The sequence below is a fragment of the Pseudomonas sp. SJZ079 genome, assembly GCF_007993865.1.
Classification (GTDB): domain Bacteria; phylum Pseudomonadota; class Gammaproteobacteria; order Pseudomonadales; family Pseudomonadaceae; genus Aquipseudomonas.
The window spans coordinates 1-115343 of record NZ_VIUH01000016.1 but is presented as its reverse complement, the minus strand read 5'-3'; the positions used below and the strand labels follow the sequence as shown (position 1 = coordinate 115343).

Genomic DNA, 115343 nt, shown 5'->3' with positions numbered 1-115343 from the left:
CGCGATCGGGTTCAGCCCCAGGTAATGCAGGGCGGCGGCGTAAATTTCCTCAGGCGCATCGAGCATGGAGACGCCACAGGACTTGAGCTTCGCCATGTTCTCCGGCTTGAACACCGCATCCCAGGAGTCGATCTTGTCGACGCCCAGCGCCGCCTTGACCTTTGCCGGGTTGTAGCCGATGCCGGTGGTACCCCACAGATAGGGGAAGGCGTACTGGTTGCCCGGATCGGCAGCTTCCAGCGCCTTCATCAGGTCCGGGTTGAGGTTTTTCCAGTTCGGCAGCTTGGACTTGTCCAGTTTCTGGAACACCCCAGCCTTGATCTGCTTGGCGAGGAACTGGTTGGACGGCACCACCACGTCGTAGCCCGAGCCGCCGGAGAGCATCTTGGCTTCCAGGGTTTCGTTGCTGTCGAAGACGTCGTAGACCACCTTGATGCCGGTTTCCTTCTCGAAGTTGGCGATGGTGTCTTCGGCGATGTAATCCGACCAGTTGTAGACGTGCAGTACTTTGTCCTCGGCCTGCGCGGTACTTGCTAAAGCGCCCACTAGGGACAGCGCGAGCAGGGTTTTGCCGAATGTTTTCATGCGTGCAGCTCCTGTTGTTGTAAAAGTTTTCCGCAAGATGGCGCAGCCCAGCCGCACCACCCTTCGGTGAGCCTGGCCAACGCACTGATGCAGTCTGGCAAGGTCATGCGACTCTTTACAACTTTCAGACATAACAAACCGAAAGCCATAAAGCGCTCTGCTTTAACCGCGCAGCGCCTCAGCGGTCAGGTCCAGGCATTTACGTGCCTTGTCCACCAGTTCATCGATCTCCGCCTTGCTGATCACCAGCGGCGGCGAAATGATCATGGTGTCGCCCACCGCGCGCATGATCAGACCGTTGTCGAAACAGTGACCGCGACAGATCATGCCCACCGCCGTCTCGCTCGGATAACGCTCGCGGGTCGCTTTGTTCTTCACCAATTCAATGGCGCCGAGCAGCCCTACGCCGCGTACTTCACCGACCAAGGGGTGGTCCGCCAGTTCACCTAGACGCTTCTGCAAGTACGGTGCCGTTTCCGTCTTGACCCGCTCGACAATTTTCTCGTCGCGCAGGATGCGAATATTTTCCAGTGCCACCGCCGCCGCTACCGGGTGCCCGGAATAGGTGAAGCCGTGGTTGAAATCGCCACCCTGGTTGAGCACTTCGACGATTGCGTCGCGCACGATCAGCCCGCCCATGGGGACGTAACCGGAGGTCAGGCCCTTGGCGATGGTCATCATGTCCGGCGTGAGGCCGTAGAAGTCGCTGCCGAACCATTCGCCGGTGCGGCCGAAGCCACAGATCACTTCGTCGGCGACAAACAGAATGTCGTACTTGGCGAGAATCTCGCGGATGCGCGGCCAGTAGCTGTCCGGCGGTACTATTACCCCGCCGGCGCCCTGAATCGGTTCGGCGATAAAGGCGCCGACGTTGTCTTCGCCCACTTCGAGAATTTTCTGCTCCAACTGATCGGCAGCCCAGATGCCGAACTCGTCCGGCGTCATATCGCCACCTTCACCGAACCAGTAAGGCTGCGGAATATGCACGATGCCCGGGATCGGCAGATCGCCCTGTTCGTGCATGGATTTCATGCCGCCCAGGCTGGCACCGGCCACGGTGGAGCCGTGATAGCCATTGATCCGGCTGATGATCACCTTTTTGTTTGGCTGGCCCTTCACCGCCCAGTAGTGGCGCACCATACGCAGCATGGTGTCGTTGCCTTCAGAGCCGGAGCCGGTGAAGAACACGTGGCTCATGCCGGCCGGGGCGATCTCGGCAATCACCTTGGCCAGTTCCAGGACCGGCGGGTGCGCGGTCATGAAGAAGGTGTTGTAGAACGGCAATTCCTGCATCTGCTTATAGGCCGCATCCGCCAGCTCCTTGCGCCCATAACCCACCGCCATGCACCACAGCCCGGCCATGCCGTCGAGAATCTTGTTGCCCTCGCTGTCCCACAGGTACACACCTTCGGCGTTGGTGATGATCCGCGGGCCCACTTCCGCCAGCTGCTTGTAATCGCTGAAGGGCGCCAAGTGATGCTCGCGGCTCATGGTCTGCCACTCGCGGGTTTTCGGGTTAGTTGTTTGGTTAGTCATATCAACACCTTTGATGGACGTTGTTTAAAACGTCGCGAGCGCAGGAGAGACAAGGCGGAAACAGACGAGGACGCGGAGTTTACGACTGTAAATGAGCATGATGCGCTCCGCTTACCCTTCGGGCCGTCCTGTGGACGTTCATCGGTAAAGCCGATGTCCGAGTCTGTTTTCAACGCAGTATCTCCGAGCGCAGTAGTTTTAAACCGACAACAGCAGGAACTCGCGCTCCCAGGAACTAATCACACGCTTGTAGTTTTCGTGTTCGGCGCGCTTCACCGCGACGTAGCCGCTGACGAACTTGCGGCCCAGGTATTCTTCCAGGGTCGCGCAAGTTTCCATGCGCTCCAGTGCGGCTTCCAGGGTCAGCGGCAGGCGCAGGTTGCGCCGCTCGTAACCGCGGCCGACCACCGGGGCACTCGGCTCGATCCCTTCGACCATGCCGATGTAGCCGCACAGCAGGCTGGCGGCCAGGGCCAGGTAGGGGTTGGCGTCGGCACCGGCCAGGCGGTTCTCGACCCGGCGACTCTGTGGCGTTGCATCGGGCACACGCAGACCGACGGTGCGATTTTCCTCGCCCCACTCGACGTTCACCGGCGCCGAGGTATCGGGCAGGAAGCGACGGAACGAGTTCACGTTAGGGGCGAACAGCGGCAAAATCTCGGGAATGAACTTCTGCAAGCCGCCGATGTGGTGGAGGAACAGCTCGCTCATCGAGCCATCATCGTTGGAGAAGATGTTCTTGCCGGTCTTCTTGTCGATGATGCTCTGGTGCAGGTGCATGGCACTGCCCGGCTGATCGGTGATCGGCTTGGCCATGAAGGTCGCCGCCACGTCGTGCTTCAGCGCGGCTTCGCGCATGGTGCGCTTGAACACCAGCACCTGGTCGGCCAGCGACAGCGGGTCACCGTGACGGAAGTTGATTTCCATCTGCGCCGGGCCTTCTTCGTGAATCAGCGTATCGAGATCCAGGCCCTGAATTTCGCACCAGTCGTACATGTCCTCGAACAGCGGGTCGAATTCGTTGGCCGCGTCGATGGAGAAGGACTGCCGACCGGTTTCCGGGCGGCCCGAGCGGCCGAGCGGCGCCTGCAGCGGAAAGTCCGGGTCTTCGCAACGCTTGGTCAGGTAGAACTCCATCTCGGGCGCGACTATCGGCTGCCAGCCTTTGTCGGCGTAGAGTCCCAATACCTTCTTGAGGATGTTGCGCGGCGACAACTCGATCGGGTTGCCCTGCTTGTCGTAGGTGTCGTGGATCACCTGGGCGGTCGGCTCCAGGGCCCAGGGCACCAGGAACACCGCGTTCTCGTCCGGGCGGCAGATCATGTCGATATCGGCCGGATCGAGCAGGGCGTAATAGATGTCGTCTTCGACGTAATCGCCGGTGACGGTTTGCAGCAACACACTCTCGGGAAGGCGCATGCCCTTCTCGTCGAGAAATTTATTGGTCGGCGAGATCTTGCCACGGGCGATGCCGGTAAGATCGCTGACCATGCATTCAACTTCGGTGATTTTGCGTTCTTTCAGCCAGCTGGAGAGCTGGTCTAATTTGGTGCTCATAGAGACCTCAGGGTTTAGAGAAGCCGACTTATGTATAGTCGGTTCAGCGTTGCCCCGCCCTCTTCCTGCAAGCCTCACCAAAGGCCTGGAAGATGGCGAGATAATTCGGATTGGATCGTACCTGCCACTCGGGATGCCATTGCACCCCCAGGGCGAAGCTTGGCGCACCTTCGACAGAGAAGGACTCGATCAACCCGTCAGGCGCCAGTGCTTCGACTCGAAGGCCCGGCGCCAGACGCTCAACGCCCTGACCATGAATGGAGTTGACGGTAATCTCGCTCGGCAAGCCGATACCGGCGAGTATGCCGCCCGGTTGCACCTGCAACGGGTGACGGGGTGCATACTGCACCTCGAGCGGCTGATTCTCGGGCTCGCGATGGTCCATAAAACCATCGAGTTCGTGCACCCTCTGGTGCAGGCTGCCGCCAAAGGCCACGTTCATTTCCTGAAAGCCGCGACAAATACCCAGCACCGGGATGCCCGCGGCTACAGCGGCCTTGATCAACGGCAGGCTGGTGCGATCACGCTCAGGATCATGCTGGGTGCCGGGCGCGCTGGCTGGCCCGCTATAATGATGGGGCTCGACGTTGGAGGGCGAGCCGGTGAACAGCAGGCCGTGCAGATTATCGAGCAGGGTGGCTTGGTCGATCAGCTCGCCCAGCGCCGGAATGATCAGCGGCAAGCCGCCGGCTCCGAGCACCACGGCCCGCAGGTACTTATCGCCGGCGATATGGTGGGAGTGCAGACCGATCTGCTTGGTGCAGGCGGTGACGCCGATTAACGGCAGATGCGACATGAGACACCCGTTTTATTGCTGTTATGGGTTTTAAGCGAGCTTAGCCTTGTTCATTTTTTTTCACAATAGTCATGTAAAAAATTGAACACACCCTGCTGAGCACCGCGCAGGCCAAGGCCGCGACGGACTAAGCGATGCCCTGAAACGCCCTAAAACTGGCCGCATCGCCCTTTTAAAGAGCAGATCAGGCGTCACTTGACAGCCACTGATGTTTAGGATTGACTCAACCTCGTGCATTTGCATGATTGATATTTTTAACAAAAAAGGTGTTGCATCATGTCGGTACCCCCGCGTGCCGTTCAGCTTAATGAAGCGAACGCGTTCCTTAAGGAACATCCTGAGGTCCAGTTCGTCGACCTTCTTATTGCAGATATGAATGGTGTGGTGCGCGGCAAGCGCATCGAACGCGCCAGCCTTCACAAGGTGTATGAAAAAGGCATCAATCTTCCCGCCTCTTTGTTTGCCCTGGATATCAACGGCTCCACGGTGGAAAGCACCGGCCTGGGCCTGGATATCGGCGACGCCGACCGTATCTGTTACCCCATCCCCAACACCCTGTGCAATGAACCCTGGCAGAAGCGCCCGACCGCGCAGCTGCTGATGACCATGCACGAGCTGGACGGCCAGCCTTTCTTCGCCGACCCGCGTGAGGTGTTGCGTCAGGTGGTACAGAAGTTCGACGAACTAGGCCTGATTATATGTGCCGCTTTCGAACTTGAGTTTTACCTGATCGACCAGGAGAACGTGAACGGCCGTCCGCAGCCGCCACGCTCGCCGCTTTCCGGCAAACGCCCGCACTCGACCCAGGTTTACCTGATCGACGACCTCGACGAATACGTCGACTGTCTGCAGGACATGCTGGAAGCCGCCAAGGAACAAGGCCTGCCGGCTGACGCCATCGTCAAGGAAAGCGCCCCGGCGCAATTCGAAGTCAACCTGCATCACACCAAGGATGCGCTGCTGGCCTGCGACCATGCGCTGCTGCTCAAGCGCCTGATCAAAAACATCGCCTACGACCACGAGATGGACTCGACCTTCATGGCCAAGCCCTACCCGGGTCAGGCGGGCAACGGTCTGCACGTGCATGTCTCGTTGCTCGACAAAGAAACCGGCAAGAATATTTTTACCTCCGAAGACCCGCTGCAGAGCGATGTACTGCGCCATGCTATCGGCGGCATCCTGGAGACCATGCCGGCGTCGATGGCCTTCCTCTGCCCGAACGTCAACTCGTACCGTCGCTTCGGCGCGCAGTTCTATGTGCCGAACGCTCCGAGCTGGGGCCTGGACAACCGCACCGTGGCCGTTCGCGTCCCCACCGGTAGCCCCGACTCGGTGCGTATCGAACAGCGCGTCGCCGGTGCCGATGCCAACCCCTACCTGATGATGTCGGCAATTCTCGCCGGTATTCATCATGGTCTGACCAACAAGATCGAGCCGGGTGAGCCGATCGAAGGCAACTCCTACGAGCAGCTGGAACAGAGCCTGCCGAACAACCTGCGCGATGCCCTGCGCGAGTTGGATGACAGCGAGGTGATGAACAAGTACATCGATCCTAAATACATCGACATCTTCGTCGCCTGTAAGGAAGCCGAGCTGGAAGAGTTCGAGACCACCATCTCCGACCTCGAGTACAACTGGTACCTGCACACCGTGTAAGTACGACCCGACGCCGGCCTTGAGCCGGCGTCGTTTTATCCGGTTCGACCTAGGGTCTGTTGCCGTTTCTCGCGGCAACGCGGCTCGCAATGAAACGGCAACAGACCCTAGCCCATTACCGCACACCTCGGCCGCGCGCCCATGCTCGTGGCGGATCGGCGCTGCCCGGCACACCGCCATCCCGCGCCCGCAACAGCCGAATCCAACGGCCACGCCGGATGGCGCGGCCCTACTGCATTCACTGCACTCAGGGAGATGCCCATGCCCCGCCTGTTCGCCGCGCTACTGCTCGCACTGACGCCCTTGCTGATAAACGCCAATGAAGCCGCTCAGCCGAAAGAGCGCGAGGAGATGATTCGCGTCTACAACTGGAACGACTACATCGCCCCGCAGGTACTCAAAGCCTTCGAAGCCGACACCGGCATCCGCGTCGAATACCACACCTTCAGCACCGATGCCGAGCTGAACCAGGCCCTGGCCAGTGGCGAAGCCATCGATATAGCCGTGCCCTCCAACGATGAGCTGCCGGCACTGATCAAGGCCGGCGCCCTGCAACCCCTGGACTTCAGCCTCCTGCCCAACCGCCGGCATCTAGACAAAGAGCTGCTGAGCAAACTGGCCGCGGTCGATCCGAACAACCGCTACGCGGCGCCCTACCTCTGGGGCATGGTTGGTCTGGCGATCAATACGCCGCAGGCCGAGGCCGCGTTCGGCGGACCGTTGCCGGAGAGCTGGAGTCTGCTGTTCGATGCCGAACACAGCAGTCGCCTGGCCAGCTGTGGCATCAGCGTACTGGATGCCCCGGATGAGACCCTCTCGCTGCTGCTCAACTACCAGGGCCGCAGGCTGACGCGCAGCGCGCCGAGCCGGATCGAACGCGCCAGCAAGCTGCTCGACGACCTGCGCCCGTACCTGAAATACGTCGACAGCGAGCGCTATATCGACGACCTCAACAACGGCCGACTGTGCGTGGCCATGGCCTGGGTCGGCGACGCCCTGGCCGCCGCCGATGCCGGGCAGCCGGTACGTTTTGTGGTACCGACGGAAGGCTCGGTGCTGTTTGTCGACAACCTGGTGATCCCCAGCAGCGCCCACCGCGCCGATCTCGCCCACCGCTTTATCGACTACCTGATGCAGCCGCAAGTCGCAGCGCTGATCACCGAGGAAACCCTCTACCCCAATGGCAACGCCGACTCCCAGGCTTTTCTCGTCGAGGCCTTGCGCGAGCAACCCGGTCTCTACCCGGATCGCGACACTAAACGCCGTCTATTTGCCCTGGAAGCCATGCCCGAGAAACATCGGATTGTCCGCGATAAGGTATGGGCACGCTTTCGCGATGGCCAGTAAAACGGCCCATAACCTGTAGGCTGGGTAGAGCGCAGCGAAACCCAGCACCGGACTTTGCTGGGTTTCGCCAAAAAAGCGGCTCTACCCAGCCTACGGGACATCCGCCGTTCATCCGCGGCGCATCCTGACTTGCCTGCTCGGCCCCGCTGACGTCCAATAGCGCGTCCCTTGTCGAGATGATCGCCATGCCGCGCCCCACCATTGCCCGCAAACCCCGCGCCAGCAGCCAGGCGCGCATCGCCGTGATCCTCGGCGCCGCCCGCGAGCTGCTCGCCGAACAGGGCGTCGCCAGCCTGTCGATTTACAGCGTGGCCGAGCGCGCGGCGATTCCGCCCTCCTCGGTCTATCACTTCTTCGCCAGCGTACCGGCCCTGCTCGAAGCGCTGACCGCGGACATTCACGCCGCGTTCCGCGCCTGCTTGCAGGCGCCCTTGGCACACGCCGAGCTGCGCGACTGGCGCGACCTGTCGCGCAGCGTCGAGCAACGCATGCTGGCGATCTATGCCGGCGATGCGGCGGCGCGCCAGTTGATTCTCGCCCAGCACGGCCTGAGCGAAGTCACCCAGGCCGACCGCCAGCACGACATCGAACTGGGCCGCCTGATGCAGTCGCTGTTCGAACGGCACTTTGTCCTGCCGCCATTGCCCAACGATGTGGATGTGTTCGCCCTGGCCATGGAGCTGGGTGATCGGGTCTACGCCCGCTCGGTCCAGCTGCATGGCCGCATCACCCCGCGCCTGGCCGAAGAAGGCATGCGCGTATTCGATGCCTACCTGGGCCTGTACCTGCCGCCCTTCCTGCCCAAGCGCAACGCACCACTCTAGCTCGAGGGCAATCCGGGCGAAGCGTTCCCGGATTACATCCGAGCTACAGCTCTAGTCGCCACGACAAATACAGATATTTATCTGCTTTTTAATCGACTATTAGCTTTCAATAGAAAAAATACGCTTTTAAAGCAGATTTATATCGACTATAAAGTCATACACCCACTCGGCAGACCCAGGTCCGCCGACCCGGCACCATCATCGGTCGTCTGCTAGGTTGTTACGGCCACCGCTCATTGCTCTTACGAGGTGTTCCATGTCCCGCATCGTCACCGTCGCCGCCACCCAGATGGCTTGTTCCTGGGATCGCGCCGCCAACATCGCCAACGCCGAGAAGCTGGTACGCCAAGCCGCCGCCAAAGGCGCGCAGATCATCCTGATTCAGGAACTGTTCGAGACCCCGTATTTCTGCCAGAAGCCGAACCCGGACTACCTGCAGCTGGCCACCACCGTGGACGCCAACGAAGCCATCGCGCACTTCCAGAAAGTCGCCAAGGAGCTCGAGGTGGTGCTGCCGATCAGCTTCTTCGAGCTGGCCGGTCGCGCGCGCTACAACAGCATCGCGATCATCGATGCCGACGGCAAAAACCTCGGTATCTACCGCAAGAGCCACATCCCGGACGGCCCCGGCTACCACGAGAAGTACTACTTCAACCCGGGCGATACCGGCTTCAAGGTATGGAACACCCGCTACGCCAAGATCGGCGTGGGTATCTGCTGGGACCAGTGGTTCCCCGAGTGCGCGCGCAGCATGGCCCTGCTCGGTGCAGAAATCCTGTTCTACCCGACCGCCATCGGCAGCGAGCCGCATGACCCGAACATCACCTCGCGCGAGCATTGGCAGCGCGTGCAGCAGGGCCACGCCGGCGCCAACCTGATGCCGCTGGTGGCCTCCAACCGCATCGGCAAGGAAGAGCAAGGCGACTACGACATCACCTTCTACGGTTCATCCTTTATCGCCGATCAGTTCGGCGCCAAGGTCGAGGAACTCAACCAGACCGAGGAAGGCGTGCTGGTGCACAGCTTCGACCTCGACCAGCTGGAGCATACCCGCAGCGCCTGGGGCAGCTTCCGCGACCGTCGACCGAACCTCTATGGGCCGATCAAGACCCTGGACGGCGCGCTGGAGTCCTGACCCTCTCCACCTGTGGGAGTGGCCTTGGCCGCGATTGTGCGCTGATCGCGGCCAAGGCCGCTCCCACATAGCTTTAGCCCTATCAGGCTCAGTTTCAGCAGGTGAATCCATGACGACCCTCAACAGCACCCCGCGCGCCGACGGCTTTCGCATGCCGGCCGAGTGGGAACCCCACAGCCAGACCTGGATGGTCTGGCCCGAGCGCCCGGACAACTGGCGCCTCGGTGGTAAACCGGCACAAGCGGCCTTCACCGCAGTGGCCAAGGCCATCGCCGACTTCGAGGCGGTCACCGTCTGCGTCTCGGCCGGCCAGTACGAGAACGCCCGCGCACGGCTCGACCACGGCAATATCCGCGTGGTCGAGATCAGCAGCAATGACGCCTGGGTGCGCGACACCGGGCCGACTTTCGTCACCGGTCAGGACGGCGAAGTCCGCGGCGTAGACTGGGTCTTCAACGCCTGGGGCGGCTTCGACGGCGGCCTCTACTCGCCGTGGAACCACGACGACCAGGTGGCCAGCAAGATCCTCGAGATCGAGCGTTGCGCCCGCTATCGCAGCGAAGGCTTCGTGCTGGAGGGTGGCTCGATCCACGTCGACGGCGAGGGCACCCTGATCACCACCGAGGAATGCCTGCTCAACCGCAATCGCAACCCGCACCTGGATCGCGAAGAAATCGAACAGGTGTTGCGCGAACACCTGGCCATCGACCGCGTGATCTGGCTGCCGGACGGCCTGTTCAACGACGAGACCGATGGCCACGTCGACAATTTCTGCTGCTACGTGCGCCCGGGCGAAGTGCTGCTGGCCTGGACCGACGACGAGCACAACCCCAACTACCCACGCTGCCAGGCAGCCATGCGGGTGCTGGAAGCGGCGCGCGATGCTCGCGGCCGTCAGCTGCTCGTGCACAAAATGCCGATCCCCGGGCCGCTGCACGCCACGGCCGAGGAGTGCGCCGGCGTCGACCTGGCCGCCGGCACCCAGGAGCGTGATCCCTCGGTGCGTCTGGCCGGCTCCTACGTCAATTTCCTGATCGTCAACGGCGGCATCATCGCGCCGAGCTTCAACGACCCGCTGGACGAAGAAGCGCGCGCCATCCTGCAACGCCTGTTCCCCGAACACCGCGTGGTGATGGTGCCTGGCCGGGAGATCCTCCTCGGCGGCGGCAATATCCACTGCATCACCCAGCAACAACCGGCGCCGCAATACGCTTAACCGGCCTCGCGAGACTGCGCGCGCTGGGTACTCTCAGGGTCCAGCGCGCGCAACGCCTCATACTGACTGACGAACACCCGCCCGCCGAAGCGCTCGAGGAAATTCGAACGCTTGAGCTGATCCATCACCGGCCCCTTCACCTCCGACAGATGCAACTGCACCCCGGCACTGTGCAGACGCTCGACTATGGCCTCCAGGCTGTCCAGCGCACTGGCGTCGATCAGGTTGACGCCCGGGCACATCAGCACCAGATGACGCACCAACGGCCGCGTCGCGATCAGCTCGCCGATGCGCTCCTCGAGGTAGCGCGCGTTAGGGAAATACAGGCTCTCGTCGACCCGCAGCGACAGTACGCTGGGACTCTCCACCACGGCAAAACGCAGGATATTACGAAAGTGCTCGCTGCCCGGCAGCTGGCCGACCACCGCCATATGCGGGCGACTGGTGCGCCAGAGAAACAACAACAAGGACAACCCCACACCCAGAAGAATGCCGGCCTCGACGCCGAGCAGCAGCACACCGCCCAGGGTAGCGAGCTGCGCCGCGCCGTCCGCTCGGGAAAAGTGCCAGGTATGCCGTAGCGCGCCGAGGTCGACCAGGCCGAGCACCGCCACGATAATCGCCGCCGCCAGCACCGCCTGCGGCAGGTCATGCAGCCAAGGAGTGAGCAGCAACGCGCTGATGGCGACACCGAAGGCGCTCAACGCGCCGGCCATGGGCGTCTGCGCGCCGGCCTCGAAATTCACCATCGAACGGGAGAAGCTTCCGGTCACCGGCATGCTGGCGCTGAACGCTGCCGCCAGGTTGGCTGCGCCGAGACCGAGCAATTCGCGATCCGGGGCGATGCGCTGACGGCGCTTGGCCGCCAGGGTCTGCGCCACCGACACCGATTCGACGAAACCTATCAGGCTGATCAGCGCCGCAGCCGGTAACAGCTGCCGCATCAGCGCCAGATCCAGGGTTGGCAGCACTAGCGTCGGTAATCCACGGGGAACCGCCCCGACCACCTGAACCCCGGCCTGCTCCAGCTGCAGAGCGCCGACCACCAGCACCGCCAGGACGATCGCCAGCACCGGCCCAGCCTTGGCCAGGTTACCCGCCAGGGCCGGAGCGACGCCAAGACGGGTGAGCGCCGCCTTCGAGTGCGCGCGCACCCACCAGAGCAACAGCAGGCTGCTGGCGCCGATCGCCAGGGTCGGCAGATGAGTCTGCGGCACGCCCTCAAGCAGCGCGGGCAGCAGCTGCGGCAGGGCCTGGCCGGCGGCCGGGATACCGAGGATGTGCTTGAGCTGTCCCAGCGCAATCAACAAGCCGGCGGCGCTGATAAAACCGGAGATCACTGGATGGCTAAGGAAATTAGCGAGAAAGCCCAGGCGCAACAGCGCCATGCCGAACAGCAGCAGCGCCGACAATAGCGCCAGCAGCGTGGCCGCCCCCAGGTACTCGACGCTGCCCGGAGGAAACAGCGGACCCAGGGCGGCGGCAGTCATCAGCGACACAACCGCCACCGGGCCGACCGCCAGGGTGCGGCTGGAGCCGAACAGGGCGTAGGCCAGCAGCGGCAGGATGCTGGCATACAGCCCGGTCACCGGCGGCAGGCCGGCCAACATGGCGTAGGCCAGGCTCTGCGGAATCAGCATCAGGGTGACGATCAGTGCGGCTATCGCATCGTGGCCCGCAATTCTGCGGTTGTAGCCGCGCAACCAGTCCGGGCGCCAGCGCATCAAAGCACATCCACTGGAATTTTCAGGTAACGCGTGCCGTTGTCCTCGGCCGGCGGCAACTCGCCGGCACGCATGTTGACCTGCACCGCGGGCAGGATCAGGGCAGGCACATGGAGTTCGGCATCGCGGGCGCGGCGCATGGTCACGAAGGTCTGTTCATCGATGCCGTCGCGCACGTGCACGTTGTCGGCGCGCTGCTCGGCCACCGTCGTCTGGTAGCGATGATGATCGCGGCCCGGCGCCTTGTAATCGTGACACATGAACAAGCGGGTCTCGCCCGGCAGTTCGAACAGCCTGCGGATCGAACGGTACAGACTGCGTGCATCACCACCGGGAAAGTCGCAACGGGCGGTACCGTAATCGGGCATGAACAGGGTGTCACCGACGAAAGCAGCATCGCCGATCAGGTAGGTCATGCACCCCGGAGTATGCCCCGGGGTGTGCAGGGCACGCGCGGGGATAGCACCGATGCTGAAACTGTCGCCATCACGGAACAACCGATCGAACTGGCGCCCATCGGTGGCGAACTCACTGCCGGTATTGAACAGCTTGGCGAAGGTTTCCTGAACCACGGTGACCCGCTCGCCAATGGCCAGCCGCCCGCCCAGTTGATGTTTGAGGTGAGCTGCGGCGGACAGATGATCGGCATGCACATGGGTTTCCAGCAGCCAGTCCAGCGTCAACCCCAGTTCACGCACATGCTCGAGCACGCGTGCGGCACTGCCCAGCGAGGTGCGCCCGGCGGCCGGGTCGTAATCCAGCACCGGATCGATGATGGCGCAGCGTTTGCTGGCCGGATCGCTGACCACATAGCTGTAAGTGGAGGTGGCGGCATCGAAGAACGCGACAATTTCAGGCGACATGACAACTCCTCAGCGCAGCGGCCCGCAAGCCGTCCGCAAAACAGACACTAGCCGCTTACAGCCGTTGATGCCCAGCGGTGAGCGGCGACACGCAGGCTGTGCTCTAACCTTGCAACAGTGCGGCTACGCCCCGCGCCGGCGCTCCAGCGCAGTGAACAGCAGCATTCCTACCAGCATGGCCAGAACGAACAGCACGCCCTGCCAGTAACCGCTGAACAGGATAACCAGCGCAGGTCCCGGGCACAGACCGGCGATGCCCCAGCCGATGCCGAACAGCAGGCTGCCAGCGATCAACCGCGGATCCAGCTCCCGCTTGATCGGCAACTGCATGGGCGCACCCAACAGCGAGCTTGAGCGCCGCCCGGCCCAGGCCAGAGGCGCCGCCGCGACGCCGATGGCCGCGACCATCACCAGCAACAGCGAGGGGTCCCATGCCCCCGCCAGGTCGAGAAAGCCGAGCACCTTGCTCGGATTGGTCATGCCGGAGAGCAGCAGGCCGATGCCGAACACCAGCCCGGCCAACAATGCAGTCAATTTGCGCATGCTCAACCTCCGGATAGGTGACGCAGGACGAAGACCGTGGCGAACCCACTGGCCATGAAACCGGCTGTCGCCACCAGCGAGCGTGGCGACAGCCGCGAGACGCCGCACACGCCATGCCCGCTGGTGCAGCCGGAGCCGTAGCGGGTGCCGAGCCCGACCAGCAGCCCCGCGATCAGCGGACTCAACCAGCCGACCTGGAACTCGATCACCGGCATCGCCGCGAACAGGCCCCAGAGCAGCGGTGCCAGTAGCAGACCCAGCAGGAACAGGGCCTTCTCCGCGCGCCCTTCACCGCCCTGCAGCACCGCGCCCAACAGGCCGCTGATACCGGCAATGCGCCCGTTCAACAGCACGAACAGGCTGGCGGCCAGGCCGATCAGAGCGCCGCCGGCCAAGGCACTCCACGGCGTGAAGTGGACCCAGTCGATACTCATGACGTTTCGCCGACACAGAACAACTGATACAGGGTGCCGATCACCGCCAACGCAGCCGGGCTACTGATCCGATAATAGACCTGCTTACCCTCGCGCCGGGTTGCCACCAGCGCCTCACGGCGCAAGACCGCCAGTTGCTGCGACAACGTCGGCTGGAGGATGCCCAGCTGACTTTCCAGCTCGCTGACGTTGCGCTCGCCTTGCGCGAGCTGGCACAGCAGCAACAGCCGGTCGGGGTTGGCCAACGCCTTGAGCAACTGACCGGCGGCATCGGCGTTGGTGCGCAACTGCTGAAGATCGAGAGTGGTTTCGTCGGGAGTCATGGCGGCACGATCAATTAATGTAAATACAATATATTTTTTTATATATTGAATGACAAGAGCCCAGCAAGCCATGCACGCCGCGCTATGTGCAACCTTGGTCACGGCAATTTTTGTCGCCTGCTCGCGGCCAAACCGTCCAGCTCAGAACGGCGCATAACGGCGTAGCCCGGATGCAATCCGGGGACATCCAGCGCCTGGCAAACCGCTCCCGGACTGCATTGGGGCTACGCGCCGCGCGTTATAAGCTGTGACAGGGCGAAGCCTGCTCACGGACCTCGGAGACAAAAAAGCCCGGAACAAAGTCCGGGCTCGAGGATCGCGATCACGACTGAAAAGGATGCAACCGTTCAGCCGAGCGGCGACGCCGTCATCAGAACAGCGGCAGGCTGTAGCTGATGATCAGGCGGTTCTCGTCGAGGTCGTTGCCGACGTTCGAGCGCACGGTAGCGTTACGCAGGCGAATGCCGAGGTTCTTCAGCGCGCCGTCCTGGAACACGTACATCAGCTCGCTGTTGCGCTCCCACTCCTTGCCTTCGCCAGCTGCGTTCAGCCGGTCGATGTTGTCGCCGTTGAGGTAGCGGGTCATGAAGGTCAGGCCGGGAATGCCCAGGCCGGCGAAGTTGTAGTCGTAGCGCAGCTGGTAGGACTTTTCGTCCTTGTTGGCGAAATCGCCGATCTGCACGTAGTTGACCAGGAACGGGTCGGTGCCGTTGATGTAGGCGTAGCCGGTGTCGCCGCTCATCTTCTGGTAACCCAGGCCGAAGCTGTGGAAGCCCAGGCCATAGGTGAACATGGCGCCGAAGGCCTTGTTGTCGACGTTGCTTGCGCCGTCATCGGTGGAGCGGGCGTAACGCAGGTCGGTCTTCAGGCTCTGCTTGTCGGCGATCGGCAGCACGTGCACCAGGTTGACGATGTGCTGCTTGTACAGCTGCTCCAGCTCGCCGTAGTGGTAGGCGCCGGTCAGGCTGTCGGTCAGCTTGTAGCTGAGGCCGGCGAAGTTGAAATCGTCGCCCTGATTACCCTTGCCGGTGAACTTGAAGTTGCGCTTGGCGCCAGAGTTCAGGCTGAGGTCCTGGAAGTCGGTGGAGTCGCGCTGGTTGAGCTCGCGCAGCTGGCCGGCATCGAGGGTCAGGCCGTCGATCTCCTGGCTGTTCAGGTGAGCGCCGAGGAAGGTCTGCGGCAGCAGGCGCGAATCGTTGGCAGCCACTGTGGGCAGCTTGGGCATCAAGCCGCCGATCTTGGCCACGGTCTTGGAGGCCTTGACCTTGAGCGTGGCGGTGGCTTCCGAGTACTCGCCCGGGCCTTCGTCGCCGAAGCTGTTGGGCAGCAGGTTGGTGCCGGCGCGCTCGTCGGAGGAGTCGAGCTTCAGGCCCAGACCGGCATAGGCGTCCAGGCCGAAACCGACGGTGCCCTCGGTGAAGCCGGATTCGGCCTTGAAGATAAAGCCCTGGGCCCATTCTTCACGCTTGGACTGCTGCGCCGCAGTGGTGTCGCGCAGGTCGCGGTTGAAGTAGAAGTTGCGCAGATCCAGGCTGGCCTTGCTGTCCTTGATGAACTCGGCATTGGCGAACTGGCTCAGGGACAGGGTGGCAACGGCTACAGCCAGCGCCAGGGAGGTCTTTCTCATTATGCTTTACTCCAGTGTTTTAAGGGCGTCACTTCGGTTGCTGCACCGGGATTACGCGAAGCAGCGGGCGCAGACCGAATTCGTTCGATCACCCACCGGGACTCCCCTCACGAGCAGCCGCGCAGGCGCCGGAGCAGGTGAGTCATGCGGTGGGTGAAGGGTGTCAGGGTCGTGTGTCGGGGCACGCAACCGAAAAATTATGCGACTGTTTTGTGACAGTTTGAGGTGACCAGGTGAGTTTCATCGGCGCAGATCTCGGTATTTTTATTGTGTGCCGGCCAGGGAGCCAGCTTTAGGTCTGCAAAGCCTTAGGCAGATACTGTGCCAGCTGTCGATAGGCGCCAGAGAGCCGCTCTATTTCGCTATACCGCGAACGGCTGCAGGCTCTGCGGCGCAATCATGCAAAGAAAAAACAAGCGGATTTTTGCCGAAAAATACATAGGTATCGGCGGATTATCGCCAAGACCAGCAGGCCTGGCGGCATGGCCTGAGTCGTGCTTGCCGGAGCCGGCAGACTCAACTAGCGTCGACAGTAAGGACTGCCTGCGCAACGGGGCAGCACGTGAACACAGGAGATGGCTGGAGTTACTGGGCAAGATGGGCCCGTCCATGGATGCGAGTGAAGCGATTCCCTTTGGGCCACCGGCCAAAGTAGGAGGGATTGACTATGCGTCTGTTCATCCGACACCCCACGGACGTGCCGATTGAGATTCAGGATGCTCCCGAGCATGGCTATGTCCAACAAGCCACTCAGGATATCGGCTTTGGCGGACTGGCCTTCGTTTCCACTAAAGCCTTCGAACCAGAGCATCTGATCGCGTTGCGGATTCCCTGCTTGCGACCGGCCTTCGAGGTGGCCATGGCCCGTGTCACCTGGTGCCATCGCAACAACGGCCACTTTGCCATCGGCGTGGAGTTTCTCGACTCGGCCGAGGCGTTCCGGGTGCGCATGGTCGAGCAGATCTGTCACATCGAGAGCTACCAGCGCGAGGTCGAGCAACGCGAGGGCCGCCACCTCACGGCCGAACAGGCCGCCGAGGAATGGATCAGCCGCCACGCCTCGTCGTTCCCCGACCCCTGAGCCCGGACCTTACTTGAGCGGTGCCGGCGCGGACTCGTTGCGGACGCTCAACGTCCTGCTCGGCCGCCAAACCGGAAACAGGCACGCCTGGCGCAGCAATAAGAAACCCGCCAAAAAGGCGGGTTATGAACAGCTGCTCCAACGAGAGCCCTTCACACCGCGGCACCACCAACGGGCACCGCAGCTAGGGTACTCAGGCCAGCGCGGCGGGACGCAGCGAGTAGGTCTTCAGCTGCTCGGCGAATTCGCGCAGCGACTGGATGCCGCTGGCTTCCGCCTCATGCACCCACAGCTTGATCGCCTCGAGCATGTCGTGACCATTGCTGCTGGTTTTGACCCAGATCTGCTGCAGGGCCAGGCGCTTCTCATAGATCACCTTGAGCGCTTGGCTCTGCGCCAGCATGGCGTCGATGCGCACCTGTTGCTGGTCTTGCAGCAGGCTCGGCTCACGCGCCAGCAGGCGCTTGGCGCGATGGAACTGGTGGCGCACCGAGGCATCGGCCTTGGCCAGCTCCTGCTTGACCAACGGCGCAATCACCAACTTGCGGTACTGCGCCATGATCTGGAAGCGGTTGTTGAGGATGGCCATGGCGGTGTCCATGTCCAGCTGGCGCTTGCCCTCGACGCGGTGGGCGATCGGCGCGACGCGCTGCACCTTGGCCAGACCGAACAGGCTGAGCAGCTGAATCCAGGCCCAGCCCATGTCGAACTCCCATTTGCGCACCGACAACTTGGCCGAGTTCGGGTAGGTGTGGTGATTGTTGTGCAGCTCTTCGCCGCCGATCAGGATGCCCCAGGGCAGCAGGTTGGTCGCCGCATCGCGGCATTCGAAGTTGCGATAGCCCACCGCATGCCCGAGGCCATTGATCACCCCCGCTGCCCACACCGGGATCCACATCATCTGGATCGCCCACACGGTGATGCCAATGACGCCGAACAACGCCAGGTCAATGATCGCCATCAGCGTCACACCGCCGGTGGTGAAGCGCGAATAGACATTGCGCTCGATCCAGTCGTCCGGGCAGTTCTTGCCGTAGATGCGCAGGGTTTCCGGGTTCTTTGCCTCTTCCTGATAGAGCTCGGCGCCCGTGCGCAACACCGTGCCCAGGCCCTTGATCACCGGGCTGTGCGGGTCATCGGCGGTTTCGCATTTGGCATGGTGCTTGCGGTGAATGGCGGTCCACTCGCGGGTGTTCTGACCGGTGCTGAGCCACAGCCAGAAGCGGAAGAAGTGTTTAACTGCCGGATGCAGTTCGAGCGCGCGATGCGCGGAATAACGGTGCAAGTACACCGTGACGCTGACGATGGTCACGTGCGTCATCAACAAGATGACAGCGACCAGCTGCCACACCGACAGGTCGAGAAAACCGTTGTACCACATGGAGTCGAGTGCCTCTAAAAGTAAGACGCGGCTTGTCCAACAATCCCAAGCCGTGTTGCATTATCACCGACACGGATCAGAAAACCAGTTGGTCTTTTGGATAAGAATGTTGCCGCCGTGCCGATCTATATACTGGCCAGCGGATAAAAAGAGCCTATCGACCCCCTATGCCCCTACTCCACGGCGCTTTGCGCCTGACCTTGATCTACGCGCTGAGCGCCGCTCTATGGGTCTTTTACAGCGACGGACTGCTGGCCGCGCTCGGCCTGTCCAGCGCGCAACTGCAGCGCTGGCAATTGTTCAAGGGCCTGGGCTTCGTCCTGCTCACCAGCATTCTGCTGTACCTGACCCTGCGCACCCATCTGCGCCTGCAGATACGCATGCGCAATGCCCTGAGCGCCAGCGAGGAGCGTCTGAGTCTGGCCCTCGACGCGGCCAAGGACGGCCTGTGGGACTGGAACCTGCAGACCCGCACGGTATTTTTCTCACCGGGTTACGCCAGCCTGCTCGGCCTCGAACCTGGCGCCCTGGGCGATAGCCGTGACAGCTGGTTGCACTACCTGCACCCGGACGATCACGCTCACTGCCAACAGAGCATCGCCCAACTGCTGCACGACGCCTGTCAGACATCTTACGAAAACACTTATCGCCTGCGTCATCGCGACGGCAGTTACCGCTGGATTCAGGCACGCGGACGCTTGCTGCTCGACGCCCAGGGCCGCCCAGAGCGCTTGATCGGCACCGCCAGCGACATCAGCCAACGACGCGCCGACGAAGACAACCGACGCCAGGCCGCGGCGGTGTTCGAGGCGACCCAGGAAGGCGTGCTGGTGACCGATGCCACGCAACGCATCGTGCATATCAATCCGGCCTTCAGCCGCATCACCGGCTACAGCGAGGCGGAAATCCTCGGCCAGCAACCCAGCCTGCTGAAATCCGGGCGCCACGACCCGGCCTTCTATGCTGCGCTGTGGCAGACCCTGCAGAGCCAGGGCGCCTGGAGCGGCGAGGTGTGGAATCGCCGTAAGAATGGCGAAATCTACCCGCAGTGGCAGTGCATCCGGGTGATCCACGACGACCAGGGGGGCGTCAGTCATTACGTGGCGGTGTTCTCCGACATCAGCGTGCTCAAACGCTCGCAGCATGAGCTCGACTACCTGGCGCACCATGATCCGCTGAGCGACCTGCCCAACCGCCTGCTGTTCACCGAGCGCGTCGCACACGCCCTGCAACGAGCCCAGCGCGAACGACGCGGCGGCGCGGTGCTGCTGATCGATCTGGATCACTTCAAGCACATCAACGAAAGCCTCGGGCACAACGTCGGCGACCTGTTGCTCAAGGCGGTCGGCGAACGCCTCAGCGCGCAACTGGGCAGCGGCATGACCCTGGCCCGCCTGGGTGGCGACGAGTTTGGTGTGCTCTGCGAGGACTGCCCGCAGGCGCAACAAGCCGCCGAGTTCGCCCAGCAGCTGCTCGATGCCTTGAACGCACCCTTTCAACTGCAGGACCACGAGCTGTTCATGGCCGCCAGCATCGGTATCAGCCTGTTTCCGGCTGACGCAGAAAGCGTCGAGCAGGTGCTGCGCAATGTCGACTCCGCCCTGTTCAAGGCCAAGAGCAACGGCCGCGAGGGTTTTGCCTTCTATGCGCAGGAGCTTACCGCGTACGCGTGCCAGCGGGTTGAACTGGCCGCCGCTCTGCGCCACGCCTTGCAGGGCGACGAACTGCGTGTGCACTACCAGCCGCTGCTGTGCCTGCAGAGCCAGCGGCTGATCGGTGTCGAGGCGCTGGTACGCTGGCAACATCCGCAGCGCGGCCTGGTTCCGCCAGGAGAGTTCATCCCGATCGCCGAAGAAAGTGGCTTGATCGGCGCCATCGATGCCTGGGTGATGGCGCACGCCTGCCGGCAGATGGTCGCCTGGCGGACCGCCGGCAGCGAGATACAGTTCGTCGCGGTGAACGTCTCCAGCCGCCTGTTCAGCCACGGCAAACTGGATGGCCAGGTCGCCCAGGTATTGGCCGAGAGCGGCCTCGACCCCGCTTGCCTGGAGCTGGAAGTCACCGAAAGTGCGGTCATGCAGGACCCCGATGCGGCGCAGGCGCAACTCGAACGCCTGCGTGACCTGGGCATTCGTCTGTCCATCGACGACTTCGGCACCGGCTATAGTTCTCTCGCACGCCTGAAACGCCTGCCCGTCCACAAGCTCAAGCTCGACCAGAGTTTCGTGCGCGGTTTGCCTCACGATCACGACGATGCAACCATTACCCGCGCGGTGATCGCACTCGGCCATAACCTGGGCCTGAAGGTACTGGCCGAAGGCATCGAACAACCGCAGCAGGTGGAGTTCCTGCGTCAGCTAGGCTGTGACCAGGGCCAGGGTTATCACTTGGGTCGCCCGCAGCCGGCCGAGCATCTGTCGATTTTGGTCGAACGAGCGCAGCAATGGGAACTCGACGCACCCACCAGACCAGTCACAGGATTAAGGACCGATCATGCGCGTGATGATTCTCGAAGATGACCATTGGATCGCCGACCTGCTCAAGCAAATCGTCCTCAGCCTCAGACCTGGCGTGCAGGTCGCCTGCCTGGGTAACGTCGCCGATGCCCTGCTCGATTGGCAGCAGCACGCCGCCGACCTGGTGATCGCCGACTGGAACCTGCCCGACGACCCCGGCACCCTGCTGCTCGAACGGATTCGTCGGGACAATCGCCAAGTGCCCCTGGTGATGATCACCGGCCGCGCCGATCGTAACAGCGTGATGGAGGTCAGGCCGCTGGGCATCAGTGCCTTCATCAGCAAACCCTTCCAGGTGCCCAAGGTGCTCGAATGCCTGGAACGCCTGCTGCCACCAGTTGACGCCAGCCCAGTGACCGAGACCAGCACCAGCGCGAGCCTGACTGCCTACCTGGCCGAGCTGCCCGCCAAGGATCTGGACCTGCCGCTACAGCCCGGCATGCTCGCTGACCTGCAACCCGACCCCGCCGTGCCACCGAGCCTGCAGATGCTCGGCGAGCGCTGGCAATTCGACCCGGCGCTGACCGCACGCCTGGTCGCAGCCGCCAACAGCAGCCAATACAACCAGACCGGCACGCCCTGCCTGAGCCTGCCGGCAGCGCTGCGCACCCTGGGCCCGGTCACCAGCCTGAACATCGGTCTCGGCCTCGGCCTGCGCAAGAGTGCGGAACTCCAGGACGCCGAGTTGCAGCTGCAGGCCCTGGCCCACATGCAGCAGGTCGAGCGCCTCAGCCAACGGGTCGGCGAGCTGGCCGCACAGTGCCAGATCGACCCGGCACCGCTGCAGACGGCCGCGGCGTTGCATCGCATTGGCGAGCTGTGTGTGCTGCACCATGCCCAGCTCTGGCAGAATGCCGGCAACGCGCTGGACGCTGAGCAGCTGAGCCAAGCCCTGGGCGAGCTCAGCAACGAGTTGGCCAATCGCCTGAAAGCCCATTGGCGCTTACCGGTGCCGCTGCGCGAACTGATCGGCGCCTGCTATGTATTGCCCAGCAACAATGTCAAACGCGAAACCCTGCTCATGCGTCTGGCCGCCAGCGAGCTAGATGCCAATCCTGACAACAACAATCAGGCCCGGTTGCGGCGCCTGGCCGGATTATCCTGAGCAAACCCCAGACGCCGTGGTGAAGGATTAGGATGTCGTCAATGCGTTCACCCGAGAAATCTGCCGCGATTCGCTGGATAGTCGGCCTCGGCAGCCTGAGCCTGGCGTTGTTCTTCGCCGCGCTGGGCTGGCGAGCCCTGAGCGAACGCGAAACCCTCTGGCAAATGCAGATCGCCAAGCAGGCTGAGCTGCAGCAGTTGGCACTGCAAAGTACCCAGTACGCCTTGCAGGAACAGGCACAGGTGCTGGTCGAGAGCATCGCCGCCGATGCCTGGGTCGTCGAGCTGGTGCGTCAGGCCTATGAACTGCAGCGTCACTCAAGCGGGCAAAACAGCGCCGAGCTGAGTGCCATTCGCAACCAGCTGTATACCCGCCTGGCACCCCGCTGGCGCAACCTGCAGCGCGAGCATCCGTTTCGCCTGTACGTGCACCTGGCGCCCAGGGTCAACGTGTTGCTGAGGGTGCACGAGCCGACGGCGTTCGGCGACGACCAGACCGAGCAGCGGCCGATGGTCCGCGACGCCCTGCGCGATGGCCTCAGCAAAGCCGGCCTCGGCCTGGTCCGCGACAGCCTCGGCATGCGCGCCGTCACCCCGCTGCAGGTGGCAGGCACAACTGGCGCACTCACCGTTGGCGCCATCGAGGTCGCGTTCGAGGTGCTCAACAACCTGCAACAGCTCGATCAGGAGCTCAACGCAGGGATTGCCCTGTTGCTCCCACAGCACGCCCTCGAACCACCGCGCAGTGGCGAAAGCCTGCGCGGGCTCTTCAGCGAGTCTGCCAACTGGCACCTGATGGACGCCTCGCGGCCCCAGCTGGAACGCTGGCAGGCGCGCCACATGTTGCCGGACCCGGACGGCAGAGCGGCGCTTAAACTGCTCGAAGACCAAGGCCATACCTACCTGCTCAACCAGATCGGTTTGACCGGTTATCAGCCGACAGGCTCCACCGGCGCCAGCGAGCCCGCCATCGCCCTGACGTGGCGCGATGTCAGCGAGCAGTTCACCTTGCACCAGCAGGAAAAACGCTGGCTGCTCGGTAAATGGCTGGTGGCCTGGCTGGGCGCTGAAGCCCTGCTCCTGGTGTTGCTGCTGACCACCCGTCACAGCACTCAGCGCCTGATGCGCCGGCACCAGGACGAACTGCAGCACAAACACCAGCAGAGTGAGCATTCGCGCCAGTTACTGGCGATCATCGCCCAGGCGCAGGCCGTCTATATCGACGCGCAGAACCACCAGCAAGCCTTCGACGCGCTGCTGCAGCGCATCCTCGAACTGACCGCCAGCCCGTTCGGCTTTATCGGCGAAGTGCTGCAGGACGCCGACGGCGCGCCCTACCTGCGCACCTACGTGATCAGCGACCTCGGCAAAGGCACCAGCGCCGAGCCGTCCGCTGTCGACAACAGCCGTGACCTGGAACTGCGTAATCTCGACAGCCTGCTCGGTGCAGTCATCCGCAGCGGCCAGCCAGTGATCACCAACGATCCGCCGCCCGACAGCGCTGACACCGGCCTACCTGCCAGCTTGCCGCCGCTGCAGGCCTTCGCCGGCCTGCCGATCCACGCCCACGGCCAGCTGGTCGGCATCCTCGGCCTGGGCAACCACGCCGAGGGTTATTCGCCTGAATTGGTCGGGCAGCTGCACTCGCTACTCGCCACCCTCGGCCAGCTGATCGAGGCATTGCACCGCGATACCCTGCGCGAACAGGCCCAGCATCGCCTGCAACGCCAGCAAAGTGCGCTACGCGCGCTCAACGAGATTGCCGCCCTGCCTAAACTGCTCAGCCAGGAGCAGCTGCGCCAAGCCCTGCAGCTCGGCGCCAGCTTCTACCAGACGCCACTGGCGATCATCAGCCAGATCGAAGGCGACGATTACCGGGTGTTGGTGCAGGTTTCGCCAGCGGGCAGTTTGAGCGACGATCAGCATTTCCCGCTCGGCCACACTTACTGCAGCATTACCCAGCAAAGCGACAACGTGCTGGCCATTGAACGGATGGCGCAGTCGGCGCATGCCGGTCATCCCTGCTACGCGGAATTCGCCCTGGAAACCTATATCGGTATCGGCATCTGGGTTGCCGGCCGGCGCTTCGGCACCCTGAATTTCTCCTCGGCCGAGGCGCGCGAGCAACCCTTCGACGAAGCCGACCACGAGTTCCTGCGCCTGTTCGCCCGCTGGGTCGGCTCGACCCTTGAGCGCCAGCAGCAGGAGCAGGCACGTCAGAGCCTGCTCGAACGCCTGGACGAGGCCCAACGCATCGCCCGACTCGGTCACTGGGAAGTCAACCTGGAGAGTGGCGAGCTGTACTGGTCGAGCATGGTCTTCGAGATCTTCGGTCGCGACCCACAGGGCTTCAAGCCCAGTGCGGAATCATTCAAGCAAGCGGTGCATGCCGATGACCGCGCGCAGGTCACGGCCAGCGAGCAACAAGTCCTGGCAGGGGGCGCTTACGATCTGGTGCACCGGATCGTCCGGCCCAACGGTGAAGTCCGCTGGGTGCATGAGCTGGCGCGCCTGCAGCCAGACGAACGGGGCCGGATGACGCGCCTGACAGGTACCGTGCAGGACATCAGCGAACGGGCTAAAGCCGAGTCGGCGCTGAAAGAACAGAGTCAACGCCTGGCCAGCATCATCGAAGGCACCCACGCCGGCACCTGGGAATTGAACCTGCGCAGCGGCGCCATGCTGTTCAATGAACTGTGGGCAGAGATCATCGGCTATCGTCTGGATGAGCTGGCGCCGCTGGACATCCACAAGGCGCTGAGCTTCGTCCATCCCGATGACCTGCCGCAAGCTCATGACCTGATGCAACGGCACTGCCGCCGCGAACTGCCCTACTACGACTATCAGTGCCGCATGCGCCACAAGCAGGGTCACTGGGTCTGGGTGCACGTCAGGGGCCGGGTGGAGCGCTGGAGCTCCGACGGTCAACCGCTGATGATGTACGGCACCCACAGCGACATCAGCGCCAGCAAGCAGCGCGAGGAAGAAGTCCGTGAGGCGCGCACCTTCCTCCAGGCCGTGCTCGACTCGGCGACCGGCGTGTCGATCATCGCCACCGACCGCAACGGTCTGATCACCCTGTTCAACTCCGGCGCCGAGCGACTGCTGGGTTACCGCGCGGAAGAGATGGTCGAGCGCTGCACCCCGGCGACCTTTCACCTGGACAGCGAAGTGCAGCGCCGCGGCGCCGAGCTCAGCCAAGCCCAGGGCCAGCCGATCGAGGGGTTCGAGGTATTCGTGCACCACTCACGCACCGGCGAGCCGGAAACCCGCCAGTGGACCTATGTGCGCAAGGATGGCCGCCAGCGCACGGTCAACCTGACCGTCAGCGCCATCCACGACGGCTCAGGCACTATCAGCGGTTTCCTCGGTATTGCCAGCGACATCAGCGCCCTGCAACAGGCCACCCGCGCCCTGCAGAAGAGTGAGAGTCAGTTCCGCGGCATGGTCACCAACCTGCCCGGCGTGGTCTATCGCTGCCGCAACGACGCCGACTGGACCATGAGCTACATGAGCGAGGAGATCCTCGCCCTGAGTGGCTATCCGTCCGCTGACCTGATCGACAACCGGGTGCGCAGTTATGCCAGCGTGATTCACCCGGACGATCTGCCACTGACCTACGGTGCCGCGGATGCCATCGCGCGCCGAGAAGTCTTCGAACTCACCTACCGGCTGCTGCATGCCGACGGTCATAGCGTGTGGGTCAGGGAAAAAGGCCGTGGCGAATACGACAGCCGGGGCAATCTGCTGTGGATCAGCGGGTTCATCTGGGACATCAGCGAGCGCAAGGCGGTCGAGGACGAACTCAAGCTGATCCAGCAGCGCTTCAGCATCGCCTTCAGCTCCGCGCCCCTGGGCATGGCCCTGGTGTCATTGCAGAACCACTGGTTGGAGGTCAACGACGAACTCTGCCGCATGTTCGGCTATAGCCGTGCCGAGCTGCTGCTCACCACGCCGCAGCAGCTGACCCACCGCGACGACGTGCAAGCCAGCCGGCACAACGTCGAGGACCTGCTGGCCGGTCGTATCAATACCTACCAGATGGAGAAACCCTACCTGGACAAGCAGGGCAGGATTATCTGGGTGCTGCTCAGCGTCTCGCTGGTGCGCGACCGGGAGGGCCAGCCCTTGCACTTCATCGCCCAGTTCCAGGACTTCAGCGACCGGGTCGCCGCCGAGCGCGCCCTGCGCGAACGCGAGGACTACCTGCGCACCCTGCTGGATAACGTGCTCGACGCGATTATCAGCTTCGACCAACTCGGCGCGATCGAGACCTTCAACCAGGCCGCCGAGCATATCTTCGGCTACTGCCTGGACGAGGTCGCCGGGCGCAACGTCAGCCTGCTGATGCCCGCGCCCGTGGAGTCGGAGTCGAGCGACCCCTTTGCTCTGCGGCTGGGCCGCGAACAGACTCACACCCTCGACAGCGTGCGTGAGATTCAGGGCCTCAAACGCAACGGTGAAACCTTCACCATGGAGCTGGCGGTCTCGCAAATCAGCCACCAGGGCGAGCGGCGCTTTATCGCGGTGATCCGCGACATCAGCGAGCGCAAGCGCATCGAGCGGATGAAGAACGAGTTCGTTTCCACCGTCAGTCATGAACTGCGCACGCCACTGACCTCCATCGCCGGCTCGCTGGGCCTGATCAATGGCGGTGCCCTGGGCGAGGTGCCGACCAGCATGCAGCAGATGCTGAGCATCGCCCAGGACAACAGCCTGCGCCTGAGTGAGCTGATCAACGACCTGCTGGACATGGACAAGCTGGTCGCCGGACAGATGACCTTCGAGCTGTGCGAACAACCGCTGATGCCCCTGGTCGAGCTGGCGCTGCAACACAACCAACCCTACGCCAACCAATACCAGGTGCAACTGCAGCTGAGCCAGCGCGCCGATGCGGCTCAGGTGCGGGTCGACAGCCAGCGTCTGGCCCAGGTCCTGGCCAACCTGCTGTCCAATGCGGCGAAGTTCTCCCCCGCCGGCCAGACGGTGGAGATCCGCGTGCAGCAGCAATCCGAGCACGTGCGGGTCAGCGTGCAAGACCTGGGCCCAGGCATCCCCGCCGCCTTTCACAAGCGCATCTTTCAGAAATTCGCCCAGGCCGACGCCTCCAGCACCCGCGCGAAGGGCGGCACCGGCCTGGGTTTGGCGATCAGCAAGGAAATCATCGAGCACATGGGCGGCCAGATCGGTTTCGACTCACGGCACGGCGAGGGCACCACCTTCTGGTTCGAGCTGCCGCACGAGGGCGCGGCATGAGCCCCTTCAGCAGCCAGCAGCCCGCCCCGCACAGTCGTCGTACCCTGAGTCGGGTACTCAGCTGGGGACTCAGTCTGGGCCTGTTGCTGTTACTCGGTTTAAGTGTCGAACTGCTGTTGCAGCAGTATCGCCTGCGTCAACACGAGGCCATCCAGCAGCGGCTCACCGCCCGTGCCGGCGAGGTGCGCGCAGTACTGCTCAGCGAGTTGAGTTCCACCTTGCACCTGGCCACTGGCCTGGCCTCCTACATCACCGCCAAGCAAGGGCAGCTGGATGAAGCGGAGCTGCAACCCTGGTTGCAGGGCTTGCTGCGCCAGGGCCGCTATATTCGCAACATTGGCCTGGCCCCGGACAACCGCATCAGCTACATCTACCCGTTGGCGGGCAACGAAGCCGCCCTCGGCCTCTACTACCCCGACATGGTCGAACAGTGGCCGGCGGTCCAGCGCATCATCGCCAACCGCAGCCCCATGCTCGACGGCCCGCTGCAACTGGTTCAGGGCGGTAACGGGCTGATCTACAGAGTCCCGGTGTTCCTCGATGACCAACGCTACTGGGGCATGATCAGTACGGTGATCGATTACGACCAGCTGTATGCCCAGGTAGAGCAAGTGGCCCGCCGACGCGACCTGTCCATCCAGCTCAACCGCCGCGACGACGAGACCGCGGCCGACTTGCTCACTTCCGCCCCGGATAGCGCAACACCCAGCGTCAGTTTGCGGGTCCGTTTCGCCGGGGCCCATTGGCGACTCGAAGCCAGTGAACGGCTGGCGCATGAACTGCCGCTCGGCTGGCTGCGACTGCTCGGCTGGAGCCTGGCCCTGGCCGTGGCCACGCTGATTGGCCTGACCCTGCACGCGCAGAATCGCCAAGCGGCCCTGTTGCTGGCGCTCAACCGCAGCCAGCGGCAATTCCATCAGGCGTTTGAAATGGCCCCGCAAGGCCTGGCCCTGCTCGACCTCAAGGGCCGCCTGCTGGCGGTCAACCAGACCCTCTGCCAACTGCTCCAGCGCAGCTCGCACGCCCTGCTCGGTCAACCCCTCAGCCGGTTCAGCGATGACCCGCTGAGTGTCCGACTGGACGGCGACCTGGCCGAGCTCGGCGCAGAACAGGGGCGCACCTGGCAGCTGAGCCTGCTCGATGCGCAAGGCCAGCACATCGATGTGGAGCTGAGCGCCGCCGCCCTCAGCGCCGACCCGAGTGCGCCAGGCAACTGGATCGTGCATATCCAGGACATCCGCGAGCGCCAGCGCCTGCAGCGCCTGCAAAATGAGTTTGTCTCCACCGTCAGCCATGAACTGCGCACCCCACTGACCGCCATCAGTGGTCCGCTGGAGCTGATCAATGCCGGAGCCCTGGGTGAGGTACCGGAAAGCCTGCGGCAGATGTTGCAGATCGCTCAGCACAACAGCCACCGCCTGATCATGCTGATCAACGATTTGCTGGACATCGGCAAGCTGGAAGCCGGCAAGATCGTTTTCGACCTGCAGCCACAAGCCCTGCAACCCCTGATCGAGCAGGCGCTGCGCAGTAACCGGGCCTACGCCGCGGAATATGCGGTGACCCTGAGCCAGACCGGCACCTGCGCGGACTGGGTCAACGTCGACGGGCAACGCCTGCAACAGGTACTGGCCAACCTGCTGTCCAATGCCGCCAAGTTTTCGCCTCGTGGCAGCGATGTAGAGCTCTACACTGAACGACTGGGCGCGCAGTTGCGACTCAGCGTACGCGATCGCGGTCCCGGAATACCCCTGGCCTTTCAAGGCCGCATTTTTCAAAAGTTTGCCCAGGCCGACGCCTCCAACACCCGCCAGAAGGGCGGCACCGGTCTAGGATTGGCCATCAGCAAGGAGTTGATCGAGCGCATGCACGGATGTATCGGTTTTGACTCGCAAGAAGACCAGGGCACGACGTTCTGGTTCGAACTCCCGTTGCAGCCGACTGAGACACAGCCATGATCGAGTCACCGAAGGCCCACCGGCCAGGCCGCTGGCAGGCTTTTTTCAGCCGCCGCAACGCCATCGCCTGGGCCGTGCTGGCCATCGCCCTGCTGGCCAACCTGGCCGTGTGGCAGTACCTGCGCAGCCGCGAAAACCTGGCCGCCGAGCGTCAGTTCGAGCTGCTGACCAGCGAGGTCAGCGGGGCCATCCGCAAGCGCATGACCGACCATGAGCAGATTCTGCTGGGCGGTGCCGGCCTGTTCGATGCCAGCCAACAGGTCGACAGGAACGAGTGGCGGGTGTATGTCGAGCGCTTGAATCTGGCCGCCAACTACCCCGGCATCCAGGGCGTGGGCTTTGCCCGTATCCTGCAGCCGCAGGCGGTGGCCGCCTTCGAGGCCGATGTGCGCCGCGAGGGCTTCCCCAACTTCATCCTGCGCCCGGCCGGTGCACGTGCGCTGTACAGCTCGATCCAGTTTCTCGAGCCGTTCAGCGGGCGCAACCTGGCCGCCTTCGGCTTCGACATGCTCTCCGAGACCACCCGCCATACCGCCATCATGGCGGCCGCGCGCAGCGGCGAGAGCCGTATCACCGGGCGGGTGACCCTGGTTCAGGAGACCCATGGCAAGGTGCAGGCCGGCCTGCTGATGTATGTGCCTATATACCGCTCAGGCCGGCCCCTGGAGACTCCCGAGCAGCGCCTCGACGCCTTGCGCGGCGTGGTCTACAGCCCCTACCGCATGGACGACCTGATGGCCGGCATCATCGGTGAGCAGGCGCGCAAACTGGACTTCGCCATCTATGACGGCGACCAGCCGCGCAGCGAGAGTCTCCTGTTCAACACCCAGGAGCAGCAGATCGATCGCCGGCCCCTGCTCAGCAAACAGCTGCAACTGGCGCTCTATGGACAGAACTGGACCCTGAGCTTCAGCAGCCGACCGGCCTTCGAGGCCGGCTTTCACAACGACGGCATCCTCGTCTTGCTGGGGGCTGGCGTCAGCCTGCTGCTGTTCGTGCTCGCCTCCCTGCTCACCTTGCGCCGCGAACAAGCCGAAGCCCTGGCGCAGAGGATGACCGTGCAGATTCGCCAGAGCAGCGAAGACCTGCGCAAGAGCGAGGAGCGTCAAAGCCTGGTGCTCAAGGGCAGCAACGACGGCTGGTGGGATATCGACCTGCAGGCCCATAGCTTCGTCGCCTCGGCACGCGCCTGGGAGATGCTCGGCTACCCGCCCGACGAGAGCGCACAAGACCTTAGCCGTTGGCGCCAGATGGTGTGTGCCGAAGACCTGGGACCGCTGCTGGAAAACCTGCATCAGGCCATCGAGTCGGGCGCCGAGTCATTCAGCAGCGAGGCGCATATGCTGCAGCTGAACGGCAATCAGCTACCGGTACTGCTGCGCGGCTTCATCCTGCGCGACGCCATGGATCAGCCGCAGCGCTTGAGCGGCACCATGCAGGACCTCAGCGAGGCCAAGCGTATCGAGCGGATGAAGAGCGAATTCGTCTCCACCGTCAGCCATGAACTGCGCACCCCGCTGACCTCCATCTCCGGCGCCCTGGGCTTGATCAACGGCGGCGCCATGGGTGAAGTGCCCCCCTTGATGGGGCAGATGCTGCAGATCGCGCAACAGAACAGCCAACGTCTCAGCCTCCTGATCAACGACCTGTTGGACATGGACAAACTGGCCGCCGGTCAGCTGGCCTTCGACCTGCTCGTGCAACCGATCAAACCCCTGATCGAGCAGGCGCTGACGGCCAACCAGGCCTATGCCGAACAGCATGACGTCAGCTTCCAACTCGACCAGCCCGGCGTCATGTGGGTACGGGTGGACGCGCTGAGGCTGCAACAGGTGCTGAGCAACTACCTGTCCAATGCCAGCAAATTTTCCCCTCCCGGCGCCAGCGTGCGCATCCAGACCGAACTACGCGGTTCGCTGGTGCGGGTCAGCGTCAGCGACCAGGGCCCAGGCATCCCCGAGGAGTTCCAGAGTCGTATCTTCGAAAAGTTCGCCCAGGCCGATGGCTCCGACCGTCGCGAGCAGGCCGGCACCGGGCTCGGCCTGGCCATCAGCAAGGAGTTGATCGCGCGCATGAGCGGCCATGTCGGCTTCCACTCGGTGCCCGGCCAGGGCGCCACCTTCTGGTTCGAGCTGCCACTGATCGAGGAGCACCACCTGCCGTCGCATATCCAGAGCGTGACGACCGGCCCGCGCATCCTGGTGGTGGAGGACGACCCGAGTATCATCCACCTGCTGGAAGTGATGCTCGGCCACGCCGGCTACCGGGTCGACAGCGCGGTCAGCGAGAGTCAGGCCCTACTGCGGCTGGCGGATAACGAATACGCCGCCATTACCCTCGACATGCGCCTGAGCGACGGCCACGGCCTGTCGCTGATTCGCGACCTACGCGCTAACCCAGCCACCCAACAGCTGCCCATTCTGGTGATTTCCGCCTACTGCGGCGAGGGCCGCAAGTTGCTCGACAGCGATGATCAAGGCATTGCCTGGCTGGAAAAACCGATCGACGAGGCCCTGCTATTGAACACCCTGGACCAGTACATCGGCACGTCGAGCCATACCGCCAGAGCACACACGGCGGACCATGAGGCCTTAGAGTGAGCGATACCTGCGACGGCTAACCCACCTGTCACCCGATTCTGGAGAAGTGCCATGAGAGAATTCAAACGCATCCTGCACGTGGAGGACGACCTTTCGATCCAGGCCGTAGCCAAGGTGGCTCTGGAAGCGGTGGGTGGCTTCGAGGTGCTCTCCTGCAGCTCTGGCAGCGAAGCGCTGGAAAAAGTCCAGGCCTTCGACCCCGACTTCATCCTGCTGGATGTGATGATGCCGGGTATGGATGGCCCGCAGACCCTGGCGGCGCTCGGCAAACTGATCGATATCGGGCAGATCCCGGTGGCCTTCATGACGGCCAAGGTGCAACCCGCTGAAGTCGAACACTACCGCAGCCTGGGTGCTCGCGATGTGATCACCAAACCCTTCGACCCCATGCAGCTGGCCACTCAGGTGCGCGATATCTGGAGCCTGGCGCATGCTTAAAGTCACGCCAGCGCCGCGCCGCCTGGGGGGCGCATCGATATGGCTCTAGCCCCCAGCGGCGCAGCCCTCCCCGCCGACGAGACCGCACGGCTGGCCGAACTCGAGCGCTACGGGTTGCTCGACAGTCCGGCCGAGGAGGCCTTCGATGACTTCAGCCAACTCGCTGCCTTGCTCTGCGACACGCCGATTGCCCTGATCTCCCTGGTCGATGAGCAGCGCCAGTGGTTCAAGAGCAGGGTGGGCCTGGATGCCTGCGAAACCACGCGTGAATTGGCCTTCTGCGCCCATGCCATTCTCGCCAACCAGCTCTTCGAGGTGCCCAACGCCCTGGAAGATCCGCGCTTCTGCGCCAACCCGCTGGTCACCGAGGCGCCGCATATCCGCTTCTATGCAGGCATGCCCCTGACCACCTCGAGCGGACACAACCTCGGCACCCTGTGCGTGATAGACCGCCGCCCACGCCAACTCAGCGCGCCGCAACGCGACGGACTGGCCCGCCTCGCGCGCCAGGTCGTGCGCTTGTGCGAGCTGCGCCTGAACATGCGCCGACAGGCCGAGCAAGCGGCGCTGCAGCGCGCCATCTTCAGCAGCGCCGGCACCGCGATCATTGCCACCACGCCCGACGGCGCCATCAGCAGTGTCAACCCGGCCGCCGAACAACTGCTCGGTTATACCGAGGAGCTATTGCTCGACCGGCCGTTCGCCGACACCCTGCTCGACCCCGAGCAACTGGCGAGACGTGCCACAGCCCTCGGCCATAAGTTGGCGCAAGCGATCGCTGCGGACTTCTCGGTGCTGGTGGCCAAGACCCGCTACGCACAAAACACATCACGCGAATGGAGCTATGTACGACAAGATGGCATGCATCTGCCCGTATTGCTGACGGTCTCGGCGATCTGCGACGAGCAGGATACGCTGCTCGGTTTCCTCACCATCGCCCAGGACCTCAGCCAGCGTGAACAGGCCCAGCAGCGCCTGAAGCAGATTGCCGCTCAGCTACCGGGCATGGTCTTTCAGGCCCTGCTCCCCAAGCAGGGCACAATTCGTTTCCCCTATGCCAGCGAAGGCATACAGGACATCTACGGACTGGCCCGTGGTGAGGTCCGCGAAAATACCGAGGCAGTGCTCGCCGCCATCCACGAGGATGATCGCGACAGCGTCAGCCAGGCCATCCTGCGCTCGGCCAGGGAGCTGAGCCAATGGCATCAGGAATACCGCGTACGTCATCCGCGCAAGGGCCTGATCTGGGTCGAGGGTAAAGCCACACCGCAACGCCAGGCCGATGACACGGTGATCTGGCATGGGGTGATCACCGACATCAGCGAACGCAAGCACGGGCAGGCCGAACTGGAGCAGCAGCAGGAGATGAATCGGCGCCTGCTCGAAGCCCTCGCCGAGGGGGTCATCGCCTGTGACGCGCAGGGCCAGCTGACCCTGTTCAACGATACCGCCCAACAGTGGCATGGCGCCGACATCAGCCAGCTCGCGCCCGAACAATGGGGCGATCATTACGACCTGTTCGAAGCCGATGGCCTGACCCCGCTCGCCACTGACCGCATTCCCTTGCTGCGAGCGCTGCTGGGCGAGCGCGTGCGCGAGGCGGAAATCAGCATAGTTGCCAAGGGTCAGGCGCCACGCTTCGTCACCACCAATGCCGTGCCGCTATTTACCCCGGGAGGCGACCGACTTGGCGCCGTCGCGGTCATGCACGACATCACCGAGCGCAAGCGTATCGAACGCATTCAACGGGAGTTCGTCTCCACCGTCAGCCACGAGCTGCGCACCCCGCTGACCTCGATTGCCGGCTCTCTGGGCCTGATCAATGGCGGCGCCCTGGGCGAGGTGCCCGCCGACATGCAACACATGCTCAGCATTGCGCACCACAACAGCCTGCGCCTGAGTCACCTGATCAACGACCTGCTGGATATGGACAAGCTGGTCGCCGGCAAGATGACCTTCGACCTGCACGGCCATGAGCTGGCCAGCCTGCTCAACGACAGCCAGACGAGCAACCAGGCCTACGCCGAGCAACATGGCGTGCAGCTGATTCTGGAGGAGTGCCCGTCGATCCACCTGCACGTCGATGCCATGCGCCTGCAACAGGTACTGGCCAACTTCCTCTCCAACGCCATCAAGTTCTCCCCGCCAGGTGCCCAGGTGCGCCTGCACAGCGCGCTGCACCGCAACCGGGTACGCATCAGCGTCAGTGACCTGGGGCCGGGCATTCCCGCCTCGTTCCACGCCGGAATATTCCAGAAATTTTCCCAGGCCGATGCCAGCGACAGCCGGCAAAAAGGTGGCACCGGCCTCGGTCTGGCCATCAGCAAGGAACTGATCGAGCGCATGAGCGGGCAGATTGGTTTCGATTCGGTAGAAGGCCAGGGCGCAACCTTCTGGTGCGAACTGCCGGTAGTGGAACGCTCAGCCGTCATCCCAGCTGCCGAGGAGAGTAACGGCCCCTGCCTGCTGGTGGTCGAGGACGAGGCGGATATTGCCCACCTGCTGCGCCTGCTGCTGCAGCGCGCCGGCTATCGGGTGATGCTCGCCGCCAGCCTCGGTGAAGCGCGCGCGCTGCTGGCCGAGCAGCATTTCGACGCGCTGACCCTGGACCTGCGCCTGCCGGATGGCAGCGGCCTGCAGCTGATCCGCGAACTGCGCGACGACCCCGCCACCCTCACCTTGCCGGTGCTGGTGATCTCCGCGGCCAGCGATGCGGGACGCCTCAGCCTGAATGGCGGCTTTCAGGCCGTCGACTGGCTGGACAAACCGATTGACCAACAGCGTCTGCTGGCAAGCCTGAGCCAGGCGCTGCATGGCTTTCCGGCGAAAACCCGGGTGCTGCATATCGAGGACGATGCCGACCTGCGCCAGGTCATTGCCGAACAAGGCCGCGCGCTCGCCGACTTCGTCTCCGCCAGCAGCCTGGCCCAGGCCCGCCAACAGCTGGCCCAAGGTAACTTCGATCTGGTGTTGCTCGACCTCAGCCTGCCCGACGGCAATGGCCTGGAACTGCTCGACGAGTTGCACCAGCACCACCCTGGCTTGCCCGTAGTGGTACTGTCCGCCCATGAACTGCCTGCCGAACAGCTCGGCCAAGTCGAAGCCGCGCTGGCCAAATCGCGCATCGATGCGCAACACTTTCTGCAACTGCTCGGACGCCTGCTACCCGCCAAGGAGAATCGGCATGCATGAACTGACGCGAATCCTACATGTGGAAGACGACCCGTCGATCCAGGCAGTGGCCAAGGTCGCCCTGGAAGCGGTTGGCGGTTTCAAGGTACTCAGTTGCTCGTCTGGACAGGAGGCCCTGGATCAGGTTCAGGGCTTCGCCCCGGACTTCATCCTCCTGGACGTGATGATGCCTGGCATGGATGGTCCGCAGACGCTGAAGAGAATCGCCGCGCTGGTCGACATCGGGCAGATTCCGGTGGCCTTCATGACCGCCAAGGTGCAGCCTGCGGAGATCGAGCACTACCGCCGCCTAGGGGCGCGTGACGTGATCATCAAACCTTTCGACCCCATGCAGCTGGCCGAACAGGTGCGAAAAATCTGGAGGCAGGCCCATGGTTGAGCCCAGTAACGACCTGCAACGTCACCTGCAACTGCTCGGTGAACAGTTTGCCGAGCGCCTGGCCCAGGAGCTGCCCGAGCTGGCCAACAAGGCGCAACAGCTGCAGCAAGCCGACGATCAGAATAGCCAGCGCCAACACCTGCTCAGCCTGCGCGATCAGTTGCACAAACTGGCCGGTGCCGCCGGCACCTTCGGTTTCGTCAGCCTCGGCCAAGGCGCCCGTGAGCTCGAGCAGCAGGCCATCCGCTGGCTGGACGCCCTGCAGCAAGAACAGCAAGGCCTGCACGACTTGATCGCCGGCCTACACCAGCTCAGCCAACAGCAATTCCATATCGAGCTGGCGCAGGAGAATCCACACGCCACGCCGAAAACCAGCAAGTCGAACTCGGCGACCCACCGCATCTACATCCTCGAAGACGAGCCGGCTATCGGCGAGAACATGCGCCTGACGCTGAGCAACTTCGGTTATCAGGCCGAGCATTTCACCCGTATCGCCGACCTCGACGCCGCGCTGCAACAGCAGCTCCCGGATGCCCTGGTGATCGACGTCAACCTGCCCGACGAGGCGCAAACCGGCCTGAACTACGCCGCTGCCCTGCAGCAGCGCCTGGACGAACCCTTGCCGCTGCTGGTAATCACCACCCAGGACGACTTCGCCACCCAGCTCCAAGCCGTGCGTGCTGGCGCCATGGGCTTTTTCAGCAAACCGGTGGATATTCCCCAGTTGGAGAACCGTCTGGAACGCTGCTTCGCCCAGCAATATGGCGAACCTTACCGGGTGCTGATAGTCGACGATGACCGCGAGCTGGCCAGCCGCTACAGCCTGGTATTGCGCGGCGCCAACATGCTGGTGGAAGCACTCAACGACCCGGCCGACATCTTCAGCCACATGCGCACCTTCAACCCCGAGGTGGTCCTGCTCGATGTCAACATGCCGGGCTGCACCGGCCCCGAACTGGCGCAGATCATCCGTCTCAACGACGAATGGCTGCGGGTGCCGATCATCTACCTGTCGGCGGAAACCGATATCACCCGACAGATGAGTGCGCTGCTCAAGGCCGGAGACGACTTCGTCACCAAACCGATTTCCGACAATGCCCTGGTCGCCGCAGTATTCGCCCGCGCCCAGCGCGCCCGCCTGCTGAGCAATGCCCTGTCGCGCGACAGCCTGACCGGACTGCTGAAACACGCCGACATCAAGGAGCAGGTGGCCATCGAGTTGGAGCGGGCGCTGCGCGGCGGTAGCCAAGCCAGCGTGGTGATGCTGGATATCGATCACTTCAAGAAGGTCAACGACAGTTACGGCCACCCCGCCGGTGACAACGTTATCCGTGCCCTGGCCAACCTGCTGCGCCAACGCCTGCGTCGAGTCGACAGCCTGGGCCGCTATGGCGGTGAGGAATTCCTCGCGGTACTGCCCGAGTGCCCACCCGATCAAGCCCTGCGGATAATCGATGAGATCCGCCAACGCTTCGCCGATCTGCGTTTCATCGTCGAGGGCACGGAGTTCGCGGTCACCCTCAGCGCCGGTATTTCCTGCACCGACGCCGAGATCAGCGCCAGCGAACTGCTGGAACGCGCAGACCGGGCGCTGTATGCCGCGAAAGAGGCGGGGCGCGACCGGGTCTGCCAGGCCGATTAAAACGCAGGCCCAAGTACGTTCGACCCGGCAGCGGCTGCCACTCGCAACCGGGCGCGCCGCTGGCAGGTGCGCGCGCCTGGCGACCTTCAGCGCCGCCGTTCAGAGCAGGAACAGATGAGCCAGCAGCCCCACCCCGGCGCAGGCGCCGATCACCTCGATCACCCCGCGCTTGAAGCGCAGCAGCGCCACCGCCGCGCCCAGGGCGATCAAGGCCGATGGCCAGTCGAAACGACCGGCGAAGCCCTCTGGCCAGAGCACGTGATAACCGAAGAACAGCGCCAGGTTGAGCACCACTCCGACCACCGCGGCGGTGATACCGGTCAGCGGCGCAGTAAATCTCAGTTCGTTGTGGGTCGACTCCACCAGCGGCCCACCCGCGAGGATGAACAGGAACGACGGCAGGAAGGTGAACCAGGTGACCAGGGTCGCCGCCAGCGCGCCGGCAATGAACCGCTGCTCCGGGCCGAACAGCTGCTGCACATAGGCGCCGACGAAGGCGACGAAGGCCACCACCATGATCAACGGACCCGGCGTGGTTTCGCCCAAGGCCAGGCCATCGATCATCTGCGTCGGAGTCAGCCAGGCGTAGTGACCGATCGCCCCCTGATAGACATAGGGCAACACCGCATAGGCGCCGCCGAAGGTCAGCAGCGCAGCCTTGGTGAAGAACCAGGCCATCTGCGTCAGGGTGCCGTCCCAGCCGTACAGGCCGACCAACAGCCCCATCGGCAGCAGCCACAGCAGTGCGCCGACCAGCGCCAGCCGCAGCAGGCGTGACGCGCGAAAGCGGGCATGCGCGGGCGTCGGCGTATGGTCGTCGATCAGCGCCGGGCCGAAGGATTTATCCGTCGCCGCATGCCCGCCACCGACGCTGAACGCCTCCGGCAGCAGACGCCCTCCCAGGTAACCGAGCAGCCCGGCGGCCAGCACGATCAGCGGAAAGGGCAGGTTGAGGGCGAAGATCGCCACGAAAGCGGCCCCTGCGATGCCCCACAGCCAATTATTCTTCAGCGCCCGCGAACCGATGCGATGGGCGGCCTGGACCACGATGGCGGTCACCGCCGGTTTGATCCCATAGAAGATTCCCGCCACCAGCGGCACCTCGCCAAAGGCGATATACACCCAGGACAGGCCGATCAACAGGAACAGCGACGGCAACACGAACAACACCCCGGCCATCACCCCACCCCAGCTACGGTGCATCAGCCAGCCGATGTAAGTGGCCAACTGCTGCGCCTCCGGCCCCGGCAGCAACATGCAGTAATTCAACGCATGCAAGAAGCGCCGTTCGGACAACCAGCGGCGCTTCTCCACCAGTTCCTGATGCATGATGGCGATCTGTCCGGCCGGACCGCCGAAGCTGATCAGCCCGAGTTTCAACCAGAACAGGAAGGCCTCGAACAGGCTCACGGCTTTTGGGGCATCGTGCTCGACATGCGGCGCAGGCATCGAAAACGCATCCATTCAATGTGGGTCCGGCGCACTATAACCTGCGCCGATGAACCCCTTGGGGGGCAGGCATAAAAAGCCTGCGCGGCGCATCGAGTTAGCCGATTATTTCGCCCCCTGGACGACTTAGGTATAAGTCTCAGGTATCAGAGCCACAGGTTCAGCCCACGAGCCCCGCCATGAAATTGCAACCGCACGAACTGGACAGCATCGCCGCCCTGACCCTGCAGCACTACAATCAGTGCGCCGAGGACTTTCGCGAGGGCACCCGCGATCACGATGTCAGCCAGAACATCGCCGCCTTGCTGCGGCATATCCAGGGCCAGCCGCCCTACCAGATTCTCGATTTCGGCTGCGGCCCCGGCCGCGACCTGAAGACCTTCCGCGCCTTGGGCCACAACGCCATCGGTCTGGACGGCTGCCCGCGCTTCGCCGAGATGGCCCGCGCCGACAGCGGCTGCGAGGTCTGGCTGCAGAACTTCCTCGAACTCGATCTACCGGCCGCACGCTTCGACGGCATCTTCGCCAATGCCGTGCTGTTCCATGTGCCCAGCCAGGAGCTACCCCAGGTGCTGCGCCAACTGCATACCAGCCTCAAGCCCGGCGGTGTGCTGTTCAGCTCCAACCCACGCGGGGAGAACCAGGAAGGCTGGCACGGCGAACGCTACGGCGCCTACCACGACCTTGCCAGCTGGCGCGCGCAGCTCGGCGCCACGGGCTTCGTCGAACTGGAACACTACTACCGACCAGCCGGGCTGCCGCGCGCGCAACAGCCCTGGCTGGCCAGCGTCTGGCGCCGGCGCTAGGCCGGCGGCGCCTGGACGCCCGCGTATTGCTTGCGCCAGGTGGCCGGCGGCAGGCCGAATTCGCGCTTGAACGCGCGATTGAACGCGGCCTCCGATTCATAGCCTATGGCATAGGCGATCTGCGCCAGGGAGGCGCCCCCATCACGCAGACGGGCGGCGGCCAGCTGCAGGCGCCAGTGCGCCAGATAAGTCATAGGCGGCTGACCGATCAGCTTACTGAAACGCTCGGCGAACGCCGAACGCGACAGGCCCACCTCGCGCGACAGCGCCTCGGTGGTCCAGGGCGCAGCCAGGCGGCTGTGCAGCAAGGCCAGGCTCTTGCCGACGAAGGGATCGCGCAGCCCGGCCAGCCAACCGGTCTGCGCCCTCGGCAGGGTCGCCAGGTAGCGCCTGACCGCCTCGACAAACAACAGTTCGGCCAGTTTGTTCAGCAGCGTGACGGAGCCGAGGCTATCGGCGGCGAACTCCGCAGCCGCCAAGCGAAACGACTGCTCGACCCAGCTTCCGGCCAGGCCGTCGCTGACCCCGAGCGGCAACACCGCGGGCAGCGTCGCCAGCAGCGGATTGTCGGCCACCGCGCAGCCGAGAAAACCGCAGATGATGTGCGTGGCCGCACCCCCGCCGCCGTAGTGCAGCTGCGCCAGGCCGGGGCTGTCGGCCACCTGAATCAGGGCATCCACCGTCACCGGGCGCAGCTTCGGGGAGCTGGCCAGACGATGCTCGTCGTTGCGCGGCAACAACACCATGTCTCCCGCCGTCAGCAGCAGCGGCGGCTCGTCGGCGAGCTCCAAATATAGCTGGCCATCGATCACATAGTGATAGGCGATGATATGGGCGGGCAGGACGCCGAGCGGCCGACAGTCCTCCGGCCCCACCTTGGCGACGATGCACCAAGGGGCGGTGAACTCGGCGTGGAGGAAGACCACCGCGGACAGGCGAACGGTGGCGAGCACGTCGGCAAGGGCGTCCATGGGACTTCGTCTCGCATCGAGGGCGGCGGCCCGGTCAAAAGTGCCGGCGGCGCGGACATAGTCGCCGAGCACTCACCTGCCTACCTTAGCACTGGCAGGCACTCGCGGCGTCCCCGTCCGACGCCGCGCAGCCTGCAGCGCCTGTACCTTCGTGCTAGCTAAGGAGACCCCCATGACAATAAGAGACACGCTGGACCTGCCGCTTTCCGGAGCCGACGCCAGCAGCCTGACGCGCTACGAAGCCGCCCTGCGCCAGTTCCAATGCTATGTCGGCGACCCGGTGGCCGCCGTCGATGCGGCCCTGGCGATCAGCCCCGACTTCGTCATGGCCCATGTGCTCAAGGCCTATCTGTACCTGCTCGGCACCGAGCCCGATGGCCTGGCGGTCGCCCGAGCCTGCTATGCCAGGGCCGCACGCTTGCCGGCCAACGCCCAGGAACACGGCCACATCGCAGTGGTGGGACAGCTACTCGAGGGCCATTGGCACCGCGCCGGACAGTACCTGGAAGACCTGTCCATCGAGCAGCCCCGCGATATCCTGGTCCTGCAGGCCGGGCATCAGGTGGATTTCTTCACCGGACACTCGCGCATGCTCCGTGACCGCATCGCCCGCGCGCGGCCGGCCTGGCACCCGGACATGCCCGCTTATCACGCGGTGCTCGGCATGCATGCCTTCGGCCTGGAAGAAACCGGCGACTATGCGGCCGCCGAAACTGCCGGGCGCCTCGCGGTGGAACTGGAGCCGCGCGATGGCTGGGCGCAGCATGCGGTGGCCCATGTGCTGGAGATGCAGTGTCGCCAACGCGAGGGCATCGCCTGGATGCGCGCCAGCCCGCAGGCCTGGGCGGGGGACAGCTTCTTTCAGACACATAACTGGTGGCACCTGGCGCTCTACCACCTGGAACTCGGCGAGATCGACGAGGTGCTGGCGCTGTTCGACGGGCCGATCGATGGTGCGGGCTCCACTGTGGTGCTGGACCTGGTCGACGCATCGGCGCTGCTCTGGCGCCTGCATCTGCAAGGCGTGGATGTCGGCGCACGCTGGCAAAGCGTCGCCGAACGCTGGGAGCCCTTGTGTCTGGCTGGCCACTACGCCTTCAACGACGTCCACGCGATGCTCGCCTTCGTCGGCGCGGGTCGGGCCGAGGCCGCCAGCAGGCTGCTGGAGAGCCAGCAACAGGCGATGCGCGGCGTCGCGGACAATGCCCGCTTCACCGCGGAGGTCGGCCACCCGGTGAGCCAGGCTATCCTCGCCTTCGGCGCAGGCAACTATGCCGAAACCCTGCGCCTGCTACGGCCTGTGCGCACTATCGCCCAACGGTTCGGCGGTAGCCATGCACAGCGCGACCTGCTCGACCTGAGCCTGATCGAAGCCGCCTTCCGCGCCGGGCAGAAGGCCCTGGCCACGGCGTTGTGTCACGAACGGCTGACGGTCCGCCCGACAAGTCCCATGAGCCGTCACCTGGCCAATCGCGCCGAAGAGCAAAGGGCGGCCTGAGCGTACAGCCGCCGGGTTGCCCGCGCCGAGCCCCCCGTTCGGCGCGGGCAACGCTAATAAAGGCGCCAGTCAGCACTGGCCGGCAGCGCCTAGGCTTGAGTCGAACTCAGCCACTACCGTAGTTCGGCGCCCGAGCCCCTGCCATACAACTCGATCAGCCGCACCTGGACAGTATCGCCGCCCTGCCCCCGCGGTACTCCAATCCGCGCGGCGATAACCAGGAGGGCTGGCACGGCGAACGCTACGGCGCCTACCACGACCTCACCAGCTGGCGCGCGCAGCTCGGCGCAACCGGCTTCGTTGAACTGGAACACTACTACCGACCAGCCAGGGCTGCCGCGCGAGCGACAGCCCTGGCTGGCCAGCGTCTGGCGCTAGGCCTAGTGGCCTGCGTGGCTGGTTCAGCCTCTCCAGCGGCGCCTGGCCGACCCTCACGCTGAGCAGATTTCCGACGAAATCACTCTTTCGAGTAATTCCACACAGGCGCCGACGCAGTAGGCTATGCACGGCGTTTACAAGCGCCAACGGTTATCCGCACTGCTCACAAAAACAATAAGGAGCACCCCGGAATGCGCTGTAAGCTATTGTTCCGTAATATTTTTATCTGGACGATCGGGCTGCTGGCAGGCCTCTCGCCGATAGCCTTCGCCGAAGCGGTAAGTCCGCAGGAACAGGTGCAGGTGTTCGCCAGCCGCGCCACCAGCAGCCTGCTGCTATTGCGCGGCGAGGGCCTGCAAAAGAGCCATAAAGAGCGTCTGGAAACCGATATCCAGCTGCTGGCAGCCGCGATCCAGAGCCTGCCGCAGTCTAGCGATACACTGCGCAGCAGCCACCTCGAGCTTGTTACGCAACTGCGTCGCGGTGTTTCCTTTGGCCCCAATGAAGACGATGTGCCCTGGGGTTACCCGCAAGACCTGAGCAAGGCGTTGCGCGATTTTCTCCACGCCGCGCGCCAACTGCCGCACGAGGCCGGCAGCGAGCTGCCGGCCAAGGTCGAATACCTCGCCGTGCAATACCTCAGCCGCTCTTATATCGGCACCTTTGAAATCGCCCGCGAGCAGCCGGAAACCTACCTCGGCCAGGACGAACGCCTGCTGGTCCCCTCGATCGACCAGGAACTGGCGGCGCTGGACAGCAAAAGCGAACCGGCCATCGGCAAGATGAAAACGCGCTGGGAATACCTCAAGGCAGCACTGAGCGACATGAACAGCAAGAGCAACACCCTGCAAAGCATCTCCGGCCGGTCCTTCGCGCCGATCACCGTGGATCGCCACAGCCGTGCCATGAGCAACCAGTGGATGGCGATGCACTGAGCGCTTGGGAAAATGCCCCGCTAGGGCCAATACCTGGCGCCGAACCGGCCAGGGCGCGCCATGCCCTCAGCGCAGCCAAACCCGCGCTGGGTCAACCCGTGCGGTGGCCGCTCGACTGGCCCATGTCGAGGTGTCTACAGCAGTCGATACCTGCCGCGATGAGTACTGGCAGGCTCCGACCTCGGCGTATCCCGCAAGCTGGCGGAGCATGAGGGCAGCGCTGGCGGGCGGCCGCTGACTAGCCCAACCGACACAAGCCACAAGCCAACCCCCCGCACGGCTACCGGGCGCCTGTCACTCGATCACGGCGACTGGCTGATGTCCCCGGCCTTGTAGGGCACGATACCGGTAAAGCGCTGCGGTATATCGCCGCGCTGCAGCAGGTGCTCCAGCGTACGGTCCAGGTCATCGCGCAATTGTCGGGCACGCGGCGAGCGCTTGCTGTAGGCGAAGGTGAAATCCTCCTGCAGCAGCGTGGTATGGGGCAGCGGCGGCAAGCCGGACTCGCTAAAGGCAGCCTCCGCCGGGTCCTGGTAGTCCAGCAGGTATTCGGCCCGCTGCAAATGCATCATCTGCACCGCTGCCAGATGGTTCGGCGCCGTGGACCGCGCTATCCCCCAGGCCGGGTCCTTGACCAAGGATGTCAACGGCGAACCGGGATAGACCAGCCCCTGGATCTGCAGCAGGCGGCTGTCGTGCAGATCACTCAGCGACCACGGCGAAAGCTTCTCCTGGTAATACAGGTTGAGCTTGACCTGCACGATCAGATACCGACTGAGCAGGGTGTAGCGCTGCATCACCGGGTGATTGAGCAACGAAGGGGCCATCTCGATCTGCCCGGCCTCCATCGCCTTGAACAGGCGAAAACTCGGGTACTCGATGAAGTTCGCTCGATAGCCGGCCCGCTGCGCCAGCAATCTGATCAAGTCGATCAGTTCACCGACCGCCTGACCCTGCGAATCGGTAGAGGAATAGGGCGGGAACTCGATGTAGCCGATGCGAATCGGCGCCTGCTGCACAACCGACTCCTCCTCAGCCAGGGCCATTTGAGCGCAGCAGAAAACAGTGGCAATCAGCCAGGCGAGCAGTCGCGGCAGCATGGGGCAGTCCAACTTTCTTATCGTTCTGGTCAGGTAACCATTGGCCGGGCTGGAAACCAGTCGGTGGCGAAAGCCTGGGCAGTGCAGATTTCTTGCGCCCCGACTCTTTCAAATAGAGTAAGTCACGTGGAGCAGTTACCCGCTTCGGTTGCCTGAAAAGTGCTCAAGCCAGCGATGCCTCCAACACCCGTCCAAGCCAGACGGGCGCCTAGTCTAACCGCGCGAGGGCCCGCCCGTGAGCCCGGCGGTCGAGTTATCGAACCGCCTGCTGCTTCGCCCGGACGTGGGTCGGTCCCGCGCGTCGCACCACTTCATCCTCCACCTCCCGGCGCAGGCCGAGGAGGAACGCCGCTTCCGCCGCGACGAACAGCGGGCCGATCAACAGGCCCGTGACATCGTCGACGAACGCCGGCTTGCGCCCCTCGTAGTAATGGCCGATGAACTGGATCAGCCAACCGACCACGAACAGCGCCAGACCACTGCTCAGCCAGACCAGGGTCGCTTGCCCGGCCAACGCCTGAGCGCCCCACAGGCAGAGCCCCAGCAGCGCCGCCATCAACAGGCCGAAGCGCAGGTCCAGGCGCAGGTAGAATGCGCCGACGGCCAAGGCACTCAAGGTCGCCGGCGAGAGCCACAGGCCCAACACCTCGACCGCCGGACGCGAGAGCAACACCGCCACCGCCAGTACGATCAGCGGCACGCCGATAAAGTGACTGGCGATATTGCGCCGGTCGCGGTGATAGGCGGCATATTGGGCCAGGTGCTCGACCAGGGTTTTCATCGGGGTTGCCCTCGCGTATGACAGGTCCGACGATAGTGGCCCCGACTCGCTACGGCGCTCTGTCAGCTAGCCGACAAACCCAGGAGAAGTGCATGCACGATCCCCGCGCCTACCGTGCCCGCTTGCTCGAAGGCCACTGGTTCAGTGCCCTGCCCGCGCGCTTGCAGGAAGCCCTGCTGGAGATCGCCCAGGTGCAGCAGTTGCCCGCAGGGCAGCGACTGTTCCGCCGCGGCGATCAACCCAGCGGCCTGTACGCCGTGGTGGCGGGCGCCATGCGCGTTGGCGCGGTCAACCAAAGCGGTAAGGAAGCGCTGCTGACCCTGGTCGAGCCGCCCTACTGGTTCGGCGAAATATCCCTGTTCGATGGTCTGCCGCGCACGCACGATGCCTTCGCCGCAGAAGCCAGCACCCTACTACTGCTGCCCCAGGCCCGGCTGCTCGCCCTGCTCGACCAGCAACCGCAGTACTGGCGCGACTTCGCCCTGTTGATGAGCCAGAAACTGCGCCTGACCTTTATCGCCCTGGAGGAGATCAGCCTGCTGCCGGCCGCGCCGCGCCTGGCGCGGCGCCTGTTGTTGATGGCCGACAACTACGGCGAGGCCAGCGGCCCGCGCCCGGTCATTCACCTGGCGCAGGAACAGCTGGCCTTGATGCTGGCGCTCTCCCGGCAGACCACCAACCAGATCCTCAAGGAGCTGGAAGCCCAAGGCATCCTGCGCCTGAGCTACGGCGAAATCGAAATCCTCGATGTGCTACGCCTGCGCCAGGCCACAAGTGAGCCGTAGGCTGGCGTAGAGCGCAGCGAAACCCAGCAATCCTATACCCTCAGCGCAGCTTCTCCAGCAGCTGGTAGTACCACATGCCCACCGCCAGCATCGGGTTGCCCAGCACGTCGCCCAGCGGCACCTTGATGTGCGAGCAGGCGGCAAAGGTGTCGAACTTCTCCAGGCTGCCGGTCAGGGCGTTGGCCATCACCTCGCCCATGATGTGGCTGGTGGCGATGCCGTGACCGGAGTAGCCCTGGCAGTACCAGACGTTGTCCGACAGTTTGCCGAGCTGGGGGATGCGGTTGACCACGATGCCCATGGCGCAACTCCACTGGAAGTCGATCGGCACGCCCTTGAGCGCCGGGAAGGTGCGCTCGATGGCCGGGCGCAACTCGGCGGCGATGTCCCGCGAGTCGCGCCCCGAGTAGTTGCAGCCGCCGCCGAACAACAGGCGGCCATCGGCGGTCAGGCGGTAGTAGTCGAGGACGAAGCGGCAGTCGTAGACGGCCAGGTCCTGCGGGTTGATCTGCTTGGCCAGCTCGCCCAGCGGCGCGGTGGTGACGATGCCGCCCATGGCCGGGAAGATCATGCCCTTGAGCTTCTGCGGCTCCAGCTTGTGGTAGACGTCGCCGGCCAGCAGCACCTGTTTGGCGTCGATCCGGCCCTGGGCGGTGATCACCGCGGGGTTGGCGCCGTGGACGATCTGCAGCACCTCGGAATGCTCGAAGATCAGCGCGCCGAGGCTCTCGGCCGCCTTGGCCTCGCCGATGCACAGGTTCAGCGGGTGCAGGTGCAGGTTGCGGCTGTTCTTGATCGCGCCGCAGTAGAGCTCGCTGTCCAGGTGCGCGCGCACGCCGTCGCGGTCGAGCAGGCTGACCTCGTCGGCCATGCCGCGGCGCACGGCCTCCTCGTAGTCGGCCTGCAGACCCGGCATGTGGCTGGGCTTGTAGGCGGCGTGCAGATGACCGTGCTTGAGGTCGCAGTGGATCCCGTACTTGGCCACTCGCTGCTGGATGATCTGCTGGCCGCGCCAGCGCAGCTGCCAGATGAAGTCGTCGACCTCGGCGCCAAGCCGGTTGCGCATCTGCTTGCGCATGGCGCCGTCGCCCGAGAGGCTGCCGGTGACCTGGCCGCCATTGCGCCCGGTGGCACCCCAGCCGATCTTGTGGCTCTCGACGATGGCCACCTTGAGGCCACGCTCGGCCAGTTCCACGGCGCTGGCCACGCCGGTGAAGCCACCACCGATGATCACCACATCGACACTGACCTGGCCCTGCAGGGTCGGGTAGTCGGTTTCCTGGTTGAGGCTGGCGCTGTAATAGGACGGGCAGCGCTCGGCTGCGGGGATAACGGCATTGAGAGCGGCGGTCATGGAGAAGTCCTCGATTTATGCACCGCGGCCTGAACCGCGGCGCTCGATCTATGTGTTTGCGTCCCGGATTGCATCCGGGCTACCGAATTGAAATAGAACGCTGAGTGCGTCGCGAGCGCAGGCCAGACAAGGCGAAGTCAGGTGAGGGCGCGGAGTGTACGAGCGGTACATGACAAGCCCGAGCCTGACTTCAACGCCGTATGGCCAAGCGCAGTAGCACTCAGGCTTGGGTCAGGTACCAGCGCCAGTCCTGCTCGCCCACCTCGGCCATGAATTGGCGGTACTCGGCGCGTTTGACCGCCAGATAGACCTTGAGGAACGCCTCGCCCAGAGCCTCGCGCGCCCATTCGGAGCGCTCCAGCGCTTGCAGCGAGGTCAACCAGTCGGTCGGCAACAGCGTCTTGGCCTGGGCATAACCGTTACCCTCGACCGGCGCGCCGGGGTCGATGTCCTCGCGAATGCCACGGTGGATGCCGGCGAGGATCGCCGCGGCGGCCAAGTAGGGATTGGCGTCGGCGCCGCAGATGCGGTGTTCGATGTGCCGGCTGGCCGCCGGACCACCGGGTACGCGCAGGCTGACGGTGCGGTTGTCGATACCCCAGGTGGGTGCCAGTGGCGCGTAGCTGTTGGCCTGAAAGCGCCGGTAGGAGTTGGCGTTGGGGCAGAACAGCAGCAACGAGTCGAGCAGGCTGGCGAGCATGCCGCCCACCGCCTGCTTGAGCAGGGTGCCGGCCGGCCCGCCGAGGTCATCCGGCTCGCCGGCGAACAGGTTGCGGCCCTGCTCATCGGCCAGGCTGACGTGCATGTGCATGCCCGTGCCGGCTAGGTGGTCGTAGGGCTTGGCCATGAAGCAGGCCTGCATCCCGTGCTTGTGCGCAACGCCCTTGACCAGGCGCTTGTAACGCACGGCCTGGTCCATGGCCGCGAGTGCGTCGCCATGTTCCAGGGTGATCTCCACCTGGCCCGGGGCGTATTCGGAAATCGCCGTACGCGCCGGGATACCTTGCAGCTTGCAGGCGGCATACAGGTCGGCGAGGAACGGCTCGATCTGTTCCAGTTCGCGCAACCCGTACACCTGGGTGCTGCGCGGACGACCGCCGTCGGCATCCAGCGCCGGCTGCGGCCGACCCTCGGCATCGCGGCGCTGATCGAGCAGATAAAACTCCAGCTCGCAAGCCATCACCGGGTGATAACCCTCGGCCTTGAGCCCCTCGATCACCCGGTTCAGCAGATGCCGCGGATCGGCGACCGTGGCCGGCATGCCCTCGCTCGGGTGCATGCTGACCTGCAGCGCGGCAGTGGCAATCTGCCGCCAGGGCATGCGCACCAGGCTGCCGGCCAGCGGGTAGGCGCGGCAGTCGATGTCGCCGACGTCCCAGACCAGGCCGGAATCTTCGACGTCATCGCCGTTGATGCTCAGGCCGAGGATGGTGCTGGGCAGCGGCCGGCCGCTCTGGTACACGGCCAGCAGCTCCTCGCGGTGCAACAGCTTGCCGCGCGGCACGCCGTTGGCGTCGAGGATGAACAATTCGAACAGTTCGATATCGGGGTTCTGCGCCAGGAAATCCTGGGCGTGCTGCACGGAGGCGAATGGCATGGGACTCTCGTTAGCGCCGGAAGGCGCACTGTCCAGCCGTCGATGCACGTGCCAAAAGGCAGACACGGCGGCGGGATCACAGGTATCGGAACGGCTGCGGGCGGGTGCAGCCGAGGCGTTCAGATAGCGACGAGAGCCACATCCGGCGGGCGCGCATGGCGACAATGCCAGAGCGCCCAGAAGGCCAGGATTGCAGGCAGGAGGGGATTGCTTCGAGCGGCGCCGAAATCGGTGCGCTCCCGTAACGACGGGAAAAACACAGGCGGGATGGGACAATGCGCGGACGAACTCATGGGCGAAGAGGCTCGCACAGCAGCCCGCACGCTTTAAATCCGATTCTTTACATGTTCAGTTACGCACAGGCTAAACATTAGCCGGCGGCGCAGCTTGGACGCTCTCTCGTCGGCTCGGGCTTGTAGCCCAGGCGCAGACCACCCCAATGCCGCCCCTGCACCTGGATCGGCACCGAGAGGTCGTGCATCAGTTCTCCGGTGTCGCGCGTGTAGGTCTGCAGCAGCAGCGGTTGCTGATGGCTGCCACAGCGAATACCGGTGCGGTCGTTGAACAGGCGCTTGCTGCGGCTCTTCGCGGTGTCCCGCGCCCGGTCGCCGCTGGGCGGATGATTGAACGCCTGGTTGTGGGTCGGCACGTAGCCTTCGGGCGTGCTGGCGATGGCGAACACCAGGCCAGGGTGGCGACTCAGCAACGGTTCCTGAATGCCCGGCAGGACCTGGTCGGCATAGCGGTCGAAACGCGTCCTGTACTTAGCCGGAAAGCTGTTGGCAATCGCTTGGTACTGACGGTCGAACAGGTCGGAAAGGCTGACCCGCCCGGCCTGGATATCCGCCTCGAACTGCGCGCCGATCGCCGCCGCGCCCTCGCGCGCCAGATCGTAGATGCGCTGGTGGTAGTCGTCTAAGCCGACGCCGGCGAGCTGTTCGCTGACCGTTTCCGCCTGGCCGACCAGGTGTTCGGCGGCGCCGCCCAGCTGGCGGGTCTGGCCCTCACTGGCGCGCACGTCGCTGCGCAACTGCTCCACGGCGACCAGCAGGCTGGCCAGGCGCTCATGGTTGTTCGCCGTGCCGGCACTGATCTGCGCCACCTGGCTCTCCACATCCACCGCCCAGCCGGCAATCCCTTGCAGCTGTTCGCCGGTTTGCTCGATCTGCCCGGCGGCGTGATCCAGCTCATTGGCCTGCTGCTGAATATGGCTGACCACCGCCGCACTCTGCTGGCGAATGTCGCTGACCATCTGACCGACTTCCTCGGTGGCGCTGGCGGTGCGCGCGGCGAGGTTGCGCACCTCGTCGGCGACCACCGCAAAACCACGGCCCTGCTCGCCGGCGCGCGCCGCTTCGATGGCGGCATTGAGCGCCAGCAGGTTGGTCTGGCTGGCAATGGACTGGATCACCTGGGTGACCTGTTCGATCTGCTCGGTGCGGCTGCTCAGGCCATCGATCAACTCGCGACTGGCGGCGGTCTGCGCGCTGAGCTGCTGCATCCGGCCGATCGCCAGCTGCAACTCCTGCTGGCCCGTGGCACTGCTCTGACGTACGCGCTGCGCGGCCGTCAGGGTCTGCTCGGCCCGTTGCGCGCTGTCCTGCTCGGTATGGGTGATGGCGTCGGCGCCCTGGCTGATCTGCTCGATCGCACTCAACTGCGACTGCAGCTTGTCCGCCAGTTGCTGCACGGCATGTGCTACCTGGGCGGCGGACAGGGCGTTATGACAGGTGTGCTGGGACAGGCTCTGGCTGAGTTGGGCGAATTGCGCGGCGGCGCTTGGCGCCGAGCTGTCCTCCTGGCGCCGCTGCCAGGGCCCCAGCCAAGGCCACAGTGCCAGCAGCAACAAGGCCGGCATGGCCACATAGGGCGACAGTTGCAGCAGTGAGTAGGCCAGCAGCAGTGCGCCCAAGCCGAGTGCGTGCAACAGGCAGGCCTGCGGCTGGCGGATAACGGCAGTACTCATGGCAGTCCTCATTCTTGTTATTCGGGCGATGCCGCGGACGCTGGTCACGCCCCATCGGCGCAGCTGGAGCAGGCCGGGCCAGACTGGCGAGCAAGGTCTGCCGGCTGACGGTGGCGCAGGGCTCGATTCGAGCACGTCCAGCGGCACTCGACCATCACACTTTGGTCGCACAGCCTTGGCTCAACCGAACCTAGCCGGACAGGCGGTGCCGCTGGATAAAGCCACGATCCAGATAGTCCTTCCAGCGCCCATAGAGCTGCCCGCCGGCACTCCAACCGCGCCAGCCGAGCAAGGCGCCGCCATCACCGGTGGCGAGCAGCGCCAGGCTCTGCCGTTGTGGACGATAGGCGCGCAGCGGCAGGCCACGCAGCACGGCACTGAGGTTGGCCGCCAACACGGGCGCCTGACGCACCGAGTACACCCCGCTCTTGCGCGCACCCGGCAGGCTGGCGCAGTCGCCAACGGCAAATAGCTGGGGATGGGACAGGCTCTGCAGGGTCGCGCCGATCTGCACGAAGCCGCCCTGATCGCAGCTCAGGCCGCTCTGCGCCAGCCACGGCAAGGCCTGCGCACCACTGGCCAGGAGCAGGCGCTGGCCACGCCAGACCGGCACCTCACCGCTGATCAGGCAATCGTCGTCGATTCGCTCGATCGGGCAATTTTCGCGCACCTGCACCCGGCGCTGGCGCAGATGACCGAGCGCACGCAGGTGCAGACCCGCATTGTGCCCGGCGAGCAGTTCGCCGGCACAGAACAGCGCCAACTGCGGCACCTGGTCGGCCAGCGCCAGCGCCAGCTCGACCCCGGCCGCGCCGCCGCCGAGAATCGCCAACGGCTGCGGCGCGGCCTGCCAGGTGTGCCAGCCGGCGAGAAACTCGGCGAAGGGTTTGACCGCCAACAGCTGCATACCCGCGCCCTGCTGCAACGGCTGGGCGACCTGAGCACCGAGGTTCAGCGACAGCCAGCTGGCGTCCAGCACAGAGCCATCGGCCAGGTGCACCTGGCGCTGCGCCGCCACCAGCCCCGTTGCCTGGCCGACGATCAGCTCGACCTTGGCCGCCCGGCACAACGGCTGCAGTTCGATCCGGCAGTCGTCGGCGCTGAAACGTTCGGCCAGCAGCCCCGGCAACATCCCCGAGTACCAGGCGTCATGTCCGGCACTGAGCAGCGCGATGCGCCCCGGCGGCCTGTCGACCAGCGCCCAGCGGCGCAACACCCCGAGGTGCGCGTGGCCGGCGCCGAGCAGGATTAGATCGTAGTGGCTCATGCCGGTTTCAGTCCCTCGCGGTATTGGCTCGGCGCCTGCCCGGTCCAGCGCTTGAAGGCGCGGCTGAAGCTGCTGGTGTCGGCAAAGCCGAGCAGGTAGGCGATCTCACTGATCGAACAGCGCGGGTCGCGCATGTGCTGCAGCGCCAGGTGCTGGCGGGTCTCGGCGAGCAGGCTCTCGTAGCTCGCGCCCTCGTCGGCCAGATGGCGCTGCAGGCTGCGCAGGCTCAGGTGCAGGGTCTGCGCGAGGCGTTCGGCCGAGGGCTCGCCATCCGGCAGCTGCGCCTGCAGGCAGGCCCGTACCTTCTGCGTCCAACTGGCACTCTGCAGCTGGGCGAGGTTGCGCTTGAGCACCGCCTCGTTGTGCTCGGCCAGCTCCGGATTGCCATCATCCAGGCGCTGCTCCAGGGCCGCACGCGAAAAGCGCAGCAGGTTCTCCGCCGCGGCGAAGTGCAGCGGCGCGCGGAACACCGCGTGCCAGGGCTGCGGATCGGCCGGCGCCGGACGCTGCAGGTGGACCGCCAGCGGGGCGAAATCGCGACCCAGGCGATTGCGGCAGCTGCGCACGTAGATCGCGGCGAAGGCATCCAGCGCCTCGGGCGCCGGCGCTGGGCTGCCGGGTGGCACGCGAAAACAGAATTCGAAGCAGTCGCCGGCCTCGCGCAATTCCAGTTCGAGGACGTCGCTGACCACCCGGTGATAGCGCACGATGCGCTCGAACATCTCGCGCAAGCTGCTGCTGGCGACCAGCGCGTAGCCGAGGGCATGAAAGGTGGTCGGGCTGACGAACTGCGAGGTCTGCAGGCCCAGCGCCGGGTCACCGCTGGCCGCCACCGCCAGTTGCCACAAGCGGGTGGTGGCCGACAGCGGGCAGCGCGCATTGGGGTCGTCGAGCACGCCCGGCTCGAGTCCGGCCTCGTGGCACAGCGCGGCGCTGTCCAGGCCCAGGGCATCGAGCTGCTTGCGCAGGGCGCGGGTCCAACTGGCCAGGGTGGTGGGTTCGGCAGTCATGCAGGTTGGCGTGTCCGGTCAACAGGTTGGCGTTCAGGGTCAGGCGGCTGGCCGCTCCTCGCGGCACAGTAGCAGCATGTTCAACCAGAGGATGTAGGCATGGCCCTTTCCCCCGCAAGTGTTGCCCAGATGAATGCTCAACAGCGATCCGCGCATATTCGCGAGACGGTGCTGGCCCACGGCGTCGAGCTGCGCCAGCGCTTTCCCCTCCTGCGCCATCAGGACGCCCTCGGTGCCGGCATCCTGGCCTTCGCCCTGGCCGGCATGCTCGGCTCGGCGGCGCTGTATCTCGGCGGCCATCTGGCCTGGTGGGCCTGCCTGCTGCTCAATGCCTTCTTCGCCTCGCTGACCCACGAACTGGAGCACGACCTGATCCACTCGATGTACTTCCGCAAGCGCCGGCTGCCGCACAACCTGATGCTGGCGCTGGTCTGGCTGGCGCGGCCGAGCACCATCAACCCATGGATCCGCCGCCACCTGCACCTCAACCACCACAAGGTCTCCGGCAGCGAGCAGGACCTGGAGGAGCGCGCCATCACCAACGGCGAACCCTGGGGCATCGCCCGCCTGCTGATGGTCGGCGACAACCTCATGGCTGCGCTGATCCGCACGTGGCGGGCGCCGACCTGGGCGCACAAGCGCGCCATCCTGCGGCGCACCCTGCGCGTCTACGCACCGCTGGCGCTGCTCAACTGGGGTACCTGGTATGTGTTTCTCGGCTTCCATGCGCTCGATGCCCTGAGCCACCTGCTCGGCGCGCCTATCGCCTGGTCGGCAAGCACCCTGTCAGCCATGCACATCGTCGATAGTGCCGTGGTGGTGCTGGTCGGCCCCAACGTGCTGCGCACCTTCTGCCTGCACTTCGTCAGCTCCAACATGCACTACTACGGCGACGTCGAGCCGGGCAACGTGATCCAGCAGACTCAGGTGCTCAACCCCTGGTGGCTGTGGCCACTGCAGGCATTCTGCTGCAACTTCGGCAGCAGCCACGCGATCCACCACTTCGTGGTCAAGGAGCCCTTCTACATCCGCCAGCTCAGCGTGCCCTTCGCCCACCGGGTGATGCGCGAGATGGGCGTGCGCTTCAACGACTTCGGCACCTTCGCCCGGGCCAACCGCTGGACCCGGGTTACCCAGGAGCAACCGGCGGCGCAGACCCAGACCGCCTGAACCACGGTGTTCGAGCAGCTAATGGTCGGTCACCGCGAGAACCTGATGCGCCTGGGCAGCTAACAGCCCGGCGGATGATCGAGCCGGGCAGGCAGCTAGGCGATTGTTCAAACTGCGGGTAACCGTTGCTAAGGCGACTGGACGTGCAACTGCGGCGCGGCGAAATAACTCTCGACGCGCTCGCCGGTGTTGTCGCTGTCGGCGGCGAACACCACCCCGAGAATCCGTTGCGGCGCGCTGCCGAAGGCGGCGATGGCGTCGGCGCGCAGGTCGCGGGTCTCCGTCAGCCACTGCCCGAGCGGCGCCTCCGGGCCGCGCAGGGCGAGCATTTCGACCTGCTCGGTGTAGGCGCTACGCGCATGGGTGCCGGGCGCCACGCGGTTGTCCCAGACGTAGCTGAGGGTCGCCGCCGGCAAACTGGGGTCGTAGAAGGTGCGCGCCAGACGCAGCTTCTGCCGGGTCAGGAAGGCCAGCGTGTCCAGCGGATAGTCCAGCAGCACATAGACCCGCGCGGCATAGTCGTCGCCTTCGCGGGTGGCGAAGCGCGCCTTGTCCAGATGCCGCTCGCTGCGCCACTGCCAGCTCAGCTGCCAGGCGCGATCACCCGGTAGATCCAGCGGATGCAGCAGGCCGCCAGCGGCGGAGTCGGCCTCGATGCGCAGCACCTGGCGACCGTCCTGCTCGACCAGGCTGCGGGCCGGCGCCTTGAGCTTGGGGATGTCCGCCAGCCGCCACGGCGTCGACCACTCGGCGCCTGGCGGCCCGGCCGTCCAGGGCGTCAGCTGGTTGTCTGGTGCCGTTTGTCCAGCCTGGGCCAGCGGCGTCGACAGCAGCAAGGCTATCAGTAGGCGGCGCATCAATTTCTCCGCCATGCGTGGAAGCGTTCGACCCAGCGCAGCAGGCCTTGCGGGGCATGCGCGCGCTTCCATTCGCCGGCCGCGTACTTGTTGGCCTCGGCCATGGTCGGGTAGCTGTGGATGGTGCCGAGGATCTTGTTCAGGCCGAGGCCGTGCTTCATCGCCAGCACGTACTCGGCGAGCAGTTCGCCGGCGTGTTCGCCGACTATGCACACCCCGAGGATGCGGTCCTTGCCCGGCTCGGTGAGCACCTTGACGTAGCCTTCGGCCGCCTCGTCGGCGATCGCCCGGTCGAGGTCGTCGATGCCATAGCGGGTCACCTCATAGGCCACCTGTTGCGCGCTGGCCTCGCCCTCGGAGAGGCCGACCCGCGCCACTTCCGGGGCGGTGAAGGTGCAGTAGGGGATCACCCGGTAGTCCACCTTGAAGCGCTTGAAGCCGCGAAACAGTGCGTTGACCGCCGCATACCAGGCCTGATGCGCGGCGACGTGGGTGAACTGATAGGGCCCGGTGACGTCGCCCACCGCGTAGATGTTGGGAAAGCGGGTGGCCAGGTACTCGTCGGTTTCCAGGGTGCCGTTGCCGCGCAGGCTCAGCTCCAGGGCCTCGACGCCGTAACCGCTGACATTGGCCGTGCGACCGAGGGCCAGCAGCAGGCAATCGAAGGCGATGGTCACCTCCTCGCCGGTGTCCAGGCGGCGGGCGACCATGCGCTGTTCGCCGTTGACCAACTCGAAACGCTCGGCCTTGTGCTGCAGCCGCACATCGACGCCGTCGGCCTGCAGGCTGCTGAGCAGCAGTTCGCTGGCGTCACTGTCCTCGCGTGGCAGCAGGCGCTCGGCCAGCTCCACCTGAATCACCTGGCTGCCGAGGCGCTGGAAGGCCTGAGCCAGCTCGCAGCCGATCGGCCCGCCGCCCAGCACCAGCAGCCAACGTGGCTGCTCGCGCAGGCCCCAGATGCTGTCCGAGGTGTAGGCCTGCACCTGATCCAGGCCGGGGATGTTCGGCACCAGCGGCCGCGCCCCGGCGGCGATGATCAGGCTGCGACTGCTCAGGGTCTGGCCGTTGACTTCGACGGTCCAGGGCGAGGTGATGGTCGCTTCGCCCTGAATCACCTCGACGCCCAGCCCGGTGTAACGCTCGACCGAATCGTGCGGTTCGATATCGCCAATCACCCGCTGGATTCGCTGCATCACTGCGGGGAAATCCACCCGGCCGCCGACGTCGCGAAAGCCCAGGGCTTCGCCTTTGCTCAGCTCATGAGCCAGCTTGGCCGAACGCAGCAGCGCCTTGGACGGCACGCAGCCGGTGTTCAGGCAGTCGCCGCCCATCTTGTGCTTCTCGATCAGGCTGACCTTGGCCTTTACCGCCGCGGCGATATAGGCGCTGACCAGACCGCCGGCGCCAGCGCCGATCACCAGCAGATTGCGGTCGAAGGTTTTCGGCCGGGACCAGCCGGCATACACCCGGCGCGCCTTGAGCAGGTCGAGCAGCTTGCGCGCGATCAGCGGGAACAACCCGAGCAGCACGAAGGCGCCCAGCAGGCCGGGCGAGAGGATGCCGCCGAGGGAGTCCAGCTGGCCCAGCTCGCGGCCCGCGTTCACATACACCAGGGTGCCCGGCAACATGCCCAGCTGGCTGACCCACCAGAAGGTGCGCAGCGGCAGCCTGGTCAGGCCCATGGCCAGGTTGATCAGGAAGAACGGGAACACCGGCACCAGGCGCAAGGCGAACAGGTAGAAGGCGCCTTCGCGTTCGATGCCCGCATCGATGCCGGCCAGGCGCTTGCCGAAGCTGCCCTGCACCCAGTCGCGCAACAGGAAGCGGCTGCTGAGCATGGCCAGGCTAGCGCCCAGGGTGGAGGCGAAAGACACCAGCACCAAGCCCTCGAGCAAACCGAACAGCGCCCCCGCCAGCAGGGTCATCAAGGCCGCGCCGGGCAGCGACAGGCCGGTGACCGCGACATAGGCGAGGAAGAACAGTCCCGCCGCCTGCCAGGGACTGGCCGCGACCTGGGCATTCAGCGCTGCCTGCTGGGCCTTGAGGGCTTCGAGGCTGAGGTACTGACCGAGGTCGAAGATGAAGAAGCTCGCGATCAGCGCGAGGATCAGCCCCAGGACGGCGAGTTTACGAGGGTTCATGAGGAGCAGACATCCTGTGCGGAAGTGGGTTGGCACAGCTGGAATCCGCCCAGCAATGCACTATTCGGCAGATCGGCAGGGCCATCCAGCAACCGCGAACGATAGGCGCGGGCGGCGGGACTGTGCGGCGGCCACTGCCGATCGAACTCGGTGAGGAAGGCCGCATGATCGTAGACCAGGGGCAAGGCTTCGACGAACAAGCCGGCGTATGCCGCACGATACAGCGCCAGGGGATGCGGCGTTCGGGCAATGCGGCTGAGCAGGCCATGGCGGGCGCCGGCAAACACCGGCATGCCCGCGGCGCCATTGTTGATCAGCACGCCGGCGGGCAGCTGCAACGCCGCCGGCACGCAGGTGTGACTGGTGGCCAGCACGGCGATCCGTTGCTCGGCCAGCCAGGCGTTTAATTGCGCACGTCGACCGGCGTCCTGTAGCGCCTCGCGCGCGCACTGCCAGCCGGCCAACGAACGCTCGTCGCCGTGACTGATCGCCACCCGCTGCCCCGCCACCGAGACCACCGCGCAGGCGGGACGGCGCGCCAGCTCCCCGGCCAGGCCGGGAATGGTCTGTAGCGTGTCGCTCAAGGCTTGGTGAATGGCGTTGGACCAGTCCACGGTCTGCTCGCCGACCGTTTCGGGGTAGGCGCAGCCACAGCCGGCACCGCTGTCCTGTTCGCGTCCCAGTTCGGTCTCGACATTGCCGCGCAACGCCAGGTGCCGTCGCAGCTGCTGCTCGATCAGGCTGAACAACGCGGGATCGCGGTCGAACCAGTGGGCATCGCCGTTGAATACCGCGCGCGCACCCGGCTCGCCGGCCAACAGGCGCTCCAGGGCCACCAGCGCCTGACGGTTGCCGTACAGGCCGCCGACCACGTACAGGCTGTCGCAGTCGAACAAGGCCGGGCCGGCGAAGGCATCCGCCGCCAGGCGGTAATCCAGCGGGCAGTCACGGCCGGGGCGCAGGTTCATCGCCGCCCCCATAACCCGCCCGGCAGCAGGTAGCCGAGACTGCACAGCAGCAGACCGTACAGGTTGGTCCCCAGCAACAAGGCGTATTTGCCCGTGCCTATGGCCCAGCTCTGCGGAATCCAGCCAAGGGTCAGACCCAGGCCGAGGGCGATACCGCACCAGAAACTCAGGTGAAAGCCCAGCCGGGTCGGCCGCACCAGGCCATGCAGGATGAACACCGGCGCCAGGCCGATGACCATGGTGCCGCTGATGGTGGTGGCCTTGAGGATGTCGGTGCCGGCCAGCATCGGCAGGTTGCCGAGCAGGGCGAACAGCACCATCACCGCCATGCCGACGCCGATGGCCTTCTGCCCCAGGTTGCGCCCGGCCAGCAGCGGCAGTTCGCGGCCGGCCAGTTTGGCCAGGCTGGAGAAGGTCGAGTCGAGGGTCGAGCCGGCCGCCGAGACCATCACCACGGTCATCACCAGCAACGCCGCCACGCCCAGCGATTTGGCCAGCGCCGCCGGCACGTTGTCCGAGGCTGCCAAACCGCTGAGCTGGGCATGCACGCCGATCAGGCTGAAGGCCAGGATGGCGCAGAAACCCAGCACCCCGGCGATCAGGAAGGAACGGCGCATGGTCCGTTCTTCGCTGATAAAGCCGCGGTCGGTCAGCACCGGGTCGTGGAAGCCATAACTGAAGATCTGCAGGCCGGCGACCAGCAGCAGGTCGACCCCGGCATCCAGCGCCCAGTGACTGGTGCTGGCCAGCTCCTGCGCCGAATGCTGCGGCAGCACCAGGCCGAGCACCCAGACCAGGGCCACGATGAAGATCGCCGCCTGCGCCGCGTCGGTGAGAATCGAACTGCGCAGCCCGCCCTTGAGGCTGTAGGCCAGGGTCACGGCGGTGAACAGCAGCGCCGCGCCGATAAACTCGCCGCTGCCGGAGTCGCCGTAATAACCGCCGACCACCGCGGTGTTGCTCCACACCTCGTTGAACAGGCGAATCAGGATCGCCACGGAAAACGCCAGCGCTGCGCCGCGCCCGTAGTGACTGCTGAGGAAGCTGACCAGGCTGGTGGCGGCATAACGGCGGCGCAGGCGATAGATGACCAGGCCGGCCAGGGGAATCGACAGCCAGTAGGTGGCGTAGGCCAGGCCGCCGACCAGGCCATAGCTGGCCCCCAGGTTGGCGGCGTTGGTCACCGACTTGGCGAAGATCCAGCTGATGAAGATGCTCGAGGTCAGCAGCCAGGGCGCCACACTACGGCCCTGGCTGTCTTCGCCGTTGAAGAAACCACCGACAGTCACCGCCCGCGGCGACAGCAGCAGCATCAACACGCCGTACAGCAGCAGAAAACCCCAGAAGAACAGCCCAAGAACGCTGTTGGGTTGCATAGCTCTTTCCTTGATCGAAACGTTGACCAGTGTCGCCAGCACCAGCTCGACGAACCGACGTTAGCCACGCCGCCCGGCGATGGCGGCAACGCGCACAAAGCCTTGGCAGCCTGGCAACATCCTATGAGTTGAGCGCGCCACCACAGCTGGAGCCTTGCCCGGCGGTGCAGGCGAAGCAATGGTCGCGGGTGACTATCGGGGTGCCCTCCAGCGTGGCGCCGAGCAGGTCGCGCAGATGGGCACGCTGGCGACCGATCAGCTGCGTCGGCAACTCCAGCGGCAGGTCGAGCATCTGGTTGAAGTCGCAGTCATACAGGTAGCCTTGCCAGTCGACGCTGACCAGGCTGCGGCACATCACCCCAGGGAGGTTTTCCGCGCGGTAGCTGTCGCGCAGCAGTTGCATGTAGGCATTGAACTGGCCCTTGCTGACCAGGGTGCTGCCGAAACGCGCGATGGGCTGGTTGGTGATGGTCAGCAGGTGATTGAAGTGGATGCCGAAGTCTTCCGCCAGATGGCTTTTGTAATCGGCTTCGAGCTGCTGCTGCGGCGGCGGCAGGCTAGCGCCTTGCGGGTTGTACACCAGGTTGAGGATCAAGCCGCTGTCCGCCTGGCCGTAGCCCAGCGCATTGAGCCGCTGCAGGCCCCGGATACTGGCGTCGAACACGCCCTCGCCGCGCTGCTTGTCGACGTTATCGCGCGAATAACAGGGCAAGGAGGCGGTGACTTCCACGCCCTGCTCGGCGAGAAACTCGGCCAGGTCCTCGTAACCGGGCTCACTGAGGATGGTCAGGTTGCAGCGGTCGATCACCCGCAGGCCTTCGCGGCGGGCATGCACGACTATCTCGCGAAAGCGCGGGTGCATCTCCGGCGCGCCACCGGTCAGGTCCAGGGTCTGCACCGGATGAGCGTCGATCACCTGATGCAGCAGCGCCAGGCTGTCATCGGTCATCGCCTCGCTGCGGGTCGGCCCGGCGTTCACATGGCAGTGCAGGCAACGCTGGTTGCAGCGGTACGTCAGGTTGATCTGCAAAGCTTCCAACACACCCCGACGGATGGCCGGAAAGGCGAGCTGATCGAGCAGGGGGAGCATGGCGTGCACGGTACTTTCCTTGGCGAATACAGACTGTAGAGAACGCCCAGGTGTTTTTGTTACAGCTGGGCCTGATCGACAGCTCGGGCAATTGCTTATCGCCATCTTAGGCAGTTAAGGCAGAATCGGCTAACACCTCTCGGTCCCTGGAGACTGCCGATGCTGCGCCTGAGCCTGTTCTTCATTGCCGGTTTTCTCGCCGTGCCGTTCTTCCACCAGCCCGTGCTGGGCCTGCTGCATGCCTATGGGGTGGTGCCGTTCGCCCCCTTCAGCCTCAGCGCCAGTGCCCCGCTGGGCGTGCCGGCGTGGCTCTCCGCCTCGTTCTGGGGCGGCGTATGGGGCGTGCTGATGCTCAGCCTGCTGCGCTGGCAGGCGGACCAGCCACAACCCTGGCTCAAGGGCCTGCTGTTCGGCGGCATCGCCCTGACCGCCGTGGCGCTGCTGGTGGTGTTCCCGCTCAAGGGCCTGGGCTTCGACACGGCACTGCTGCCGGGGCGTTTTCTGATCGGTTTTCTACTGAATGCCGCCTGGGGCCTCGGCACCCTGATTTTCGCCCGCACCCTACTGGCGAAACGCTAGGGTCTGTTGCCGTTTCATTGCGAGCGAATGAAACAGCAACAGACCCTAGGCATGAGGTTCTCCTTACTCCGGCTGCAAGGCGAATCCGACCCCGAAGCGGTTCCAGGCATTGATGGTGCCGATGGCCAGGGTCAGGTCGACCACCTCCTTGTCGGTAAAGTGCTCGCGCAGCGCCTCGAACTGCGTCTGCGGCGCACCCTGCGTGGCCAACAGCGTCAGGCTCTCGGTCCAGGCCAGGGCGGCGCGCTCGCGCGGGGTGAAGAAGCCGGTCTCGCGCCACACGCTCACGCACTGCAGGCGTTGCTCGGTCTCGCCGGCCTGGCGCGCATCGTTGCTATGCATGTTCACGCAATAGGCGCAGCCGTTGAGCTGCGAGGCGCGCAGGCGCAGCAATTCCAGCAGGGACAGTTCCAGGCCGGACTTCTCCAGGGCCTGCTCCAGACCGATCATCGCCTTGTAGGCATCCGGGGACAGCTTGTACCAGTTGAGACGGGCGCTCATGGTCGATTCCTCTCTCTCTCAGGGCTCGCCCAGCGCGAACCATGGCGCTACTCTAAGTCGCCCTTTGGCTCCGGCGAATAGCCAATTTTTAGATTTTCCAGGTAACCAATTCAGTGGAACTGCACCTCGCCCTCGATGGCCGCCAGGATCTCGCTGGTCAGCTCTATCGACAGCTGCGCGCGGCCATTCTCGAGGGCCGTCTGGCCGCCGGCGACCGCCTGCCGCCGATGCGCTTTGTCGCCGAACGCCTGGCGGTGTCGCGCAAGACCGTCGGCGAAGCCTACGAGCGGCTGGCCGCCGAGGGTTTCCTGCAGGGCAAGGTCGGCAGCGGCACCTATGTCAGCAGCAACCTGGCGCCGGTCGAGCGCCCGCCCACGCCAACCGCCGCCCTGCAAGCCAACCCGCGCTGGCAAACGATCGCCGCCAACTGGCGCATGCCGGCGCAACTGCCGGCGCGCTACAGCTTCGCCGGCGGCACCACCGATAAACGCCGCTTCCCCTTCGACGCCTGGCGCACCTGCCTGCAGCGCGCCCTGCGCTTGCAGGCGCGCAGTCCGGCCTTCTATGCCGAGGCGCTCGGCTACCCGGAGCTGCGTCTGGCGATCTCGCGCTACCTGGCGATCAACCGGGCGGTGCGTTGCGACTGGCAGGACATCCTGGTCAGCCAGGGCGCGCAGCAGGCCATCGACCTGCTGGCTCGGGTGATGCTGACGCCGGGCGATCTGGCCGTGGTCGAGGAGCCCGGCTACCCGCCCGCGCGCATGGCCTTCGAGGCGGCCGGCGCCCGCGTACTCGGCGTACCGGTGGATCGCGAGGGGCTGCGCGTGGACTGCCTGCCGGAGCAGGCCAAGCTGGTCTACGTGACGCCCTCGCACCAGTTCCCGCTGGGCCAAGCGATGAGCCTGCCGCGCCGTCTGGCGCTGCTGGAGTGGGCGCGCAGCCGCCAGGCGCTGATCATCGAAGACGACTACGATGGCGAATACCGCTTCGACGGGCGTCCGCTGGAGTCCCTGCAGGGACTCGATCGCGAAGGCCGCGTCGCCTATATCGGCACCTTCTCCAAGACCCTGTTCCCCGAGTTGCGCCTCGGCTACCTGTTGATGCCAGCCGCCCTGCGCGGCGAACTCACGGCGGCCAAACAACTCGCCGACCAGCACAGTGAGAGCCTGCAGCAGATGGCGCTGGCGCACTTCATCGGCAACGGCGAATTCGCCAAACACACGCGGCGTCTGCAACGCGAATACGCCCAGCGGCGTCAGCGCCTGCTGAGCCGACTCGCGGGCGATCTGGCGCCCTGGCTGGAGGCCTTGCCGGCGGTGGCCGGCATCCACCTGGCCGCACGCCTGCGCCAACCGCTGGACTGCACCCGGCTGTGCGCGCAACTGGCCGAGCGCGGGGTGCTGCTGCTCGATCTCGCGCCCTTCTACGCCGAAGGCCCAGGCATGCCGGGGTTGCTGTTCGGTTTCGGCGCCATCGAAGCACAGGACATCGACCCGGCGCTGGATATTCTCTTGGGATTGCTGCGCCAGGCGTAGGGCAGGTTAGGCGCATGATCACGGGCTATCTGCTGATACCTAATCAGTTGCGCCATAACCCACCAGGTGGGTCAGGCCGATCACCGCTTGGTGGGTTACGCGGCGCACAAATTCCGCAGTAACTTCACCCACCCGTTTGGGCGCCATTAACCCACACGCGCTGCCAAGGCAAATTCCGGGTAAAAAAAGACCCGCCGAAGCGGGTCCAAGCAACGCCTGGCCTGGTGAGCCTCAGGCGAGTTCGTCGAAGCACTCGGCGATGATCGCCAGGCCCTTGTCCAACAATGCGTCTTCGGCGGTGATCGGCACCAGCACACGCAGCACGTTGCCGTAGGTACCGCAGGACAGCAGGATCAGGCCCTTGTCGCGCGCCTTGGCGACGACCTGGCCGACCAGTGCCGCGTTGGGCTTGTGCAGGTCGCCGCCTTCGAACAGCTCGACTGCGATCATCGCGCCCAGGGCGCGCACGTCGCCGATCGCCTTGTGTTTGCTCTGGATGGCCTTGAGGCCCGTGACCAGACGCTCACCGACCGCCTTGCAGCGCTCCAGCAGCTGCTCTTCCTCGAACACCTCCATCACCGCCAGGGCTGCGGCGCAGGCAACCGGGCTGCCGGCGTAGGTGCCGCCGAGGCCACCCGGAGCGATCGCATCCATGTATTCGGCCTTGCCGCACACTCCGGCCAGCGGGAAGCCGCCGGCGATCGACTTGGCGAAGGTGGTCAGGTCGGCGGCCACGCCCATCTGCTCCATGGCGAAGAAGGTGCCGGTGCGCCCGGCGCCGGTCTGCACTTCGTCGGCGATCAGCAGGATGCCGTGCTGGTCGCACAGCGCGCGCAGGCGCTGCATGAAGTCCTTCGGCGCGACGTAGAAGCCGCCTTCGCCCTGCACCGGCTCGATGATGATCGCGGCGATGTCGCGCGGTTCGGCGTCGTTCTTGAAGATCCGTTCGATGCTGGCCATGGCGTCGTCGCTGCTGACCCCATGCAGCGCGCAAGGGAACTGGGCACGGAACACGCCACCGGGCATCAGGCCCATGCCAGCCGAATAGGGCGCGACCTTGCCGGTCAGGCTCAGGGTCATCATGGTGCGACCGTGGTAACCGCCGGTGAAGGCGATCACTCCGGCGCGGCCGGTGGCGGCGCGGGCGATCTTCACCGCGTTCTCCACGGCTTCCGAGCCGGTGGTGACCAGCAGGGTTTTCTTGGCGAAGTCGCCCGGTACCTTGGCCGCGACTTTTTCGCAGACGTCCACATAGGGCTCGTAGGCCAGCACCTGGAAGCAGGTGTGGGTCAATTTGGTCAGCTGCTGCTGCACCGCGGCGATGATCTTCGGGTGCAGGTGACCGGTGTTGAGCACCGCGATGCCGCCGGCGAAGTCGATGAACTCACGGCCTTCGACGTCGGTGACCGTGGCGTTTTCCGCGTGGTCGGCGAAGATCGGGTGGATCTGCCCCACACCGCGCGGTACGGCGGCGGTGCGGCGTTGCATCAGGGATTCGTTGGTCTTGCTCATAAAAAGCTCCTCATTCGCCGCTCATCGGTCGGCGCAGTTCAAGGATTAACACAGCCGGGGAAAGGCGCGGGCAGCATACGATGATCGACTGCCTCGGCCCTGCCGACTGCTCAGGGTTCTTTGTTGCGGTGTCACCTGTGTTGCATTGTCACGGGCTGGCGTTGGGCCGCGAGCCTGAGCGCCTGAACGCGTACCGTGCGCAAGTCAAATAAAGCGACTGGACTCGAAAAGCGCCGTTGGCTGATGCCAATGAGCAGTTTGCCGAGTCCCGCCAACGCCGCACGAACGCGCGCTGCAGCGATTAGATGCCCAGGCAGAGGTACTTGATCTCCAGGTAATCCTCGATGCCGTACTTGGAGCCCTCACGGCCCAGGCCCGAGGCCTTGATACCGCCGAACGGCGCCACCTCGGTGGAGATGATCCCGGTGTTGATGCCGACGATGCCGTACTCCAGGGCCTCGGCCACGCGGAACACCCGGCCCAGGTCGCGGGCATAGAAGTAGGACGCCAGGCCAAACTCGGTGTCGTTGGACATGGCGATCACTTCGGCTTCGTCCTTGAAGCGGAACAGCGGCGCCAACGGACCGAAGGTCTCTTCCTTGGCCACCGCGGCGTTATTCGGCACGTCGATCAGGATAGTCGGTTCGAAGAAGCTGCCACCCAGGCTGTGCGGTTTGCCGCCGCTGAGCAGCTTGGCACCCTTGCTCACCGCATCGGCGATGTGTTCTTGCACCTTGGCCACCGCCTTCTCGTCGATCAGCGGACCGGTGGTGACACCGTCGTCCAGGCCGTTGCCGATCTTCAGCTTGGCCACCGCGGTTTTCAGCTTCTCGGCGAAGGCGTCGTACACACCGTCCTGTACGTACAGGCGATTGGCGCAGACGCAGGTCTGCCCGGCGTTGCGGTACTTGGAGGCCAGCGCGCCCTCGACTGCCGCATCCAGGTCGGCGTCGTCGAACACGATGAACGGCGCGTTGCCGCCCAGCTCCAGGGACACTTTCTTGATGTCCTTGGCGCACTCGGCCATCAACTGGCGACCGATCTCGGTCGAGCCGGTGAACGACAGCTTGCGCACGATCGGGTTGCTGGTCAGCTCGCCGCCGATGTCGCCGGCGCTGCCGGTGACCACGCTGAGCACACCCTTGGGGATACCGGCACGGTGTGCCAACTCGACCAGCGCCAGCGCCGAGAATGGCGTCTGCGACGCAGGCTTGATCACCATGGTGCAACCGGCGGCCAGGGCCGGGCCGGCTTTACGGGTGATCATCGCCGCCGGGAAGTTCCACGGGGTAATCGCCGCGGTCACGCCGATCGGCTGCTTGATCACGATCAGGCGCTTATCCGCCTGGTGACCGGGAATCACGTCGCCATAGATGCGCTTGGCTTCTTCGGCGAACCACTCGATAAAGGAGGCGGCGTAGGCGATCTCGCCCTTGGACTCGGCCAGCGGCTTGCCCTGCTCCAGGGTCATCAGGCGGCCGAGGTCGTCCTGGTTCTCCATCAACAATTCGAACCAGCGGCGCAGCTTGGTTGCACGCTCCTTGGCGGTCAGCGCACGCCAGGCGGGCAGAGCCTTATCGGCGGCCTCGATGGCGCGGCGGGTTTCGGCGGCGCCCATCTTCGGCACAGTGCCGATAATTTCGCCGGTGGCCGGGTTGTTGACCTTGAGGGTCTGGCCGCTGTCGGCGTCCAGCCAGGTGCCGTCGATGTAGGCTTGCTGACGGAACAGCTGGGTGTCTTTCAATTGCATGGCAGTCTCCTTAATCCCGACACCCAGGCGCCGGACGGTTGTAGTTGGGGTCATGGGCCTGTGCCCATAGAACGCTGGTGCGGCGAACACACCGCCTCGCGCTCAGGCATTTGGCGGCCCTGCAGAATTCGAGCGATCCAGGTCGTACAGAGTTCCGAACGACTTCCTCAAGAGCGTTTGAAATCTCAAACGAATCCTAGGGTCGTCGGGGGGAAAGGGCAATAGGATGTTCGAAAAAAAGAACGAAATATAGGGCCAGCTGCTATCTCCCGATCAATCCAGGGAATATCCACAGCATTCGTGCAGAATCGCGCACAATGCGCCGGCATGGACGCCCGGCGCAGAGGTGGGTATGATTGCGCCGCGCTGCACCAGTAGCTCAGCTGGATAGAGTACTGCCCTCCGAAGGCAGTGGTCGTGGGTTCGAATCCCGCCTGGTGCGCCATATAAAACAAGGCCTTAGGTGAAAACCTAGGGCCTTTTTTTGGTTTTGGCTTTGGTGCGCCCCGCGCCAGTGCAGTCGACAAGCTCGACGCTTAGGCGTTTTGGTGAAGCCGACCCAAGCCTGGTCTCTGCCGCACTCCGGCCCCCACGAGACACCCCCCGTCACCCCGCTAACCGCAACGCTCTCCACCGTCTGCTCAGCTCATCTGCTCTTCTGCCCAAGAGGGTTTACGCTGAACAGGGTAAACCCCCCGTTGCACATCCAACTCGTGGAGAGCCGCATGGACAGGAAGAGAAAACTCGACACCTATCAACGCTTCAAGCAGCAGCATCCGGATTACTTTGACGCCGTTGAGGCACTGGGCACTACTGTGCGCAATGCCGGCCCGCTGGACGAGCAGGCCGTGCAACTGGTGCAGCTCGCCGCCGCGGCGGCGATTCGCTCGGAGGGCGCGGTGCACAGCCATGTCAGGCGGGCCCTGGATGCCGGCGCGACCGAGGAGCAGATCCAGCACTGCCTGATCGCGCTGACCAGCACCATCGGTTTTCCCACCGTGGTCGCCGCGCTGAGCTGGGCGGGCGACGTGCTGGGGCGCGACGATACGCCGGGCGCCGACTAGCTAAGCGAGTAGAGCGTCAGCGAGGCGGCGTGGTTTAGCGCGACGCCTCGCCTTTCACTCATTGCCAGGCTCACCGACTCTGCCCCTTGGCGCCCGGCGCGAAACCTCACTTCAGGCCCAGGCGCTTGGCCAGCCGGCTCAGGTTGGCGCGGTCGATGCCCAGTTCGCGGGCGGTGTCGGCCCACTTGTGCTGGTGGCGCGCCAGGACTTCGCCGATCAGCTGTTTCTGGTAAGCATCCAGGGCGTCGCGCAGGGGCATGCCGGCCAGCGCATCCGACACCTGCAGGGGCGCCGGCTCGGCACTGGCCGGGCTGACGACATGCTTCGGCAGGTCCAGGCTCTGGCTGTCGATACTGAGGATGCGCGGGCGCTCGGCACAGGCCGACAAGGCCTTGAGCGCCGCGCGGCCGATCAGGTGTTCCAGCTCGCGCACGTTGCCCGGCCAGTCATGCGCCAGCAGCGCCTTCTGCGCATCGGCGGACAGGCGCAGGCTGCGCAGCCCCAGGCGCGCACGGTTCTCCTCGAGGAAGTAGCCGGCCAGCAGCAGTACATCGCGACCGCGTTCGCGCAGCGCCGGCACCCGCAACGGGTAGACGCTCAGGCGGTGATAGAGGTCGGCGCGAAAGCGTCCCGCGCGCACTTCTTCGGCCAGGTCGCGGTTGCTCGCCGCCAGCACGCGCACATCGACGCGGTGCTCGCGGTCCGAGCCGACCCGCTGCAACTGCCCGCTCTGCAGTACCCGCAGCAGTTTGGCCTGTACCGCCAGCGGCAGTTCGCCGACCTCATCGAGAAACAATGTGCCGCCGTCGGCCAGTTCGAACTTGCCGCTGCGCTCGTTGATCGCGCCGGAAAACGCCCCGCGCACATGACCGAACAACTCACTCTCGACCAGGGTGTCCGGCAATGCGGCGCAGTTGAGGCTGATCAACGGGCGCTTGGCGCGCGGCGAAGCGGCATGCAGAGCCTCGGCCACCAGCTCCTTGCCGACCCCGGTTTCGCCGCTGATCAGCACGCTCAGCTCGCTGTCGCCGACCAGGGCGATCTCCTGCTGCAAGTGCTTATGGCTGGGGCTCTGGCCGATCAGCTCGCGCGGGCGGTGCTGGCCGGCGGCTTGCTTGTAGACCTCGGCCAGCTGATGTTCGTCCTCGACCCGACGCAGCAGCCGGTTGATCCGTTCGTTGGCCATCACGGTGGCGGCGGCCAGGCTGGCGAAAGCCTCCAGGGTGTCCAGGTCGACGCTGCCGAAACTCGCCGGATCGAGGGAATCCAGGGTCAACAGGCCCCACAGCGTGTCCTGTAGATACAGCGGACAACCCAGGCAGTCGTGCACCTCCAGATGGCCGCGATGCCCCTCGACCAGGCCATCGTAGGGGTCGGGCAGGCCACAGTCGGTGGCGAAGCGGGTCGGTCCGCGACGCTCGAGCAGCGCCTGCAGCCGTGGGTGTTCACTGACCCTGAAGCGCCGGCCGAGGGTATCGGCGCTCAGCCCCTCGACCGACAACGGCACCAGCACCTCGCCCTCGAGCTTGAGCAGCGCCACCGCATCGCAGGGCAGCAACTGGCGCAGGGCGAGCAACAGGCGCCGATAGCGCTCGGCCTCGGGCAATTCGCGGGACAGGTCGGCGACCAGCGGGATCAGTGCGGTGAGCAAGGGGCTAGCGGTCATAAAGACTACTCGGAGTCATAAAGACTCTTTATCGCTTATTGTCATAAAGACTACACAACAAATAAGCCATTGAAATTTAAAGATAAAAATACTGGCATGTTTTCTGTAAGTAATAGATCAGAAGCAATCAACTTAACACGTGGCTGGCCCGCAGCCGAATTGCGCCAGCGGCCACCACGAGCAGAATCGACCACTCGCAGAGGAACGCAAACATGCTCTCAGCCCAACACCGCAGCCTGATCAAAGCCACTGTACCGCTGCTGGAAACCGGCGGCGAAGCCCTGACCCGGCATTTCTACAGCATCATGTTCGCCGAATACCCAGAGGTGCGCGCCCTGTTCAACCAGGCTCACCAGAGCAGCGGCGAACAACAACGCGCCCTGGCCAACGCCGTGCTGATGTACGCCCGGCATATAGACCGGCTGGAAGCCCTCGGCCCGCTGGTCGGACAGATCGTCAACAAGCACGTGTCGCTGCAGATCCTCCCCGAACACTACCCGATAGTCGGCAGCTGCCTGCTGCGGGCGATTCGCGAAGTGCTGGGTGCCGAGATCGCCACCGACGAGGTGATCGACGCCTGGGCCGCGGCTTACGGCCAACTGGCCGACATCCTGATCGGCGCGGAAGAAAGCGCTTACGCGGCCAACGCCGAGGCGCCCGGTGGCTGGCGTGGCGCGCGCTGGTTCCGTCTGGCCGGCAAGGTCGCGGAAAGCGAGGAAATCGTCTCCCTGCACCTGCAGCCGGAAGACGGCGGCGCGCTGCTTGAGTTTCATCCGGGTCAGTACATCGGGCTGCGTTTGCACCTGGACGGCGAGGAAGAACGCCGTAACTACTCGCTGTCGGCGCTCGGCGATGGCCGCGAGTACCGCATCAGCGTCAAGCGCGAGGCGGGCGGCAAGGTGTCCAACTACCTGCACGATCAACTGCAAGTCGGCGACCGCCTGGAGCTGTTCCCGCCGGCCGGCGATTTCGTCCTGCGGCCGTCGAGCAAGCCGCTGGTGCTGATCAGCGCCGGCGTCGGCATCACCCCGGCCGTGAGCATGCTCGAGGCCGCGCGTGACAGCGGCCGGGCGATTCACTTTATCCACTGCGCGCGACATGCCGGGGTGCATGCCTTCCGCGACTGGGTGCAGGCGCAATCCGCGGCACATCCGCAGGTGCAGCACTTCTATTGCTACAGCGAACCGCGCGCAGACGACCAGTCGCACGCCGTGGGCTTTCTCAGCCAGGCGCAACTGGCCGAATGGCTACCCGAAGAGCGTGACCTGGACGCTTACTTCCTCGGCCCCAAGCCCTTCATGGCCCAGGTGAAGAAGCACCTGCGCGAACTCGGCGTACCGGAAAGCCAGAGTCACTATGAGTTCTTTGGCCCGGCCAGTGCGCTAGACAGTTAAACCACAGGGGCGAGTGACCTGTACGGCTGGTTGGTTAACTCGAGTTCGGATGGCTGAGGCCCTGAGGCAATGCAATACCGGGGACGCAGACGCCGAAACTGACTAACCGAACTGGCCGCACAGGCCACTGGATTCCCGGGAGGCGGTCATGTCCGATTTCTTCACCTGCCCCGTGCGGGCGTTACGCTTGGCCAATCGGCTGCTGGTCGCGGGTCTGCTGTTGCTGTTGATCGGCCTGTTCGCCGCCTATGGCCTGGACGCCTATCTCGGCCTGCGCCTGCTGGTCGGCGCCCATGCGCTGACCATCCTCGGGCCGAGCCTGCTGAAACTCGGCTATGTGCTGCGCCTGGCGGCGCAGCAGCAACTGAACAGACCAGGAGCGCCCTGCTGTGCTACTGCGTGATCGCACTCGCGAATTGTCTATAGCGCCGTTCTGGCGCCTGGGCTTTCGCCCATTCTTCCTGGCCGGCGGCGCCTTCGCCCTGCTGGCCATCGGCATCTGGATCGCCCACCTGCTCGGCTATCTGCCCGCCTGGCAACCACGGGGTGGCAGCCTGGCCTGGCACCGCCACGAGATGCCGTTCGGCTTCGGCGTGGCGATCATCGCCGGCTTTCTGCTGACTGCGGTACAGAACTGGACCGGTCGCCCCGGTCTGTCCGGCGCGCCGCTGGCGGCGCTGTTCGGGCTCTGGCTACTCGCCCGCCTGGTCTGGCTGGTCGGCGCGCCGCTGGGTCTGTTGCTGGCCGTGCAACTGCCGTTTCTGCCGCTGGTGGCCTGGGTCGTGGGCCGCCAGTTGCTGGCGGCCGGGCAACGGCGCAACTACCCGCTGGTGCTGGTCCTGCTGCTATTGGCTGGCTGCGAGTACGTGTTGCTGTATGGCCTGGCGCTGGGCGACGAGAGCCTGCAGCGGCGCGGCGCACTGGCCGGCCTGTGGCTGCTAGGCGCACTGGTCAACATCATCGGCGGTCGGGTGATTCCCTTCTTCACCCAGCGCGGGGTGGGCCGGATAAGCGCATGCGCGCCGCAGCCGCGCCTGGATCTGCTGGTCATGCTGCTGTCGCTGGGCGCCGCCCTGTCGTTCGCCCTGGGCCACAAGCTGCAGCCCCAGCCCTGGCTGGCCCCGCTGTTTCTGACGTTGACGCTGTTGCACGGCCTGCGCCTGCTGCACTGGTTCGACCCCGGCATCCGTCGCGTGCCGTTGCTCTGGTCGCTGCACGCGGCCTATGCCTGGCTGCCGGTGGCCACGCTCGGCCTGGCGCTGTGGCACCTGGGACTACTAGATCAGGCCAGCCTGGGCCATCACGCCCTGGCGGTCGGCGCGGTGGCAGGAGTGATTCTGGCGATGCTCGCGCGGGTCAGCCTCGGCCATACCGGCCGCCCGCTGCAGGCACCGCGGGCGATGAGCTGGGCCTTCGCCAGCCTGCAACTGGCGGCGCTGCTGCGCGTGCTGCTGGTGCCCTGGGCGCCGCTCAGCGGTCTAGGGCTTTCCAGTGCATGCTGGATGCTGGCGTTCGCCCTGTTCCTGCGCCATTACGCGGCGCTGTTCTGGCGCCCACGAGTGGATGGCCAGCCTGGCTGAGTCGCCCGGCTCAGAGCACCCCGGTCTGACGCAGCGCGGCGATCTGCTCGGCGCTCATGCCCAGCCACTGGCGCAATACCTGCTCGGTGTGTTCGCCGAGCAGGGGCGGCGCATTGCGGTATTGCACCGGGGTTTCGGACAGCCGAATCGGGCTGGCCACCTGCGGCACGCTGCCGGCCAGGGGGTGCGGCAGATCGATACGCAGACCACGCGCCAGCACCTGCGGGTCGGCGAACATCTGCTGCAGGTCGTTGATCGGCCCGCAGGGCACGCCGGCCTTTTCCAGGGCAGTCACCCACTCACTGGTGGTCTTGAACACCGTGGCCTGGCGGATCAGCGGGATCAGCTCGGCGCGGTGAGCGACGCGCGCCTTATTGGTGGCAAAACGCGGGTCGTCGGTCAAAGCCGTAAGGCCGGCGACCTCGCAAAATTTACGGAACTGGCCGTCATTGCCGACCGTGAGGATGAAGTCGCCGTCGGCGCTGGGGAAGTCCTGGTAGGGCACGATATTCGGATGGGCATTGCCCAGGCGCCGTGGCGGCGTGCCGGTGGTCAGGTAATTCATCGCCTGGTTGGCCAGGCAGGCGACCTGCACGTCGAGCAGCGCCATGTCGATGTGCTGTCCCTTGCCGGTCTGCTCGCGGCTGGCCAGGGCGGCGAGCATCGCCGCGGTGGAATACAGCCCGGTGAGGATATCGGTCAGCGCGACGCCGACCTTGACCGGCCCGGCGCCCGCCTCGCCTTCCGGGCGTCCGGTCAGGCTCATCAACCCGCCGAGGCCCTGGATCATGAAGTCGTAGCCGGCGCGTTTGGCATAGGGGCCATCCTGGCCGAAACCGGTGATCGAGCAATAGATCAGCCGCGGATTGAGCGCCTTCAAGCTGGCGTAATCGAGGCCGTAGGCGGCCAGGCCGCCGACCTTGAAGTTCTCGATGAGGATGTCGGATTTCGCCGCCAGCTCGCGGACGATGCGCTGCCCCTCGGCCTGGGTGAAGTCGAGGGTCAGCGACTGCTTGTTGCGGTTGGCGGCCAGGTAGTAGGCCGCCTCCGTGGTGTTCTCGCCCTGCGGGTTCTGCAGGAACGGCGGGCCCCAGTGGCGGGTGTCGTCACCCGTGCCGGGGCGCTCGACCTTGACCACCTCGGCGCCGAGGTCGGCGAGAATCTGCCCGGCCCAGGGCCCGGCGAGCACACGGGAGAGATCGAGTACGCGGATATGGGACAGGGCGCCGGACATGGGATTCTCACACTAGAGAGTGGGCGTAGGCTGGGTAGAGCGCAGCGAAACCCAGCTGGATTGCCTGACAGCTGGGTTTCGGCAAAAAACGCCTCTACCCAGCCTACGGCGTGAACCGCTTAGAAAAACGCCTGGATGCCGGTCTGCGCGCGACCGAGGATCAGCGCGTGGACGTCGTGGGTGCCCTCGTAGGTATTCACCACTTCCAGGTTGACCAGGTGCCGGGCCACGCCGAACTCGTCGCTGATGCCGTTGCCGCCAAGCATGTCGCGGGCCAGGCGGGCGATCTCCAGGGACTTGCCGCAGCTGTTGCGCTTCATGATCGAGGTGATCTCCACCGCGGCCGTGCCTTCGTCCTTCATCCGCCCGAGGCGCAGGCAACCTTGCAGGGCCAGGGTGATCTCGGTCTGCATGTCGGCCAGCTTCTTCTGGATCAGCTGGTTGGCGGCCAGGGGCCGACCGAACTGCTGGCGGTCCAGCACGTACTGGCGCGCGGTGTGCCAGCAGTCTTCGGCGGCGCCCAGGGCGCCCCAGCTGATGCCGTAGCGGGCCGAGTTGAGGCAGGTGAACGGACCCTTGAGGCCGCGCACGTCGGGGAAGGCGTTCTCTTCCGGGCAGAACACGTTGTCCATGACGATTTCGCCGGTGATCGAGGCGCGCAGGCCGACCTTGCCGTGGATCGCCGGGGCGCTCAGGCCCTGCCAACCCTTCTCCAGGACGAAGCCACGGATCTCGCCGGCATCGTCCTTGGCCCAGACCACGAACACATCGGCGATGGGCGAGTTGGTGATCCACATCTTGCTGCCGGACAGACGATAACCGCCGTCGACCTTCTTCGCCCGGCAGATCATCGAACCCGGGTCGGAGCCGTGGTTCGGCTCGGTCAGGCCGAAGCAGCCGATCCACTCACCGCTGGCCAGCTTGGGCAGGTACTTCTGCTTGGTCGCCTCGTTGCCGAACTCGAAGATCGGCACCATCACCAGGGACGACTGCACGCTCATCATCGAGCGGTAGCCGGAGTCGACCCGTTCCACCTCGCGGGCGATCAGCCCGTAGCACACGTAGTTCAGGCCGCTGCCGCCGTAGGCTTCCGGGATGGTCGCACCGAGCAGGCCGGTGTCGCCCATCTCGCGGAAGATCGCCGGGTCGGTCTGCTCGTGGCGGAAGGCTTCCAGCACGCGCGGGGCCAGTTTGTCGGCGGCGAACTGTTGGGCGCTGTCGCGCACCATGCGTTCTTCTTCAGTCAATTGCTGATCGAGCAGCAGCGGGTCGATCCAGTTGAAGCTTGCCTTGGCCATCGCGGTAACCTCGAAAACACTAGGGAGAGTGGCTGGGCGCCGTTGCTCACAGCATCGCGGCAAGCGCCGCTCCCAATGGAGAACATGAGCATTAATCCTAGGCCTGGGAGGCGGGCCGTGCAAACGAGGATTTCGCACGCTGTTGTGCATATTACTCACTTCGAGATAGCTTTAGCCTAGACAAACAGCCTGCAAACATGAGAGTGCCGCACAGATGCGTCGCAAGATCCCCAGCACCACCGCCCTGGTCGCTTTCGAGTCGGCCGCGCGCCACCAGAGCTTCACCAAGGCCGCCGCAGAGCTGGCGCTGACCCAGAGCGCCATTTGTCGCCAAGTCGCCAGCCTGGAAGAGTTTCTCAACGTCGAACTGTTCCGCCGCTCGCGACGCGGGGTGAAACTCACCGAGGCCGGGCTGTCCTATGCACGGCGCGTCGCCAGCCAACTCGATGCGGTGGAGCGCGACACCCTGGCCATCATGGGCCAGCAGGGCGCAATGAATATCGAGCTGGCGGTGGTGCCGACCTTCGGCACCCAGTGGCTGCTGCCCCGGTTGAAGGACTTCCAGCGCCTGCATCCGCAGGTCACGGTCAACCTGACCAACCGCACCCGGCCCTTTCTGTTTGCCGACACCGAGTTCGATGCGGCGGTCTATTTCGGCGACGGCGACTGGTCGGGCACCGTGGCCTACCCGCTGATGCGCGAGAACCCGATGCCGGTGTGCAGCCCGGCGCTGCTCGCGGGACGCAGGCAACTCAGTGCCGAACAGATCGCCGAGTTACCCCTGCTGCAACAAACCACACGGCCCTACGCCTGGCGCCAGTGGTTCACTTCGCTCGGCTTGAACACCCCCAGGGACATGCGCGGGCCGCGTTACGAGTTGTTTTCCATGCTCGCCCAGGCGGCCATGCACGACATGGGCGTGGCCCTGATTCCACCTTTCCTGATTCAACGCGAGCTGGCCGAGGGCCGCCTGATGCTGGCACTGGAGCATGCCTGCGCCAATGACAAGGCCTATTACCTGATCATCCCCGAACGTAAAGTCGAGTCCGCTGGACTGCTAAGCTTTCGCGATTGGTTGGTACAACAGGCACAGCGCTATGCAGCCACCTGCGGGCTGGGGTAGCCCGCACCGTGCAAAATATCGCCATGTAGTCAGGCCGTTGCTGGGCGACATCGTTTTCACCAATTGCGTCATCCGCGTGGCTACAACCCAGGAGCGGCCTAACACACAGCGTTGTTGACCCCGTAGTCAACAACCTTGCCCACTACAATCACTGCGTTTGATATACCCTTGCGGCGTTTTATTTACTGCACAGCAAAAGCCCTACAGGCCCTGCAAATGCTGACACCTACGCGCAATCATCGAACAGCGGGCCTGATCCATGGAGCAGCATTCATGACAAGGATGCCAATAACCGCTAAAGAAGCCCTCGAATGACCCGCAGGCGTTGCGGCACTAGCCCTCGGCAAAAAAAATTGAACACGAAGTCAAAGTATGACCTGTAGTTATCTCCAGGTTTTGCTCCAGAACTTCTTGAAGGGCTCGCCCTTCGCCTGCAAAATGCCGCGCCCCGCCTTGGCTGCAGGATCTGCCCTGGCGAGTTTGTGATGATCCCCTCTCGCCAGCGCGCCATCCGCAGTGCGCCGGTTCACTAAAAAGATCACGCAGGAGATTTGAAGTGCACATCGGTGTTCCTCTCGAAACCCATGCCGGCGAGACGCGGGTTGCCGCGACTCCCGAGACCATTAAGAAGCTGATCGGCCAAGGCCATCAGGTGACCGTGCAGAGCGGTGCGGGCGTTAGCGCCAGCATCCCCGACAGCGCCTACGCCGCAGCCGGCGCAACTATCGGCAACGAGGCGGCCGCCTTCGGCGCCGAATTGGTACTGAAAGTCACCGCGCCAAACGATGGCGAACTGGCGCTGATGCAAACCGGCGCCGCGCTGGTCGGCATGCTCAACCCGTTCAGCAACGAGACCATCGCCCGGATGAGCGCGCGCGGCATCACCGCCTTCGCCCTCGAAGCCGCGCCGCGCACCTCGCGTGCGCAGAGCCTCGATGTGCTGTCGTCGCAGGCCAACATCGCCGGTTACAAGGCCGTGCTGCTGGCCGCGCATCACTATCCGCGCTTCATGCCGATGCTGATGACGGCTGCCGGTACGGTGAAAGCCGCGCGCATCCTGATCCTCGGCGCCGGCGTCGCCGGCCTGCAGGCCATCGCCACGGCCAAGCGCCTGGGCGCGGTGATCGAGGCGTCTGACGTGCGTCCGGCGGTGAAGGAGCAGATCGAGTCACTCGGCGCCAAGTTCGTCGACGTGCCGTTCGAGACCGATGAAGAGCGCGAGTGCGCCGAAGGCGTCGGCGGCTACGCGCGGCCGATGCCGGCCTCGTGGATGGAGCGTCAGGCCAAGGCGGTGCACGAGCGCGCCAAACAGGCCGACATCGTCATCACCACCGCGCTGATTCCGGGGCGCAAGGCACCGACCCTGCTGCACGCGGCCACGGTTGAAGAAATGAAACCCGGCTCGGTGATCATCGACCTGGCGGCCGCTCAGGGTGGCAACTGCCCGCTGACCGAAGCCGAACAGGTGGTGATCAAGCACGGCGTGACCATCGTCGGCCACAGCAACCTGGCCGCTATGGTGCCGGCCGATGCCTCGGCCCTGTATGCACGCAACCTGCTGGACTTCCTCAAGCTGGTAATCGACGGCGACGGCAAGTTCCACCTCAACCTCGAAGACGACATCGTCGCCGCGTGCCTGATGTGCCGCGACGGCCAAGTCGTCCGGACCAACGGCTAAGGAGTAGAGACATGGATCTGATTTCCGACGGCATCTACAACCTGATCATCTTCGCGCTGGCCATCTACGTCGGCTACCACGTGGTATGGAACGTCACCCCGGCCCTGCACACCCCGCTGATGGCGGTGACCAACGCCATCTCGGCGATCGTCATCGTCGGCGCCATGCTGGCCGCCGCCCTGACCGTGACCCCACTGGGCAAGCTGATGGGCACCCTGGCCGTGGCGCTGGCCGCGGTCAACGTCTTCGGTGGCTTCCTGGTCACCCGACGCATGCTGGAAATGTTCAAGAAGAAGGCGCCGAAGGCGCAGGCGGGGAAGCACTGATATGAGCATGAACCTGATCACTGTTCTCTACCTGATCGCTTCGATCTGCTTCATTCAGGCGCTCAAGGGCCTGTCGCACCCGACGTCGTCGCGCCGCGGCAACCTGTTCGGCATGATCGGCATGGGCATCGCCATCGTCACCACGCTCAGCCTGATCTACAAGCTCAGCGCACAGATGGGCACCAGCGCCGGTATCGGCTACGTACTCATCGGCCTGTTGGTCGGCGGCAGCGTCGGCACCGTGATGGCCAAGCGTGTGGAAATGACCAAGATGCCGGAGCTGGTGGCCTTCATGCACAGCATGATCGGTCTGGCTGCGGTGTTTATCGCCATCGCCGCGGTGGTCGAGCCGCAGTCGCTGGGCATAGTCGCCGCACTGGGTGATGCCATCCCAGCCGGTAACCGCCTGGAGCTGTTCCTCGGTGCGGCCATCGGCGCCATCACCTTCTCCGGTTCGGTGATCGCCTTCGGCAAGCTGTCCGGCAAGTACAAGTTCCGCCTGTTCCAGGGCGCACCGGTACAGTTTGCCGGCCAGCACATGATCAACCTGGCGATCGGCCTGGCCATCCTCGGCCTCGGCCTGGTCTTCACCTTCAGCGGCGACCTCAGTGCCTTCGCCCTGCTGGTGGCGCTGGCCTTCGTCATCGGTGTGCTGATCATCATCCCGATCGGCGGCGCCGACATGCCGGTAGTGGTGTCGATGCTCAACAGCTATTCGGGCTGGGCGGCCGCCGGTATCGGCTTCTCGCTGAACAACTCGATGCTGATCATCGCCGGCAGCCTGGTCGGTTCCTCGGGTGCGATCCTCTCCTACATCATGTGCAAGGCGATGAACCGCTCGTTCTTCAACGTCATCCTCGGCGGCTTCGGCGGTGCGGTGGATGCCGGCCCGGCAGCGGGCAGCAAGGAACAACGTCCGGTGAAATCTGGCTCAAGCGACGACGCCGCGTTCCTGCTGACCAACGCCGACACGGTGATCATCGTCCCCGGCTATGGCCTGGCCGTAGCCCGCGCTCAGCACGCACTGATGGAATTGGCCGAGAAGCTGACCCATCGTGGGGTGAACGTGAAGTATGCGATTCACCCAGTGGCCGGGCGTATGCCGGGGCACATGAACGTACTGCTGGCCGAGGCCGAAGTGCCTTACGAGCAGGTGTTCGAGATGGACGACATCAACTCCGAGTTCGGCCAGGCCGACGTGGTGCTGGTGCTCGGCGCCAACGACGTGGTCAACCCGGCGGCGAAGAACGATCCGAAGTCGCCGATCGCCGGCATGCCGATCCTCGAGGCGTACAAAGCCAAGACCGTGATCGTCAACAAGCGCTCGATGGCCAGCGGCTACGCTGGCCTGGACAACGAACTGTTCTACCTGGACAAGACCATGATGGTGTTCGGCGACGCCAAGAAAGTCATCGAAGACATGGTCAAAGCGGTCGACTGACCCGCCCGACCCGCTCGACTGAAACCCGGCCTCGTGCCGGGTTTTTTCATGCCTGACGAAAACTGGCCCGAAACCTGAGACAGGTACAGTTCAACACACCAGAAGGGCATTGCAGCGGAAATAACTGAACGACAGGTCAACGGCTTCTAGCAATCAATTTAAAACTGTACCTATAGCAAATACCTGTAGAAATACATTAATCGCAGTTAAAAACCCTGATATTTATCAAAATGCACGCCATACCACTTATCACCCGTACAGTTTCCGCAAAAATCAACAAAACAGTTACAAAGCAAACTATCTAATAGGCCTGCAATTTAACGCAACTGTGGCTACTGCATCTGTTGCCAGAAGCGGAACATTAGCAACCAGTAGAACACTCTCTAGACCCGCCACAAGCGGAAGGATGTCACCATGGAACGCACCCTCAGTTCCGATCTGTTTTTCGAGCAAAGCACCTCCAACGCCACCAGCCCACTGCCGCTGCGCATGGCCGCTACCCTCCTGTTGTGGCAGCGCCGCATCGTCAGCCGCCGCCAACTGGCGCGCCTGGATGCCCGCCTGCTGGCCGACGCAGGGATCAGCGAGAGCCAGCGCCACGCCGAGCTGGGTAAGCCGTTCTGGCGCTAAGCGCCGCGGCGCAAGCCGCTCGCAACGCTGCACACAAAACCCGCCCACGCTCAGCGTTGGCGGGTTTTGTCGTTTTGCGCAGGCCGATAGCCGCAGCGACCGGCACAGATAGCGCCGCAGGGAACAGAACAGTTACTGAATAGATTCAACTGCACCAATACAATTTCACTTCGCTGTGACTGCCAGCCAAGCCCCCATCGCGCGACCATGGCTCCCCATACCCAACTCCCGCCACGCGCGGGAAGGTCGATTGCCATGGAAAGCATCCTCAGCAGCACCCTTCGGACAGTCCCGCCACCAGCAACCCATTGGCGTGCCCGCGTCGCACGTTGGCTGCTTAACGCCCGTACCCGCCGCCAACTGGCCACGCTGGACGAGCGCCAGTTGGCCGATGCCGGTATCAGCCTGAGCGAGCGCTTCGCCGAGCTGGAGAAACCCTTCTGGCGTTGAGCCAGCATGGCTTACCCCATAGCCACTGAGCTAGGCTTAACCTGACTCGGCGCGCTCAACCGGCGCGCCGTCCAGCCTCATGTGGGAGTTTCAGGATGAATCCTTTACACACGCTTGGCTTTCTTAGCCTATTCGCGCTGTCCTCCGCCGCTTCGGCCTCCAGCTTCGTAGCCACCACCGATGCCGTGGCCGGGGCGCTGGTCGGCACCTCGGACGCCACCTCCGATGCCACCTCCTCGCTACGCGACGACAAGCTAGTGCTTGCCGCGCGCGCCGACGCCGCCAGCTTCATCGCCAGCCAAGGCGCGATCCGCGGCGCACAGCTGGAGGCCGCCCTGCGCCATATTCGTCAACAGGCGCCTGAGCTGGCCGGCAACGACCTGCAACTGGCGCAGGCGATCCTCAGTCTGTAAGACCCCGAAGTCACTGCACCGCCGAGCCGTCCGCCGCTATTGCGTTGCCTGATCGAGGCAGCGGCCAAGCCCGTGCGGATGGCACGCAGGAACCGCGGCCGGGCAGATTCGTCTAACATCCGACAATGCCCCCTTTCGCTTTTCGGAGATCGCCATGCATCGTCGTTTGCTCACCGCCGTTACTGCGGCTGTCCTGATCGCCGGCAGCGCTCAGGCGCAAACCCTGGTCGCCACCAGCAATGTCATCGTGCGGGCGGTAGACCGTACCCTCGACTTCACCTCGGACACCACCACCTCGATCCGCGATTCGAAAATCGTCCTCGCCGCCCGTGACGATGCCGCCAGCTTCGTCGCCAGCCAGGGTGCGATCCGCGGCGCCCAGTTGGAAGCGGCCCTCAACAGCATTCGCAGCCAGGTGCCCGAAGCGCAGAAGGCCTCCGACCAAACCCTGGCCGAAGCCATCCTCGCCCGTTGATGCCGCCTCGTGTCTGGTTGCTGGCCCTACTCCTGATCAGCGCCAGCAACCACGCCGAGCTCCGCCTGACGCTGGAGGGCGAAGCGCTCAAGCCGAACGAGCGCCAGGCCAGCCAGGTCTTGCTGGACGAGGCGCTGGCCGCCTTGCCACCACGCTTCACCCGGCAACTGGATCGCCGCGTCAACGTGCGCTGGCGACCGATGCCGGCCGAGGTCTATGGTCGCGCCGGGCGTTTCAGCGGTATCGAGCTGAATGCCTCGCTGCTGCCCGGATTGAGTGACGGCAGCGCCGCCAGCACCCCGACTCAGCGCCCGCACGGCAACGTCCGCCGCGAGTTGCTGGCCACCGTGCTGCATGAACTCACCCACCTGTATGACCGTGCGCGGCTCTGGTCGACGCCTGAGCGGAATCACCTCGCCTGGTGCCGACGTCGTGCCGGCAGCCTCGGCCCGGTCGGTTTGCCCGACGCCTGCCGGGGGCAGACCGAGCGACGCTTCACCCTCAGCGACGACCCGCGCCTGCTCGACCTGGCGGGTTGGCCACAGTACGTCGGCCGGCGGGGTGCCCGCGAACAGCACAATGGCCAGGTCGCGCGCAGCCCGGACCGCTATGAACTGAGCAACCCGCGCGAGTTCGTCGCGGTGAACCTGGAGTACTTCCTCCTCGATCCCAGCTATGCCTGCCGCCGGCCGTCGCTGGCCGGCTATTTTCGCCAGCACTTCGACTGGGCGCCACGCCAGCAGCAGCGCTGCGCCGACAGCTATGCCTACCTGAATGCCGGCAGCGACTTCGCCCGCCAGCCCTTGGGCCGACTCGATCCCGAGCGGGTCTATCAGGTCGATTTCCTGTTGGCCGAGGCCAACGATGCCTGGGTCAGCCGCTGGGGCCACAGCATGCTGCGCCTGGTGATCTGTGCCGAGGGTCGCCCGCGCGGGCCGGATTGCCGGCTGGATCTGGATCAGCACCTGGTGCTGTCCTATCGCGCCTTCGTCGGCGATGTGCAGCTGTCCAGCTGGGACGGCCTGACCGGTGCCTACCCGTCGCGCCTGTTCGTCCTGCCGCTGGCCCAGGTGATCGATGAATACACCAAAGTCGAGCTGCGCAGCCTGGCTTCGGTGCCGCTGAAGCTGACCCGCGAGCAGCTCGAGCAACTGGTCAGCCGCGCCGCCGAGCAGCATTGGAGCTATGACGGCGACTACTACTTCATTTCCAACAACTGTGCGGTGGAAACCCTCAAGCTGCTGCGCAGCGGTAGCGGTCACCCGCGCCTGCAGGCACTCGACAGCATCCTGCCCAACGGCCTGCTGGAGACCTTGGTCGGCCGCGGCCTGGCCGACCGCAGCGTGCTCGACGACCCACGCGAGGCGTTGCGCCTGGGCTATCGCTTCGACTCTTACCGCGACCGTTACCAGGCCATGTTCGAGGTGCTGCAACAGCGCCTGCCGATCGAGCAGCCACGGGTCGAAGACTGGCTCGCGCAACCGGCCAGTGCGCGCCGCCCCTGGTTCGCCAAGGCCGACCTGCGCGCCAGCGCCGCACTGCTGTTGTTGGAGCAGGCGGCGCTACGCCGGCAACTGCTGCTGGCCCAGGATGAACTCAAGCAGCGTTACCTGACCGGGCGCGCCGCTCAGGACCCGAGCCTGAACAAGGCCGGCGTGGCACTCGAGCAGATACTCGCCAACAGTGGCTTTCTCAGCCGTCCGGCAGAACTGCTCGAGGGCGGTTATGGTCTGCCGCAAGCCAGCGAATGGCGGCGCCTGGAGGCGCAGAGTCGCGAGCGCCAGCAGCAACTGCGGCAACTCAGCAACGACCTCGATCAGGAAGTGCGCAACCTGCTGGAGCCCGCGCGGCTGGCGGAGCTGGAAGCCAACGAGGACAACCTGAAACGGCTCAGCCAACACCTGCGCGCGCTGCATAAGGCCAGCGGCGGATTGGAGCTGCCCTGAACCGCAACAGCAGCCCCGCGTTTTTTTGTGGGAGCGGCCTTGGCCGCGAAAGCATCGCGCTCAAGAGCGCTCCCACGGACAACGCGCGGCGCGGATCAGGGTATCTGCTCCTGCCATTGCTCAGGCAACTGCTCATCCAGATGCAGCCAGGGCAGCCGACTCTGCACCCAGATATGCCGATCCGCCGGCGCCAGCTCGGGCCGATCCAGGGTGGCGACGGTCACGTCCAGGGTGGCCGGGCTGAGCGTGCTGAACAGCGCCAACTGGGCGCCGCAGCCTGGGCAGAAGTAGCGCGTGCAACTTGCCGATGAGGCGTACTCGGCCGGCGTACCGAGCAACCAGCGGAAACTCGCCAGCGGCACCGTAAGCCAGGTGGTGACTATGCCGCCGCTGCAACGGCGGCACACCGAACAATGGCAATGGGCGATATCGCGCAATGGCGCCTCGAACTGGTAGCGCAAGCCAGCGCATTGGCAACCGCCGCTGTGGACTTGGTTCATAATCCCTCCTCACCTAAGGCTGTGCGCCAGCGTAGTCCCGAGATCACCCTTGCGCCGCGGCTGCGGCCTGACCAAGATAGCCGCCTATCTATTGGCGGGGGGTTGTCGTGCTCGATTTGCTGCTGGCCTTGTGGCCGTTATTTGCCCTGATTGTCGCCGGCTATTACCTGCGCCGCTGGGAGTTTCCCAACGAGGCCTTCTGGCCCGGCGCCGAGCGCTTGAACTACTTCATGCTGTTTCCCGCCCTGCTGTTCAGCAGCCTGGCCAGCGCGCCGCTGGACAATCCGGCGCTACCACGCCTGGCCCTGGCGGTGATGCTCGGCCTGGGCGGCGGCTGGCTGGCCCTGCTCCTGCTGCGGCGCCTGCGCGGCTGGCCGGCCGGGCGTTTTGGCGCCTTCACCCAGGGCGCCCTGCGTTTCAACACCTACCTGGGCCTGGCCGCGATCGGCAGCCTGTTCGGCCAGGACGGCCTGACTCTGGCGGCGCTGATGCTGGCCTTGATGGTGCCGACGGTGAACGTGCTGTCGGTCTGGTCGCTGACCGCCGAGCGCGGGGTCAGCACCCGCAGCCTGCTGCTGCCAGTGCTGAAGAACCCGTTGATCCTCGCCTGCCTCGGCGGCGTGCTGCTCAACCTCAGTGGCCTCGGCCTGCCCGGCGGCAGCGACCGCCTGCTCGGCCTGCTCGCCGCCGCCAGCCTGCCGCTCGGCTTGCTCTGTGTCGGTGCGGCGCTGAAACCCGAACAGCTCGGCGGGGAAATTCCCGCGCTGGCCTGGAACAGCCTGCTGCGCCTGCTGGCCATGCCGCTGCTGGCCTGGGCCGTGGCTTACGGCCTGAACTTGCCGGCGATGGAAAGCAGCGTGCTGGTACTGTTCTTCGCCCTGCCGACGGCGCCCACCGCCTACGTGCTGACCCGCCAACTGGGCGGCGACAGCCAGCTGATGGCCGGGTTGATCACCCTGCAGACCCTGCTGGCGGCGGCCAGCCTGCCTGTGCTGCTAATGCTCGTGACGGCCTGACTGGAGCGTCAACACAGGCCCGCTTAGCGGCTGGCCTGTCCATCTCTCTGGCGCAGGTAATGCTCGATCAGACGTTGGTACTCACTGCCATCACGCAGCAGCGCCAAGCCCTCATTGAAGCGCTGCAATACCCTGTGCGCGTGTGGATGCCGCCGCGGCACGATGACATGCAGGGTCGTTTGCGCAAATGCGCTTTGCGAACGGCGAAACTGCGCAAAGGGCTGCTCCGTCAGACTCAACGCCACTTCGCCAATAGGACCATTGGCGATGAAGAAGTCATCGCGACCGAGTAACAACAAACGGGCGCACTCATTCAGGCCGATAGGTGCATGGCGAGTCAGCAGGCCCTGCTCGACCATCCCCTGGATAGCCACCGGCAGCTGCCAACCGAGCGGGTAGCAAAGCTTCTTGCCCGCCAGCGCCGGTAGATCGTCGACCTCGTACACCTCATCGGACCGGCTGAAAATATGCTGCCTGACTACCAGCAGAGGCTCGGAGTAGTGGTAGTCCTTCTCCAGTTCTGCGGAGCGCACGTAAGGAAAGGTGGCGTCGTACGCGCCATTCAGGGTCATGAGCAAGCCGCGGTTCCAGGGTCGCCAGTCCAGCTCACTGTCCACCTGACGCTGGCGCAGTGCGGCCTGTACCACCTGGCTGAGGATACCGCCGCCGGGCAATGCCTGCCCGGTGAAGGGCGCATAACCATCCCCGGTGACTAGACGCAAACGCTCGGCCCAGCTCAAGGCCGGCTGGCACAGGCTGATGATCAAAACCCATAGCAAAGGGGTCCGCATTAATATCGACCCTAGTATCCATCAGAAAATGCCGGCCACAACAACGCAGCCCGGCAAATGCCTTGAGTGTAGACACGATGACCGGTCCGGCCGCTAGAGTCGGTCTAGCAGCGAGACCGATGTGTCATCCGAACAACCCCAGTTGCTGGCCGCGAAGATTCGCCGGCACCGGCCTTAGTGCAGACGGCAGCTGCAATCGCTCCGCCAGCCCCGCCGCCCGCTCCGCCTTGCTGCTTACCGCCTCGCCCAGACGCGCCGGCAGACCCCAGATTTCCACCTTGTGTTTGGCCCGGGTGATGCCGGTGTAGAACAGGCTGCGGGTCAGCAACGGGCTGGGCTGCTCGGGCAGCGCCAGCAACACCTCGCTGAATTCCGAGCCCTGGCTCTTGTGCACGGTCATGGCGAAGGCGCTGTCGTGGCTGGGCAGCCGCGCCGGGGCGAAGGGGCGCAAACCCTGCTCGGCCTCGAAAAACACCCGCAGGCCATGCTCGCTGTGCAGGCAGATGCCGATATCGCCATTGAACAGGCCCAGGGCGTAGTCGTTCTGCCGCACCATCACCGCGCGGCCGGCATACCAGCGCTCACGGCTGGCCACCTGGCTGCGCCGTTTGATCCGCGCCTCCAGCGCCTCGTTGATCCCGGACACGCCCCAGGGGCCCTCGCGTTGCGCGCAGAGGGCACGGAAGGCATTGAATGCGGCGAAGGCCTGCGCTGGATCGCCGTGCTTGGCGGCGGCGAGGAACGGCGCATAGCCGCGGTCCAGGCGCTCCAGCAAGTCCTGCGGCGTCGGTTGCGCCTGCCAGGCCAGATCGCTGCGCGGCTCTCCTAGCAATTTGAGGGTGCCGACGACATCGCCGCCGTTGATGCGCCGGGCCAGTTCGCCGATGCCGCTGTCGCCGGCGAAGCGGTGGCTGTGCGCCAACAGCACCACCGCATCGCCCAGCGCCGAACGCGGGTCTTCCACCGTGACCTGCTGGCCGGTGATGCGCTGCAAGTCGGCGGCGGCCTGGGCGTCGAAGCCGCGGCCCTCGCACAGTTCGGCGAACACCGCACCGGCTTCCACCGCCGCCAGCTGGTCCTTGTCGCCGAGCAGGATCAGCCGCGCCGTCGGCGGCAGGGCGTCGACCAGCTTGGCCATCAGCGCCAGGTCGACCATCGAGGCTTCGTCGACCACCAGTACATCCAGCGCCAGCGGATTGGCCGCGTGGTGCCGCACTTGCGGGCTGTCGCCGCGGCTGCCGAGCAGGCGGTGCAGGGTGCGCGCCTCCTCCGGCAGGTGCGCTTTCACCGCGTCGCTGACCGGCAGCGCGGCCTTGGCGTTGCGGATCGCCTCGGCCATGCGCGCCGCCGCCTTGCCGGTCGGCGCGGCCAGGCCGATGGCCAGACGCTCGCCGCCCGGTTGCTCCAAGAGCGCGGCGAGCAGGCGCACCACTGTGGTGGTCTTGCCGGTGCCTGGGCCGCCGGAGATCACCGCCAGCTTGCGCCGCACCGCCTGCGCGGCGGCCAGGCGTTGCCAGTCGGGTGGCTGGCCTGATTGTGATGTGGCGTTGAAGGCGAACAGGCGCGTCAGGCTCTCGCTCAACTGTGCTTCATCGACCACCGGCAGATCCGCTGCGCGCAACAATAACTGTTCGGCCAGCTGCTGCTCGTAGGCCTGATAACGGGCGAGATAGAGGCGCTGCCCCACCAGGGTCAGGGGGCTGAAGGCGCCGGCCGCGCCCACCAGCGGCGAGGCGTTCAATTCAGTCAGCCAGTCACTCAACGCCGGCAAGGTATAGCCGTGTTCCGGCCACGGACGCTGCCCGGCCAGACGCGCCAGCGGCAGGCACACATCACCCTTGTCCAGGGCCGCACAGAGCAGCGCCGCCGAGGCCAGCACCAGGGTATTGGCCTCGGGATCGAGACGCTGCAGGCTGTCGACCAGGGCACGCTCCAGCGGGCCGAGGGGCAGGTCGGTAAGGTTCACGGCAGCTCTCCGGACAGCAGCACAATCTTGGTAGGAGCCAGCTTGCTGGCGATGCTGTTATCTCGACAGCGGATCGCCAGCAAGCTGGCTCCTACACGAATAAACTGCAGCAAAGCCCTAGCCGGGATGCATTCCGGGAGCGGATTTCGCGGTGTCCGGTAAGCCCCCCGGATTGCATCCGGGCTACTCAGCGTGCGCATCAGACGCCCTCCGCAAACAGTCGATCCAGGGCATCCAGCAGGCTGTCAGCCGGTCGGGCGAAATACACCCCGGCACTCGGCATGCCGCGCAGGAACAGGTAGTAGGCGCCGCCCAGCTGACTGTCGTCGAACTCGGCCAGGCGCTGACGCAGGAAGCGCCGCAGCGCCACCAGGTAGATCAGGTATTGCAGGTAGTAGTGCTCACCAGCCAGCGCCTGGATCAGCCGCTCACCGCCATAGAAACTGGCGTCCGGGCCGAGCCAGTTGGACTTGTAGTCGGCGATGTACCAGCGCCCGTCATGTTCGAAGGTCAAATCGATAAAGCCCTTGAGAAAGCCCTTGAGGCTGTCGAACTCCAGGCGCGCGGCGGCCTCGCGCATCGGCGCGGGCAGCCCAAAGGCCGGATCGCTGAGGATCGCCCGCAGACGCGCCACATCCAGATTCGCCACCGGGAAGGTGAAGCCCAGTTCCGGCAGGCGCCGCGCCGACTGCAGGCTGGCAAGAGTCAGACCCTGGCCGTCGAGATCGCTATCGACCACCTGCTGCAACTGGCTCAGCGCCACTTCGCCCCAGTCGCTGCTGATGCCGTGGCCGCTCAGCGCCGGCTCGATCAGCTCGGCCAGCGGCGCCTTGCCGCGCGCCCAGTCCTCCAGAATCGCGTGCAGGCAGGTACCGGCACGGGCGCCACGGGGGAAGGCGAAGAAGCCCGCACCCGGTTCGCTGGCAGCCGGCATCTGCAGCCCGTCACGGTCCGGCGCCTCCATGTGCATGCCGGCGGCCAGGCCGGAGAAGCTGCCGATACGCCAGGCGCTGTACAGGCTGCGGCGCAGCTGCTCGAGTTGCTGCGGCGCCGCTGCGCGGCGTTCCCCGGCGGCACTGGCTTCGCGCTCGCGCAGCGGCTGCACGGCCATCTGCCCCTGACTGCTGGCCACCAGTTGCTCGATTTCACTGCGCAGGCCGCTCGGGCTGAGGCTCTGCAGATGGCCGGCCAATTCGCCCAGGGCATCCTCGCCTGGCAAGCTGCGGCCGTGCAGCAGCCAGGCCAGGGCGCTGCTGTGCAGACCGGCCTCGCTGAGGCTGCCGTCCTTCTTCGGCTTGCAGTCCACCGGGCCCCAGTGCAGCCACAGACGGTCGCGGGCACGGGTCAGGGCCACATAGGTCAGGCGCAGGCGCTCGGCGAAACGCTCGTGGCGGGCACGCTCGCGGTGCGTATCGAAGTCCTCACCACCGAGGTCGAGCAACGGCGTGCCGTCGTCGGCATGGCAGGTGATGTCTTCCTGCTGGCGCAACAGGGCGCCGTCCCACAGGTAGGGGCAGAACACCAGCGGGTATTCCAGGCCCTTGGCGGTGTGGATGGTGACGATCTGCACCCGCTCGGCATCGCTCTCCAGGCGCAGCAGGGCCTCCTCGCCGTGGGCCTCACTGCTGCGCTGGGCGTTGAACCAGCTCAGCAGCTGCTCCAGCCCCGAACGCTGCAGGCTCTCGGTTTGCAGCAGCTCGGCCAGGTGCAGCAGGTTGGTCAGGCGACGCTCGCCGTCGACCAGGGCCAGCAAGCGCTGCGCCACCTGCTGCTCGTCCAGCCAGGCGCGGAAGGCGCGCATGAAACCCTGCTGCTGCCAGAGCTGGTGGTAGCGTTCGGCGGCTTCGCGCTCCTCGTCCCAGGCGCGGGCGTCGTCCTGGCAGGCGGCCAGATCCGCCGCGCTACGGCCCAGCAGACGGCTGGCCAGGGCGTAGCGCAACGCGCCCTCGCGGCCCGGCTCGGCGTAGGCGGCGAGCACTGCGGCCAGTGCGGCGGCCTCTTCGCTGTGCCAGACGTTTTCCTTGCCGCGGCGCACGCTGGGCACGCCGCGTTCGGCCAGTTCGCTAGCCACTTCGCTGGCCTGGCGGTGGCTGGCGACCAGCACCGCGATATCCCCGCCCTTGAGCGGAGTCCGCTTAAAGCTGCTGCGTTCCGCGATAGCTGCGTCAGGTTCTTCAAAATAAGCCTCGCCCTGGCTACTCGCCGCCAGCACGGCGGCGATGCGCCGCGCGGTATCGCGGGCGACCAGGGCGCCGGCCTCGCCCTTGCCGAGGTAGTCGTCATCCAGCCACACCAGGGCCAAAGGCGCGTCCTGCTCATCCTCGACAACGGGCAGCACCAGCTGCGGCCGTGGCCGTTGGCTGGCACCGACGGGCGGGTAGCTGAGTCCCGGTTCGGCGAACGGCATGGGTCGGTCGAACAGCTGGTTGAGCGCGGCGATCAGCTCGGGGGTCGAGCGGTGGTTGGTGGCCAGGCTGTACTGCCGCGCGGCCTCGCTGCGGGCCTTGAGGTAGGTGGCCAGGTCCGCCCCCCTGAAGGCATAGATGGCCTGCTTGGGGTCGCCGACAAAACACAGATCACCACCCTGGCTACTGCGCCCCTCGCTGGCGGCGTCAGAGTTTGAATAAATGCGGCGAAACACCTGGTACTGCACCGGATCGGTGTCCTGGAACTCGTCGATCAGCGCCACCGGGTACTGCTCGCGCAGGGTGCCGGCCAGGTGCTCGCCGCCCTCGCCGTACAGCGCCTGCTGTAGCTTGTTGAGCAGGTCGTCGAAGGCCAGCAGACGCTGCGCCGCCTTGCGCTGTGGCAACTGCTGGTTGAGCTGGCCGATCAGCCGCACCTGCAGGTCGATCAGCCGTTGCTCGGCCTCGGGTTGCGCCGCCTCCAGGGCCTCACAAAGGCCTTGCAGGGCTTCGGCCAGCGGGCTGTGCGGCGCGCTGCTGCCCTTCTTGCTGGCCTTGGCCAGGCCCTCACGGGATAGCCGCTGGTGCGCCTCGGTCTTGCTGAACAGGGCGGCGGCATCGCTGAAGTAGCCCTCCAGCTCGGCCTGCCAGAGGCCCAGCTTGGCCGGGTTGCACATATTGCTCTTGAAGCCGTCGAAGGCCTTAAGCTGCTCCAGCCAGGCCGCACTGTCGCGCTGCCAGCAGCGCTGCGCCTGCTGCCAGGCCTCGCGCAGAGCGCTCATCTCGCTGCTGGCGCCGGGTTGCGGCTCGATGCGCAGGTAGGGCTTGCCCAGGTGGTTGCGCAAACGCTGGCGCAGGCTCTGCGGGGTGAGCTTGCGCTGCACCAGAAAGGCCGCCCATTCCGGCTCGGCGGCGGCCAGCTCATGCCGCCACAGGTCGGCGAGCAGGGCGTCGAGAATCTCCCGGTCGTCGTGGGTCAGTTCGTTGTCGAAGTCACCACCGGCCTCGAACGCGGCGTCCTGCAGGGCACGCTGGCAGAAACCGTGAATGGTGAAGATCGCCGCCTCGTCGAAGCCATGCACCGCCAGCAGCAGCCGGCGGTGACTGGCCGCATCCGGGTACTGGGCGTGCAGGCGGTTGAGCAACTCGTCCGCTCCCGGACCCTGCTCGTAGACCGCCAAGAGTTCGGCCAGGCGCTTACGAATGCGCTCGCGCAGTTCGGCGGTGGCCGCGGTGGTGAAGGTCACCACCAGAATCTGCGCCACCGACAGCTGCTTCTCCAGCAGCAGGCGGGCGTACAGCGCGGTGAGGGTCCAGGTCTTGCCGGTGCCGGCACTGGCTTCGATCAGCGAACGGCCGCTGAAGGAGTCGCTGAGGAGATCCAGATGGGCGCTGCTCATGGGTGGTCTTCCTCTTCACCCTGCAAGGCGTCCAGCGCCGGGCCGTACAACTGTTCGGCCAGCGTTTCGAAGCGTTCGTCCAGCGGCTCGCGGTCACGGAAGGCCAGGGCGTTCCAGGGGTCCTGGCTCTCGCCGCTCATGAAGTCGTTGCCTAGCCACATCACCCGGGCTTCCGCGCGGGCCGCGTCGATGGGCTCCTTGCGTCCGGGCTTGCGCCATTTCTTGGCGAAGCCATAGCTGCACTTGGCCAACAGCGGCAGCGGTTCGCGCAGTGCCGACTTGTAGGCCTCGAGCCAGGGTTGCAGCAGCTCCAGCGGCCCCGCCAGCGGCCCCAGGCGCCACTCGCTCTTCGGCGACAACAGACGGCTGTCGCGGGCGATGCCTGGGGTGGCGGCGCAGTTGAGCAGCAGGTGGCGCAGCCAGAACGGCGCCAGTTCCCAGGCGCCCAAATCGCGCAGGCGGTAGTCGAACAAGCCGCTGGCGCTGACGCCGTCGAGCCAGCCATGGATGCGCACGCCGGCCAGCTGGAGATCCACCAGCAGCGGTTGCGGGGTGTCGTCGGGGCGCTCGTCGAACAGGGTCGGAGCGAAGGCGCGAATCGGTCCGCGAATCTGCCCCCAATGCGCCTGCCCCAACTCGCCCACCGGCAACCAGCCCGAGGCGGCGGCCACGGCGCGCTCCTCGCGCTCACTCCAGCCCCGCTCGATGGCCTGCAGGGCCAGTTGGCGCAGGCCGTGTTGGCTGGTCCATTCGACGCTGAACGGCTCGTCGCCGGCCAGGGCCTCTTCGCCTTGCGCCAGGCGCAGGCCGAGGCGCTGCTCCAGCAGGTAGCGCGCCGGGTGCTTGAAACAGTGAATCAGCTGACTGGGTTCCAGGGTCAGCCAGTCCTGGTCCGGCTCGCTCAAGGCGCTGGCAAAGGGCAGCGGTTGCTCGACCGCCTGGCTCAGGCGCTGCGCCGCGCGAAACCAGGGCGCGGCGAAGCCGGCCTGCTGGCCGCCGGAAAAATTGCCGGGGGCGAAGGGTTGCAACGGGTGCTGTAGGCTGATCTGCGCGCTGGCTTTTTGCTCTTGTGGGAGCGGCCTTGGCCGAGCAGCATCTGTGGATGACGCATCGCGGCCAAGGCCGCTGCCACCAGCTGCATTGCCACAGACGGCGGTCAGGTCGATGACATCCAGCAACTCGCTGACCAGCACCGAAGGCGGCAGCTCGGCGTTGCTGCGCGGGTCGCGGCCGACGTAGCTCAAATACAGGCCGCTGCGCGCCGAGAGCAGGGTTTCCAGCAGCAGGTAGCGGTCGTCCAGACGTCGCGCGCGGTCGCCACGCCGGGGTTTCTGGCCGATCAGGTCGAAGCCGGCGGCCGGTGTGCGCCGAGGCAGCGCGCCGTCGTCCAGACCGAGCAGGCAAACCAGGCGGAACGGCAGGCTGCGCATCGGCACCATGGTGCAGAAGGTCACCGCGCCGGTGAGAAAGCCCGAAGCGCCGCTGCCCTGCTCCAGCGCCGCACTGAGTTGCTGACGGATCAGCGCCAGCTCCAGCGGTCGTTCGATGCCAGACGCCGTGGCCTGCTCGGCCAGGGCGGCGCAGGCCTTGGACAGCAGCAACAAGGTATCGCCGGCCTCGCGCTCGTCGAACAGGTTGTCGATCAGCCCGAGCAGGGTCTCGGCCCACTCGGCCAGGCTGCGCGGGCGCTGCATGCTCTGCGCCAGCGCGGCCAGACGCTCGACGAAGGCGCACAAGCGCCCGAGCAGCTGCGCGCGACCGCCTTCCAGGGCATCCAGCGGCCAGCTGTCGCCGAGCAAGGGCGCCGCCAAGCCGGCCAACTGTGGCGGCGCGGCAAAGCCCAGCAACAGGCGATCCAGGCCCTGGCGCCAGGTGAAGGCCGCATCTGCCGGCAGCCCCAGCTGCTCACGATGGCCGCTGTCGCGGCCCCAGCGCACCCCGGCGTCGCGCAGCCAGTCACGCAGCAGCGGCAGGTCTTCCGCCTCTATGCCGGCACGCCGAGCGAGGGCCGGTTGCTCCAGCCAGGCGAGGATTTCCTCGGCGGCGAAGCGGCTGTCGGGCAGGGCCAGCAGGTTGAGGAAGGCCTCGATCAGTGGAATTTCCGCGCGCAGGCTACGGTCGGCCAGGCTGAAGGGGATACGCGGCACCCCTTCGCGCGGAGCGAACACCGCTTCGATATAGGGCGCATAGCGCTCGATGTCCGGGGTCAGCACCACCACCTGATCCGGGCTCAACTGCGGGTCGGCCTGGAAACGCGCGAGCAACTGGTCATGCAGGATTTCCACCTCGCGCAGCGGCGAGTGGGCGACATGCACCTCCAGCGAGCGGTCATCCTCACGCAGCGCCAGACGCTCCTCCGGCTGGCGGGTGCGCAGGCGCAGGATGTCGTTCTGCAAGGCCTGCAACAGGCTACCGTCGTGCAGGTCGGCATCTTCCGAGTAGATACCGATCTCCTGACTGCCCTCGCTCGAAGCCAGGGCGAACAGGGCATCGAAGAAGTCCCGCCCCTGCTTACCCAGACTGGCCAGCAACGGATGACCGACGTCCAGGTACCAGTCGTCCGGGCTCAGCTCGGTTTGCCGCGCCAATTCACGCATGTCGCGAATATCGCCCCAGGCCTCGCGGCACGGGTTGAGGGCGAAGATCACCACCTCGGTATGCCGCGCCAAGCCCTCGAGCACGCGCAGGTGGTGCGGCGGCAGGCTGCTGATGCCGAACACCAGCAGGCGTTCCGGCAGGCCGGCGAGCGCTTCGCCGCCATGCAGGCGCTGCAGCAGCTCGTCGAGCAGGCGCGCGCGGTGCGGGTGGCCGTCACGGGTCAGCTCGCGCCAGAGCAGCGCCTGCCAGGCTTCATCCGGGCCCAGCTCGAGCAATTCGTTGCGCTCCCAGACCGCCAGCCAGTCGTCGCGATACAGCAGGTACTGGTCGAATACGTCGGCGATCTTCGCCGCCAGCGACAGCCGCCGGCGCTCGTCGCCGCCCTCCAGGTAGTGCGCCAGGCGCGGCGCCTGGACCAGCTGCTCCGGCTCGCACAGCCAGTCGTACAGGCGCCAGCTCAGGGTGCTGGGAGAGAACGCCGACTGCTCGGGCAGCTGGCCAAGCACCAGGCGCGACAGATCCCAGACGAACTTGGCCGGCAGCTGCACCTCCAGCTGCATGGCGATGCCCTGCTTGCGCGCCAGCTCCAGGGTCAGCCAGCGGCCGATGCCCTGGCTCGGCACCACCACCAGCGCCGGGGCGAAAGGCTCGCGTTGCGGCTGGCCGAGCAGGCTGGTGGCCAGCTCGCCGAGGGTTTCCAGATCAGGGGCGTGGTAGAGGGTGAGCATGGGCAGGGTCGCATCCGTTCAATCGGCCTAGTGGCCTGTACGGTTAGTTGGTTAACTCAAGTTCGAATGGCCGAGGCTGCGAGACCAGGAGCTGCGACGAGTCATAGCGGGCTATGGCGAGAAGCGGCAACGCAGTATCGGGGCCTCAGACGCCGAAATTGACTAATTGAACTAGCCACACAGGCCACTAGGTTACCAGTTCGCCCCGTCTGAAGGCATGCCGCGACGGCCCCTGTCGCCGGTCGGCAGCTGGCCTGCTGCGACCAAAGCCCTAGTGCCCGCCCCACCTGCCTCTGCCATGATGCAAGACCATCACCAGCCGAGGAATCCCCATGTCGCTTACCCTGGCCTTCGATGTGTACGGCACCTTGATCGACCCCAGCGACGTGATCCGCCAGCTGCGCCAGTGGCTCGGCCCCAAGGCTGAGGGGTTCTACCGGCGCTGGCGCGACAAGCAGCTGGAGTACAGCTTCCGCCGCGGCCTGATGGGCGCCTATGTGGACTTCTCCCAGTGCACCCGTGAGGCCCTGGCTTACACCTGCGCGGCCGAGCAGGCGCCCCTCGATGCCCAGGCTCAGCAGCGCCTGCTCGAAGCCTGGGCACACTTGCCGGCATTCGCCGACAGCGCCGCCGGGCTGGCCCAGTTGCAGGGGCAGGGCGCCCAGCTGTACGCCTTTTCCAACGGCTGTCGCAGTGCCGTACGCGCCTTGCTGGCACAGGCCGGCTTGCTGAACTTCTTTCGCGAGATCGTCAGTGTCGAGGAGGTGCGCAGCTTCAAGCCGGCAGCGGTGGTCTACCAGCACCTGCTGACCCGCACGCAAAGTACGGCAGATGAGACCTGGCTGGTCTCCAGCAACCCCTTCGACGTGCTCGGCGCCGCCCATGCCGGCTTGCACAGCGCCTGGATCAAGCGCACCGCGACAGCCGTACTCGATCCCTGGGGCATCGAGCCGGACAGGCAAGTCGCCAGCCTGCTGGAACTGGCCGAACAGTTGCCCGTCTAACCCCTGCCAGCGCGGTGAGTTGTGCTGACGCGGCTGGCGCCAATGCCATTTGACGACTAAAGCTAAAGGCAGGCTTGGTAAAAATATCCAGCCAGGCCATTCACTTACCCGCGACACCTAATCTACGGATTCACCGTCGAACCCTAGGCGTCGCACCCAGTTGTTGCCCTCGTTTGGGCAACCCGCGTCAGGGAGATGCGCGATGCTGACCCTGCTCAATCTACTCTCGTCCATTGCCCTGTTGATCTGGGGTACCCATATCGTCCGTACCGGCATCCTGCGCGTGTACGGCTCGCACCTGCGCAAGGTACTCAGCCACAACGTCAGCAAGCGACCCATGGCCTTTGCCGCCGGGATCGCCGTGACCGCCCTGGTGCAGAGCAGTAACGCCACCGCGCTGCTGGTCACCTCCTTCGTCAGCCAGGGCCTGATGGCGCTGACCCCGGCCCTGGCGATCATGCTCGGCGCCGACGTCGGTACGGCGTTGATGGCGCGGGTGCTGACCTTCGATCTGAGCTGGCTGTCGCCGCTGCTGATCTTCCTCGGGGTGATCTTCTTCCTCTCGCGCAAGCAGACCCGCGCCGGCCAGCTCGGTCGCGTGGCGATCGGCCTGGGCCTGATGCTGCTGGCCCTGGAGCTGATAGTCGCGGCCGCCACGCCGATTACCCAGGAGCAGGGGATCCGGGTGCTGTTCGCCTCGCTGACCGGCGACCTGCTGCTGGACGCCTTGGTCGGTGCGCTGTTCGCCCTGATTTCCTATTCCAGCCTGGCCGCCGTGCTGCTCACCGCGACGCTGACCGGCGCCGGGCTGATCAGTCTGCCGGTGGCCATCGGTCTGGTGATCGGCGCCAATATCGGCAGCGGCATCCTGGCCTTTCTCACCAGCAGCCTGCAGACCCAGGCCGGCCGGCGAGTGGCGCTCGGCAGCCTGCTGTACAAGCTGATTGGCCTGGTCCTGGTGATCCCCCTGCTCAACCCGCTGGTGAGCTGGCTGGACAGCCTGGATTGGCGCCCGGAGGAGCTGGTGATCGGCTTCCACCTGCTCTACAACAGCCTGCGCTGCCTGCTGATGCTGCCGAGCACCGGCCTGATGGCACGTTTCTGCAACTGGCTGCTGGCGGACCGCCCCGAGCAAGGTGGCGTCGCCCGGCCGCGCCACCTCGACCCCACGGCGCTGGCCACGCCGAGCCTGGCGCTGGCCAATGCGGTGCGCGAGACCCTGCGCATCGGCGACCTGATCGAAACCATGCTGGGCCACCTGCTGGAAGTGCTGCGCGGCAACCAGCCGACCCAGAGCCGCGAACTCAGGCTCCTGGATGACGATGTCGACGCGCTGTACAGCGCCGTGAAGCTGTACCTGGCCCAGGTCCCCCGCGAAGTGCTCAGCGAGCACGAAAGCCGGCGCTGGGCGGAAATCATCGAACTGGCGGTCAACCTCGAACAGGCCGGCGACATCGTCGAACGTATGCTCGGCAAGCTGCAGGATCAGAAGACCGCGCAGCGCCATTCGTTCTCCGACAGCGGTCTGGCAGAACTGACCGAGTTGCATACCCGGTTGATGGCCAACCTGCGCCTGGGCCTCTCGGTATTTCTCTCCGGCGATGCGGAAAGCGCGCGTCAGCTGCTCCATGAAAAGCGCCGCTTCCGCATCCAGGAGCGGCGCCTGGCCCACGCCCACGTCAGTCGCTTGCACCACCATGTGGTGCAGAGCATCGAGACCAGCTCGCTGCACCTGGAGCTGATCGGCGACATGAAACGGCTCAACTCCCTGGTCTGCAGCAGCGCCTACGTGGTGCTGGAAAACCGTGAAACCGGCGCGCTGAAGCCCGAAGAGGTAGGTGTTGAATAGAGCCGGAGGCAGTCCACGGCTTAGCGATCTGCCGCGCAGAGCATTCGAGGTCTGCCCCGATTTGCCCGATTCAGTTCGGCTGGTACGCCAATGAACGCTTCGACGACTCCGGCAGCGCCATACCCCCCGCCAGGGCGAGCAACGCGATAAGAATCAAGTAAAAAGCCGGCGCCATTCGGTTGCCACTTTGTTCAATCAACCAGGTGCCTACCAAGGGTGCAGTACCCCCGAATACCGTGTACGCCAGGTTGTAAGTAAACGCCGAGGCGGTATAGCGAACTTGGGTGGGGAATTGCTCGGAGAGCAGCACTGCGGTTACCACCCCACAGATCACTGCCCCGACGGCCAGTAACATAGCGCCGAGAGCCGAACCAATCAGGGTGCCCGAGCCGGCCAGCATGAAGGCGGGATATACCGCGACTATCAGGCTCAGGCAGGCGGTCAGGATGGTTCGGCGTCGGTCGACGCGATCCGAGTAGCGGCCCACCAAGGGACATAACAACGCCGCAAACACCAGGGCGATGAAGCTGGCGAGCAGCGCGGTCGGTCGCGAGGCCCCACCTACCACCTGCATATAGGTGGTGAGATATGTGCTGAACATATAGAACGACAGCGCGGTGGCGGAGATAAATGCCGACAAGCAGAGGATGGTGCGACCATGGTTGCGCAAGGTTTCCGTCAACGGCGAGTGGCTGGCTTGCGGCATAGCAGCCAGCGAGCGGAACGCTGGGGACTCATCCAGGCGCAGGCGCATGTAAAGGCCAACCAAGCCCAGCGGCGCGGCGATCAGGAAGGGAATGCGCCAGCCCCATTGCTGCATCTCAGCTTCGGAAAGCAGCAAGCCCAATCCGAACACGATCGCAGCCGCCGAAGCGAAAGCAATGAAGGTCGAGACCGGTACGAAGCTGCCGTAACGTGCCTTGCGCTCAGTAGGTGCATGCTCCATGACAAACGCACAGGCCCCTGCATACTCACCACCCGCGGAAAAGCCTTGGACACAACGCGCCAGCGCCAGCAGCAAGGGCGCGAACATACCGATCGACGAATAGGTGGGCAGCAGTCCAATCATGGTGGTAGCGCCGGCCATCAACAACACAGTCAACGCCAGCACGCGTTTGCGTCCGATCCTGTCGCCGAGAATGCCGAAGAAGATGCCGCCTAGCGGACGCAGGGCGAAAGAGACGGCGAATACCGCAAAGGTCTGCAGCAATGCCATGGAGGCATTTCCCGGCGGGAAGAACAGCGCAGCGATAGTCACCGCGAGAAAGCCATATACGGCAAAGTCGAACCACTCGACGAAGTTGCCAATCGCTGAAGCGGCGATGACTTTGCGTAGAGTGACGGGATCGACTTGCTGGGGGTCGTGTGAATCTTCTCTGGCTGTCATGTTCGCTCCGCAGTCCTTTCCGATATAACGAACGTCTTTAGCCTGGGCCATTGCGTCCACCAGCAAGCAATTTACCCGGCGTGCCCGCCGCCCAGCCCGCAGTGCACGACCTTCCAATAACCGAAAACGACAGAACGCTCGCGCTACCTGCGGCATGGCAATGCAGTGCAGCGATCAGGGCTTCACACCCTATAAAGACAAAAGGCAGCCGAGGCTGCCTTTTGTAGAGTGCTGCCTGAGTGTCAGGCGCGGGCGGGGTGCGCCGCGACCTGCGGCCGGCGCCGGCGTTGCAGCCAAACGATCAGGCCGAACAGCAGGAAGCCGGGCAGCCAGATCAGCTCCTTGAGCCAACGTTCGGTGGGCGCCCGCACGCGGAGGATCTCCTGGTCGAATACCAGGCCCGCTTCGGCGGCCGGGCTGGCGAAGGTGACGCTGTCGATCAGCAGCTTGCCGGCGTCCTCGTAGGTCAGCAGGCCGATCTTCTGCAGCCGCTCGGCACCACTAGCGCCCTCCGGCACCGGCAGCAGCACGGCGAATTCGCGCGGATCGCCGACCGCATCCTCACCCCTGACGCGCAAGCGCAGCTCGCTACCCGCTGCGACCTCGCCCAGCGTCTGTTCCAGTTGCGCCGGCGGGGTGTCGCGGTAGGGGTCGTGCAGCATGTCCATCCAGAAACCCGGACGGAACAAGGTGAAGGCCACCAGCAACAGCAACAGGCTCTCGTACCAGCGGCTGCGCACCAAGAAGAAACCCTGGGTGCCGGCGGCGAAGATCAGCATGGCGGCGGTGGCCACCACGAAAATCAGCACGCCGTGCCACAAGTCCACGTCGATCAGCAGCAGGTCGGTGTTGAAGATGAACAGGAACGGCAGCGCGGCGGTGCGCAGGCTGTAGTAGAAGGCGGTGATGCCGGTCTTGATCGGGTCGCCCTTGGACACCGCCGCCGCGGCGAACGAGGCCAGGCCCACCGGCGGGGTGACGTCGGCCATGATGCCGAAGTAGAAGACGAACAGGTGCACCGCGATCAGCGGCACGATCAGGCCGTTCTGCTGGCCCAGGGTGACCACCACCGGCGCCAGCAGGCTGGACACCACGATGTAGTTGGCGGTGGTCGGCAGGCCCATGCCCAGCACCAGGCTGAACACCGCGGTGAGCATCAGCATCAGCAGCAGGTTGCCCATCGACAGCAGTTCGACCAGATCGGCCAGCACCAGGCCAACCCCGGTCTGCGACACCGCGCCGACTATTATCCCGGCCGCTGCGGTGGCGATGCCGATGCCGATCATGTTGCGCGCGCCGGCCAGCAGGCCCTCGCGCAGGTCGACCAGGCCGTCGATGAATGTGCCGTGCTCGTGCTGGCCATCGGTCCGCAGCCAACTCAGCAGCGGGCGCTGGGTGAGCAGGATGATCACCAGCATCACGCTGCCCCAGAAGGCCGACAGGCCGGGCGACAGGCGCTCGATCATCAGGCACCAGACCAGCACCACCACCGGCAGCAAAAAATGCAGGCCGCTGAGCAGTACCGCGCGGGTCTGCGGCAGCGCGTCGAGTGGCGCGTCCGGGTCTTCCGGTTCCAGCGGGGCGACGCTGGCGGCGATCTTCAGCAGGCCCAGGTAGACCAGCGCCAGCAGCGCGCCGATGCCTTGCAGGGCGTAGTCGCCGAGCGCCGGTTTGAGCCAGCCGAGGCCGTAGTAGACCGCCAGCGACAGGCCGCTGATCAGCGCCGCACCGAAGGCGAAACCGGTCAGGCGGCGCAGCCAGGGTTTGGGCTGGTGGCCGCCAATCGGTTGTAGGCCGAGCTTGAGCGACTCCAGGTGGACGATGTAGAGCAGGGCGATATAGGAGATCGCCGCGGGCAGGAAGGCGTGCTTGATGATCTCGACATAGGGCATGCCGATGTACTCGACCATCAGGAAGGCCGCGGCGCCCATCACCGGCGGCATGATCTGGCCGTTGACCGAGGAGGCCACCTCGACCGCACCGGCCTTCTCCGCCGAGAAGCCGGTGCGCTTCATCATCGGGATGGTGAAGGTGCCGGTGGTGACCACGTTGGCGATCGACGAGCCGGAAATCATCCCGGTCAAGCCGGAGGCCACCACGGCCGCCTTGGCCGGACCACCGCGCAGGTGGCCGAGCAGGCTGAAGGCCAGCTGGATGAAGTAGTGCCCGGCGCCTGCGCGTTCGAGCAGGGCGCCGAACAACACGAAGAGGAAGACGAAGCTGGTGGACACGCCGAGGGCGATGCCGAACACCCCTTCGGTGGTGATCCACTGGTGGTTGGCCATGGCGGTGAAGCTCACCCCGCGATGGGCCAGCAAGCCAGGCATGTAAGGGCCGGCCAGGCTGTAGATCAGAAATATCAGGGCGATGATCGCCAAAGGCGGGCCGAGCGCGCGACGGGTGGCTTCCAGCAGCAAGGGAATACCGATGCAGGCGGTCACCAGGTCGGCGCTGGTCAGGCTGCCGGGGCGCTGCGCCAGGTCCTGGTAGAAGATAAACAGGTAGGCCGCGCTGGCGGCGGCGACCAGTCCCAGGGCCACATCCAGCAGCGGCACGCGGTCGCGCGGCGACTTCTTGAACGCCGGAAAGGCGAGAAACGCCAGCAGCAGGGCGAACGCCAGGTGGATGGCGCGGGTCTCGGTGTTGTTCAACACGGCGAAGTTGAAGATGAACGGCAGCGGCGAGGCGATCCACAACTGGAACAACGACCAGAGCAGGGCCAGACCAGCGATTACCTGGGCCATGACGCCGGCCGGGGTGCGCGCGCCGACGTCCTGGGCAATCAGTTCTTCGGTGGACAGTTGCTTGTCATGCATGGGTGAAACCTGCATTCGAGAGGTGAAAGAACGGCAAAACCCGCGGCCTGGCGGCGCGCGGGCTTGGTTCAAGCTTAGTCAAGCTTGGCGCCCGACCGACGCCGGGCGCGAACGGCCGAGTGCCGCCGTTACATCCAGCCACGCTCTTTGTAGTAGCGCACGGCGCCTTCATGCAGCGGTGCGGTCAGGCCAACCTTGATCATGTCTTCGGCTTTCAGATCGGCGAAGGCCGGGTGCAAGCGCTTGAAGCGGTCGAGGTTGTCGAACACCGACTTGACCAGCTGGTAGACCACGTCCGGGTCGGCCTGGGCCGTGGTGGAAAGCACGGCTTTGCCACCGATGGACGGGGTCGCGGCATCGTTGCCCTTGTACATGCCGCCCGGGATCTCGGCCTTGGTGTAGTAGGTCTTCTCCGCCAGCAGCTTGTCGATATCGGCGCCCGTTACCGGTACCAGCACCGCGTCGGTGGTGGTGGTGGCTTCCTGAATCGCGCCGTTGGGGTGGCCGACGAAGTAGGTCATGGCGTCTATGTTGTTGTCGCCCAGGGCGGAGGCCTGTTCGGCTGGCTTCAGCTCGGCAGACAAAGCGAATACCGACTTGTCCCAGCCTTTCACCGCCATGATCTCGTCGAGGGTGTCGCGCTGCCCGGAACCCGGGTTGCCGACGTTGACGCGCTTGCCTTTGAGGTCATCGAAGCTGGTGATCTTGGCGTCGCGGCGGGCGAGGATGGTGAACACTTCGCTCTGCAGGGAAAACAGTGCGCGGATATCGTCCATGGCGCCTTCGGCCTCGAACGGCGCCAGGCCCTTGAGGGCCTTGTACTGGTGGTCCGACTGCATGATGCCGAAGTTGAACTCACCGCTGCGCAGGCCGTTGACGTTGGCCACGCCGCCGCCACTGGCCGGGGCGTTGCACTTGATCTTGTTCTCAACCGCAGCGCGGTTGACGAAGCGGCAGATCGACTGACCGGCCACGTAATAAACGCCTGTTTGCCCGCCGGTGCCGATGGTGATGAACCTATCCTCGGCCTGTGCCGCGCCACTCAGGGTGATACCCGCGAGTGCTGCCGACAGGACCCATGCGAGGGATTTGCCTTTCATGGGATTTCTCCTTTTTTGGTTGTGTGAGCCGCCCGCGCCTTATGGGCTGCAGTCGGAGGCGGCGCAGTCTAACTGCTGAAGCCACATCGCGCAGCGCAAAATCAGTGTAGTCGCCATCCGCCGGCTGCACGTGTCCGGTGCGGCAATAGCCCGCCTGGCCGGCATGTTTTTTCGCGCAGCTGCGCCAGTAAACCCGCCTGCCGCCCGGCGAACGGCGCAGTACGGCGCCGAACCCGTCAGCCTGGTGGCGGATCGCAGCAGCCCACAACAGCGGTTATGCTGAGACGGTGATCGTCAGGAAGACTCGCATGCGTACCTTGTTCCTGCTGTGCTTGCTCTTGAGCAACCCGGCCCTGGCCGAAGACCCTCTGCAGGTCGAAGGCTACCTATTGGAAAATGGCCTGCAACTGCTGCTCAAACCCACCGTCGAACGCGGCCATGTGGCGATCCGCCTGGTGGTGGGCGTCGGTTTCGATAATTTCGCCTGTGCCGAAAAAGAACTCCCACACCTGCTCGAACACCTGTTGTTCAGCGGCATCGACGCCAGCGGCGAAGCCGGCCTGGAGGCGCGCATGCAGACCCTGGGCGGCGAGTGGAACGCCTACACCCGCGACGCCGACACCAGCTTCGTCATCGAGGCACCGGCCAAGCAGCAGCGCGCGGTGCTCGACCTGCTGCTCGCCAGCCTGTTCAATACTGAGCTGGACGAGCGCAAAGTCGCCGCCGCGAAACGGGTGGTCGAGCGCGAGAACGGCGGGCATGACTCGAACCTGCAGCGCCTGCTCGATCAACAGAACCTCGGCCGCGAGGCCCACCAGCAACTGGCCGTGGAACTCGGCCTGGCCTGTGCCGAACGCGCGCCCCTCGCCGCGCTCACGCTTGAACAGCTGGAGCAACTGCGCGACGACTGGTATGTGCCGAACAATATGACATTGATCCTGGTGGGCGATCTCGACCCTCGATTGCCGGCCTACCTCGATCGCAGCTTCGGCGCCTTGCCGGCCGCTGAACTGCCAGAGCCGCGCGAGCTGCCCACCGTCAGCCATACGGCCGAGGCCCGCCGCAGCCTGTTCGACGGCCTGGTCGGCGACCGCGCCAGCCTGCACTGGATCTTCCCCGAACCCTGGGTCGGCGAGCACGACGCGCAAACCTGGGAGCTGCTCAGCGATTACCTCGACTGGCAACTCTACCGGCAGCTGCGTATCGAGCACGGCCTGGCCTACGGTCCCTGGAGCGAACGCAACGTGTATGGCGGCAGCAGTTTCTTCAGCCTCAATGCCGAACTGCAGCGCAGCGACCTGGCCGCCGCCGAACGGGTGCTACGCGCCCTGGTGCAAGACATCCAACAGCACGGTCTCGAGCCTGAAACCTGGCGGCGCCTGCAACAGGCCGCCGTGGCCAAACAAGTCTGGGCGGTACAGGGCAACAGCGCCCTGGCCACTTATTACTGGAACGCCCTGGGCGACTACGACGAGGGTCATTTCCGCGATCTAGCCAAACAGCTGCAGGCGGTCAGCCTGGAACAGGCCAATGCGGCCATTCGCCAGCTGTTCCAGCAGCCCGGCTATATCCGGGTTGAGCTGCCATTGTTGAGTGTCGTGGGTCTGTATTGGTTGATCAGTGCGGTCGCCGCCGCACTGCTGTTACTCATGCTCGCCTGGCGCCGGCGCAAGACATGAACGGCGGGGCGATTTGCCAGGAGATCTTCAGTTTCCCAGGCGGACGGAGTAGTCATGCACGCCTGAACCACCGCGACTCTGGTCCCACTTGAGGTTGCCGCCTGGGTCGCGCATTGAGCGCTGTTGACCGGGCCGTTCTGCGGATGCCGGCACGACGCTTGCTGGACAGACGGGCGGGCGGTAGTCCAGATGAATACCGTATCCTAGGCCAGCCTCTCCCGCCGCCTTCACCATGAGCCTGCCCTTGTCCGCTTTCAGTCGCTGCAAACCCGCGTTTGTACAACTTCTGGCCCTGATTCAGCGGCACCCAGGGGTCGTGGCGGTCTTTGGCTTTCTCTCCGGGGTGGCCAGTTTTCTGCTGGTCGAGCGCCAAGCCGAACTGGCCCGGGTGCTGGCGCTGGTGCTGCTGGTCAGCTGGCTGTGGCTGATTCTGGAAAACATCCTCAGTGAGCACATCGCCCGACGCTTCGGCTTCGAGTTGCCACCGCCGCTGTTGCGTTACGCGGCGCAGATGATTCACCAGGAAAGCCTGTTCTTCGTGCTGCCGTTCTTCTTCATTACCACCACCTGGAACAGCGGCCAGGCTCTGTTCAGCGGGTTGCTGGGCGCGGCGGCGCTGGTTTCGATCATCGACCCGCTATATTACAAGTGGGTCGCGCCACGACGCTGGCTGCTGCTGGCCTATCACAGCCTGACGCTGTTCGCCGTGCTGCTCACCGCGCTGCCGATCATCCTCAAACTGACCACCCCGCAGAGTTATAAACTGGCTCTGGCGGTAGCGGCGGTGCTGTCGTTTCCCAGCCTGCTCGGCATCATCACCGTGCAGCGTTGGTGGCGTGGCCTGTTGTTGCTGGGCCTGACCCTGGCCCTCGGCGCTGGCGGTTGGCTGGCGCGTGTCTGGGTGCCGCCGGCCACCCTGTGGCTGAGCGAAGTGGCAGTCACCACCGAATTCGATGGTCAAAACCGTGCACCCGGCAAGGGACTCAAACAGCTCAGCGTCGCCCAGTTGCGTAACCAGGGGCTGTACGCCTATACCGCAATCAGCGCGCCGCGCGGGCTGGACGAGCGCATCTATCACGTCTGGCGGCACGCGGGCAAAGAAGTCGAGCGCATCGCCCTGGACATTCATGGCGGGCGCAAGAAGGGCTACCGCGCCTGGACCCACAAACAGAATTTCCCCGAAGACGTAGTCGGCCGTTGGCAGGTGCAGGTGCTGACCGAGGCGGGGCAGATGATCGGCGTGCTGCGTTTCGAGGTGCTGGCGTCAGACGCGCCGTCGACGCCGAACGCGCCCGCCGCAGTGGAGGACGTGGTGGAGGACCCGGTCGCAGCGCCTGTCGCCGCGCAAGACTCGACCACTGAGCCCGCCGCAGATATCGCTCAGCCGAAGAACCAGTAGCACACGGCAATGGCTGCCAACACGCCGGCCAACTCGGCCAGCAGGGCGCAGCCCACGGCATGCCGGGCACGCTGGATACCAACCGAACCGAAGTACACCGCCAGCACATAAAAGGTGGTCTCGGTGCTGCCCTGCACGGTCGCGGCGACCAACGCCGGGAAGCTGTCGACGCCCTGGGTCTGCATGGTCTCGATCAGCATGGCGCGCGCCGCGCTGCCGGAGAACGGCTTGACCAGGGCGGTGGGCAAGGCCTCGACGAAGCGGGTATCCCAGCCGGCCCATTCGACCAGCCAACGAATGCCGTCCAGACCAAATTCCAGGGCGCCCGAGGCGCGCAACACACCGATCGCGCAGAGCATCGCCACCAGGTAGGGCAGCAGGCTCTTGGCCACGTCGAAGCCTTCCTTGGCACCTTCGACGAAGGTTTCGTACACCGCCACCTTTTTCAGTGCGCCGAGCAGCAGGAACAGCAGGATCACCCCGAACAGGGTCAGGTTGCCGAGCAGCGAGGAGAGTGACGCCAGGGCCATCGCCGACATGCCGGCGAGCAGCGTCATGAAGCCGCCGAGCAGCAGCGCACCGGGAATCAGGTAGGCCAGCACCACCGGGTCCCACAGGCGCAGGCGCTGCATCAACGCCACCGACAGCAGGCCGACCAGGGTCGAGGCGCTGGTGGCCAGGAGAATCGGCAGGAACACCAGGGTCGGATCGGGCGCGCCCTGCTGCACCCGGTACATGAAGATGCTCACCGGCAGCAGGGTCAGGGAGGAGGCGTTGAGCACCAGAAAGAGGATCTGCGCATTGCTCGCCGTGGTGCTGCTGGGATTGAGCTCCTGCAGCGCACGCATGGCCTTGAGGCCGATCGGCGTGGCGGCGTTGTCCAGGCCCAGGCCGTTGGCGGCGAAGTTCATGGTGATCAGGCCGAGCGCCGGGTGGCCACGCGGTACCTCTGGCATCAATCGGGCAAACAACGGCCCGAGCAGACGTGCCAGGGCATCCACCAGACCGGCCTTCTCGGCGATGCGCAGCAGGCCGAGCCACAGGGTCAGGGTGCCGAACAGCAGGATCATCACTTCGACCGACAGCTTGGCCATGGCGAACAGGCTCTCGACCATGGCGGCGAACACCGCCGGATCGTCGCCCAACAACCAGCGGGACAGCCCGGCCACCGCCGCTACCACGAAAAAGCTCAGCCACAGGCCGTTCAGCATGGTTCATCCCCCCATCAGTGCGCGGATGATAACGCGCCTGTAATAGCCCGTGGGAAGGAGGAAAGGAAGGAGAGAGTAAGTAGCCAGGCCGCGTTGATAATCAACGGGCGTGGCATGGACAACCAACAACGGCCGACGCATGGCTTGGGCAAGCGCGAGCGCCCGGGCTGGCGTTCATGGCCATGGTCGCGCTGAGCGCCGACAGCTCCAGCCGCCACGCTGCCGCCCAGCTATGACAGCAGCGCGCGTCTTGAGTAACGGCATCGATACGCCTCAGCCGCGTCGACGGCCCATGATGAAGGACACGACAAACATCACCAGGAACACCACGAACAGAATCTTCGCGATGCCGGTTGCGGTGCCTGCGATACCACCGAAGCCCAGCACAGCGGCAACGATGGCGATGATCAGAAAGGTTATAGCCCAACTTAACATGATGATTCTCCTTCAGTTTTTCGGGATATTGCGGTGTAACAGGTAAAATCGAAGTGGCCCCACACAACCCTTATCGCGTACTGCAGCGGCGCCGAACGGCGCCAACCCGATAAGCGCGTCTGCCTAGCTGCCTGGCGGACTGCATCTAGAACACCCAGCTGCGTGGCAAGGTTTGCCGTTCCCAGAGCGGCGACTGACCGATGCGCTTCACCGGTTGCAGCTGTGCAGCCGGTTGCACACTCAGTACCTGCTCTGTCGGCAGAGGACGCCATTTCGCCGCCTGCGTCGTCGGCTTGGCATCCAGCCCTTGCTCGCCAATCAGCAACAACAGCAGTGCTGCGCTGGCCAACAGTCCTTTAACCAACAAGGGGAAAGGCAAGTAACGGCGACTCATCCTGAACTCCTTCTAATTCTTGCCGTGCCTGCTTTACCTATTGCAGTCGGCATGCCACTCGTACAAAAAATAAAAATACATCTAAATCAACAAGTTAAAAAATAACAGCTGACGCGCTAGCGGCAGCCTGCACGATCACCCCCGTTTTCATCGGGTGTTTTGCCCGATGCTGTGAAGACCATGGAGGAGCGAAACGTCCCTGTTTCACTCCACAACCCGGTGTTACTGCATGCTTTGCTTGAGTGCGTGCATGCGCTCATGGCAGGCGCGCACCTTGGGCATCTCCACCGCGAGCAGCGCCTTAACGTCCGGCTCAGCACACTCCAGGGCATCCTCGAAGGCATGCAGGATGCGGTCCTCGGCTTCTTCCAACTGGGCCACGTAGGTCGCCTCTTCCTCGCTGGAGAGCAGCGCACGGGTATCGGCATAGACCTGGCGCAACTTGCCCAGCAGGGTGCCACCGGTGGCTGGCGTCTCATGGTTGGCCGCGACTTTCACCGCCAGCGCCTGGATGACCTCGGTCTTGACCCGCGCCATGTCACGGAACACCGCTTGCAGGCGAACATCCTTGACCGCCTCCTGGGCATGCTCGTAGAAGCGCTGGCCGTCACGGGTGATTTCAATCAGCTCGTTGAGTTGTGCTGTCTTGCTGCTCATGCTGTTTCTCCTTTGGTGAGCGCCGCGTCATGCGGCACCGGGCAAGGGACGCTGGCCAACCCTGGCCAGCGGATCATCAGCCTTCAACACGCAGGGTGTCGGCATCCACACCGCGCACCCCGCGGATGTTGCGGGCCGTCTCGATGGCCAGTTGCTTCTCGGCATTGCTCTGCACCTTACCGCTGAGGCTGACCATGCCGCCCTGGGTGTCGACCGAGATATTCAAACCATCAAGGTTTCGACTATAGAGATAGCTGGATTTCACCTTGCTGGTGATCCAGGCGTCGCTAATCGCCGCTCTGGCGTCATCGGCGGCGTTCTGCGCCTTGGCCGGGGTGCTGTCGGCGGCGCTGATGCTGAGGTTGTTATGCACCTCACGCACGCCCTTGGTGTTGCCGGCCAGGCGACCGGCCAGTTCCTTGGCCTCCGGGGTCTGCGCGCTACCCGTCAGGGTGACCACGCCATTCTTGGCATCGACATCGATGTCCAGACCTTCGGTGCTGCTGTTCCACAGCAGCTTGGATTTCACCGTAGCGACCAGCGTGGCATCGTCGAACCGTTGCGCCAGGGTCGACTCGCTCTCGCCTTTGCGCTGGGCCTTAGCGTCGACTTTCAGCTGGTTATCGACCTTATTTACGCCTTCGATACCCAACGCAAGCTGTTCGGCCAGGTCGCGCTCGACGTCGGTCTCGACACTACCGGTGAGCTTGGCGCTGCCGTTCTCCACGTCGACGTCGATACTGAACGGGTTGAGATGACGGTTGAGGGTAATAGCCGTCCAGATCGCTCCCTCCTGACGTGCTTCGCTGAGCTCGCGGCTCATGTCGCCTTCGGCCGCATAAGTGGTCAAGGGCGTCAGGGCAATCACGCTGGCAGTTGCAGTGGCCAAGGCAAGGGTTTTCAAGTGAGTCATGGCGGTTCCTCCAGTCATATCCATATACGTGCTGCCAGTGGCAGCCGTTGCATAGATATTCGCAAGCCCTGTGCCAGCTTTTTAAATTCCAATAAAACCTTTAAAACCAATTACTTAAGTATTTATGCTGACAGCCCCAGGCTTGCAGCTTGCAAGATTGCTGCAGATACGCCGTGCAACTTGCACGAAAGTTTCTGGACTAATTACATGCACTCAATCACTGGAGCACGCACATGGAAGCAGCAGAGCAGCAAGGCGGACGCATACTCCTGGTCGATGACGAATCGGCGATCTTGCGCACCTTCCGCTACTGCCTGGAGGACCAGGGTTATCAGGTGGCCACGGCCAACAGCGCCGCCCAGGCCGATGCCTTGTTGCAACGCCAGGTGTTCGACCTGTGCTTTCTCGACCTGCGTCTGGGCGATGACAATGGCCTCGACGTGCTGGCGCAGATGCGCGTACAGGCGCCGTGGATGCGCGTGGTGATAGTCACCGCGCATTCCGCGGTGGATACCGCAGTGGATGCCATGCAGGCCGGCGCGGCGGATTACCTGGTCAAGCCCTGCAGCCCGGAACAACTGCGCATGTCAGCTGCCAAACAGCTGGAAGTACGCCAGCTGTCCGTGCGCCTGGAAGCCCTGGAAGGCCAGGTGGATAAGGCCAAGAACGACCTCGACTCGCACAGTCCGGCGATGATGGCGGTACTGGAAACCGCCCGCCAGGTGGCTGTCACCGATGCCAATATCCTCATCCTCGGCGAGTCCGGCACCGGTAAGGGCGAACTGGCGCGCGCCATCCACGGCTGGAGCCAGCGCGCGAAGAAAGCCTGCGTAACCATCAACTGCCCGTCACTCACCGCCGAGCTGATGGAGAGCGAGCTGTTCGGCCACAGCCGGGGCGCCTTCACCGGCGCCAGCGAGAGCACCCTGGGCCGGGTCAACCAGGCCGATGGCGGTACCCTGTTCCTCGATGAGATCGGCGATTTCCCGCTGGCCCTGCAATCCAAGCTGTTGCGCTTCATTCAGGACAAGGAATACGAGCGCGTCGGCGACCCGGTGACCCGCCGCGCCGACGTGCGCATCCTCGCCGCGACCAACCTCGACCTGCGGGATATGGTGAGCGAAGGGCTGTTTCGCGAAGACCTGCTCTATCGCCTCAACGTCATCACCCTCACCCTGCCGCCACTGCGCGAGCGGGTCGACGACATCCTCGATCTGGCCGAGCGTTTTCTCGCGCGCTTCGTCAAGGACTACGCGCGCCCGGCCCGCGGCTTCAGCGATGAAGTGCGGGCCGCGCTGCTGGACTACCCCTGGCCGGGCAACATTCGCGAGCTGCGTAACGTGATCGAGCGCGCCAGCATCATCTGCGCCGAAGAACGGGTGCAACTCAACCACCTCGGCCTGAACACTGGCGCGAGCAATGACGCGCCACGGGTCGGTGCCGAGCTCAGCCTGGAGCAACTGGAAAAAGCCCACATCGCCGCGGTACTGGCCACCAGCGAAACCCTCGAGCAGGCGGCCAGGACACTCGGCATCGACGCCTCGACCCTGTATCGCAAGCGCAAGCTGCTCGGCCTATGAGACTGCGCAGCCAGCTGTTCCTCGGCAGCAGCGCGCTGATCACCGTGGCCCTGCTCGGCCTGTTGCTCGGCATGTTCAGCGTGTGGCAGCTGAGCAAAGGGCAGAACCAGGCGATGACCCGCAACCTCGACATCATCGACGCCTCCCTCGGCCTGCGTCAGGAGATGGGCACCCAGGTCATCCTGATGATTGCCGACAAGCTCGACCGCCAGGCCTTGAAAGCCTCCGATGCGCGCTTCCAGCGATGGTTCGGCAAGGCCAGTGAAGGCGCCGTCGATGACAGCGACCGTCAGGCGGTGGCCGAAATCGGCCGCGCCTATGCGCATTACCAAGAACTGCTGAGGAAACCGCTGACGGTACGCCGCACCCTGCTCCGCAACGACGACTTCGGCCGCGCCCTGCAAGCCCTGCGCGATCGTATCAACGCGGTGCAGACCCGCTATGTCGAACAGGTGCACAGTGACCAGGCGAAGATGCGCGAACGGGCCTGGCTGATTACCGGGCTGCTCGGCCTGATCGGCCTAGCGGTGCTGCTGATCGGTTTCATCACCGCGCACAGCATTGCCCGGCGCTTCGGTCAGCCGATTGAGGCACTGGCCCGTGCCGCCGATCAGATCGGCCAAGGTGATTTCCAGGTGTCTTTGCCCATTTCTCAGGCCGCCGAGCTGGCCACCCTGAGTCGGCGTTTCGGCCTGATGGCCGAGGCCGTGCAGCAGTTCAAGAACAGCAATGTCGCCGCGCTGATGGCCGAGCAACGCCGCCTGCAGGCAGTGCTCGACAGCATCGATGACGGCTTGCTGATTTTCGATCGCAACGGCCTGTTGGAACACTTCAACCCCGTCGCCCAGCGCCAGCTCGACTGGCACGACCAGCCACTCGGCCAGAGCCTGGGCCACGCGCTGCAACGTCCCGAACTGGATGAGCAGCTGCAGAGGGTGCTGCAAGGTAAGAATCTGGAGCAGGCGCTGGAGGACCTGCAGATCGAAGCCGACGGTGAAACCCGCCTGCTGGCTTACAGCCTGACCCCGGTCAGCCATGCCGCGGGCCATATCCAGGGCGCGGTCATGGTGCTCCACGACGTCACCAAGCAACGCGCCTTCGAGCGCGTGCGCAGTGAGTTCGTGCTGCGCGCCTCGCATGAACTGCGCACCCCGGTAACCGGCATGCACATGGCCTTTGGTCTGCTGCAGGAGCGTCTGCACTTCAGCGACGAGGCCCGTGAAACCGACCTGCTGCGCACCATCGACGAAGAAATGCACCGCCTGGTACGACTGATCAACGACCTGTTGAACTTCTCGCGTTACCAGAATGGCTTACAGAAACTCGAACTGGCGCCCTGTGACCTCGACGAATTGCTCAGTCAGGCCCAGCAGCGCTTCGCCTCCCAGGCCAGCGAACGCGAGATCGCCCTGAGCATCGAGCCCCACGACAGCCTGCCGAAGGTGCGCCTGGACCGTCTGCAGATCGAGCGGGTACTCGACAACCTGATCGGCAATGCCCTGCGCCACAGCCGCAGCGGCGGGCAGATCAACCTGCAGGCACGAGTCCAGGGCGAACGGGTGATCATCAGCATCAGCGACGATGGCGAAGGCATCGCCTACACCCAGCAGGCCCGGATCTTCGAGCCGTTCGTCCAGGTCGGCCACAGGAAGGGCGGCGCCGGCCTGGGGCTGGCGCTGTGCAAGGAGATCGTCGAACTGCACGGCGGCCACATCGGGGTGAAATCGCGGCCGGGGCAAGGCACCCAGTTCTATTTGGCGCTGCAGCGTTAAGCGGCCGGGAACCTTAGCCTGGAGCGCCTCCCGGCAGCGCGGGCCACCTCCCGCCTGATCGCCGGCCCCCTCACGCGCCGCGTTTAGCAGGCCGTTGAAAAACTACTGCGCTTGGCTAGGCGGCGTTGAAATCAGCCTCACAAAAGCGCCGCGCTGAACGCGCTTTAGCGCGGCCCCGAAGGGGTGAGCGAAGCGAATCAAATGCTCATGTACAGCTCGTACACCCGGCTCGGGCATCCTGCTTCGCCCTACCGCCTGCATCCAGGCAGTCGTGCGCTTTTGACTCGCTACCGATCGCCCTGCGGGCCAGAAGCCTTTGGCTGTGACTCCGCTTCGCTGCGTTGCGGCTGATTTCGCCTTGTGACCCAGATGGATGTGGGAAATGCCGTTACCCGTAGGGAGCGGGTACGGCCCTAGCCATCGCTCGCTTCATTCTGCAACGACCTGTTAGGGCCGCTGTTGAGTACCTGGAGTAATGCCGCCGTCTCGGCATCCGGCTCGCCGTCGTAGCGCGCCGGGCGGTATTTCATCTGGAAGGCCGCGAGCACCTTGCGCGTGGCCTCCGTCAGCTCGCCGTCGCTGGGCACCTCGTAGCCCTGCAGCGCCAGTTGCGCCTGGAACCAGGCCACCGTCGGCAGGCTCCGGTCGAACAGCGCCTGCTGGCGCGCCACCGCCTGGGCATCCGGCCACACCATCAGACCGGCATCGGCCAGACGCCGCCAGGGAAACAGCGGTCCCGGGTCGACCTTACGCTGCGGCGCCACATCGCTGTGGCCAATGATGCTGCCTGGCGCCAATTGGTGACGCTGCATGATGTCCTTGAGCAAGACGATCAGCGCCTCGATCTGCGCCTGCGAATAGGGCTGCCAGACTCGCCCGGCGGGGGTGTCGCGATAGCCCTGATTGACCAGCTCGATGCCGATCGAAGTCCCGTTCAACCAGGTGCGCCCCTGCCACTGGCTGTCGCCGGCGTGCCAGGCACGGCGATTCTCATCGACCAGCCGGTAGATGGTCGCCGGGGCATCGCCGATCAGATAATGGCTGCTGACCTCTTGCTCGGTGAGCATGCGCAACGAACGCGGCAGGTCGCTCGAGGTGTAGTGCAGGATGATGTAATGCACCCGACTGCTCTGGCCGCTGGCGGTATGCGAGGTGTCGATCCGCGGACCACTGGCACAGCCCGCCAGCAGGCTGAGCAACAAGGCAAGGTAAGGCACTCTCATGGGTTGATATGCAACACGCTTTGCAGGTTATCCAACAGCATGTCGACGCTGAGCATGATTAGCAACATACCCATCAGCCGCTCCACTGCGGTCAGCCCGCGGGGACCGAGGAAACGCTGCAGAAAGGATGCCTGCAACAGGATAAAGGCGGTCGCCGCCCAGGCCAGGAACACCGCCAGGTACAGTTCCCACAACGCCCCCTCGTGGGTATTGCGCAGGGTCATCAACACCGCCAGCGCAGATGGCCCGGCGACTGCCGGGGTCGCCAGCGGCACCAGCATCGGCTCGCCATCCGGCACGTCGCCAAGCAGACCCTGCGGTCCGGGAAAGATCATGCGCATGGCGATGACGAACAGAATGATGCCGCCGGCTATCGCGATGGCTTCACGGGACAAACCGAGCCCGCTGAGGACCTTGTCGCCAAAGGTCAGAAACAGCAGGAGCAGGACCAGGGCAAATAACAGTTCGCGCGCCGCCACCACCAGGCGGCGCTTGGCCGTCACGTTTTTCAACGCAGAAATATAGATGGCGATGTTGCCAAACGGGTCGGTGACCAGAAAGATCAACACGGCAATACTGAAAATGTCCATGCAGTACTCCTCAACAGATCGTCACAGTCTAGGGTCTGTTGCCGTTTCATTGCGAGCCGCGTTGCCGCGAGAAATGGCCCCCGTTTAGGCGCAGGACGCAGGTAATGGTCATTCCCTTGCCAA

The 115343-nt window shown here is 64.9% G+C and carries 88 protein-coding genes, 1 tRNA gene and 1 pseudogene (1 of these 90 running past the window's edge); 44 read left to right on the top strand and 46 right to left on the bottom strand.

The window, feature by feature from the left end:
* From FBY03_RS15275 to FBY03_RS15260, 4 genes are all read right to left on the bottom strand, one after another.
* Positions 1–585, bottom strand: partial view of a polyamine ABC transporter substrate-binding protein gene (locus FBY03_RS15275; RefSeq protein ID WP_147173226.1) — the 5' portion only. It extends 510 nt beyond the left edge of the window; the window shows 585 of its 1095 coding nt (coding positions 1–585); it begins with the start codon at positions 583–585; its stop codon lies beyond the left edge, outside the window.
* A gap of 162 nt (positions 586–747) precedes the next feature.
* Entirely contained in the window at positions 748–2121 is a 1374-nt protein-coding gene (locus FBY03_RS15270) for an aspartate aminotransferase family protein (protein WP_147173225.1), read from the bottom strand.
* A 198-nt stretch (positions 2122–2319) separates the two neighbouring features.
* Entirely contained in the window at positions 2320–3678 is a 1359-nt protein-coding gene (locus FBY03_RS15265) for a glutamine synthetase family protein (protein WP_147173224.1), read from the bottom strand.
* Between the two features lie 43 nt (positions 3679–3721).
* Entirely contained in the window at positions 3722–4474 is a 753-nt protein-coding gene (locus FBY03_RS15260) for a gamma-glutamyl-gamma-aminobutyrate hydrolase family protein (protein WP_147173223.1), read from the bottom strand.
* Positions 4475–4750: 276 nt separating this feature from the next.
* On the opposite strand from FBY03_RS15260, the gene FBY03_RS15255 reads away from it, so the two are divergent.
* From FBY03_RS15255 to aguA, 5 genes are all read left to right on the top strand, one after another.
* Entirely contained in the window at positions 4751–6130 is a 1380-nt protein-coding gene (locus tag FBY03_RS15255; protein ID WP_147173222.1) for a glutamine synthetase family protein, read from the top strand.
* 261 nt (positions 6131–6391) lie between these two features.
* Positions 6392–7477 (top strand): extracellular solute-binding protein, encoded by a 1086-nt coding sequence (locus tag FBY03_RS15250; protein WP_147173221.1) that lies wholly within the window; start codon positions 6392–6394, stop codon positions 7475–7477.
* Positions 7478–7662: 185 nt separating this feature from the next.
* Positions 7663–8301, top strand: coding sequence for a TetR/AcrR family transcriptional regulator (locus tag FBY03_RS15245; RefSeq protein ID WP_147173220.1), 639 nt, complete (start codon positions 7663–7665; stop codon positions 8299–8301).
* 256 nt (positions 8302–8557) lie between these two features.
* Complete coding sequence (gene aguB / locus FBY03_RS15240; protein WP_147173219.1) at positions 8558–9436, top strand: N-carbamoylputrescine amidase; 879 nt, start codon at positions 8558–8560, stop codon at positions 9434–9436.
* Between the two features lie 109 nt (positions 9437–9545).
* Positions 9546–10652 (top strand): agmatine deiminase, encoded by a 1107-nt coding sequence (gene aguA, locus FBY03_RS15235; protein WP_147173218.1) that lies wholly within the window; start codon positions 9546–9548, stop codon positions 10650–10652.
* Here aguA and FBY03_RS15230 read toward each other — a convergent pair.
* The 6 genes from FBY03_RS15230 to FBY03_RS15205 all read right to left on the bottom strand — a co-directional run bounded on the left by FBY03_RS15230 (position 10649) and on the right by FBY03_RS15205 (position 16166).
* On the bottom strand, positions 10649–12376 hold the full coding sequence (locus FBY03_RS15230; protein WP_147173217.1) for a SulP family inorganic anion transporter: 1728 nt from the start codon (positions 12374–12376) through the stop codon (positions 10649–10651). The genes aguA and FBY03_RS15230 overlap by 4 nt on opposite strands.
* Positions 12376–13239 (bottom strand): MBL fold metallo-hydrolase, encoded by an 864-nt coding sequence (locus FBY03_RS15225; RefSeq protein WP_147173216.1) that lies wholly within the window; start codon positions 13237–13239, stop codon positions 12376–12378. Before FBY03_RS15225 ends, FBY03_RS15230 begins: the two co-directional genes overlap by 1 nt.
* A gap of 123 nt (positions 13240–13362) precedes the next feature.
* Positions 13363–13782, bottom strand: a complete 420-nt coding sequence (locus FBY03_RS15220) for a DUF6691 family protein (protein WP_147173215.1) — start codon at positions 13780–13782, stop codon at positions 13363–13365.
* A 2-nt stretch (positions 13783–13784) separates the two neighbouring features.
* Positions 13785–14216, bottom strand: coding sequence for a YeeE/YedE family protein (locus FBY03_RS15215; RefSeq protein ID WP_147173214.1), 432 nt, complete (start codon positions 14214–14216; stop codon positions 13785–13787).
* Positions 14213–14539, bottom strand: a complete 327-nt coding sequence (locus FBY03_RS15210) for a helix-turn-helix transcriptional regulator (RefSeq protein ID WP_147173213.1) — start codon at positions 14537–14539, stop codon at positions 14213–14215. The genes FBY03_RS15215 and FBY03_RS15210 overlap by 4 nt, the downstream gene beginning before the upstream one ends.
* A 370-nt stretch (positions 14540–14909) precedes the next feature.
* Positions 14910–16166, bottom strand: coding sequence for an OprD family porin (locus FBY03_RS15205; protein WP_147173212.1), 1257 nt, complete (start codon positions 16164–16166; stop codon positions 14910–14912).
* A gap of 667 nt (positions 16167–16833) precedes the next feature.
* On the opposite strand from FBY03_RS15205, the gene FBY03_RS15200 reads away from it, so the two are divergent.
* Positions 16834–17247, top strand: coding sequence for a PilZ domain-containing protein (locus FBY03_RS15200; RefSeq protein WP_147173211.1), 414 nt, complete (start codon positions 16834–16836; stop codon positions 17245–17247).
* Positions 17248–17440: 193 nt separating this feature from the next.
* Here the strand turns inward: FBY03_RS15200 and desA are convergent, their stop codons facing one another.
* Entirely contained in the window at positions 17441–18628 is a 1188-nt protein-coding gene (desA, locus tag FBY03_RS15195; protein WP_147173210.1) for a delta-9 fatty acid desaturase DesA, read from the bottom strand.
* A 167-nt stretch (positions 18629–18795) separates the two neighbouring features.
* On the opposite strand from desA, the gene dibA reads away from it, so the two are divergent.
* From dibA to FBY03_RS15150, 9 genes are read left to right on the top strand one after another with little or no spacing between them, the layout of a single operon-like run.
* Complete coding sequence (gene dibA / locus FBY03_RS15190) at positions 18796–21147, top strand: phosphodiesterase DibA (protein WP_147173209.1); 2352 nt, start codon at positions 18796–18798, stop codon at positions 21145–21147.
* Entirely contained in the window at positions 21122–22249 is a 1128-nt protein-coding gene (locus FBY03_RS15185) for a response regulator (RefSeq protein ID WP_147173208.1), read from the top strand. Before dibA ends, FBY03_RS15185 begins: the two co-directional genes overlap by 26 nt.
* Positions 22250–22290: 41 nt before the next feature.
* On the top strand, positions 22291–27504 hold the full coding sequence (locus tag FBY03_RS15180; protein WP_178090668.1) for a PAS domain S-box protein: 5214 nt from the start codon (positions 22291–22293) through the stop codon (positions 27502–27504).
* On the top strand, positions 27501–29462 hold the full coding sequence (locus FBY03_RS15175; protein WP_178090667.1) for an ATP-binding protein: 1962 nt from the start codon (positions 27501–27503) through the stop codon (positions 29460–29462). The genes FBY03_RS15180 and FBY03_RS15175 overlap by 4 nt, the downstream gene beginning before the upstream one ends.
* Positions 29459–32062, top strand: coding sequence for a CHASE domain-containing protein (locus tag FBY03_RS15170; protein ID WP_147173206.1), 2604 nt, complete (start codon positions 29459–29461; stop codon positions 32060–32062). The genes FBY03_RS15175 and FBY03_RS15170 overlap by 4 nt, the downstream gene beginning before the upstream one ends.
* Before the next feature lie 51 nt (positions 32063–32113).
* Positions 32114–32500, top strand: a complete 387-nt coding sequence (locus FBY03_RS15165; RefSeq protein WP_147173205.1) for a response regulator — start codon at positions 32114–32116, stop codon at positions 32498–32500.
* A 39-nt stretch (positions 32501–32539) separates the two neighbouring features.
* Positions 32540–35692: a PAS domain S-box protein gene (locus tag FBY03_RS15160; RefSeq protein ID WP_147173204.1), complete on the top strand. Its 3153-nt coding sequence runs from the start codon at positions 32540–32542 to the stop codon at positions 35690–35692.
* Positions 35685–36071 carry a response regulator gene (locus FBY03_RS15155; protein WP_147173203.1) on the top strand — a complete coding sequence of 129 codons (387 nt, stop codon included), beginning with the start codon at positions 35685–35687 and terminating at the stop codon, positions 36069–36071. Before FBY03_RS15160 ends, FBY03_RS15155 begins: the two co-directional genes overlap by 8 nt.
* Positions 36064–37713: a diguanylate cyclase gene (locus FBY03_RS15150; protein ID WP_147173202.1), complete on the top strand. Its 1650-nt coding sequence runs from the start codon at positions 36064–36066 to the stop codon at positions 37711–37713. The genes FBY03_RS15155 and FBY03_RS15150 overlap by 8 nt, the downstream gene beginning before the upstream one ends.
* Positions 37714–37812: 99 nt before the next feature.
* On the opposite strand, the gene chrA is transcribed toward FBY03_RS15150, so the two are convergent.
* A complete protein-coding gene (gene chrA / locus FBY03_RS15145; protein WP_256677941.1) occupies positions 37813–39162 on the bottom strand; it encodes a chromate efflux transporter in 1350 nt (449 codons plus the stop codon).
* A 179-nt stretch (positions 39163–39341) separates the two neighbouring features.
* On the opposite strand from chrA, the gene FBY03_RS15140 reads away from it, so the two are divergent.
* A complete protein-coding gene (locus FBY03_RS15140) occupies positions 39342–39968 on the top strand; it encodes a bifunctional 2-polyprenyl-6-hydroxyphenol methylase/3-demethylubiquinol 3-O-methyltransferase UbiG (RefSeq protein WP_147173200.1) in 627 nt (208 codons plus the stop codon).
* On the opposite strand, the gene FBY03_RS15135 is transcribed toward FBY03_RS15140, so the two are convergent.
* Positions 39965–40939: an AraC family transcriptional regulator gene (locus FBY03_RS15135; protein ID WP_147173199.1), complete on the bottom strand. Its 975-nt coding sequence runs from the start codon at positions 40937–40939 to the stop codon at positions 39965–39967. The two genes, FBY03_RS15140 and FBY03_RS15135, sit on opposite strands and share 4 nt — an antisense overlap.
* 172 nt (positions 40940–41111) lie before the next feature.
* Here FBY03_RS15135 and FBY03_RS15130 point away from each other — a divergent pair, with 172 nt between their 5' ends.
* The 3 genes and pseudogenes from FBY03_RS15130 (at position 41112) to FBY03_RS15120 (ending at position 43750) form a co-directional block, all read left to right on the top strand.
* Positions 41112–42437 carry a tetratricopeptide repeat protein gene (locus FBY03_RS15130; protein WP_147173198.1) on the top strand — a complete coding sequence of 442 codons (1326 nt, stop codon included), beginning with the start codon at positions 41112–41114 and terminating at the stop codon, positions 42435–42437.
* Between the two features lie 197 nt (positions 42438–42634).
* A pseudogene (locus FBY03_RS15125) lies at positions 42635–42815 on the top strand (SAM-dependent methyltransferase); the annotation flags it as partial.
* A gap of 191 nt (positions 42816–43006) precedes the next feature.
* Positions 43007–43750 carry a hypothetical protein gene (locus tag FBY03_RS15120; protein ID WP_147173197.1) on the top strand — a complete coding sequence of 248 codons (744 nt, stop codon included), beginning with the start codon at positions 43007–43009 and terminating at the stop codon, positions 43748–43750.
* A gap of 302 nt (positions 43751–44052) precedes the next feature.
* Here the strand turns inward: FBY03_RS15120 and FBY03_RS15115 are convergent, their stop codons facing one another.
* Both FBY03_RS15115 and FBY03_RS15110 read right to left on the bottom strand, forming a co-directional pair.
* Positions 44053–44850, bottom strand: coding sequence for an ABC transporter substrate-binding protein (locus FBY03_RS15115; RefSeq protein WP_147173196.1), 798 nt, complete (start codon positions 44848–44850; stop codon positions 44053–44055).
* Between the two features lie 253 nt (positions 44851–45103).
* Complete coding sequence (locus FBY03_RS15110) at positions 45104–45631, bottom strand: DUF962 domain-containing protein (protein WP_147173195.1); 528 nt, start codon at positions 45629–45631, stop codon at positions 45104–45106.
* Between the two features lie 92 nt (positions 45632–45723).
* Here FBY03_RS15110 and FBY03_RS15105 point away from each other — a divergent pair, with 92 nt between their 5' ends.
* Entirely contained in the window at positions 45724–46416 is a 693-nt protein-coding gene (locus tag FBY03_RS15105; protein ID WP_147173194.1) for a Crp/Fnr family transcriptional regulator, read from the top strand.
* Positions 46417–46456: 40 nt separating this feature from the next.
* Here FBY03_RS15105 and FBY03_RS15100 read toward each other — a convergent pair whose 3' ends face one another.
* The 5 genes from FBY03_RS15100 to FBY03_RS15080 form a co-directional block, all read right to left on the bottom strand.
* Complete coding sequence (locus FBY03_RS15100) at positions 46457–47770, bottom strand: FAD-binding oxidoreductase (RefSeq protein WP_147173193.1); 1314 nt, start codon at positions 47768–47770, stop codon at positions 46457–46459.
* 220 nt (positions 47771–47990) lie between these two features.
* Positions 47991–49367, bottom strand: coding sequence for a glutamine synthetase family protein (locus FBY03_RS15095; RefSeq protein WP_147173192.1), 1377 nt, complete (start codon positions 49365–49367; stop codon positions 47991–47993).
* 370 nt (positions 49368–49737) lie between these two features.
* Positions 49738–51225 carry a methyl-accepting chemotaxis protein gene (locus tag FBY03_RS15090; protein ID WP_371920782.1) on the bottom strand — a complete coding sequence of 496 codons (1488 nt, stop codon included), beginning with the start codon at positions 51223–51225 and terminating at the stop codon, positions 49738–49740.
* 298 nt (positions 51226–51523) lie between these two features.
* Positions 51524–52600 carry an FAD-dependent oxidoreductase gene (locus FBY03_RS15085; RefSeq protein WP_147173190.1) on the bottom strand — a complete coding sequence of 359 codons (1077 nt, stop codon included), beginning with the start codon at positions 52598–52600 and terminating at the stop codon, positions 51524–51526.
* Positions 52597–53610, bottom strand: a complete 1014-nt coding sequence (locus tag FBY03_RS15080; protein WP_147173189.1) for an AraC family transcriptional regulator — start codon at positions 53608–53610, stop codon at positions 52597–52599. Before FBY03_RS15080 ends, FBY03_RS15085 begins: the two co-directional genes overlap by 4 nt.
* Positions 53611–53709: 99 nt before the next feature.
* On the opposite strand from FBY03_RS15080, the gene FBY03_RS15075 reads away from it, so the two are divergent.
* Complete coding sequence (locus tag FBY03_RS15075) at positions 53710–54780, top strand: fatty acid desaturase (RefSeq protein WP_147173188.1); 1071 nt, start codon at positions 53710–53712, stop codon at positions 54778–54780.
* Between the two features lie 128 nt (positions 54781–54908).
* Here the strand turns inward: FBY03_RS15075 and FBY03_RS15070 are convergent, their stop codons facing one another.
* The 5 genes from FBY03_RS15070 to arsS all read right to left on the bottom strand — a co-directional run bounded on the left by FBY03_RS15070 (position 54909) and on the right by arsS (position 61212).
* Positions 54909–55637 carry a DUF3047 domain-containing protein gene (locus tag FBY03_RS15070; protein ID WP_178090666.1) on the bottom strand — a complete coding sequence of 243 codons (729 nt, stop codon included), beginning with the start codon at positions 55635–55637 and terminating at the stop codon, positions 54909–54911.
* On the bottom strand, positions 55637–57778 hold the full coding sequence (locus tag FBY03_RS15065; RefSeq protein ID WP_147173186.1) for an FAD-dependent oxidoreductase: 2142 nt from the start codon (positions 57776–57778) through the stop codon (positions 55637–55639). Before FBY03_RS15065 ends, FBY03_RS15070 begins: the two co-directional genes overlap by 1 nt.
* Positions 57775–58746 carry a hypothetical protein gene (locus FBY03_RS15060; RefSeq protein WP_178090665.1) on the bottom strand — a complete coding sequence of 324 codons (972 nt, stop codon included), beginning with the start codon at positions 58744–58746 and terminating at the stop codon, positions 57775–57777. The genes FBY03_RS15065 and FBY03_RS15060 overlap by 4 nt, the downstream gene beginning before the upstream one ends.
* Positions 58743–60122 carry a sodium:solute symporter gene (locus FBY03_RS15055; protein WP_147173185.1) on the bottom strand — a complete coding sequence of 460 codons (1380 nt, stop codon included), beginning with the start codon at positions 60120–60122 and terminating at the stop codon, positions 58743–58745. Before FBY03_RS15055 ends, FBY03_RS15060 begins: the two co-directional genes overlap by 4 nt.
* Before the next feature lie 121 nt (positions 60123–60243).
* Positions 60244–61212, bottom strand: a complete 969-nt coding sequence (gene arsS, locus FBY03_RS15050) for an arsenosugar biosynthesis radical SAM (seleno)protein ArsS (RefSeq protein ID WP_218570786.1) — start codon at positions 61210–61212, stop codon at positions 60244–60246.
* Between the two features lie 159 nt (positions 61213–61371).
* Here arsS and FBY03_RS15045 point away from each other — a divergent pair, with 159 nt between their 5' ends.
* Complete coding sequence (locus FBY03_RS15045) at positions 61372–61791, top strand: hypothetical protein (RefSeq protein ID WP_147173183.1); 420 nt, start codon at positions 61372–61374, stop codon at positions 61789–61791.
* A gap of 63 nt (positions 61792–61854) precedes the next feature.
* On the opposite strand, the gene FBY03_RS15040 is transcribed toward FBY03_RS15045, so the two are convergent.
* The gene (locus FBY03_RS15040) at positions 61855–62292 is read right to left on the bottom strand and encodes a carboxymuconolactone decarboxylase family protein (protein WP_147173182.1); all 438 of its coding nucleotides are present in this window, start codon (positions 62290–62292) and stop codon (positions 61855–61857) included.
* 113 nt (positions 62293–62405) lie between these two features.
* On the opposite strand from FBY03_RS15040, the gene FBY03_RS15035 reads away from it, so the two are divergent.
* Positions 62406–63827 carry a PLP-dependent aminotransferase family protein gene (locus tag FBY03_RS15035; protein ID WP_147173181.1) on the top strand — a complete coding sequence of 474 codons (1422 nt, stop codon included), beginning with the start codon at positions 62406–62408 and terminating at the stop codon, positions 63825–63827.
* Positions 63828–64058: 231 nt separating this feature from the next.
* On the opposite strand, the gene gabT is transcribed toward FBY03_RS15035, so the two are convergent.
* Both gabT and gabD read right to left on the bottom strand, forming a co-directional pair.
* Positions 64059–65339 (bottom strand): 4-aminobutyrate--2-oxoglutarate transaminase, encoded by a 1281-nt coding sequence (gabT, locus tag FBY03_RS15030; RefSeq protein ID WP_147173180.1) that lies wholly within the window; start codon positions 65337–65339, stop codon positions 64059–64061.
* Positions 65340–65640: 301 nt separating this feature from the next.
* Positions 65641–67089, bottom strand: coding sequence for an NADP-dependent succinate-semialdehyde dehydrogenase (gene gabD / locus FBY03_RS15025; RefSeq protein ID WP_147173179.1), 1449 nt, complete (start codon positions 67087–67089; stop codon positions 65641–65643).
* A 368-nt stretch (positions 67090–67457) separates the two neighbouring features.
* Here gabD and FBY03_RS15020 point away from each other — a divergent pair.
* Positions 67458–67534, top strand: a tRNA-Arg gene (locus FBY03_RS15020).
* A 280-nt stretch (positions 67535–67814) separates the two neighbouring features.
* On the top strand, positions 67815–68153 hold the full coding sequence (locus tag FBY03_RS15015) for a carboxymuconolactone decarboxylase family protein (RefSeq protein ID WP_147173178.1): 339 nt from the start codon (positions 67815–67817) through the stop codon (positions 68151–68153).
* A 106-nt stretch (positions 68154–68259) separates the two neighbouring features.
* Here the strand turns inward: FBY03_RS15015 and norR are convergent, their stop codons facing one another.
* Entirely contained in the window at positions 68260–69819 is a 1560-nt protein-coding gene (gene norR / locus FBY03_RS15010; RefSeq protein ID WP_147173177.1) for a nitric oxide reductase transcriptional regulator NorR, read from the bottom strand.
* 212 nt (positions 69820–70031) lie between these two features.
* Between norR and hmpA the strand changes: the two genes are divergently transcribed.
* The 3 genes from hmpA to FBY03_RS14995 all read left to right on the top strand — a co-directional run bounded on the left by hmpA (position 70032) and on the right by FBY03_RS14995 (position 72793).
* The gene (gene hmpA / locus FBY03_RS15005) at positions 70032–71213 is read left to right on the top strand and encodes an NO-inducible flavohemoprotein (protein WP_147173176.1); all 1182 of its coding nucleotides are present in this window, start codon (positions 70032–70034) and stop codon (positions 71211–71213) included.
* Positions 71214–71361: 148 nt separating this feature from the next.
* Positions 71362–71616 carry a transmembrane sensor/regulator PpyR gene (locus FBY03_RS15000; RefSeq protein WP_147173175.1) on the top strand — a complete coding sequence of 85 codons (255 nt, stop codon included), beginning with the start codon at positions 71362–71364 and terminating at the stop codon, positions 71614–71616.
* Positions 71603–72793 (top strand): NnrS family protein, encoded by a 1191-nt coding sequence (locus tag FBY03_RS14995; RefSeq protein ID WP_147173174.1) that lies wholly within the window; start codon positions 71603–71605, stop codon positions 72791–72793. The genes FBY03_RS15000 and FBY03_RS14995 overlap by 14 nt, the downstream gene beginning before the upstream one ends.
* 10 nt (positions 72794–72803) lie before the next feature.
* Here FBY03_RS14995 and FBY03_RS14990 read toward each other — a convergent pair whose 3' ends face one another.
* On the bottom strand, positions 72804–74027 hold the full coding sequence (locus FBY03_RS14990; RefSeq protein ID WP_147173173.1) for a CaiB/BaiF CoA-transferase family protein: 1224 nt from the start codon (positions 74025–74027) through the stop codon (positions 72804–72806).
* 119 nt (positions 74028–74146) lie between these two features.
* Positions 74147–75325, bottom strand: coding sequence for an acyl-CoA dehydrogenase (locus FBY03_RS14985; protein WP_147173172.1), 1179 nt, complete (start codon positions 75323–75325; stop codon positions 74147–74149).
* Positions 75326–75539: 214 nt separating this feature from the next.
* Between FBY03_RS14985 and FBY03_RS14980 the strand changes: the two genes are divergently transcribed.
* From FBY03_RS14980 to FBY03_RS14940, 9 genes are all read left to right on the top strand, one after another.
* Complete coding sequence (locus tag FBY03_RS14980; RefSeq protein ID WP_147173171.1) at positions 75540–76448, top strand: LysR family transcriptional regulator; 909 nt, start codon at positions 75540–75542, stop codon at positions 76446–76448.
* A gap of 556 nt (positions 76449–77004) precedes the next feature.
* Positions 77005–78126, top strand: a complete 1122-nt coding sequence (locus tag FBY03_RS14975; RefSeq protein WP_147173170.1) for a Re/Si-specific NAD(P)(+) transhydrogenase subunit alpha — start codon at positions 77005–77007, stop codon at positions 78124–78126.
* Positions 78127–78137: 11 nt separating this feature from the next.
* Entirely contained in the window at positions 78138–78452 is a 315-nt protein-coding gene (locus FBY03_RS14970) for an NAD(P) transhydrogenase subunit alpha (protein ID WP_025163588.1), read from the top strand.
* Between the two features lies 1 nt (position 78453).
* Positions 78454–79893, top strand: a complete 1440-nt coding sequence (locus FBY03_RS14965; RefSeq protein WP_147173169.1) for an NAD(P)(+) transhydrogenase (Re/Si-specific) subunit beta — start codon at positions 78454–78456, stop codon at positions 79891–79893.
* Positions 79894–80307: 414 nt separating this feature from the next.
* Complete coding sequence (locus tag FBY03_RS14960) at positions 80308–80523, top strand: DUF1127 domain-containing protein (protein ID WP_147173168.1); 216 nt, start codon at positions 80308–80310, stop codon at positions 80521–80523.
* Positions 80524–80778: 255 nt separating this feature from the next.
* A complete protein-coding gene (locus tag FBY03_RS14955; protein WP_147173167.1) occupies positions 80779–80973 on the top strand; it encodes a DUF1127 domain-containing protein in 195 nt (64 codons plus the stop codon).
* A gap of 95 nt (positions 80974–81068) precedes the next feature.
* Positions 81069–81386, top strand: coding sequence for a DUF2388 domain-containing protein (locus FBY03_RS14950; RefSeq protein ID WP_147173166.1), 318 nt, complete (start codon positions 81069–81071; stop codon positions 81384–81386).
* A gap of 154 nt (positions 81387–81540) precedes the next feature.
* Positions 81541–81861, top strand: a complete 321-nt coding sequence (locus tag FBY03_RS14945) for a DUF2388 domain-containing protein (protein WP_147173165.1) — start codon at positions 81541–81543, stop codon at positions 81859–81861.
* Positions 81861–83807, top strand: coding sequence for a DUF4105 domain-containing protein (locus tag FBY03_RS14940; RefSeq protein ID WP_147173164.1), 1947 nt, complete (start codon positions 81861–81863; stop codon positions 83805–83807). The genes FBY03_RS14945 and FBY03_RS14940 overlap by 1 nt, the downstream gene beginning before the upstream one ends.
* Before the next feature lie 95 nt (positions 83808–83902).
* Here FBY03_RS14940 and FBY03_RS14935 read toward each other — a convergent pair whose 3' ends face one another.
* Entirely contained in the window at positions 83903–84307 is a 405-nt protein-coding gene (locus tag FBY03_RS14935; protein ID WP_147173163.1) for a GFA family protein, read from the bottom strand.
* An 86-nt stretch (positions 84308–84393) separates the two neighbouring features.
* Between FBY03_RS14935 and FBY03_RS14930 the strand changes: the two genes are divergently transcribed.
* On the top strand, positions 84394–85323 hold the full coding sequence (locus tag FBY03_RS14930) for an AEC family transporter (protein ID WP_178090669.1): 930 nt from the start codon (positions 84394–84396) through the stop codon (positions 85321–85323).
* 23 nt (positions 85324–85346) lie between these two features.
* Here FBY03_RS14930 and FBY03_RS14925 read toward each other — a convergent pair whose 3' ends face one another.
* The 4 genes from FBY03_RS14925 to recC all read right to left on the bottom strand — a co-directional run bounded on the left by FBY03_RS14925 (position 85347) and on the right by recC (position 95211).
* Positions 85347–86114 (bottom strand): ABC transporter substrate-binding protein, encoded by a 768-nt coding sequence (locus tag FBY03_RS14925; protein WP_147173161.1) that lies wholly within the window; start codon positions 86112–86114, stop codon positions 85347–85349.
* Positions 86115–86238: 124 nt separating this feature from the next.
* Positions 86239–88080 (bottom strand): exodeoxyribonuclease V subunit alpha, encoded by a 1842-nt coding sequence (gene recD, locus FBY03_RS14920; RefSeq protein WP_147173160.1) that lies wholly within the window; start codon positions 88078–88080, stop codon positions 86239–86241.
* 199 nt (positions 88081–88279) lie between these two features.
* On the bottom strand, positions 88280–91885 hold the full coding sequence (gene recB, locus FBY03_RS14915) for an exodeoxyribonuclease V subunit beta (RefSeq protein ID WP_147173159.1): 3606 nt from the start codon (positions 91883–91885) through the stop codon (positions 88280–88282).
* Positions 91882–95211, bottom strand: a complete 3330-nt coding sequence (recC, locus tag FBY03_RS14910) for an exodeoxyribonuclease V subunit gamma (protein ID WP_147173158.1) — start codon at positions 95209–95211, stop codon at positions 91882–91884. The genes recB and recC overlap by 4 nt, the downstream gene beginning before the upstream one ends.
* A 332-nt stretch (positions 95212–95543) precedes the next feature.
* On the opposite strand from recC, the gene FBY03_RS14905 reads away from it, so the two are divergent.
* Positions 95544–96215: a haloacid dehalogenase type II gene (locus FBY03_RS14905; protein WP_147173157.1), complete on the top strand. Its 672-nt coding sequence runs from the start codon at positions 95544–95546 to the stop codon at positions 96213–96215.
* A gap of 202 nt (positions 96216–96417) precedes the next feature.
* Complete coding sequence (locus FBY03_RS14900) at positions 96418–98064, top strand: Na/Pi cotransporter family protein (protein WP_147173156.1); 1647 nt, start codon at positions 96418–96420, stop codon at positions 98062–98064.
* Positions 98065–98134: 70 nt separating this feature from the next.
* Here FBY03_RS14900 and FBY03_RS14895 read toward each other — a convergent pair whose 3' ends face one another.
* The 3 genes from FBY03_RS14895 to FBY03_RS14885 all read right to left on the bottom strand — a co-directional run bounded on the left by FBY03_RS14895 (position 98135) and on the right by FBY03_RS14885 (position 103367).
* Positions 98135–99451, bottom strand: a complete 1317-nt coding sequence (locus tag FBY03_RS14895) for an MFS transporter (protein ID WP_147173234.1) — start codon at positions 99449–99451, stop codon at positions 98135–98137.
* 242 nt (positions 99452–99693) lie between these two features.
* A complete protein-coding gene (locus FBY03_RS14890; RefSeq protein WP_147173155.1) occupies positions 99694–102267 on the bottom strand; it encodes a TRAP transporter permease in 2574 nt (857 codons plus the stop codon).
* A gap of 128 nt (positions 102268–102395) precedes the next feature.
* Positions 102396–103367, bottom strand: coding sequence for a TAXI family TRAP transporter solute-binding subunit (locus tag FBY03_RS14885; RefSeq protein ID WP_147173154.1), 972 nt, complete (start codon positions 103365–103367; stop codon positions 102396–102398).
* Positions 103368–103675: 308 nt separating this feature from the next.
* Between FBY03_RS14885 and FBY03_RS14880 the strand changes: the two genes are divergently transcribed.
* On the top strand, positions 103676–105046 hold the full coding sequence (locus FBY03_RS14880; RefSeq protein WP_147173153.1) for a pitrilysin family protein: 1371 nt from the start codon (positions 103676–103678) through the stop codon (positions 105044–105046).
* Positions 105047–105290: 244 nt separating this feature from the next.
* Entirely contained in the window at positions 105291–106445 is a 1155-nt protein-coding gene (locus FBY03_RS14875; protein ID WP_256677940.1) for a DUF5924 family protein, read from the top strand.
* Here FBY03_RS14875 and FBY03_RS14870 read toward each other — a convergent pair.
* The 5 genes from FBY03_RS14870 to FBY03_RS14850 form a co-directional block, all read right to left on the bottom strand.
* The gene (locus FBY03_RS14870; protein WP_147173151.1) at positions 106427–107656 is read right to left on the bottom strand and encodes a nucleoside recognition domain-containing protein; all 1230 of its coding nucleotides are present in this window, start codon (positions 107654–107656) and stop codon (positions 106427–106429) included. The two genes, FBY03_RS14875 and FBY03_RS14870, sit on opposite strands and share 19 nt — an antisense overlap.
* 273 nt (positions 107657–107929) lie before the next feature.
* Positions 107930–108091: a DUF1328 domain-containing protein gene (locus FBY03_RS14865; RefSeq protein WP_147173150.1), complete on the bottom strand. Its 162-nt coding sequence runs from the start codon at positions 108089–108091 to the stop codon at positions 107930–107932.
* A gap of 145 nt (positions 108092–108236) precedes the next feature.
* A complete protein-coding gene (locus FBY03_RS14860) occupies positions 108237–108485 on the bottom strand; it encodes a hypothetical protein (RefSeq protein WP_147173149.1) in 249 nt (82 codons plus the stop codon).
* 222 nt (positions 108486–108707) lie between these two features.
* Complete coding sequence (locus FBY03_RS14855) at positions 108708–109142, bottom strand: PA2169 family four-helix-bundle protein (protein ID WP_147173148.1); 435 nt, start codon at positions 109140–109142, stop codon at positions 108708–108710.
* A gap of 76 nt (positions 109143–109218) precedes the next feature.
* Positions 109219–110055, bottom strand: a complete 837-nt coding sequence (locus tag FBY03_RS14850; RefSeq protein ID WP_147173147.1) for a BON domain-containing protein — start codon at positions 110053–110055, stop codon at positions 109219–109221.
* Positions 110056–110288: 233 nt separating this feature from the next.
* On the opposite strand from FBY03_RS14850, the gene algB reads away from it, so the two are divergent.
* On the top strand, positions 110289–111635 hold the full coding sequence (gene algB, locus FBY03_RS14845; protein ID WP_147173146.1) for a sigma-54-dependent response regulator transcription factor AlgB: 1347 nt from the start codon (positions 110289–110291) through the stop codon (positions 111633–111635).
* Complete coding sequence (locus tag FBY03_RS14840) at positions 111632–113407, top strand: KinB sensor domain-containing domain (protein WP_147173145.1); 1776 nt, start codon at positions 111632–111634, stop codon at positions 113405–113407. Before algB ends, FBY03_RS14840 begins: the two co-directional genes overlap by 4 nt.
* A 413-nt stretch (positions 113408–113820) precedes the next feature.
* On the opposite strand, the gene FBY03_RS14835 is transcribed toward FBY03_RS14840, so the two are convergent.
* Entirely contained in the window at positions 113821–114630 is an 810-nt protein-coding gene (locus tag FBY03_RS14835) for an N-acetylmuramoyl-L-alanine amidase (protein ID WP_147173144.1), read from the bottom strand.
* Positions 114627–115220, bottom strand: coding sequence for a MarC family protein (locus FBY03_RS14830; RefSeq protein ID WP_147173143.1), 594 nt, complete (start codon positions 115218–115220; stop codon positions 114627–114629). Before FBY03_RS14830 ends, FBY03_RS14835 begins: the two co-directional genes overlap by 4 nt.
* Positions 115221–115343 lie beyond the last annotated feature (123 nt).

Bases quoted from the DNA above. Each gene is read 5' to 3' on its own strand.
- FBY03_RS15270 (WP_147173225.1), bottom strand. From the start codon at position 2,121: ATGACTAACCAAACAACTAACCCGAAAACCCGCGAGTGGCAGACCATG.
- FBY03_RS15265 (WP_147173224.1), bottom strand. From the start codon at position 3,678: ATGAGCACCAAATTAGACCAGCTCTCCAGCTGGCTGAAAGAACGCAAA.
- FBY03_RS15260 (WP_147173223.1), bottom strand. From the start codon at position 4,474: ATGTCGCATCTGCCGTTAATCGGCGTCACCGCCTGCACCAAGCAGATC.
- FBY03_RS15255 (WP_147173222.1), top strand. From the start codon at position 4,751: ATGTCGGTACCCCCGCGTGCCGTTCAGCTTAATGAAGCGAACGCGTTC.
- FBY03_RS15250 (WP_147173221.1), top strand. From the start codon at position 6,392: ATGCCCCGCCTGTTCGCCGCGCTACTGCTCGCACTGACGCCCTTGCTG.
- FBY03_RS15245 (WP_147173220.1), top strand. From the start codon at position 7,663: ATGCCGCGCCCCACCATTGCCCGCAAACCCCGCGCCAGCAGCCAGGCG.
- aguB (WP_147173219.1), top strand. From the start codon at position 8,558: ATGTCCCGCATCGTCACCGTCGCCGCCACCCAGATGGCTTGTTCCTGG.
- aguA (WP_147173218.1), top strand. From the start codon at position 9,546: ATGACGACCCTCAACAGCACCCCGCGCGCCGACGGCTTTCGCATGCCG.
- FBY03_RS15230 (WP_147173217.1), bottom strand. From the start codon at position 12,376: ATGCGCTGGCGCCCGGACTGGTTGCGCGGCTACAACCGCAGAATTGCG.
- FBY03_RS15225 (WP_147173216.1), bottom strand. From the start codon at position 13,239: ATGTCGCCTGAAATTGTCGCGTTCTTCGATGCCGCCACCTCCACTTAC.
- FBY03_RS15220 (WP_147173215.1), bottom strand. From the start codon at position 13,782: ATGCGCAAATTGACTGCATTGTTGGCCGGGCTGGTGTTCGGCATCGGC.
- FBY03_RS15215 (WP_147173214.1), bottom strand. From the start codon at position 14,216: ATGAGTATCGACTGGGTCCACTTCACGCCGTGGAGTGCCTTGGCCGGC.
- FBY03_RS15210 (WP_147173213.1), bottom strand. From the start codon at position 14,539: ATGACTCCCGACGAAACCACTCTCGATCTTCAGCAGTTGCGCACCAAC.
- FBY03_RS15205 (WP_147173212.1), bottom strand. From the start codon at position 16,166: ATGAGAAAGACCTCCCTGGCGCTGGCTGTAGCCGTTGCCACCCTGTCC.
- FBY03_RS15200 (WP_147173211.1), top strand. From the start codon at position 16,834: ATGCGTCTGTTCATCCGACACCCCACGGACGTGCCGATTGAGATTCAG.
- desA (WP_147173210.1), bottom strand. From the start codon at position 18,628: ATGTGGTACAACGGTTTTCTCGACCTGTCGGTGTGGCAGCTGGTCGCT.
- dibA (WP_147173209.1), top strand. From the start codon at position 18,796: ATGCCCCTACTCCACGGCGCTTTGCGCCTGACCTTGATCTACGCGCTG.
- FBY03_RS15185 (WP_147173208.1), top strand. From the start codon at position 21,122: ATGCGCGTGATGATTCTCGAAGATGACCATTGGATCGCCGACCTGCTC.
- FBY03_RS15180 (WP_178090668.1), top strand. From the start codon at position 22,291: ATGCGTTCACCCGAGAAATCTGCCGCGATTCGCTGGATAGTCGGCCTC.
- FBY03_RS15175 (WP_178090667.1), top strand. From the start codon at position 27,501: ATGAGCCCCTTCAGCAGCCAGCAGCCCGCCCCGCACAGTCGTCGTACC.
- FBY03_RS15170 (WP_147173206.1), top strand. From the start codon at position 29,459: ATGATCGAGTCACCGAAGGCCCACCGGCCAGGCCGCTGGCAGGCTTTT.
- FBY03_RS15165 (WP_147173205.1), top strand. From the start codon at position 32,114: ATGAGAGAATTCAAACGCATCCTGCACGTGGAGGACGACCTTTCGATC.
- FBY03_RS15160 (WP_147173204.1), top strand. From the start codon at position 32,540: ATGGCTCTAGCCCCCAGCGGCGCAGCCCTCCCCGCCGACGAGACCGCA.
- FBY03_RS15155 (WP_147173203.1), top strand. From the start codon at position 35,685: ATGCATGAACTGACGCGAATCCTACATGTGGAAGACGACCCGTCGATC.
- FBY03_RS15150 (WP_147173202.1), top strand. From the start codon at position 36,064: ATGGTTGAGCCCAGTAACGACCTGCAACGTCACCTGCAACTGCTCGGT.
- chrA (WP_256677941.1), bottom strand. From the start codon at position 39,162: ATGCCTGCGCCGCATGTCGAGCACGATGCCCCAAAAGCCGTGAGCCTG.
- FBY03_RS15140 (WP_147173200.1), top strand. From the start codon at position 39,342: ATGAAATTGCAACCGCACGAACTGGACAGCATCGCCGCCCTGACCCTG.
- FBY03_RS15135 (WP_147173199.1), bottom strand. From the start codon at position 40,939: ATGGACGCCCTTGCCGACGTGCTCGCCACCGTTCGCCTGTCCGCGGTG.
- FBY03_RS15130 (WP_147173198.1), top strand. From the start codon at position 41,112: ATGACAATAAGAGACACGCTGGACCTGCCGCTTTCCGGAGCCGACGCC.
- FBY03_RS15120 (WP_147173197.1), top strand. From the start codon at position 43,007: ATGCGCTGTAAGCTATTGTTCCGTAATATTTTTATCTGGACGATCGGG.
- FBY03_RS15115 (WP_147173196.1), bottom strand. From the start codon at position 44,850: ATGCTGCCGCGACTGCTCGCCTGGCTGATTGCCACTGTTTTCTGCTGC.
- FBY03_RS15110 (WP_147173195.1), bottom strand. From the start codon at position 45,631: ATGAAAACCCTGGTCGAGCACCTGGCCCAATATGCCGCCTATCACCGC.
- FBY03_RS15105 (WP_147173194.1), top strand. From the start codon at position 45,724: ATGCACGATCCCCGCGCCTACCGTGCCCGCTTGCTCGAAGGCCACTGG.
- FBY03_RS15100 (WP_147173193.1), bottom strand. From the start codon at position 47,770: ATGACCGCCGCTCTCAATGCCGTTATCCCCGCAGCCGAGCGCTGCCCG.
- FBY03_RS15095 (WP_147173192.1), bottom strand. From the start codon at position 49,367: ATGCCATTCGCCTCCGTGCAGCACGCCCAGGATTTCCTGGCGCAGAAC.
- FBY03_RS15090 (WP_371920782.1), bottom strand. From the start codon at position 51,225: ATGCCGGCCTTGTTGCTGCTGGCACTGTGGCCTTGGCTGGGGCCCTGG.
- FBY03_RS15085 (WP_147173190.1), bottom strand. From the start codon at position 52,600: ATGAGCCACTACGATCTAATCCTGCTCGGCGCCGGCCACGCGCACCTC.
- FBY03_RS15080 (WP_147173189.1), bottom strand. From the start codon at position 53,610: ATGACTGCCGAACCCACCACCCTGGCCAGTTGGACCCGCGCCCTGCGC.
- FBY03_RS15075 (WP_147173188.1), top strand. From the start codon at position 53,710: ATGGCCCTTTCCCCCGCAAGTGTTGCCCAGATGAATGCTCAACAGCGA.
- FBY03_RS15070 (WP_178090666.1), bottom strand. From the start codon at position 55,637: ATGCGCCGCCTACTGATAGCCTTGCTGCTGTCGACGCCGCTGGCCCAG.
- FBY03_RS15065 (WP_147173186.1), bottom strand. From the start codon at position 57,778: ATGAACCCTCGTAAACTCGCCGTCCTGGGGCTGATCCTCGCGCTGATC.
- FBY03_RS15060 (WP_178090665.1), bottom strand. From the start codon at position 58,746: ATGAACCTGCGCCCCGGCCGTGACTGCCCGCTGGATTACCGCCTGGCG.
- FBY03_RS15055 (WP_147173185.1), bottom strand. From the start codon at position 60,122: ATGCAACCCAACAGCGTTCTTGGGCTGTTCTTCTGGGGTTTTCTGCTG.
- arsS (WP_218570786.1), bottom strand. From the start codon at position 61,212: ATGCTCCCCCTGCTCGATCAGCTCGCCTTTCCGGCCATCCGTCGGGGT.
- FBY03_RS15045 (WP_147173183.1), top strand. From the start codon at position 61,372: ATGCTGCGCCTGAGCCTGTTCTTCATTGCCGGTTTTCTCGCCGTGCCG.
- FBY03_RS15040 (WP_147173182.1), bottom strand. From the start codon at position 62,292: ATGAGCGCCCGTCTCAACTGGTACAAGCTGTCCCCGGATGCCTACAAG.
- gabT (WP_147173180.1), bottom strand. From the start codon at position 65,339: ATGAGCAAGACCAACGAATCCCTGATGCAACGCCGCACCGCCGCCGTA.
- gabD (WP_147173179.1), bottom strand. From the start codon at position 67,089: ATGCAATTGAAAGACACCCAGCTGTTCCGTCAGCAAGCCTACATCGAC.
- FBY03_RS15015 (WP_147173178.1), top strand. From the start codon at position 67,815: ATGGACAGGAAGAGAAAACTCGACACCTATCAACGCTTCAAGCAGCAG.
- norR (WP_147173177.1), bottom strand. From the start codon at position 69,819: ATGACCGCTAGCCCCTTGCTCACCGCACTGATCCCGCTGGTCGCCGAC.
- hmpA (WP_147173176.1), top strand. From the start codon at position 70,032: ATGCTCTCAGCCCAACACCGCAGCCTGATCAAAGCCACTGTACCGCTG.
- FBY03_RS15000 (WP_147173175.1), top strand. From the start codon at position 71,362: ATGTCCGATTTCTTCACCTGCCCCGTGCGGGCGTTACGCTTGGCCAAT.
- FBY03_RS14990 (WP_147173173.1), bottom strand. From the start codon at position 74,027: ATGTCCGGCGCCCTGTCCCATATCCGCGTACTCGATCTCTCCCGTGTG.
- FBY03_RS14985 (WP_147173172.1), bottom strand. From the start codon at position 75,325: ATGGCCAAGGCAAGCTTCAACTGGATCGACCCGCTGCTGCTCGATCAG.
- FBY03_RS14980 (WP_147173171.1), top strand. From the start codon at position 75,540: ATGCGTCGCAAGATCCCCAGCACCACCGCCCTGGTCGCTTTCGAGTCG.
- FBY03_RS14970 (WP_025163588.1), top strand. From the start codon at position 78,138: ATGGATCTGATTTCCGACGGCATCTACAACCTGATCATCTTCGCGCTG.
- FBY03_RS14965 (WP_147173169.1), top strand. From the start codon at position 78,454: ATGAGCATGAACCTGATCACTGTTCTCTACCTGATCGCTTCGATCTGC.
- FBY03_RS14960 (WP_147173168.1), top strand. From the start codon at position 80,308: ATGGAACGCACCCTCAGTTCCGATCTGTTTTTCGAGCAAAGCACCTCC.
- FBY03_RS14955 (WP_147173167.1), top strand. From the start codon at position 80,779: ATGGAAAGCATCCTCAGCAGCACCCTTCGGACAGTCCCGCCACCAGCA.
- FBY03_RS14950 (WP_147173166.1), top strand. From the start codon at position 81,069: ATGAATCCTTTACACACGCTTGGCTTTCTTAGCCTATTCGCGCTGTCC.
- FBY03_RS14945 (WP_147173165.1), top strand. From the start codon at position 81,541: ATGCATCGTCGTTTGCTCACCGCCGTTACTGCGGCTGTCCTGATCGCC.
- FBY03_RS14940 (WP_147173164.1), top strand. From the start codon at position 81,861: ATGCCGCCTCGTGTCTGGTTGCTGGCCCTACTCCTGATCAGCGCCAGC.
- FBY03_RS14935 (WP_147173163.1), bottom strand. From the start codon at position 84,307: ATGAACCAAGTCCACAGCGGCGGTTGCCAATGCGCTGGCTTGCGCTAC.
- FBY03_RS14925 (WP_147173161.1), bottom strand. From the start codon at position 86,114: ATGCGGACCCCTTTGCTATGGGTTTTGATCATCAGCCTGTGCCAGCCG.
- recB (WP_147173159.1), bottom strand. From the start codon at position 91,885: ATGAGCAGCGCCCATCTGGATCTCCTCAGCGACTCCTTCAGCGGCCGT.
- recC (WP_147173158.1), bottom strand. From the start codon at position 95,211: ATGCTCACCCTCTACCACGCCCCTGATCTGGAAACCCTCGGCGAGCTG.
- FBY03_RS14905 (WP_147173157.1), top strand. From the start codon at position 95,544: ATGTCGCTTACCCTGGCCTTCGATGTGTACGGCACCTTGATCGACCCC.
- FBY03_RS14900 (WP_147173156.1), top strand. From the start codon at position 96,418: ATGCTGACCCTGCTCAATCTACTCTCGTCCATTGCCCTGTTGATCTGG.
- FBY03_RS14895 (WP_147173234.1), bottom strand. From the start codon at position 99,451: ATGACAGCCAGAGAAGATTCACACGACCCCCAGCAAGTCGATCCCGTC.
- FBY03_RS14890 (WP_147173155.1), bottom strand. From the start codon at position 102,267: ATGCATGACAAGCAACTGTCCACCGAAGAACTGATTGCCCAGGACGTC.
- FBY03_RS14885 (WP_147173154.1), bottom strand. From the start codon at position 103,367: ATGAAAGGCAAATCCCTCGCATGGGTCCTGTCGGCAGCACTCGCGGGT.
- FBY03_RS14880 (WP_147173153.1), top strand. From the start codon at position 103,676: ATGCGTACCTTGTTCCTGCTGTGCTTGCTCTTGAGCAACCCGGCCCTG.
- FBY03_RS14870 (WP_147173151.1), bottom strand. From the start codon at position 107,656: ATGCTGAACGGCCTGTGGCTGAGCTTTTTCGTGGTAGCGGCGGTGGCC.
- FBY03_RS14865 (WP_147173150.1), bottom strand. From the start codon at position 108,091: ATGTTAAGTTGGGCTATAACCTTTCTGATCATCGCCATCGTTGCCGCT.
- FBY03_RS14860 (WP_147173149.1), bottom strand. From the start codon at position 108,485: ATGAGTCGCCGTTACTTGCCTTTCCCCTTGTTGGTTAAAGGACTGTTG.
- FBY03_RS14855 (WP_147173148.1), bottom strand. From the start codon at position 109,142: ATGAGCAGCAAGACAGCACAACTCAACGAGCTGATTGAAATCACCCGT.
- FBY03_RS14850 (WP_147173147.1), bottom strand. From the start codon at position 110,055: ATGACTCACTTGAAAACCCTTGCCTTGGCCACTGCAACTGCCAGCGTG.
- algB (WP_147173146.1), top strand. From the start codon at position 110,289: ATGGAAGCAGCAGAGCAGCAAGGCGGACGCATACTCCTGGTCGATGAC.
- FBY03_RS14840 (WP_147173145.1), top strand. From the start codon at position 111,632: ATGAGACTGCGCAGCCAGCTGTTCCTCGGCAGCAGCGCGCTGATCACC.
- FBY03_RS14835 (WP_147173144.1), bottom strand. From the start codon at position 114,630: ATGAGAGTGCCTTACCTTGCCTTGTTGCTCAGCCTGCTGGCGGGCTGT.
- FBY03_RS14830 (WP_147173143.1), bottom strand. From the start codon at position 115,220: ATGGACATTTTCAGTATTGCCGTGTTGATCTTTCTGGTCACCGACCCG.